The organism is Kiloniella spongiae (assembly GCF_001026905.1).
Lineage (GTDB): Bacteria > Pseudomonadota > Alphaproteobacteria > Kiloniellales > Kiloniellaceae > Kiloniella > Kiloniella spongiae.
Genome location: NZ_LAQL01000006.1, coordinates 1 through 114,517, shown reverse-complemented (window position 1 = coordinate 114,517; position 114,517 = coordinate 1). Strand labels below are relative to the sequence as shown.

112 protein-coding genes (1 of these 112 cut by a window edge) are annotated in these 114,517 nt (G+C 45.9%); 52 read left to right on the top strand and 60 right to left on the bottom strand.

The features are described from left to right. Positions 1-247, top strand: partial view of a uracil-DNA glycosylase family protein gene (locus WH96_RS09480; protein WP_047763929.1) — the 3' end only. Its footprint begins 335 nt before the window's first position; only the last 247 of its 582 coding nucleotides appear in the window; its start codon lies off the left edge, out of view; it ends in the stop codon at positions 245-247. 24 nt (positions 248-271) lie between these two features. Here the strand turns inward: WH96_RS09480 and WH96_RS09475 are convergent, their stop codons facing one another. Further along, complete coding sequence (locus WH96_RS09475; protein ID WP_047763928.1) at positions 272-703, bottom strand: metallopeptidase family protein; 432 nt, start codon at positions 701-703, stop codon at positions 272-274. 185 nt (positions 704-888) lie between these two features. Between WH96_RS09475 and WH96_RS09470 the strand changes: the two genes are divergently transcribed. From WH96_RS09470 to WH96_RS09460, 3 genes are all read left to right on the top strand, one after another. Then, positions 889-1,200: a 4a-hydroxytetrahydrobiopterin dehydratase gene (locus WH96_RS09470; RefSeq protein ID WP_047763927.1), complete on the top strand. Its 312-nt coding sequence runs from the start codon at positions 889-891 to the stop codon at positions 1,198-1,200. A 59-nt stretch (positions 1,201-1,259) separates the two neighbouring features. Continuing rightward, positions 1,260-1,634: a YkvA family protein gene (locus WH96_RS09465; RefSeq protein WP_047763926.1), complete on the top strand. Its 375-nt coding sequence runs from the start codon at positions 1,260-1,262 to the stop codon at positions 1,632-1,634. A gap of 129 nt (positions 1,635-1,763) precedes the next feature. Further along, entirely contained in the window at positions 1,764-2,486 is a 723-nt protein-coding gene (locus WH96_RS09460) for a substrate-binding periplasmic protein (RefSeq protein ID WP_047763925.1), read from the top strand. Between the two features lie 34 nt (positions 2,487-2,520). Here the strand turns inward: WH96_RS09460 and WH96_RS09455 are convergent, their stop codons facing one another. The 3 genes from WH96_RS09455 to WH96_RS09445 all read right to left on the bottom strand — a co-directional run bounded on the left by WH96_RS09455 (position 2,521) and on the right by WH96_RS09445 (position 5,983). Further along, positions 2,521-3,462, bottom strand: coding sequence for a DMT family transporter (locus tag WH96_RS09455; RefSeq protein WP_047763924.1), 942 nt, complete (start codon positions 3,460-3,462; stop codon positions 2,521-2,523). A gap of 81 nt (positions 3,463-3,543) precedes the next feature. Next, a complete protein-coding gene (locus tag WH96_RS09450; protein WP_047763923.1) occupies positions 3,544-4,800 on the bottom strand; it encodes a class I SAM-dependent methyltransferase in 1,257 nt (418 codons plus the stop codon). 130 nt (positions 4,801-4,930) lie between these two features. Continuing rightward, the gene (locus WH96_RS09445) at positions 4,931-5,983 is read right to left on the bottom strand and encodes an asparaginase (protein ID WP_047763922.1); all 1,053 of its coding nucleotides are present in this window, start codon (positions 5,981-5,983) and stop codon (positions 4,931-4,933) included. Between the two features lie 160 nt (positions 5,984-6,143). Here WH96_RS09445 and WH96_RS09440 point away from each other — a divergent pair, with 160 nt between their 5' ends. From WH96_RS09440 to rlmN, 3 genes are all read left to right on the top strand, one after another. Further along, entirely contained in the window at positions 6,144-6,677 is a 534-nt protein-coding gene (locus WH96_RS09440) for an RNA methyltransferase (RefSeq protein WP_047763921.1), read from the top strand. 107 nt (positions 6,678-6,784) lie between these two features. Then, the gene (locus WH96_RS09435; RefSeq protein WP_047763920.1) at positions 6,785-7,321 is read left to right on the top strand and encodes an invasion associated locus B family protein; all 537 of its coding nucleotides are present in this window, start codon (positions 6,785-6,787) and stop codon (positions 7,319-7,321) included. Between the two features lie 231 nt (positions 7,322-7,552). After that, a complete protein-coding gene (rlmN, locus tag WH96_RS09430; RefSeq protein WP_082130410.1) occupies positions 7,553-8,788 on the top strand; it encodes a 23S rRNA (adenine(2503)-C(2))-methyltransferase RlmN in 1,236 nt (411 codons plus the stop codon). 145 nt (positions 8,789-8,933) lie between these two features. Here rlmN and WH96_RS21965 read toward each other — a convergent pair whose 3' ends face one another. Together WH96_RS21965 and WH96_RS09425 are read right to left on the bottom strand one after the other, a co-directional pair. Beyond that, positions 8,934-9,089 (bottom strand): FAD-binding protein, encoded by a 156-nt coding sequence (locus WH96_RS21965; RefSeq protein WP_156176766.1) that lies wholly within the window; start codon positions 9,087-9,089, stop codon positions 8,934-8,936. Positions 9,090-9,095: 6 nt separating this feature from the next. Then, positions 9,096-9,614, bottom strand: a complete 519-nt coding sequence (locus WH96_RS09425; RefSeq protein ID WP_156176765.1) for a hypothetical protein — start codon at positions 9,612-9,614, stop codon at positions 9,096-9,098. A gap of 158 nt (positions 9,615-9,772) precedes the next feature. Between WH96_RS09425 and WH96_RS09420 the strand changes: the two genes are divergently transcribed. Beyond that, positions 9,773-10,666: a LysR substrate-binding domain-containing protein gene (locus tag WH96_RS09420; protein WP_053005803.1), complete on the top strand. Its 894-nt coding sequence runs from the start codon at positions 9,773-9,775 to the stop codon at positions 10,664-10,666. A gap of 53 nt (positions 10,667-10,719) precedes the next feature. On the opposite strand, the gene WH96_RS09415 is transcribed toward WH96_RS09420, so the two are convergent. Next, a complete protein-coding gene (locus WH96_RS09415) occupies positions 10,720-11,523 on the bottom strand; it encodes a class I SAM-dependent methyltransferase (protein ID WP_047763918.1) in 804 nt (267 codons plus the stop codon). Positions 11,524-11,611: 88 nt separating this feature from the next. Beyond that, positions 11,612-12,508, bottom strand: a complete 897-nt coding sequence (locus tag WH96_RS09410) for a LysR family transcriptional regulator ArgP (RefSeq protein WP_047763917.1) — start codon at positions 12,506-12,508, stop codon at positions 11,612-11,614. Between the two features lie 207 nt (positions 12,509-12,715). Between WH96_RS09410 and WH96_RS09405 the strand changes: the two genes are divergently transcribed. Together WH96_RS09405 and WH96_RS09400 are read left to right on the top strand one after the other, a co-directional pair. After that, the gene (locus WH96_RS09405; RefSeq protein WP_047763916.1) at positions 12,716-13,363 is read left to right on the top strand and encodes a glutathione S-transferase family protein; all 648 of its coding nucleotides are present in this window, start codon (positions 12,716-12,718) and stop codon (positions 13,361-13,363) included. A gap of 118 nt (positions 13,364-13,481) precedes the next feature. Beyond that, complete coding sequence (locus WH96_RS09400) at positions 13,482-14,105, top strand: LysE/ArgO family amino acid transporter (protein ID WP_047763915.1); 624 nt, start codon at positions 13,482-13,484, stop codon at positions 14,103-14,105. A gap of 56 nt (positions 14,106-14,161) precedes the next feature. Here the strand turns inward: WH96_RS09400 and WH96_RS09395 are convergent, their stop codons facing one another. Further along, on the bottom strand, positions 14,162-16,426 hold the full coding sequence (locus WH96_RS09395; RefSeq protein WP_047763914.1) for a methyl-accepting chemotaxis protein: 2,265 nt from the start codon (positions 16,424-16,426) through the stop codon (positions 14,162-14,164). Positions 16,427-16,713: 287 nt separating this feature from the next. On the opposite strand from WH96_RS09395, the gene WH96_RS09390 reads away from it, so the two are divergent. Both WH96_RS09390 and WH96_RS09385 read left to right on the top strand, forming a co-directional pair. Beyond that, complete coding sequence (locus WH96_RS09390; protein WP_047763913.1) at positions 16,714-18,090, top strand: MFS transporter; 1,377 nt, start codon at positions 16,714-16,716, stop codon at positions 18,088-18,090. Between the two features lie 103 nt (positions 18,091-18,193). Next, the gene (locus WH96_RS09385; protein WP_047764231.1) at positions 18,194-19,561 is read left to right on the top strand and encodes a DUF3179 domain-containing protein; all 1,368 of its coding nucleotides are present in this window, start codon (positions 18,194-18,196) and stop codon (positions 19,559-19,561) included. Here the strand turns inward: WH96_RS09385 and WH96_RS09380 are convergent. Then, positions 19,558-20,460, bottom strand: coding sequence for a LysR family transcriptional regulator (locus WH96_RS09380; protein WP_047763912.1), 903 nt, complete (start codon positions 20,458-20,460; stop codon positions 19,558-19,560). The two genes, WH96_RS09385 and WH96_RS09380, sit on opposite strands and share 4 nt — an antisense overlap. 151 nt (positions 20,461-20,611) lie before the next feature. Here WH96_RS09380 and WH96_RS09375 point away from each other — a divergent pair, with 151 nt between their 5' ends. The 5 genes from WH96_RS09375 (at position 20,612) to WH96_RS09355 (ending at position 26,144) form a co-directional block, all read left to right on the top strand. Beyond that, entirely contained in the window at positions 20,612-21,226 is a 615-nt protein-coding gene (locus WH96_RS09375) for a glutathione S-transferase family protein (protein ID WP_047763911.1), read from the top strand. Between the two features lie 91 nt (positions 21,227-21,317). After that, positions 21,318-23,501: a 2Fe-2S iron-sulfur cluster-binding protein gene (locus WH96_RS09370; RefSeq protein ID WP_047763910.1), complete on the top strand. Its 2,184-nt coding sequence runs from the start codon at positions 21,318-21,320 to the stop codon at positions 23,499-23,501. A gap of 168 nt (positions 23,502-23,669) precedes the next feature. Continuing rightward, positions 23,670-24,872 carry an argininosuccinate synthase gene (locus WH96_RS09365; protein WP_047763909.1) on the top strand — a complete coding sequence of 401 codons (1,203 nt, stop codon included), beginning with the start codon at positions 23,670-23,672 and terminating at the stop codon, positions 24,870-24,872. 68 nt (positions 24,873-24,940) lie between these two features. Next, positions 24,941-25,720, top strand: coding sequence for a trans-aconitate 2-methyltransferase (gene tam, locus WH96_RS09360; protein ID WP_047763908.1), 780 nt, complete (start codon positions 24,941-24,943; stop codon positions 25,718-25,720). Between the two features lie 139 nt (positions 25,721-25,859). After that, positions 25,860-26,144: a DUF3253 domain-containing protein gene (locus WH96_RS09355; RefSeq protein WP_047763907.1), complete on the top strand. Its 285-nt coding sequence runs from the start codon at positions 25,860-25,862 to the stop codon at positions 26,142-26,144. Positions 26,145-26,267: 123 nt separating this feature from the next. Here WH96_RS09355 and folD read toward each other — a convergent pair whose 3' ends face one another. The 3 genes from folD to WH96_RS09340 all read right to left on the bottom strand — a co-directional run bounded on the left by folD (position 26,268) and on the right by WH96_RS09340 (position 28,366). Further along, positions 26,268-27,167: a bifunctional methylenetetrahydrofolate dehydrogenase/methenyltetrahydrofolate cyclohydrolase FolD gene (gene folD / locus WH96_RS09350; protein ID WP_047763906.1), complete on the bottom strand. Its 900-nt coding sequence runs from the start codon at positions 27,165-27,167 to the stop codon at positions 26,268-26,270. 221 nt (positions 27,168-27,388) lie between these two features. After that, complete coding sequence (pncA, locus tag WH96_RS09345) at positions 27,389-28,024, bottom strand: bifunctional nicotinamidase/pyrazinamidase (RefSeq protein ID WP_047763905.1); 636 nt, start codon at positions 28,022-28,024, stop codon at positions 27,389-27,391. 42 nt (positions 28,025-28,066) lie between these two features. Further along, a complete protein-coding gene (locus tag WH96_RS09340) occupies positions 28,067-28,366 on the bottom strand; it encodes a YggT family protein (protein ID WP_047763904.1) in 300 nt (99 codons plus the stop codon). Between the two features lie 361 nt (positions 28,367-28,727). Between WH96_RS09340 and WH96_RS09335 the strand changes: the two genes are divergently transcribed. After that, entirely contained in the window at positions 28,728-30,038 is a 1,311-nt protein-coding gene (locus WH96_RS09335; RefSeq protein WP_082130409.1) for an SAM-dependent methyltransferase, read from the top strand. Positions 30,039-30,162: 124 nt separating this feature from the next. Here the strand turns inward: WH96_RS09335 and astB are convergent, their stop codons facing one another. Genes astB through WH96_RS09310 form a run of 5 tightly spaced genes read right to left on the bottom strand, consistent with a single transcriptional unit; the run spans position 30,163 to position 36,509 of the window. Further along, positions 30,163-31,512, bottom strand: coding sequence for an N-succinylarginine dihydrolase (gene astB / locus WH96_RS09330; RefSeq protein ID WP_047763903.1), 1,350 nt, complete (start codon positions 31,510-31,512; stop codon positions 30,163-30,165). 4 nt (positions 31,513-31,516) lie between these two features. After that, positions 31,517-33,004, bottom strand: coding sequence for a succinylglutamate-semialdehyde dehydrogenase (astD, locus tag WH96_RS09325; RefSeq protein WP_047763902.1), 1,488 nt, complete (start codon positions 33,002-33,004; stop codon positions 31,517-31,519). Beyond that, positions 33,001-34,044, bottom strand: coding sequence for an arginine N-succinyltransferase (locus WH96_RS09320; RefSeq protein WP_047763901.1), 1,044 nt, complete (start codon positions 34,042-34,044; stop codon positions 33,001-33,003). Before WH96_RS09320 ends, astD begins: the two co-directional genes overlap by 4 nt. A gap of 31 nt (positions 34,045-34,075) precedes the next feature. After that, positions 34,076-35,305 (bottom strand): hydrolase, encoded by a 1,230-nt coding sequence (locus WH96_RS09315; protein WP_047763900.1) that lies wholly within the window; start codon positions 35,303-35,305, stop codon positions 34,076-34,078. Positions 35,306-35,318: 13 nt separating this feature from the next. Next, positions 35,319-36,509 carry an aspartate aminotransferase family protein gene (locus WH96_RS09310; protein ID WP_047763899.1) on the bottom strand — a complete coding sequence of 397 codons (1,191 nt, stop codon included), beginning with the start codon at positions 36,507-36,509 and terminating at the stop codon, positions 35,319-35,321. Between the two features lie 388 nt (positions 36,510-36,897). Between WH96_RS09310 and WH96_RS09305 the strand changes: the two genes are divergently transcribed. Beyond that, positions 36,898-37,386 carry an Lrp/AsnC family transcriptional regulator gene (locus WH96_RS09305; RefSeq protein ID WP_046508735.1) on the top strand — a complete coding sequence of 163 codons (489 nt, stop codon included), beginning with the start codon at positions 36,898-36,900 and terminating at the stop codon, positions 37,384-37,386. Between the two features lie 6 nt (positions 37,387-37,392). On the opposite strand, the gene WH96_RS09300 is transcribed toward WH96_RS09305, so the two are convergent. The 7 genes from WH96_RS09300 to ubiE form a co-directional block, all read right to left on the bottom strand. Then, positions 37,393-38,169: a HesA/MoeB/ThiF family protein gene (locus WH96_RS09300; RefSeq protein ID WP_156176764.1), complete on the bottom strand. Its 777-nt coding sequence runs from the start codon at positions 38,167-38,169 to the stop codon at positions 37,393-37,395. Positions 38,170-38,245: 76 nt separating this feature from the next. Then, on the bottom strand, positions 38,246-39,217 hold the full coding sequence (gene cysK, locus WH96_RS09295) for a cysteine synthase A (protein WP_047763898.1): 972 nt from the start codon (positions 39,215-39,217) through the stop codon (positions 38,246-38,248). Positions 39,218-39,253: 36 nt separating this feature from the next. Next, positions 39,254-39,712 carry an RrF2 family transcriptional regulator gene (locus tag WH96_RS09290; RefSeq protein ID WP_047763897.1) on the bottom strand — a complete coding sequence of 153 codons (459 nt, stop codon included), beginning with the start codon at positions 39,710-39,712 and terminating at the stop codon, positions 39,254-39,256. 20 nt (positions 39,713-39,732) lie between these two features. Beyond that, the gene (gene dut, locus WH96_RS09285; protein WP_047763896.1) at positions 39,733-40,191 is read right to left on the bottom strand and encodes a dUTP diphosphatase; all 459 of its coding nucleotides are present in this window, start codon (positions 40,189-40,191) and stop codon (positions 39,733-39,735) included. 29 nt (positions 40,192-40,220) lie between these two features. After that, the gene (coaBC, locus tag WH96_RS09280) at positions 40,221-41,435 is read right to left on the bottom strand and encodes a bifunctional phosphopantothenoylcysteine decarboxylase/phosphopantothenate--cysteine ligase CoaBC (RefSeq protein WP_047763895.1); all 1,215 of its coding nucleotides are present in this window, start codon (positions 41,433-41,435) and stop codon (positions 40,221-40,223) included. Positions 41,436-41,530: 95 nt separating this feature from the next. Continuing rightward, positions 41,531-43,099: a 2-polyprenylphenol 6-hydroxylase gene (gene ubiB, locus WH96_RS09275; RefSeq protein ID WP_047763894.1), complete on the bottom strand. Its 1,569-nt coding sequence runs from the start codon at positions 43,097-43,099 to the stop codon at positions 41,531-41,533. A gap of 21 nt (positions 43,100-43,120) precedes the next feature. Beyond that, on the bottom strand, positions 43,121-43,897 hold the full coding sequence (gene ubiE, locus WH96_RS09270; RefSeq protein WP_047763893.1) for a bifunctional demethylmenaquinone methyltransferase/2-methoxy-6-polyprenyl-1,4-benzoquinol methylase UbiE: 777 nt from the start codon (positions 43,895-43,897) through the stop codon (positions 43,121-43,123). Between the two features lie 123 nt (positions 43,898-44,020). Between ubiE and mutM the strand changes: the two genes are divergently transcribed. The 10 genes from mutM (at position 44,021) to WH96_RS09220 (ending at position 57,677) form a co-directional block, all read left to right on the top strand. Next, entirely contained in the window at positions 44,021-44,878 is an 858-nt protein-coding gene (mutM, locus tag WH96_RS09265; RefSeq protein ID WP_047763892.1) for a bifunctional DNA-formamidopyrimidine glycosylase/DNA-(apurinic or apyrimidinic site) lyase, read from the top strand. Between the two features lie 88 nt (positions 44,879-44,966). Then, on the top strand, positions 44,967-45,293 hold the full coding sequence (locus WH96_RS09260) for a hypothetical protein (protein WP_156176763.1): 327 nt from the start codon (positions 44,967-44,969) through the stop codon (positions 45,291-45,293). 97 nt (positions 45,294-45,390) lie between these two features. Further along, a complete protein-coding gene (locus WH96_RS09255; protein ID WP_047763891.1) occupies positions 45,391-46,167 on the top strand; it encodes an enoyl-CoA hydratase in 777 nt (258 codons plus the stop codon). 213 nt (positions 46,168-46,380) lie between these two features. Further along, positions 46,381-46,644 (top strand): 30S ribosomal protein S20, encoded by a 264-nt coding sequence (rpsT, locus tag WH96_RS09250; protein ID WP_047763890.1) that lies wholly within the window; start codon positions 46,381-46,383, stop codon positions 46,642-46,644. 506 nt (positions 46,645-47,150) lie between these two features. Beyond that, the gene (gene dnaA, locus WH96_RS09245) at positions 47,151-48,584 is read left to right on the top strand and encodes a chromosomal replication initiator protein DnaA (protein ID WP_047763889.1); all 1,434 of its coding nucleotides are present in this window, start codon (positions 47,151-47,153) and stop codon (positions 48,582-48,584) included. Between the two features lie 331 nt (positions 48,585-48,915). Further along, on the top strand, positions 48,916-50,034 hold the full coding sequence (gene dnaN, locus WH96_RS09240; RefSeq protein ID WP_047764227.1) for a DNA polymerase III subunit beta: 1,119 nt from the start codon (positions 48,916-48,918) through the stop codon (positions 50,032-50,034). A gap of 56 nt (positions 50,035-50,090) precedes the next feature. Continuing rightward, positions 50,091-51,263, top strand: a complete 1,173-nt coding sequence (gene recF / locus WH96_RS09235) for a DNA replication/repair protein RecF (protein ID WP_342667212.1) — start codon at positions 50,091-50,093, stop codon at positions 51,261-51,263. Positions 51,264-51,299: 36 nt separating this feature from the next. Then, positions 51,300-53,753 carry a DNA topoisomerase (ATP-hydrolyzing) subunit B gene (gyrB, locus tag WH96_RS09230; protein ID WP_047763887.1) on the top strand — a complete coding sequence of 818 codons (2,454 nt, stop codon included), beginning with the start codon at positions 51,300-51,302 and terminating at the stop codon, positions 53,751-53,753. Between the two features lie 142 nt (positions 53,754-53,895). Then, positions 53,896-56,034 (top strand): transglycosylase domain-containing protein, encoded by a 2,139-nt coding sequence (locus WH96_RS09225; RefSeq protein WP_047763886.1) that lies wholly within the window; start codon positions 53,896-53,898, stop codon positions 56,032-56,034. A 146-nt stretch (positions 56,035-56,180) separates the two neighbouring features. Continuing rightward, positions 56,181-57,677: an SEL1-like repeat protein gene (locus WH96_RS09220; RefSeq protein ID WP_047763885.1), complete on the top strand. Its 1,497-nt coding sequence runs from the start codon at positions 56,181-56,183 to the stop codon at positions 57,675-57,677. An 18-nt stretch (positions 57,678-57,695) separates the two neighbouring features. On the opposite strand, the gene WH96_RS09215 is transcribed toward WH96_RS09220, so the two are convergent. Together WH96_RS09215 and WH96_RS09210 are read right to left on the bottom strand one after the other, a co-directional pair. Beyond that, entirely contained in the window at positions 57,696-58,412 is a 717-nt protein-coding gene (locus WH96_RS09215) for a M48 family metallopeptidase (RefSeq protein WP_053005801.1), read from the bottom strand. A gap of 208 nt (positions 58,413-58,620) precedes the next feature. After that, complete coding sequence (locus WH96_RS09210) at positions 58,621-59,238, bottom strand: SCO family protein (RefSeq protein ID WP_047763884.1); 618 nt, start codon at positions 59,236-59,238, stop codon at positions 58,621-58,623. Between the two features lie 303 nt (positions 59,239-59,541). Here WH96_RS09210 and WH96_RS09205 point away from each other — a divergent pair, with 303 nt between their 5' ends. The 4 genes from WH96_RS09205 (at position 59,542) to WH96_RS09190 (ending at position 62,303) form a co-directional block, all read left to right on the top strand. Continuing rightward, entirely contained in the window at positions 59,542-60,237 is a 696-nt protein-coding gene (locus WH96_RS09205) for an EI24 domain-containing protein (RefSeq protein WP_047763883.1), read from the top strand. A gap of 11 nt (positions 60,238-60,248) precedes the next feature. Beyond that, positions 60,249-60,728: a hypothetical protein gene (locus tag WH96_RS09200; protein ID WP_047763882.1), complete on the top strand. Its 480-nt coding sequence runs from the start codon at positions 60,249-60,251 to the stop codon at positions 60,726-60,728. 115 nt (positions 60,729-60,843) lie between these two features. Next, on the top strand, positions 60,844-61,341 hold the full coding sequence (locus WH96_RS09195; protein WP_047763881.1) for a DUF2244 domain-containing protein: 498 nt from the start codon (positions 60,844-60,846) through the stop codon (positions 61,339-61,341). 20 nt (positions 61,342-61,361) lie between these two features. Further along, positions 61,362-62,303 (top strand): cobalamin biosynthesis protein, encoded by a 942-nt coding sequence (locus WH96_RS09190; RefSeq protein WP_047763880.1) that lies wholly within the window; start codon positions 61,362-61,364, stop codon positions 62,301-62,303. Positions 62,304-62,395: 92 nt separating this feature from the next. On the opposite strand, the gene WH96_RS09185 is transcribed toward WH96_RS09190, so the two are convergent. Further along, positions 62,396-63,097, bottom strand: a complete 702-nt coding sequence (locus WH96_RS09185; RefSeq protein ID WP_053005800.1) for a lipid-binding SYLF domain-containing protein — start codon at positions 63,095-63,097, stop codon at positions 62,396-62,398. Positions 63,098-63,357: 260 nt separating this feature from the next. On the opposite strand from WH96_RS09185, the gene WH96_RS09180 reads away from it, so the two are divergent. Next, the gene (locus WH96_RS09180) at positions 63,358-64,959 is read left to right on the top strand and encodes a GMC family oxidoreductase (protein ID WP_047763879.1); all 1,602 of its coding nucleotides are present in this window, start codon (positions 63,358-63,360) and stop codon (positions 64,957-64,959) included. Between the two features lie 26 nt (positions 64,960-64,985). On the opposite strand, the gene WH96_RS09175 is transcribed toward WH96_RS09180, so the two are convergent. Continuing rightward, complete coding sequence (locus tag WH96_RS09175; protein WP_047763878.1) at positions 64,986-65,669, bottom strand: GntR family transcriptional regulator; 684 nt, start codon at positions 65,667-65,669, stop codon at positions 64,986-64,988. A 256-nt stretch (positions 65,670-65,925) separates the two neighbouring features. On the opposite strand from WH96_RS09175, the gene WH96_RS09170 reads away from it, so the two are divergent. Both WH96_RS09170 and WH96_RS09165 read left to right on the top strand, forming a co-directional pair. Then, on the top strand, positions 65,926-67,086 hold the full coding sequence (locus WH96_RS09170; RefSeq protein WP_047763877.1) for a M24 family metallopeptidase: 1,161 nt from the start codon (positions 65,926-65,928) through the stop codon (positions 67,084-67,086). Positions 67,087-67,093: 7 nt separating this feature from the next. After that, positions 67,094-67,894 (top strand): carbon-nitrogen hydrolase family protein, encoded by an 801-nt coding sequence (locus WH96_RS09165; protein ID WP_053005799.1) that lies wholly within the window; start codon positions 67,094-67,096, stop codon positions 67,892-67,894. 148 nt (positions 67,895-68,042) lie between these two features. On the opposite strand, the gene WH96_RS09160 is transcribed toward WH96_RS09165, so the two are convergent. After that, entirely contained in the window at positions 68,043-68,930 is an 888-nt protein-coding gene (locus tag WH96_RS09160; protein ID WP_047763876.1) for a DMT family transporter, read from the bottom strand. A 91-nt stretch (positions 68,931-69,021) separates the two neighbouring features. Between WH96_RS09160 and WH96_RS09155 the strand changes: the two genes are divergently transcribed. Next, entirely contained in the window at positions 69,022-69,909 is an 888-nt protein-coding gene (locus WH96_RS09155) for a LysR family transcriptional regulator (RefSeq protein ID WP_047763875.1), read from the top strand. Between the two features lie 198 nt (positions 69,910-70,107). Continuing rightward, positions 70,108-71,649: an inorganic phosphate transporter gene (locus WH96_RS09150; protein ID WP_082130407.1), complete on the top strand. Its 1,542-nt coding sequence runs from the start codon at positions 70,108-70,110 to the stop codon at positions 71,647-71,649. On the opposite strand, the gene WH96_RS09145 is transcribed toward WH96_RS09150, so the two are convergent. Together WH96_RS09145 and cobS are read right to left on the bottom strand one after the other, a co-directional pair. After that, positions 71,646-72,341 carry a histidine phosphatase family protein gene (locus tag WH96_RS09145; protein WP_053005798.1) on the bottom strand — a complete coding sequence of 232 codons (696 nt, stop codon included), beginning with the start codon at positions 72,339-72,341 and terminating at the stop codon, positions 71,646-71,648. The two genes, WH96_RS09150 and WH96_RS09145, sit on opposite strands and share 4 nt — an antisense overlap. A gap of 9 nt (positions 72,342-72,350) precedes the next feature. Continuing rightward, positions 72,351-73,211: an adenosylcobinamide-GDP ribazoletransferase gene (cobS, locus tag WH96_RS09140; RefSeq protein ID WP_047763873.1), complete on the bottom strand. Its 861-nt coding sequence runs from the start codon at positions 73,209-73,211 to the stop codon at positions 72,351-72,353. A 222-nt stretch (positions 73,212-73,433) separates the two neighbouring features. Between cobS and cobT the strand changes: the two genes are divergently transcribed. After that, on the top strand, positions 73,434-74,462 hold the full coding sequence (cobT, locus tag WH96_RS09135) for a nicotinate-nucleotide--dimethylbenzimidazole phosphoribosyltransferase (RefSeq protein WP_047763872.1): 1,029 nt from the start codon (positions 73,434-73,436) through the stop codon (positions 74,460-74,462). A 49-nt stretch (positions 74,463-74,511) separates the two neighbouring features. Here cobT and WH96_RS09130 read toward each other — a convergent pair whose 3' ends face one another. Further along, positions 74,512-75,360, bottom strand: a complete 849-nt coding sequence (locus tag WH96_RS09130; RefSeq protein WP_047763871.1) for an ABC transporter permease — start codon at positions 75,358-75,360, stop codon at positions 74,512-74,514. 1 nt (position 75,361) lies between these two features. Next, a complete protein-coding gene (locus WH96_RS09125) occupies positions 75,362-76,165 on the bottom strand; it encodes an ABC transporter ATP-binding protein (RefSeq protein ID WP_047763870.1) in 804 nt (267 codons plus the stop codon). Between the two features lie 162 nt (positions 76,166-76,327). On the opposite strand from WH96_RS09125, the gene WH96_RS09120 reads away from it, so the two are divergent. Further along, complete coding sequence (locus WH96_RS09120; protein WP_204248163.1) at positions 76,328-77,701, top strand: ActS/PrrB/RegB family redox-sensitive histidine kinase; 1,374 nt, start codon at positions 76,328-76,330, stop codon at positions 77,699-77,701. Positions 77,702-77,848: 147 nt separating this feature from the next. Further along, positions 77,849-78,403, top strand: a complete 555-nt coding sequence (locus tag WH96_RS09115; RefSeq protein ID WP_047763869.1) for an ActR/PrrA/RegA family redox response regulator transcription factor — start codon at positions 77,849-77,851, stop codon at positions 78,401-78,403. A gap of 32 nt (positions 78,404-78,435) precedes the next feature. Here WH96_RS09115 and WH96_RS09110 read toward each other — a convergent pair whose 3' ends face one another. Continuing rightward, positions 78,436-79,758: a hypothetical protein gene (locus tag WH96_RS09110; protein ID WP_053005796.1), complete on the bottom strand. Its 1,323-nt coding sequence runs from the start codon at positions 79,756-79,758 to the stop codon at positions 78,436-78,438. Between the two features lie 221 nt (positions 79,759-79,979). On the opposite strand from WH96_RS09110, the gene rfaE2 reads away from it, so the two are divergent. Further along, on the top strand, positions 79,980-81,476 hold the full coding sequence (gene rfaE2, locus WH96_RS09105; protein WP_047763868.1) for a D-glycero-beta-D-manno-heptose 1-phosphate adenylyltransferase: 1,497 nt from the start codon (positions 79,980-79,982) through the stop codon (positions 81,474-81,476). 99 nt (positions 81,477-81,575) lie between these two features. Here rfaE2 and WH96_RS21310 read toward each other — a convergent pair whose 3' ends face one another. Next, positions 81,576-81,989 (bottom strand): hypothetical protein, encoded by a 414-nt coding sequence (locus WH96_RS21310; protein WP_053005795.1) that lies wholly within the window; start codon positions 81,987-81,989, stop codon positions 81,576-81,578. Between the two features lie 89 nt (positions 81,990-82,078). After that, positions 82,079-82,708 carry a carbonic anhydrase gene (locus tag WH96_RS09095; protein WP_047763867.1) on the bottom strand — a complete coding sequence of 210 codons (630 nt, stop codon included), beginning with the start codon at positions 82,706-82,708 and terminating at the stop codon, positions 82,079-82,081. A 141-nt stretch (positions 82,709-82,849) separates the two neighbouring features. On the opposite strand from WH96_RS09095, the gene WH96_RS09090 reads away from it, so the two are divergent. Both WH96_RS09090 and WH96_RS09085 read left to right on the top strand, forming a co-directional pair. After that, positions 82,850-83,440 carry a DNA-3-methyladenine glycosylase I gene (locus WH96_RS09090; protein ID WP_047763866.1) on the top strand — a complete coding sequence of 197 codons (591 nt, stop codon included), beginning with the start codon at positions 82,850-82,852 and terminating at the stop codon, positions 83,438-83,440. Positions 83,441-83,451: 11 nt separating this feature from the next. Continuing rightward, positions 83,452-83,940: a CreA family protein gene (locus WH96_RS09085; protein WP_156176761.1), complete on the top strand. Its 489-nt coding sequence runs from the start codon at positions 83,452-83,454 to the stop codon at positions 83,938-83,940. Between the two features lie 55 nt (positions 83,941-83,995). On the opposite strand, the gene WH96_RS09080 is transcribed toward WH96_RS09085, so the two are convergent. The 17 genes from WH96_RS09080 to ccmA all read right to left on the bottom strand — a co-directional run bounded on the left by WH96_RS09080 (position 83,996) and on the right by ccmA (position 98,435). Then, a complete protein-coding gene (locus tag WH96_RS09080; protein ID WP_047763865.1) occupies positions 83,996-85,156 on the bottom strand; it encodes a mechanosensitive ion channel family protein in 1,161 nt (386 codons plus the stop codon). A gap of 103 nt (positions 85,157-85,259) precedes the next feature. Continuing rightward, entirely contained in the window at positions 85,260-85,886 is a 627-nt protein-coding gene (locus tag WH96_RS09075; protein ID WP_053005794.1) for a hypothetical protein, read from the bottom strand. Positions 85,887-86,131: 245 nt separating this feature from the next. Then, positions 86,132-86,443 carry a P-II family nitrogen regulator gene (locus tag WH96_RS09070; protein WP_047763864.1) on the bottom strand — a complete coding sequence of 104 codons (312 nt, stop codon included), beginning with the start codon at positions 86,441-86,443 and terminating at the stop codon, positions 86,132-86,134. 1 nt (position 86,444) lies between these two features. Further along, positions 86,445-87,425, bottom strand: coding sequence for a sodium-dependent bicarbonate transport family permease (locus tag WH96_RS09065; protein WP_047763863.1), 981 nt, complete (start codon positions 87,423-87,425; stop codon positions 86,445-86,447). Positions 87,426-87,650: 225 nt separating this feature from the next. After that, positions 87,651-88,364, bottom strand: a complete 714-nt coding sequence (locus WH96_RS09060) for an ABC transporter permease (protein WP_047763862.1) — start codon at positions 88,362-88,364, stop codon at positions 87,651-87,653. Beyond that, complete coding sequence (locus WH96_RS09055) at positions 88,364-89,131, bottom strand: ABC transporter permease (RefSeq protein WP_047763861.1); 768 nt, start codon at positions 89,129-89,131, stop codon at positions 88,364-88,366. The genes WH96_RS09060 and WH96_RS09055 overlap by 1 nt, the downstream gene beginning before the upstream one ends. Before the next feature lie 139 nt (positions 89,132-89,270). After that, positions 89,271-90,032, bottom strand: coding sequence for an ABC transporter substrate-binding protein (locus WH96_RS09050; protein WP_047763860.1), 762 nt, complete (start codon positions 90,030-90,032; stop codon positions 89,271-89,273). Positions 90,033-90,077: 45 nt separating this feature from the next. Next, positions 90,078-90,875 carry an ABC transporter ATP-binding protein gene (locus WH96_RS09045; protein ID WP_156176760.1) on the bottom strand — a complete coding sequence of 266 codons (798 nt, stop codon included), beginning with the start codon at positions 90,873-90,875 and terminating at the stop codon, positions 90,078-90,080. Positions 90,876-90,999: 124 nt separating this feature from the next. Then, positions 91,000-92,232: a c-type cytochrome biogenesis protein CcmI gene (gene ccmI, locus WH96_RS09040; protein WP_047763859.1), complete on the bottom strand. Its 1,233-nt coding sequence runs from the start codon at positions 92,230-92,232 to the stop codon at positions 91,000-91,002. After that, on the bottom strand, positions 92,229-92,732 hold the full coding sequence (locus WH96_RS09035) for a cytochrome c-type biogenesis protein (RefSeq protein WP_047763858.1): 504 nt from the start codon (positions 92,730-92,732) through the stop codon (positions 92,229-92,231). The genes ccmI and WH96_RS09035 overlap by 4 nt, the downstream gene beginning before the upstream one ends. Before the next feature lie 37 nt (positions 92,733-92,769). Then, positions 92,770-93,327, bottom strand: coding sequence for a DsbE family thiol:disulfide interchange protein (locus WH96_RS09030; RefSeq protein ID WP_047763857.1), 558 nt, complete (start codon positions 93,325-93,327; stop codon positions 92,770-92,772). Continuing rightward, the gene (locus WH96_RS09025; protein WP_047763856.1) at positions 93,324-95,324 is read right to left on the bottom strand and encodes a heme lyase CcmF/NrfE family subunit; all 2,001 of its coding nucleotides are present in this window, start codon (positions 95,322-95,324) and stop codon (positions 93,324-93,326) included. Before WH96_RS09025 ends, WH96_RS09030 begins: the two co-directional genes overlap by 4 nt. Next, complete coding sequence (gene ccmE / locus WH96_RS09020) at positions 95,321-95,776, bottom strand: cytochrome c maturation protein CcmE (protein ID WP_047763855.1); 456 nt, start codon at positions 95,774-95,776, stop codon at positions 95,321-95,323. The genes WH96_RS09025 and ccmE overlap by 4 nt, the downstream gene beginning before the upstream one ends. Continuing rightward, positions 95,773-95,979: a heme exporter protein CcmD gene (ccmD, locus tag WH96_RS09015; protein WP_047763854.1), complete on the bottom strand. Its 207-nt coding sequence runs from the start codon at positions 95,977-95,979 to the stop codon at positions 95,773-95,775. Before ccmD ends, ccmE begins: the two co-directional genes overlap by 4 nt. Positions 95,980-96,177: 198 nt before the next feature. Next, positions 96,178-96,912 (bottom strand): heme ABC transporter permease, encoded by a 735-nt coding sequence (locus WH96_RS09010; RefSeq protein WP_047763853.1) that lies wholly within the window; start codon positions 96,910-96,912, stop codon positions 96,178-96,180. Positions 96,913-97,077: 165 nt separating this feature from the next. Beyond that, a complete protein-coding gene (gene ccmB, locus WH96_RS09005; protein ID WP_047763852.1) occupies positions 97,078-97,764 on the bottom strand; it encodes a heme exporter protein CcmB in 687 nt (228 codons plus the stop codon). Beyond that, positions 97,761-98,435: a heme ABC exporter ATP-binding protein CcmA gene (gene ccmA / locus WH96_RS09000; RefSeq protein WP_053005793.1), complete on the bottom strand. Its 675-nt coding sequence runs from the start codon at positions 98,433-98,435 to the stop codon at positions 97,761-97,763. The genes ccmB and ccmA overlap by 4 nt, the downstream gene beginning before the upstream one ends. 528 nt (positions 98,436-98,963) lie before the next feature. On the opposite strand from ccmA, the gene WH96_RS08995 reads away from it, so the two are divergent. The 6 genes from WH96_RS08995 to WH96_RS08970 all read left to right on the top strand — a co-directional run bounded on the left by WH96_RS08995 (position 98,964) and on the right by WH96_RS08970 (position 104,424). Further along, complete coding sequence (locus tag WH96_RS08995) at positions 98,964-99,902, top strand: ArsR/SmtB family transcription factor (RefSeq protein ID WP_047763850.1); 939 nt, start codon at positions 98,964-98,966, stop codon at positions 99,900-99,902. 6 nt (positions 99,903-99,908) lie between these two features. Continuing rightward, positions 99,909-100,772: a methylenetetrahydrofolate reductase [NAD(P)H] gene (gene metF, locus WH96_RS08990; protein ID WP_047763849.1), complete on the top strand. Its 864-nt coding sequence runs from the start codon at positions 99,909-99,911 to the stop codon at positions 100,770-100,772. Beyond that, positions 100,772-101,614 (top strand): homocysteine S-methyltransferase family protein, encoded by an 843-nt coding sequence (locus WH96_RS08985; protein ID WP_047763848.1) that lies wholly within the window; start codon positions 100,772-100,774, stop codon positions 101,612-101,614. The genes metF and WH96_RS08985 overlap by 1 nt, the downstream gene beginning before the upstream one ends. Before the next feature lie 200 nt (positions 101,615-101,814). Continuing rightward, positions 101,815-103,239 (top strand): cytochrome ubiquinol oxidase subunit I, encoded by a 1,425-nt coding sequence (locus tag WH96_RS08980; RefSeq protein ID WP_047763847.1) that lies wholly within the window; start codon positions 101,815-101,817, stop codon positions 103,237-103,239. Beyond that, entirely contained in the window at positions 103,229-104,233 is a 1,005-nt protein-coding gene (gene cydB / locus WH96_RS08975) for a cytochrome d ubiquinol oxidase subunit II (RefSeq protein WP_047763846.1), read from the top strand. The genes WH96_RS08980 and cydB overlap by 11 nt, the downstream gene beginning before the upstream one ends. Then, a complete protein-coding gene (locus WH96_RS08970) occupies positions 104,233-104,424 on the top strand; it encodes a hypothetical protein (protein WP_047763845.1) in 192 nt (63 codons plus the stop codon). The genes cydB and WH96_RS08970 overlap by 1 nt, the downstream gene beginning before the upstream one ends. A 20-nt stretch (positions 104,425-104,444) precedes the next feature. Here the strand turns inward: WH96_RS08970 and nadC are convergent, their stop codons facing one another. The 5 genes from nadC to WH96_RS08940 form a co-directional block, all read right to left on the bottom strand. Next, positions 104,445-105,299, bottom strand: coding sequence for a carboxylating nicotinate-nucleotide diphosphorylase (nadC, locus tag WH96_RS08965; protein ID WP_204248162.1), 855 nt, complete (start codon positions 105,297-105,299; stop codon positions 104,445-104,447). A 36-nt stretch (positions 105,300-105,335) separates the two neighbouring features. Further along, positions 105,336-106,934: an L-aspartate oxidase gene (locus tag WH96_RS08960; RefSeq protein WP_047763844.1), complete on the bottom strand. Its 1,599-nt coding sequence runs from the start codon at positions 106,932-106,934 to the stop codon at positions 105,336-105,338. An 11-nt stretch (positions 106,935-106,945) separates the two neighbouring features. After that, positions 106,946-107,968, bottom strand: coding sequence for a quinolinate synthase NadA (gene nadA / locus WH96_RS08955; RefSeq protein ID WP_047763843.1), 1,023 nt, complete (start codon positions 107,966-107,968; stop codon positions 106,946-106,948). Between the two features lie 171 nt (positions 107,969-108,139). Continuing rightward, positions 108,140-109,150, bottom strand: coding sequence for an NUDIX hydrolase (locus WH96_RS08945; protein ID WP_047763841.1), 1,011 nt, complete (start codon positions 109,148-109,150; stop codon positions 108,140-108,142). Between the two features lie 96 nt (positions 109,151-109,246). After that, positions 109,247-110,026 (bottom strand): DeoR/GlpR family DNA-binding transcription regulator, encoded by a 780-nt coding sequence (locus WH96_RS08940; RefSeq protein ID WP_047763840.1) that lies wholly within the window; start codon positions 110,024-110,026, stop codon positions 109,247-109,249. A gap of 179 nt (positions 110,027-110,205) precedes the next feature. Here WH96_RS08940 and WH96_RS08935 point away from each other — a divergent pair, with 179 nt between their 5' ends. Together WH96_RS08935 and WH96_RS08930 are read left to right on the top strand one after the other, a co-directional pair. Further along, complete coding sequence (locus WH96_RS08935) at positions 110,206-112,629, top strand: GcvT family protein (RefSeq protein WP_047763839.1); 2,424 nt, start codon at positions 110,206-110,208, stop codon at positions 112,627-112,629. Positions 112,630-112,641: 12 nt separating this feature from the next. Beyond that, a complete protein-coding gene (locus WH96_RS08930) occupies positions 112,642-113,580 on the top strand; it encodes a choline kinase family protein (protein ID WP_053005792.1) in 939 nt (312 codons plus the stop codon). Between the two features lie 100 nt (positions 113,581-113,680). Here WH96_RS08930 and WH96_RS08925 read toward each other — a convergent pair whose 3' ends face one another. Continuing rightward, positions 113,681-114,145, bottom strand: a complete 465-nt coding sequence (locus tag WH96_RS08925) for a GNAT family N-acetyltransferase (protein ID WP_053005791.1) — start codon at positions 114,143-114,145, stop codon at positions 113,681-113,683. Between the last annotated feature and the right edge of the window lie 372 nt (positions 114,146-114,517).

Here is a 114,517-nt window from a genome sequence, read left to right as displayed (position 1 = left end):
GTTGCTTGGCGTATTACCTGACTTGACCGTGACCTTACTCGTTGGTCAATACGCGCAAAAATATTATCTGAGTAAGAAAAAGAAAAAAACGCTGACGGAAACGGTTAAAGCATGGGATGAATATCAACCGGATTATTTTGTTACGCCGCACCCGAGTTGGCGTTCAGCCATATGGCTCAAGAAAAATCAGTGGTTTGAAGATGTTGTGCTGCCCGTACTTCGCAATCGCGTGCAAGAGCTTCTATGAGAGATTTTTCCAAGGTAATTTTCTCTAAGAAAGACTAACCGTTCTGCTTTCCATCTTGTCCATATCATCTTCAGACATGCCAAAATAGTGTCCGATCTCATGGATTAGGACATGGCGGACAACCTGATTGAGATCCTCGCCATTTTCACACCAAAAATCGAGAATAGGGCGACGGAAAAGGAAAACAGTATCCTTTTCTTCGTTCAGTTCTCTACTTTGTTGTGTCATGGACCGACGATCGACACCTTGATAGAGGCCTAAAATTTCGAAAGGTGTTTCACAATCCATTGCTTCCATCATGTATTCTGATGGGAAGTCCTGAACCTCTATTCTTAGTTGACTGGCGACATCTCTGAGCTCATCAGGCATATGCGCATAGGCTTCACGCGCCAGAGATTCTATATCACTGATCTCTGGGGGAGTCGTAAAACGTTCTATGTTATGAAGCTGGCCCATTTTCTCTATCCAGTTAACCAAGGACGGCAATAGGCATAGATTCAAAGGCGCTGTCAATCTTTAAGTCCTGTCAGCGGACCTTGGGAAAATTGAAGATCCTTTTTTCATAATCACCGCTCATCAATGAAATCATTCTATGCTATTGTTAAAAAAAGAACAAATTTCAGTAAAACAGGATTTTCATTATGCCGGAACGTAAAATTCCCACAAAGCTATCTGACAGCGAGCGAGCGAACCTTCTTCAGGAATTGGAAGGATGGACTCTGGAACCTGACCGGGATGCTATTCGCAAGGTTTTTACCTTTAAAACCTTTAATCAGGCTTGGGGTTTTATGAGCAGAGTTGCCCTTGTTGCTGAAAAAATGGGGCATCACCCGGAATGGTTCAATGTTTATAACAAAGTGGATGTCGTTCTGACGACACATGATTGTGATGGTTTGTCGACTTTGGATGTTGAGCTTGCCAAAAAAATGACCCTTTTTGCCGCTAAAGTTTAATTGGCTGGTGGAGATCTATGGGGCTTGTAATGAGTGACTTAGTCTCTCATCTTTGATAAATGAGATTTATTCAACTTCGTAAACCAGACCCGGAAGACGCTGAGCCAGCATTGTTGGCCGCGGATGAGAAGGTTGTTAAAAAGGGCTTTTTGAGGAAGTTAAAAAAAGTCGCTTTAAAAATAACCTTCACAGAAAAGCTTTTGGCCGCATATTTCTGTGCAACTGATCGGAAGACCCCTTTGAAAGCCAAGGCGATCTTGATGGCAGCCTTGGCTTATTTTGTGGTGCCTGCCGACTTAATTCCTGATTTTATTATTGCTTTCGGTTTTACAGATGATATCTCGGTTCTGATCGCAGCCATAAATTCAGTGAAAAAACATATAACCGAAGAGCATGTGGGAAAAGCACAGGTTTGGCTTGATGTGAATGATTAACTTCTTGTTTAGTTGATGTTTTATCCCTTTAGCTGAAATTTCTATCCTGTTTTTGTGTAATTTTAGATATTTTCTAAACCTTTTAGCATACAATGGTATTACAAGCTGAGAATACTCAGGGAAATAGGTATGATTAAAAGGTTGTTGCTCTGTTGTTTTTTTTCCTTTGTTGCGATTGGGAATGTGACCGCGACTGAGTTCTATACAGAAGACTTTCCCCCATACAATTATTTGGAAAATGATGAATTAAGGGGAATTGGGCCGAAAATTATCAAAGGACTGGCGCAGGAGGCTGGGGAAGACCCCAAGATAACAGTTCTTCCTTGGGCCAGAGCGTATAAATATGCGCAGGAAAAGCCTGATGTAGGTATTTTTTCGATCGTCAAAACGCCCAAGAGAGAAGATGTTTTTCAATGGGTGGGTCCGATCTATACCGTTCGTATTGGTCTTTATACAATTACAGAAAACAAGCATCTTTATCAGGGGACAAATGATGAGAACCTGGAAAAGGCGCGAAAGGTCGGTGACATTGCTGTCCAATTAGGTGGTGCAGGTGAAGAGCTATTGACGACCTTAAAATTTCAGAATCTGAACAAGATTGTGAATATTAACAAAGCTTTGTTTTTGTTATTAAAGGGGCGTTACGATTTGTTGGAAACATCGGATACTTACATGGCTTATATGGCGAAGGAAGAAGGTGTTTCCGTTGAGGTGGTGAGTGAAGCAGCTTTTATTGGGCAATATGATATGTATCTGGCTTTTTCTAAAAGCACGCCCGTTGCGACTGTGCAGAAATGGCAAGATGCTTTGGATCGGATACACAAAAGGCAGGCAGCCAAAAATCCAAGCTGATAGAAGGCTGTGTTTATCGATTTATAATATACCTTTATAGCGTGCCTTGTGGGGCGTTACTTGCGGGTTTAACTGTATTTCGGCTTGATAATTGCGCGTCAGCTTTTTTGCGAATGCTTGCTTCCCGCTGTGCAATATAGATTGCTGAAGTTGCGATAATACCACCGCCGATCCAGGTCCAGATATCCGGAATTTCTCCAAAGACCAGAAACGCCATAAGCGCCATAAAGGGAAGACGAGCATAATCAAATGGCATAACAGCGGATGCATCTGCAATAGAGAGTGCTTTGGTGATCAATAAATTGCTAAGGGCACCCAGAATGCCTAATCCAATAACAGCATACCAGATATTGGCGCTTGGCCATTCCCAGACAAAAATAGCAGGCAGGAGTGACAGCAGAGTCATAAAAATAGTTGTGTAGAAAACGGTGACGCTGGATGAGTCTGTTTTGGTAAGGGTTTTAACCAGCATGACCGACCCCGCCATTAATAGTGCGGCTAGAACCGGTAAAAATAAGAGGGGGCTAAAATCTCCAAACCCCGGCCGTACAATAACAAGTACACCAACAAAGCCCATAATGGTGGCGCCCCAACGACGAAGTTTTACATCTTCTTTAAGAATAAGGGCCGCACCAATTGTTGCGAAAAGGGGAACTGTAAAGTTCAAAGCGACGGCCTGAGCCATTGGAAGCCAGCTTACAGAGGCAAACCAGACAAGCATCGCTGAAATACCGACAACAGAACGTAAAAAATGTAATTTAAGGCGCGTAGTTTTGAGTTCTTTAAACCCAATTTTATGCATCCAGGGAAGCATAAAAACAAAGGCAAAGAAGTTGCGGAAAAATGTAACTTCGAACAGAGGCAACTCTTCCGCGGCAATGCGGACAAGCAAATTCATGACTGAAAAGCCAAAAGTCGCAAGAACGACTAAAAGAGCACCTTGTAAAGGTGCTGGTATATTTTTGTAGCGGAACATGAATTCAGATGCCTTGGCGGCTGGAGAGGAACTAAAGCCTACTGCACCCAAAAGAGCTTGTCATGTTTTAAGTAAATAATCTCAATTATCTTCGTACTTGAGAAGTAGATGGTTCAAATCATTGAACACAGTATAAAACTCTTTGAACTGTTGCAGGAACTTAGTCCATTCCAATCGTGTGTCCAGTTCTTTTAACTCTGCAAAAATTTCGGATAGGTTATTCGTCCCGTCGCATCTTTTTGCAATTGCTGCAGACAGTCGTGGCAAAGGAAGATTGAGCGGAATACCATCCAGGTTACTTTTAAGCGCGGATGTTTTTTTCAAGCTTTCAGCAATAATGTCGGGCTGCATTTCGCGGAAGATCGGGATTGCCTTGTCCGCCTGAGATAGATCGGCAATGGTTTCCTTTTGGCGAGACAGATAGAACACGTGGAGTTTCATGTTGCTGGCAAGTTGTTCAGCTATCGCAGCCTGTTCTAACGGGCATAATGCATGGGCATGTTGAAGAAGCTTTGCGTCTTTTATATAGGTATCGACTTTGTAGCGTATTGGTTCAACAAAAGCTGTGAATTCCAACCCTGATGAAGCAACGAGATCGGCAATCTGTGGAACGGTGTATGCTCTGTCACAGCTATGTAAAAGAAGATCGACAAGCTCTGCATCGCTCGCTTTATGATCAATGACGAAAGGATTGCGGTTAAAGCTGTTTGTTGGGGGCAGTTTTTCCAAAAGGCGACGAGTCAGTTTTACCTTTTCAGCCAGATTTGAACAATCTTTGCCCAGACTACGAAGAAGATCCTGCATGGGGTATACGCCTTCACGGCCATATTCCCCGTAAACCATTATCCCCATACCACCATCTTCTTTGAGAACAGAAGTCAGCGCTTTTAATCCCTGTTCAGGAGAGGTGAGATGGTGCAAAACGCCGCAACAATCTATGTAATCAAACGGCTCCAAGCCGAGGTTTGGTAAATCAAGCAGTGATCCGCTCAGGAAAGTTATATTATTCAGCCCGCGCGCTTTTGCTCTGGCTTCTACAATCGCTCGTGATGCTGAAGAGAGATCAAGATAGGTAACTTGTCCCACTTGGCCTTTTCCATCACCTGATGCATCCGCAAGTTGTTGGGCGAGCATGATGGTTGCATCACCTGTGCCGCCGCCGGCAACCAGAGCCCGAAAAGATTGCGAGAAATCTCGTTTACCGGCAAAAAGATAGTGATTGAGTTCTACGAGATTACTCGGTGACCCTGTGATCAATCTTTTATGTTCATCCGCAGGGTTTCTGGATGGATAAGGGTAGGCTTCGTATTGATCTTGTACTTCTGGTTGAACGGTCATCTTGGTTAAGCAGATTTCTCTGAAAAGTTTACGGGTGCAGATTACTATATGGCAGTGTTTGTATGTAATTCATTGGAAGAAAATTCTCCTCCCTCAAAAGATATGATTGAAAAGAGGAGAGCCTGTTTCTTTAGAAGCGAACGTTTTGTGCAGCGCGAACTTGTCCAACCTGTATACCAGCACGGTTAAACAGGGGAGGCTCCAGAACATCTTTCATTTCCTGCGCCGTTGCGTCGTCGATGATCTTCAGGTGTTTTAAAATCATCCCGATAACAGTTTCGGCTGAGCGGGTAACACCATCATCGGCTTTCAAGGCGATACCTAAGCCGAGTTCCGGAATAATACCGGTGTAAACACCTTCGGCCCCAGTTTTGATCAAAGCACGACCCTTAGTCGCTTCAACAATCTTTGTGCAAAATCTATCTGAGCCGGCGATCATGAAAGGTTCAGCTGCGATTGCTTTGTTGATACGTTGGCATGCTTCCTGACGGGTTTCGGGCTGATCCGAAGGATCTGCAAAACGGGCCATTGCCAAGGCAATGTTCGCAAGGGGGACGCCGATAACCGGTATACCGCAACCATCTACACCACGGGGGGCATCACCAAGATCCATGCCGCACATGGTTTCCATCGCGCCAAGGATATTTTGTTGCAGCGGATGTTCATATTTCACATACCCTTTGAGGTCATATCCAAGCTGCTTACAAACTGTCAGAAAGCCTGTGTGCTTGCCAGAACAGTTGTTGTGGAGGGTTGATTCGGAACCACCACTTTTCAAGAGATCAACCATTGAAGGGATGTGATAGGGAAGGTGAGATCCGCATTCGAGATCTTCTTCAGTGCAGCCAATTTTCTCCAACCACTTTTTTACTGTCTCAACGTGTTCTGGTTGTCCGTCGTGACTGGCACAGGCAATGGATATCTCGGCATCGGTTAGATTGAAAGCATCTGCCGCCCCACTTTCAATAAGAGGTAAGGCCTGCATGCATTTTATAGCCGAACGCCCATAGGTAACTTTTTCATAATCGCCGCCAGATAAAACAACCTTTCCATCTGTATCGACAACCGCATAAGACGCACGATGAATGCTTTCGACCATATTTCCCCGGGTCACTTCGACCATAATCGGGTTATTTTGACCCTCATTTGAGGATGAGTTGTTGTTTTTTGTTAAATCCGACACTAGAAAACTCTTATGTTAAGAACACGAGGCTCAATTCAGATCTACTCTGAACCGAGGGGCTCAACCACCCACTGATTTTTGCGCTGGCATTATAGGCGTAAAGTAATGAAGATTAACAGGCTTAAGAAGGACCTGAATTAAGACTATGGCAGAGAGAACCATGAGAGGATTTTTTGGCATGGGGGTCGAGGGCGGCAGTAAACCCATGAATCTGGGGAATCTGCTTCGGTCGGCACATAGCTTTGGGGCAAGTTTCTTTTTTACCGTTGCACCCCATTATGATGCAAAACAGGTCAAACAATCTGATACTTCAGATGCGGCAAAGACTTTACCGCTCTATAATTTTGACTCTGTCGAGGAAATGGTACTGCCAAAAGGTGTGCAGTTGGTTGGGGTCGAACTTACTGATGAGTCAATCGAACTCCCAAGCTTCCGTCATCCGACGCAAGCGGCGTATGTTTTGGGGCCTGAAAAGGGATCTTTGTCACCGGAAATGCAAGAACGCTGTGACTTTATTGTGAAAATTCCGATGAAGTTCTGTGTGAATGTTGGTGTTGCTGGTGCAATTGTGCTTTATGACAGATTGATCTCTATGGGTAGATTCCCCGGGCGTCCCGTTAATCCTCGGGCCGAAGCGGTTCCTTTACCCAAGCATGTTCAGGGTAATCAGATTATTCGAACAAAAAAAGATTAACCGTCTGGACGAAACTAAAAGACCTGCCTTAGAATTACCTACTTTATGGTTTAGTGGTGAAAACTAAGAAATTTACCGCGCAGAGTATTAGTATAACTGGGAAGATAATGAGTAAGCTATTGTCGATGAAATCCGCCATTCCTATGGCCCTTATGGTATCTGTTTCCTTTGGTCTGTCTGCGACGACAAGTTTTGCTCAGGGAATTAAAGCTATCGGGCAGCACAAAGATTGGACTTCTTACAGCTATACCGAAAATGGTCATAAGGTTTGCTTTATGAATTCGGTTCCTAAAAAAGCTGAAGGGAAGTATAAAAAACGCGGCGATATCTATCTGGTTGTATCCCATAGAACTGGCGAGAAACGCTGGGATGAGATCTCTATTCAGACTGGTTACAGCTATCGTCCGGATTCTCAAGCAACCCTTAGTGTTGGTAAAAGCAGTTATAAATTCTTTACCGCCGGTGACAGCGCCTGGGCCTATACCCAAGAAGACGACCAGAAGGTTATCAAAGCGATGATCAAGGGTTCAAATCTTATTGTCCGTGGTGTTTCCGGGCGTGGTACAAAAACTAAAGATACCTATTCTTTAAGTGGTTTTTCAGCGGCTTATCGGGCTATTAATCAGGCTTGTGGTAAAAAATAGAACTCGTGATACATGTTGTGTGACTGTTTTAATCTGGATAAAACAGTCACTTATAGGCTGATAAATTTACTAAGTACTTTCATTGTTATTAAGCCCATTGGTGTATTCTAAAACCAATGCAAACGGCTGTTATGCAGTCTCTGCAGGGCGAATCCGCTTGAACCCGGCAGTGACTCGCTTTATTTAAGCCTCAATCGCAGATAAAATATCTGCCTTAAGGATTGATGAGCTATGACCACGGCACCTAAAATCACAGACAAAACAGACAAAGCCAAAGAGATCGAGAATACTGCTCAAGCGCCAAATCAGAGTGCGCAGGATAGTAATGCGAGCTCTCGGGGGCATGCGAAGGCTTTTGCACCGCCTTCTTCACATGCGGCTGATGGTCGGAAAATTTTGGTCGGACTGTCTCGTGACGAGTTGGAAGCCGAAGTTCTCAACCTTGGCGAAGCGAAGTTTCGGGCCAAACAGCTGTGGCAGTGGATTTATAATCGAGGCGCTGCATCCTTTGATGAAATGACGTCTTTGGGTAAACCATTTCGCGAAAAGCTGGAAGCCGGTTATGTTGTCGGACGTCCGGAGATTGTGGAAGATTTGATCTCGGTTGATGGAACGCGTAAATGGCTCCTTCGTTTTCCAGATGGAAATGAAGTTGAGACGGTTTTCATTCCCGAAGAAGATCGGGGGACGCTTTGTGTTTCATCACAGGTTGGCTGTACCCTGACGTGTAAATTCTGTCATACGGGTACGCAACCACTCGTTCGTAACCTGTCCCCTAATGAAATTGTTTCCCAGATTATTCACGCCAGAGACGCCATGGAAGAATGGCCAAGCTCCGCACCAGGACGCCGTGTGACAAACATTGTGATGATGGGCATGGGCGAACCGCTTTATAATTATGAAAACGTGAAAGCGGCTTTGAAAATCGTCATGGATGGGGAAGGTTTAACCATCTCAAGACGTCGTATTACACTTTCGACATCTGGTGTTGTGCCTGAAATACGGCGCTGTGGTGTTGATCTGGGGGTGAATTTGGCTGTGTCTCTTCATGCTGTTGATGATGAGACAAGAGGTAAAATTATGCCTATTAACAACAAGTATCCGCTAAAAGAATTGTTGGATGCCTGTCGCGAATACCCGGGGGTTAGCAATTCTCGACGCATTACTTTTGAGTATGTCATGCTCAAGGATGTGAATGATTCCATGGAAGATGCGAAGAAACTTCTTCAAATTCTAAAAGGTATTCCTGCCAAAGTTAATTTGATTCCTTTCAACCCATGGCCAGGATCGTTTTTTGAGTGTTCTTCAAACAATCAGATCCGCCGCTTCTCGAATTACCTTTTTGAAAAAGGCATATCAGCACCGATTCGCACTACACGAGGCGAAGATATTCTTGCCGCCTGTGGTCAGCTAAAGTCCGAATCTGAAAGAAAGCGCAAGACGAAGAAGCCCTGTGCTGCAGAATAGATAAAAGGAAGATATTTTCTGATATCCCAAAAGGTGGTTTTGTTTCCAACCGTTTAACACCTCTATAAAGATCGTTGGTGATTTCAGTTATATTATTGGTCTCATTTGGTGCTTGAGACTTTGGTAACCAAACCCAACCTCCTGATCAAGCAGTTGCTCCGTCGATCAATTCTGATTTTTCTGCGATAATGACATCAAGGCCTGAGGCTGCTGCCGTTATTGTAGCAATTAACCTAGCTGCACCACTGCCAACAATTAATAGATCGCATTTGAGGTTATGATGAGGGGATGTAATTGACATGATGAGCTAGCAAGTTTTTGCTGTCATAATATTGTCAAGATAAGCTTGGCGGTCTGCTTTGCCGTTCAGAACATTTTCAATCCATGCTTTTTGTTCATGCCAAATGATTGCTGTCTCATAGACACATGCAACAATGGGGCGTGTTGAAAACTTGAAAAGCAGCGGTTCATTCGCGTGGGAATATGAGAGTAACTGGCACCAAACATCGTTGTGTGTCCACCACTGGAAGAGAAGCCAGTTAGCTTGTACGCCTTCGTGTAAAACGGTAAATCCCGTTTTGTAAAAAGAACCTTCTTCACGAGTTATTGGTAAAAGGTTGAATATGTGATCTTTTGCAGTTTGTAAAAGATCAGGGGAAAACATATCAGCGCCTTCTGCTCGTTCGTGAGCTTGGATGCCATAGGTTTTGATAGCCCAACCATCTTTTTCCAAGATGCCCATTGATTTCATGCTACGTGGTTTATAGATCGAGAAATTCTTCTGAGTGATCCCACTGGGCCATTGGGCTAAATTTGATGTTCTCATTCATTTTCTCATATTTTGATTATCACGATGATTTTTAATCTCAGTATTGTTTGATATTTCTCATTAACACATTTATTCTGATACAAAAAAGTGAGTAAAACTCAGTGAATCAATGAAATATTCTCATGTAAGGTGTTGGATTGGTAAAATTTCCGCCTATGAATGCTATTAAAGCATTTGAATCTGTTGTTCGGACTGGAAATATGGTTCGAGCGTCAGAAGAGCTGTCGGTATCGCCATCTGCGGTCAGTCATCAGATCAAAACTCTAGAAACTTGGTTTGATAGGCCTCTTTTTGACAGGCAAGGTAGAGACCTGTTGCTTAACGATGCTGGGAGAATTTTTTTTGATCTGGTCCGACCAGCCTTTGAACAGCTTCGAACTGCCGCAAGCCGTCTTACTGAACCACCAACGGGTCGGCTGAAAGTTGTCATTTGTCCGTCATTGGCTTCAATTTGGTTCGCTCCAAGACTTCGTAATTTTGTTGAAAGTCATCCGGAAATCGACGTAGAACTTCATTGCAGACGAGAGATTGTTGATCTGAATGAAGCGGATTTCGATTGTTCTTTGCGTTATTGTGCTTCAGTTCCGGAAAATCATGTGGGCGATATTTTAATGACAGAAGACGTTTTTCCTGTCTGTGCTCCTTCGTTGGCAAAAGGTAATATACCACTTAATTCTCTTGATGATTTGAGACACCACACACTTCTGAACGATGTTTTGGGTGAATCTGGTGTTGTTTCATGTGATTGGGCAAGTTGGTTTTCGGAGGTTGGGATGCCACAACTTATCAGACCAAAAGGTCATGGTTTCTCTGATAGCAATGTTATGTATGAGGCTGCTTGCGAAGGTGTTGGCGTTGCATTAGGTCGTAGTATTTTGGTGGCAGAATTAATTAAACAAGGACGTTTGGTACGACCTCTAGATGTATCACGGCGCTCAAGCCATTCTTGGTATTTCCTATCAACTACGACAAAATTAGATCGTAAAATTTTAGGAACATTTCGCGATTGGCTGATGGAGGTGACGCATTTGACCTTGCAGCACACTTGATTTTTAAGATTAATCTCGATTATGGCAGAATCAAAAAACTCATAGAACAAAAATTATCCTTGTTTTTGCATGATCATATTAAAGCCAAGGGGCGGTTTTGCTTCTTGATTTTCCAGATCCATGCAGAAATTTGAAATGTCCCGGTCAATTTCCCGAATATATTTCAAATTCATATTCAGATTGATTCCCGCCATAAGAATGTCATCCATCTTGTGTTGAAAGCTATAGCTTGGACTTGATTCGTATTCGACATGTCCGAAATAATCCAAACCGACAGTATCCTTCCAAGGATCTTGTTTGAAATAGGAGTAAAGCGGCCTTGAAACGCCGTGGTCATCAGTTTCATACATCAAGAGGACCGGATGCATTTCTTCGGCAATGTAGTACCCACCGGGTTTGATCAAGTTGTGAATGACTTTGAAAAACGCAGAGAGATCAGGCATCCAGCTCATAACGCCGACGGTGGTCAGAACAATATCAAACTGTTCTGAATGTTCATTGGGAATGTCGTAGACATCACTAACGAGCAATTCCATTTTGTCTTGATAATCTGTGGCTTTGATTAGTTCGTTACCTTGATCGATAAAGGCTGAAGCGGCATCAATACCCAATCCAGAACCTGCGCCCATTTTTATAACAGACAGTAGATCTTTTGCATTGTTACAGCATATTTGAGCGACCCGTTTTCCCTGAATATCCAGACGGTTCAATGTTTCTGCGAGCTCAGGTTCCAAAGCATTGAAATCAGTTCGCGTAACGTCTTGTAATAATCGTTGTTGATTTTTCTCTTCATGCCGTGGTGCGGCTTCGTTCCATGAAACACGGTTGGCTTCGGTATAGAATTTTCGATCTTGCATTGGTTTGTTTCTTTATTTTTTAGGCGATATTTAAATATATTGCCGTGATAATGCTGCCACATGATGACAGGTTGCAAGACTAAATAACCTAACAATCCGGAAGTGGCGTCAGTACTCGTTTTGCTTCCGACACCAGTGCTTTTGTTAGTCCCTTCATCGTATCGGTATGTAAATTCCAGATATGCCAATAAAGCGGCACCGGAATTTTATGACCGGGATCTATCGAAACCAAATCGCCGCTATCTATATAAGGTTGGCCCTGTTGATTGGGGATAAGCCCATAGGCAAAACCTTTGAGTAAGGCATCAACAAAACCATCACAGGCCGGGATAAGGTGGTGTGGAAAGTCTGCGATGCCAAATTTTTGTTCCAGATAGCGGTGCTGGAGCGGGTCTTTGCGATTAAAGACAGCAACGGGAATATTTGCAGCATTGTCTTTGTTTAGACCTATTGGAGCATAGTGTTTTACAAACTCGGGCGAGGCCAGGGGTTGATAAATCATCTGTCCCAAAGGAATGCAACGACATCCTTGAACGGCGAGGGGGCTACCACTGATGCAGCCAAGGACTTCACCGGTTCGTAAAAGATGATGGGTTTGTTCCTGATCATCAACTTTGAGTTCCAGCAATACTTTACTGGTTTCTGTGAACTCTTTGACCGCGCCGAAAAACCAGGTGCCAATGGAATCTGCGTTCAGGCCGATGGTGAGGTTGGTAAAGCCTTCGTTATTCTGGTTTTTGAGATCCTCATCCAACTCGTTTTCTAAAAGGCTTACCTGTTTATAGTGTTTAAGCAAACGTTGACCGGATGTCGTTGCAGTTAACGGCGTGCTCCGAATAACCAGTGTTTGCCCAAGGCTGTCTTCGAGTTGTCGCAATCTCTGTGAGACTGCAGATTGGGTAATAAAGAGCTTCTGGGCTGCCTTTTCAAAACTGCCTTCTTCGAGAATGGCGTTCAGCGTAGCGAGTTGTCGGTAATCATACATGGATTAATGCTGCTAATGTTTATTTTGTTATATAAATTTTATTGTAGAGAGCTTTTTGTGGACTGAAAAGATGTATCGAATAGTGACAAAGTTCCGACAAGTTCTGCCAAATGGGAGACCGCAGGTGGCGGAGAAATTGTTTATTGGGCATAGTATGTCCCGCATACCTGATTACATTTCTCTGAAAGCTGATCTAAAGAGGTTGTTATGCCAGATCTAAAGTTGATTATTGCCAATAAAAACTATTCATCCTGGTCTTTGCGTCCCTGGATTGCTCTAAAAGTGAAAGGGATTGAGTTTGAAGAGGTTTTTTCCCAATTTGATGAAGCGACAAGACACAAGCACTTTGCTGAGTTCTCTCCAACCAAGAAAGTGCCTGTTTTAAAAGATGGGGAGATGACAGTTTGGGAATCGCTGGCGATACTTGAATATCTCGCAGAAAAGTTTCCTGATGCGGGGTTCTGGCCTGCTGAGCAATCTGACCGGGCTATGGCCCGATGTATTTCCAATGAGATGCATGGCGGCTTTATGTCTCTGAGAGCAGAGTGCCCCATGAATATGCGCCGCAAGGAAGAATCCATCCGTGTTTCAGAGGGCGTTCACAAAGATGTGCGACGAATTATCGCGATCTGGCGTGATTGTCTGAAAAAGTCCGGTGGTCCTTTTTTATTTGGTGAATTTTGTAATGCTGATGCCATGTTTGCTCCGGTCGTAAACCGCATTGCCAAGTATCAGTTAAGTGACGATCCCGTCGTTAAACGTTATTCCTCTGCAATGACAGAGCTTCCCGCTTGGCAGGAATGGGAAGAGGCCGGAAAGGCAGAACCCTGGATTGTTCAGGAAGACGAAGCATAATTAAATATTCTTATGCAGTATAAATATTATTAGCATTACTTGTTCGTTATGATTGCTTAAATTGAAGCCACTGAGATTAGAACTCAGTGGCTTCAATTGGTTTAATAGGAATGAAATCATGTTAGGGATTGCCGCACCCTTTTTAAAGGGAATGGGTATTGGCGCCGGGTTGATTATTGCAATCGGAGCGCAGAATGCTTTTGTTCTTACTCAAGGGCTTCGTCGTAATAATCAGTACCTTATTGCTTCTCTTTGTAGCCTTATTGATGCGTTACTGATAACCATTGGTGTTGCTGGTATGGGGGTGCTGATCACATCTAACCCCTTGCTTCTTGATTTAGCTGTTTGGAGTGGTGCTCTTTTTCTTTTTGTATATGGAATAAAAGCATTCAAAGCTGCTTTAACACCTGATGTTCTGACAGCACAACAGGATCGTGGGCCTGATACTCTTGTCAAGGCGGTGTTAACGACTTTGGCCGTTAGTTTGCTTAATCCGCATATCTATCTGGATACAGTGATTCTATTGGGATCTATCGGTGGCCAATATCCTGCCGAAACCAGAATATGGTTCGGCCTGGGTGCCGTTGTTTCTTCTTTTGTCTGGTTTTTCTCACTCAGTTTAGGGGCGCAATGGTTGGCCCCTCTGTTCAAGCGTCCGATTGCGTGGTGTATTCTGGACAGCTTTATCGGCATTGTCATGTGGACAATAGCAGTGTCGCTGGTGATGCAAGCTTTATCATAAGCCATGAAAAAGCCCCGAGCACTGTAAATAACTCAGGGCATGGTCTCATCTTTATGTTAATGCCCGCGAACAGAATTGAGGAACTGATCCACATTTTCAGTTAGTAGAGAGCTTTCTTGGTCAATTTTTTGGACACCGTCAATGACCTGTCCCATTGATTGATTTGTTTGACTCAAAGCAGTTGAAACTTCTTGCACTCGTTCAGCAATAACGGAACAGTTATTTGCGGATTGGTTAACAGTCTGGCTGATTTCTCGCGTTGCGCCGCCTTGTTCTTCAACCGCTGTTGATATTCCACCTGCAATATCGTTGATTTCCTTGATGACATTATCAATCTGTTCAGCGGCATCAACCGCGCTGCTAATTTCGTTTTGAATGCTACCGATGAGCGAGCGAATATCTTCCGTTGCCGATGTCGTTTGATTTGAGAGGTTTTTGACCTCGGCGGCAACAACGGCAAAGCCTTTACCTGCTTCACCAGCACGAGCCGCTTCGATGGTTGCGTTCAGGGCAAGCAGATTGGTTTGTTCAGCTATACCGCTGATCATGCTGATGACATTTTCGATCTCTTGTGATCCCTCATTAAGCCGGGAAATATTACCGTTCATTGTCGCTGCACGTTCAACAGCATTGTTTGAACAGTCCGTCGATTTATTCACAAGATTGGAAATTTCGGAAATTGATGCTGAAAGTTCTTCGGTGGCTGCGGCAACAGTGGATATATCATTGGACATGGCTTCACTTGCACCACTGATTTCCTGTGCTTCTTTTTGAGATCCGGCAGCAAGATTTTGCATTTCTTTGGCCTGATCCCGCATAACAGTTACATTGCTAGAGAGGATATTGATAGATGAACCGACAGAAGCATCAAAATCATTGGCCATATTTTCCGCATTCAGACGCTTTTCATCTTCCAAGCGTGCTTCACTAAGCTCTTGTTCCGCTTTCAATGCTTCTGCTTCACGGGACACATTCCGAAGCTGCGCCAAGGCAAAGCCCATTTTGCTGATCTCGTCATTTCCATTGCGCATGATACTGGTGGTGAGATCACCATTGGCAATTTGTTCCATAGAAAGAACAAGTCCCATTAATCGGCTTAGGAGAGACCGGACGACGTAAAGCCACCCGATTAGAACAGAGATAATCAAAGAGGCCGCGGCAATGACAATCATGATGATTTCGGTCTGTTCGGATGATGCTTTATTGTCCTGTGCTGTAGAGGCAATGTCTGCCTCGGTGATGTTAACCAACTCGCTGATTTGGCCGGATAGATTTTCGGCGATTGTTCTGGTTTCTGCCATAATCGCGTTGCTTTTGTTTTGTGCGGTCAATTCGGCTTTGCGAAGAGAGAAAATGTTGTCTTGGAGATCGCCTTTACTGCCGAGAGTTAAAAGATTTTGAAAGAGATCCGAAAGCTTATCTACCTTTTGGGTTTGGGCCAGTTTAGAAAGCGGTGTTGCCATTGACCCCAAAGATACGAGGAACAGTTGCTCAATTTTCTCAATATCTTCCAGAGTATTGGTTTGTCCACCTTCGGCAAGAAGGCCAATTAGAAGGTTGGTTGAACCTTTAAAATCAAGAAGGCCCTGTTGAAGTTGGAAAAGTTGGAGAGGTTCACCTTCGCCGTCAATAACGCCAAGCCGCACCTTGATCAGGTGAGGTGATATTTCTTTGGCGACCAGTTCTCTATAAGATGAAAGTTCTTTACCTAATTCTTCCCTTCGCAAAGCATAGGTCTGTTTTTCGTTACCGAGCTCGCGGAGTTCGTTAATCTTTGGGCCAATATCCCCCAGACTTTTCTGGATGTTATTGACTGTTTCCTGGCTGAAATTCAACTCACCTAAGCTGGAAAGGTGGCTTTGGGCAGATAAAATAGAGCTTTGTAATTCCAGAAAACGTTGATCTCTTTGAGCAGTATTTGCAGCAGATTCAAGTAAAGGAGCCGTGGCGGCTAACCTTGATATCTCTTCTGACAGTTTAAGCGCAGAAGTAATGGCAGGAACGGTTTCTTCTGTCAGGGCTTCCTGTGTTTCTGTCAGTTTGGTGAGGTTGTACCAACTGATGAAGCTAACCAGTATAGTCATGGCCGCGACAACACCAAAGGAGAGGATAAGACGTTTACCAATACCAAATTTTATTTGTGGTGCTTCTTCTGTTGTTTGTTGTATTGGAGTGTTTTCCTCAAGTGCATCATTTATCTGTGCGATGCTTGCAGAGGTATCCTTAGGGGGAGGCAAAGTTGGATCTGTTTCAGATAGATTATCTATTTGATTTTCCCTTGTTTCCTCTTCATGGGAATTCTTAACATTAGGGGCATCCATACCTGTAACTCCTTAACCGCACAATCATCACATTTACTAAAATTTGATCAGAAGCTTAAAGGGCAAAAGGTAAATAATTTGTCATGATGGTTAAATTTTTTGTTCCCCTTGTGTAATGATGAAATAAATTAATGCAAAACAATGCGTTAAATGCAAAAAAATAGTTAAGTGAAGTAATTAGAGTCTCTTGTTGGTTATGACTTTCTTCGGATATCGCACTTGATCAATCCCCCCTAGGGGGATAATCTATGAGATAACAAATTTATCTCTTTGTAAGACCTTTTGTTATGCTCAATGTTCTAAAAAACAAAACCTATCGAAATTTGTTTGCAGCTCAGGTTTTGTCACTAATGGGCAGTGGATTGACGACGGTGGCACTTGGCCTTCTTGCTTATGATTTAGCGGGGGCAAATGGGGGTGCTGTTTTGGGAACTGCGTTAGCACTTAAGATGGTTGCTTATGTCGGGATTGCCCCTGTTGTGGGGGCGTTTGCTGATAGATTTCCACGCAAAAGCTTTTTAGTTACTCTGGATTTGTGTCGCGCAGGGATGGTTTTATTTTTGCCGTTTGTGACAGAGGTCTGGCAAATCTATCTACTGGTGTTTTTATTCCAGTCTTTTTCTGCGGCCTTTACCCCGACCTTTCAGGCGACCATCCCTGATGTCTTGCCGGAGGAGGGCGATTTTACAAAGGCTCTTTCCCTTTCACGTCTGGCTTATGATTTCGAAGCTTTATTGAGCCCGCTTCTGGCTGGATTGTTACTATCTGTTATGAGTTTTCACTGGTTGTTTTTAGGTACAATTATTGGCTTTCTGGCTTCAGCTTTATTTGTCGTTTCAGTAACCTTACCAAAAATCGAACCAACGGAAGAAGAACAAAACTTCTTCAAAAAAGTATCACGGGGAACAAGAATTTATCTTGCGACTCCTCGATTGCGGGGTTTGCTTGCGCTGAGTTTTGCTGTGTCTGCAGCAGGTGTCATGGTTATTGTAAACACCATTGTTTATGTGCGTGAAGTCCTTGGCGGGAGCGAGGGGGATGTTGCCGTTTTTCTGGGTGCTGCGGGGTTTGGCTCTATGTGCGTCGCTTTAAGTTTACGAAAAATACTTGATGCGTTCGAGCCCAGATCCATTATGCTTCTAGGGGCGGTAATTTTACTCCTGACTCTTATCGCAGGCTCGTTAGAACTGACTTATAGTCTTGCTTTGGTGGTCTGGTGTCTGATTGGGGTTGGGACTTCCTTGATCCAAACACCGGGTGGTTTGCTCTTAAAGCGTTCCGCGCACAAGCAAGATCTACCAGCCTTATTTGCTAGTCACTTTGCTTTGTCTCATGCCTGTTGGCTTATAGCCTATCCGGTCGCTGGCTGGTTGGGTTTGTATCTTGGTTTATCAGAAACGTTTCTTGTAAGTGCTGGTGGTGTGTTTGGTGGGCTTGTCGTTGCGATGATCCTTTGGCCGGCAAATGATAGTGCTGTGTTAACCCATATGCATCCCGAAGTATCTCATTTACATCTGCATACACATGATGAACATCACCAACACAAACATGAAGGCTGGGAAGGGCCGGAACCACATCGTCATCCACATTACCACCCCAAACAGGTACACAAGCATGCCTTTGTGATTGATAGCCATCATGAACTCTGGCCGAATAGAAATTAGTCCTTGTTGATCAAGCTGACGTCACAGAACTGTGACGTGCTGTGTTTTTACCCCGTAATGATCTCTGCTTACCTTGAGGGTGTTCGAAGGTCGCGAGGATATTATGGTCTTTATTTCTGCACGAAGGGCTTTTGCCCTACTGTTGTCTATGTTCCTCTGTGTGTTACCACTGCACCTTCAGGCTCAAGACGTTCAACATTCCTCTCTTCTTGTTGAACAGAGCTTGCAGGTTTTAGTGGGCAGTCGTGAAGATCGTAATAAAGTCCTCGCGATTTTCGAACAACGCGGGAAGACAGATGTGGTTCCGGCTTTGATACAGGTGCTTCGTTTTCAGCCTAACAGTACCCAGCTCAGATCGACACTGGTTTCCTTGACGGGGCAGCCGGATCAGAATTGGGGCGATTGGATGCTTTGGCAGGAAGACCACCCCGAGATTAAACCCTTTGACGGTTTTGATGTATTCAAAGCGCGTGTAACACAACTTATCGATCCAAATTTTGCTGATTTTCTTTATCCGGGCGTTCGTCATTCAATCCGCTTAGAAGAAATAGCATGGGGTGGCGTACATAAGGACGGTATTCCCTCACTGGATAATCCAGAAATGATCCCCGCGAAAAAAGCTGACTACATGCGCGATGATGATCTGGTATTTGGCATTTCCATTAATGGCGATACCAGGGCTTACCCGTTACGCATTATGAACTGGCATGAAATGTTCAATGATGTCATTGGGGGAGTTCCGGTTGCCTTGGCTTATTGTACGCTTTGCGGGTCGGGTATTCTGTACGAAACTGATTTGGGTGACGGAAAAGAGCCGATGGTATTCGGATCATCTGGTTTTCTCTATCGCTCAAACAAGCTTATGTTTGACAGACGAACACATTCGCTGTGGAACCAGTTTACAGGACGCCCTGTCGTGGGGACTTTAACGGGCACAGATCTGGAACTTAAAACTCGACCCGTGACTATTACAAGTTGGGAACAGTGGAAGGTTCATCATCCAAAAACAACAGTTCTGGATATAGATACAGGATATCGAAGAGACTATGGATCCGGTGTTGCTTACAGAGAGTATTTTGCTTCATCGGAACTCATGTTTCCGGCTTTGGTGGATCAAAGTGAAAATGCGGCAAAATCCTATGTTTTTGTTTTACGTTTACAAAGCAAAGAACAGGCTTGGCCTCTCTCGAAATTTCGCGATGACCACATTATTCAGGATAAGGTTGGGGAACAAAAAGTTATCTTGATTGGGAATGAGAAGACAAGAACGGTTCGAGCCTACACCGGTAATGATGAAGTGTTTTCTCTCGCTGAAAAAGCGGGTTATCTTGAGAGTGATAGCGGTAGTTGGGGGATTACGGAAGATGCGTTAGTTGCTGAAGATGGCCGTAAACTGAAACGCTTGCCGGGACATGTTTCCTACTGGTTTGCCTGGAACAACTATAGTCAATCCGGGGCTTTTGCTGATTAATGTTCTACCTTGTCTGATCTTTTGAAGTACAGAGCAACATGGTCAACAAAGGCCTTAACCCTGGGGGCTAAATGACGTCTATGCGGATAAATCACATAGGCACTTCTGTCATAAGCTTCAAATCCCTCAAGGAGACGTACAAGGTGGCCTGTGGCAAGATCTTCTTTGACGGTAGAAATGAGACACATACCGATACCGTGGCCTTCTAAAGTCATTTTTCTTATGGGTTGTGCGGCGTTTACACGTGCCCGGGGCTTGATGGTCAGTGCTGTCTTTTTTCCATCGATGATAAAATCCAGTTGATTGGTCGGGCTGATGGTTGATCCAAGAATACAATCGTGGTCGATAAGTTGATTCGGATGTGTTGGCGTGCCCCGTTCTTTCAGATAATCAGGGGTAGCACAAAGCAGGTATTTGTATTTCGCGAGGTGTCTCGCGATGAGACTGCTATCGTTGAGCGCTCCCAATCTTATCGCGACATCAATCCCCTCTTGAATAATATCCACGGTTCTTTCTTCCAGCCTTAAATCCAGAGTGACTTCGGGATGACGCTTCATAAAGTCATTGGCGCAATCGACGACAATTTCTTCGCCCAAAACTCTGGGGGCTGTGACGCGAAGATGCCCTTTTATCGTATCTGTTTGTTCGCTTACGAGATCGAGTAATTCATCGCTTTGTTCAATAATTAACAGGGATCGATCGTAAAAGGCTTGTCCGAGTTCTGTGACGCTTACTTTGCGTGTTGTGCGGTTCAGTAGGCGAGCTTGAATTTTTTCTTCAAGGTTTTTGACGTGCTTGCTGGTGAGCATTGTTGAAATGCCCAAGCTCTTTGAAGCTGCTGTGAAACTGCCATGTTCTACGACTGCGGCGAAAACACGCATACTCTTAAGTGTATCCATTATTATATCTATTTTGTTTATAATTATGTCCAATATGCATGGGTAGTAAGTAAATATCTAGCTAATTATCTTATCTTCAGATGGACGGGTAACTTTCCGTTTTTCAAATAATTCACTCATATTTTGATTTAAGCCTCTAAGGATTAGAAGAATGATTAAATTATATCGTCATGCACTTTCCGGTCATGCACATCGTGTTGAGCTGTTTCTCTCTTTGCTGGACCTTGAGTATGAACTGGTTGATGTCGATCTGATGGCTGGCGCCCATAAGGATACTGAATTTTTGAAAATGCATCCCTTTGGGCAGGTCCCTGTTCTTGATGATAACGGTGTTGTTCTGTGGGATTCCAATGGCATTCTTGTCTATCTGGCCCGCACATACGGTGGTGATGCCTGGAGCTTGGGTTCCGCACAGGAAGAGGCTGTAATTCAGGGCTGGCTTTCTATCGCAGCCGGGCCAATTGCATCTGGTCCTGCGACAGCGCGATTGGTTAAAGTGTTTGGGGCAAATCTGGATCACGATGTTGCCAAAGCACGTGCAACGGCACTTTTTGATACGATGAACAAGATTCTTGATGGACAGAGCTATTTGGTTGGGGAGAAGGTGAGCATCGCTGATGTTGCTGCTTATACTTATATCGCTCACGCTCCTGAGGGCGATGTTTCTCTTGATTCTTACCCCAATATCCAGGCTTGGATTTCCAAAGTTGAAGCCCTGCCAAATTTTGTTGGCATGCAAAAAACACCTTTGAGTGATGCGGCCTGATCACAGGTTTAAATGCGGGCTCTGAATAAATTTGATGTTCAGAGCCTTTTTTCTCTTCACAAAATAATAAGCGCGAATAGGGAGTTCTGTTATGGATACATCCTTTTTTGATCCTAAAGCCACGCCCTTTCACAAAGGGGAACTGGCGATACAGCGACGCCTGGGGGTTTTGGAGAATGTTCATCACTACGCCCCTAAATTTGTGCGCAATTTTTTACCGGATCAACATCGTGAATTTTATGGGCAATTGCCGCAAATTGTTGTGGGATCATTGGATGAGCAAGGACGTCCATGGGCGTCAATGGTTATTGGTCAAGCTGGCTTTATCAGTTCACCTGACCGAGAAACTCTGGTTATTAATAATGCACCTTTATCGGGTGATCCCCTGTCTGAAAATCTGGAAGTTGGATCTCCGCTGGGCTTTTTGGGAATTGAGTTCCAGACGCGGCGGAGAAACCGCTTGGCAGGCAAGGTCCGGGGCCGAACAGATCAAAAGGGGTTTTCAGTTAAAGTAGATCAAAGCTTTGGCAACTGTCCGCAATATATTCAAGCGCGAACCCCTGTTTATGATCAAAGCCCAAATCAAAAAAAGCTAAGTCAAAAAAAAACAAGCGAGAAAATTCTTCAAACTTTAGGAATAAGCCCGGAAAAGCGTTCTGAGGTCTTGGATAAGACGGCTAAAGGGATCATTGGCAAAGCGGATACCTTCTTTATTGCGTCTGCTTATTTCCCGGATAACAGTGATCATCGCTTTGGGGTGGATGTGTCCCATCGTGGCGGTAAACCCGGATTTTTGAAAGTCGTTGATGACAAAACGTTATTGTTTCCCGATTTTCCGGGGAACAACCACTTTAATACTTTTGGCAATATAGAACTGTATCCAAAGGCTGGTTTGCTGGTTCCCGATTTCGAAACAGGCGATCTTCTCTATATCACTGGGCTAGCTGAAGTTATCTGGGATGGTCCGGAAGTTCAGGTTTTTGCTGATGCTCAACGTATAGTTCAAATCAAGGTGGAAGAGGTTCGACTGGTTGAACAGAGTCTGCCGATGTCTTGGAACTTCGAAAGCTATTCTCCTTCTCTTGATCTAACAGGTACTTGGGAAGAAGCAGAAGAGGCGCTCTCGACTTCAAAGGATCGGAATGCATGGCGGCGCTATGTGGTCGCTAAAATAGAGCAAGAAAGTGAAAGTATTTCATCCTTTTATCTTGTACCGGAAGATAAAAGGACATTGGCGAGGTATGAACCCGGCCAACACTTACCGATCCGGGTTAGTATGCCGAGAGCTTCATCGAAGGAAGAAGATAAAGAAGTAAGAAGAACCTATACAATCTCGAATGCTTTTAACGGTCGTTATTATCGTCTTTCAATCAAACGCGAAGAAGCTGGATTAGTTTCGAGACATTTCCATGATCGTATAAAACCGGGAGATATCATTGAAGCGCAAGCGCCGCGCGGTGATTTTTATCTGGATAAAGAAAGTACGCGTCCTGTGGTTTTTCTCTCTGGCGGTGTCGGTGTGACGCCAATGATGGCCATGGCCGAAGCTTTATTGGAGCAAGAGAAAAAATTCCCTCGTGGGCGTAAAATCTATTTTCTTCATGGAACGAAGAATGGGAATGGGCATGCTTTTGGTAAATATACAAACGCTCTGTCCACATGGTTTGACTGCTTTGAAGTATACAATGTTTATTCTCAGCCGGGATCTGTCGATGTTTTGGGTAGCGGACTTCAAGCCAAAGGGCGCATTGGTTCAAGTTTTTTGAGAGAGCATCTGCCTCTTGATGATTATGATTTTTACCTCTGTGGCCCTGAAGGATTCATGCAATCTCTCTACAAAGCTTTGGGGGGATTAGGGGTGCGTGAGGAACGTATTCGTTATGAAACCTTTGGCCCTTCAATGGTACTCAAATCTTCTCAGGGGTTAAAAACGGGTATTGCAGAAGACAGTGGTAGCTTGGAAATGGCTGATCATGGCGACCTTCCCCAAGAACCTGTTATGGTCCGCTTCATGTCGACAGATCAAGCAGTAGAATGGCGTCCTGAAAAGGGGAGCTTGTTACAGTTGGCTGAAGAAAACGGTATATTTCCGGACTTTTCCTGTCGATCCGGGAATTGCGGTGCCTGCGTAACGAAGTTGAAAGCCGGATCTATTTGTTATCCGAAGGGGTACTCAGCAGGAATCACAGACGATGAGATTCTGTTATGTTCTGCCGTGCCACAAAAGCCAGCAGGTTATTCTGATGATGAGAGTGAAGTCGTATTGGACCTCTAGGTAAATAGACTAATTTGATTAGGTAAAATAATTGCAGTTTTCACTGTAATTCCTGCTGACAATACTTGCTCTGGATCAGGATTTACCTATACTCCCGGCAGATTTACCGAAAAACGGCACTTATGCCTTCTTGCGGCATAGCCACTATTTGCAGAGGCGTGAACTCTTATGGGCGATATCAAAAAAGTCGTACTTGCCTATTCAGGCGGACTTGATACTTCAGTTATCCTGAAATGGCTTCAGGAAACCTATAACTGTGAAGTTGTGACTTTCACTGCTGATCTTGGTCAGGGTGAAGAGCTGGAACCAGCACGCAAAAAAGCAGAAGCTTGTGGCGTTAAAGATATTTATATCGAAGATGTTCGTGAAGAGTTTGTCAGCGATTTTGTCTTCCCGATGTTCCGCGCCAATGCTGTTTACGAAGGCGTTTATCTGTTGGGAACGTCAATCGCTCGTCCGCTGATTTCCAAGCGTTTGATTGAGATTGCCGAAGAAACAGGTGCTGATGCTGTTGCTCACGGTGCGACGGGCAAAGGAAATGACCAGGTTCGTTTCGAGCTAAGCTGCTACGCGCTGAACCCGGATATCAAGGTTATCGCTCCTTGGCGCGAATGGGATCTGACATCTCGTACAAAGTTGATCGATTTTGCCGAAAAACACCAAATTCCGATCGCGAAAGACAAGCGTGGTGAAGCACCGTTTTCTGTTGATGCCAACCTTCTGCATACCTCTTCAGAAGGTAAGGAAATGGAAGATCCATGGGTCGCGCCGGGTGAACATGTTTATCAGCGCATTGTTTCACCAATGGATGCGCCGGACGAAGCCACTGAAATCACCATTGAATTCAAAAAAGGTGATGCCGTTGGAATCAATGGTCAAAAAATGTCCCCTGCCGAAATTCTTACCAAGTTGAATGAACTTGGCGGTGCAAATGGTATCGGACGTCTTGACCTTGTTGAAGGCCGCTTTGTTGGCATGAAATCTCGTGGTATTTATGAAACACCAGGCGGCACAATTCTTCTGACGGCACACCGTGCGATCGAATCAATTACGCTCGATCGTGGTGCAATGCATCTAAAAGACGAACTGATGCCGAAATATGCCGAGCTTATCTATAACGGTTTCTGGTTCAGTCCAGAGCGTGAAATGCTACAGGCTATGATTGATAAGTCACAGGAGCATGTAGAAGGTAATGTGCGTTTGTCTCTCTATAAAGGTAATGCGATTGTTACTGGACGTGAGTCTGCGAAGTCACTCTATAGCCTTGAACATGTAACCTTCGAAGAAGATACTGTTTATGACCAGCGCGATGCAGAAGGCTTTATCAAGCTGAATGCCCTGCGGTTGAAGCTGTTGAATAAACAAAGATAATTTCGTGATAGATTTTCAGATAAAAAAGCCCTGCGATTGCGGGGCTTTTTGTTTTTGGGAGAAATGTTTTGAAAACCGACTGGAACACAGATCAGTATCTTCAGTTTGAAGATCTTAGGACACGTCCAGCTTATGAGTTACTAAACAGAGTAAGCATTGATCAGCCAAAGAAGGTTGTTGATCTTGGCTGTGGTCCCGGTAATTCAGCAGAGCTTTTGCAGGCAAGGTTTCCGTCTGCTGTTATTTCTGGCGTGGATTCTTCTCCAAACATGCTGGATGAGGCGAAAAAGAGATTACCTGATCTTGCTTTTTCTCTTGATGATATCGCGACTTGGGATCCGTTGGAAAAGGTAGATGTTATTTTTGCCAATGCCTCACTTCAGTGGGTAACCGGGCATCACGAATTGTTTCCACGATTGATGAGATGCCTGAGCAATGGCGGTATTTTTGCCGTGCAGATGCCCGATAACCTATCAGAATCAACCCATGCCCTGATGCGGGAGACTGCAACAGAAGGATCATGGTCAGCGAAGCTGTCGGAAGCAGTAAAATCGCGGGAAACCATTGGCAGTAGTGCGGACTATTATAATTGGCTCACAGATCAATCCGAGATTGTTGATATCTGGCGGACCAGTTATGAACATGTTCTGCCGAATGCAGATGCTATTGTCGATTGGGTTAAATCTACTGGTCTCAGGCCTTTTCTCGCACCACTGAATGATGAAGAAAGACAGGCCTATTTGGAACAGTATCTTGGCAAGATCAAACAGGCTTATAAACCCTTGAACGATGGCTGTGTTCTTTTGACTTTTCCACGATTATTTATCGTTGCCCAAAAGAAACTTTGATAAACTCTCTATATTGATAAACTCTCTATATACTATGCCTTAATCGCAAAGCAGCTAGGCGGCGGGCTATGCAGATTGTCATTGCCCCCGGGTGAGATTCACGTTAGTGAAGGCGCCATTCTTATGAAGAGAGATTGATATGAGCGACGAGAAGAAAAAAACTGACGACCCGATTGCGATTTTTATCCTTGGGGAACTCTACGGGGCTGAGAATGCCGTTAGCCCGGATGCTCTTGCGCGCGCTTATTACAAGCCTCGTGCAAAAAAAGAAGATCGCCCGGATGCCTGGCGCAAGTATCTCCCCGCTGTACGCCAGCAGGCTTTACATTTGGCACGTACAGGTCGGATCAACATTATTCGCAAAGGCGAAGTGGCAGACCCGAAGGCACCGATTAAGGGGTTGTTCAAGCTTGTGGTTGCTTAAGTCGAAAGATTTAAATGATGCGTTTGGCTTAGCTTTTTTAGCGCCAACGAAGATAAGAAACTAAAAGCCCGGGGCTGATTACTCAGTCCCGGGCTTTTTAATGGCTATTTGATAGCGCGAAACTTAGAGAAGATTAGGCTCTTTCAGCCCGTTTTGACGACTGGCAGCGGTCAGTGTGTTGGCAAGCAGACATGCAATTGTCATCGGGCCAACGCCACCTGGAACCGGTGTGATTGCACCGGCGTGTTCCATTGCTTCTGCTGTTGCAACGTCGCCTACGAGTTTGTTTTTGCCATCAATTTCAATGCGGTTAATTCCAACGTCGATAACGGTCGCGCCAGGTTTGATCCAGTCACCTTTGACCATTTCAGGACGTCCAACAGCGGCAACAACAATATCAGCCTGACGAACAACGTCTGGAAGATCTTTGGTGCGGCTGTGCGCGATGGTTACAGTACAGCTTTCCTGAAGCAGAAGCTGAGCCATTGGCTTGCCAACGATGTTGGAACGGCCAACAACTACGGCTGTTTTGCCAGAGAGATCACCAAGATGGTCTTTTAACAGCATGATAGAACCAAGTGGTGTGCAAGGGATCATCGGGGCGCTTGCGCCACGTGCGCCAGTTGCCAAACGGCCAGAGTTGATCACGTGGAAGCCATCAACGTCTTTGTTTGGATCAATGGCATTAATGATTGCGTGGTCATCAATATGATCAGGAACAGGTAACTGAACAAGAATACCATGAACAGCAGGATCGTTGTTGAGCTCTTCAACTTTCGCCAAAAGCTCTTCCTGAGTTGTTTCAGCGGACATTTTGTGCTCGTAAGAATTCATACCTGCTTCAAGGGTCTGTTTGCCTTTACTACGAACATAAACCTGACTGGCAGGGTCTTCACCAACCAGAACAACGGCAAGACCAGGTGTTAGGTCATGATCGTTTTTCAGGCGAGTTACTTCTTCTGCAATACGGCCACGAAGGGTAGCGGAAAATTTTCTACCATCAATAATTGTCGCAGTGGACATCATAGGTCTCCTTGATTGATCCCAGTGTCAATTTTATCCCAATGTCAATTTTATTGGGGTCATAAGCCAAATAAATCCTGTTTGAACTAGGATAAAGCATAGGCAATTCTGACTTCTGTTTTCGTGGTTTTATGGCTTTAGGTCTGGCGATGCAATGACTTATCGCAAGGCAGGATAGGCTTTCTGTTTTGAATCGCGAATTGACTGATCGGATAATCCGGTTAAAGCTCGTCTGAACTCAGGATTTCAACACCTGATTCTCGCATGTGAGTCATGGCCTTAGCCAATGATCCGTCCAAATCAATTGCTCGACAGGCATCGGCAATTACAAAGGTTTCGAACCCCTGCTTGATGGCATCTATTGCTGAATAGTACACACAAAAGTCAGTTGCAAGACCGCAGAGAAAGACTCGTTCTATCTGGCGTTCTTTTAAATACCCGGTGAGGCCGGTCGAGGTTGTTTTATCATTTTCGAAAAAGGCGGAATAGGAATCAATTTCTCTGCGAAAGCCTTTGCGTAATATCAGTTCCAGCGTATTTTTATTCAGATCGCTGTGCAGTGTTGAGCCGTCTTCCCCCTGAACGCAATGATCTGGCCAGAGAACCTGTTCACCATAACTGAGTTCAACTGTTCCGTAGGGGGCTTGCCCTTCGTGAGATGAGGCAAAAGACAAGTGTCCTTCCGGGTGCCAATCCTGTGTTGCAAGTGCGTGGGGAAAGCGGTCAATCAGCTTGTTCACAACAGGCACGATGGCCTCGCCTTCTGGCACAGCCAAGGCGCCACCAGTGCAAAAATCGTTTTGTAGGTCGATGATCAAGAGGGCATCGCGACTACTCAAATTGAGAGAATGTGACATTGTGCGATACCTTCTTTGTTTAAAAGTCAGATTTAAGCTGTTCTAAGCAAAGCTGATGCGGAGGTTAATCAGCACATTCTGTAGGAATATGATGATAAGTAAAAGAACGATCGGGGATAGGTCCATGCCTCCGATACTGGGGATTATGCTTCTGATCGGGCGAAGTGCCGGTTCGGTCAGGCGCCACAGGAATTCCCCGACCATGCTGACAAACTGGTTTTGGGTATTGATCACGTTGAAAGCAACGAGCCAGCTTAAAATAGCCGAGATAATAACGGCCCATTTAAAGAGATCGAGTGCAATAACAAGTACAGTGATCAAAGGCCCCAGAATAATATCCATCGTAAACACATCTCAATCGGTTGGGAGGTTGCTAGCAACATTGAATTAAGAACAGACTACATATCTGCCTGTGTAGATTCAAGCCAAGCGATTACCTCGAAGTTCTTTCCTGCCTTAGAATGGCATTTCTTTGGAGCTAAATAGGACGTTGTAAAGCAAATTACAAGTCGACCCCGTATCTCTTTATCTGTGCTTATTGAATGCACTTAGAGATTAAACATGTACTGATGATATCGCCTTTTTGTTATTGGTTCGTTCTATTTTGATTCATATCTGACGGAGTATTTGCGTCTCGTCATAGGCTTGAGTAAGCTTCTGGTGAGTGCGGTGCAATCTTGTTTGATTTATCAAAGGATTAGTGATGTCTGTTATGGGGCAGGACCGCTCGTTGGAAAGTGTTCGGAAAGCGCTTTCTCACCTTCATGAAAAACTTGGGTTGGATTTCTCTTTTCAGCTTTGGGATGGCTCTCTTATTCCACCCTCTGATGATGACAAGAATAATCTGCGTCTGGCGCTGACAGATAGGACAGTTTTAACAAAATTACTCAGACGGCCAAAGCTAAAGACGGTTATTGATCTCTATCTTTCAGGTGGGTTGGATATTCGCGGGGGCACGCTTTTTGACCTTGCTGAACGTCGCCCAAAGGGCAAAACCAAGAACCTCCTTAAAAGCCTGAATAAGAGCCTGTTACTGCGAAACCTCTTTCCCCTTCTCTTTACACGAACGGATCAACAAAACATCCAACTGGACGGACAGGGCGAGACGTCTGGTAGAGGAAGCAAGCAAAACGATATTGCCTATCACTATGATGTTTCGAACAAATTTTATGAACTCTTTCTTGATCCTGAGATGGTTTACACCTGTGGGTATTTTACGGATTGGTCCAATGATCTTGCGCAAGCACAGCGTGACAAGCTGGATATGATCTGTCGGAAGTTACGTTTGAAACCAGGGGACCGCTTGCTGGATATTGGCTGTGGGTGGGGGGCATTGATCTGCCATGCGGCAACACACTATGGCGTTACCGCTGTCGGGGTTACTTTGTCTGAAGAACAGTTGGCCCTGGCAAAACAGCGTATTAAAGAAAAGGGCCTTGAAGACAAAGTATCGGTTGAGCTCAAGGATTTTCGCTTGTTAGAGGGAACCTTTGATAAAATTTCGTCCATAGGCATGTTTGAACATGTCGGGATAGAGAATCACCGGGAATATTATCTGACGGTTAACCGCCTTTTGGAACTGCGCGGAATTTATTTGCATCACGCGATTACCCGCAGAGGAAAAACCAGCGATGCGAAGTTCAATCGAAAACGTCCTGAATATAACTCTATGCTCAAATACATTTTCCCGGGCGCGGAAGTTGATCATATCGGTATGACCGCGAGAAATCTTGAAGCACATGGTTTCGAGGTTCATGACGTCGAAGCATGGCGCGAGCATTACGCCAGAACAACAGAGCTGTGGGCACGTCGTTTGATCGAGAGAAGAGAGGAAGCGATTGCAGAAGCTGGTGAAGAACGCTACCGCCTCTGGGTGCTTTATCTCACCGGGGTATCCTTAGCCTTCACACGGGGGACACTGAATATTTTCCAAACCGTTGCGACCAAAAGAACCAAAGGGCTTTCCGGGATGCCCCCAACACGATCTGATCTCTACGAAAAAGGCCATGGTTAGGATCACCCTACTTTGGAAAAGACTAGCCTTGAAATTGTACATGGCGCGAAGCGTCAAAAAAGATCCCGAGTGATACGGTGATCACTCGGGATAAAAGAAGCTTAAGCCAGGACGGGAATCCGACTTAAGCCCGCTGGAAATCGTAAAGTTTTCCGAGATTTAAAATGTCGGTCAATTCTTCAAGTGCTGTACGCACTTCATGTAGAAGCGCAGGGTCTTTGATATCATCGGGTGAAAGTTCATCTCGATAGTGTCTGGAAACCCATGCCTTTAGATCTTCGTAAAGTGCGTCATCAAGCAGGACACGTGCGCCCAGATTGCTTAAATCATCATCACTGAGGACAACACGCAATCTAAGGCATGCAGGACCGCCACCATTTTTCATGGACTGGCGAAGGTTGAAGAATTCGACATTGCTGATGGCACCGTCTTGTTGAACAAGATCCTCCAGATATTTTTTTACCCGTGGATTTTCCTGACACTCAATAGGCGCGATCAGTGTCATGGCGTTACTGCCACTGCCTGAAGGTAAAATTAGCTGGCTGTTGAAGAGGTAACTTTGCACAGCATCTTCAACAGAGACCTGATTATCGGGTACCTCGACAAAAATCATATCGCCGTTTGGCAGTTTTCTGTTGAGCTCTTCTTTCACAGTATCGGTATTGAGGAAAGCTTTCTCGTGGTGGAACAGAACACGTCCATTGCCAACCGAAATAACATCGTTATGGAACACACCTTGATCAATCACATCGGGATTTTGCTGTGCATAGACGACCCGGTCTTCGGATAGGCCGTGGAGACGGGCAACAGCCTGACAGGCTTCCAATGTTTGCCGGGCCGGGAATTTTTTTGGACCGGGTGCGCCTTTACGTAGGGCTTCAACACCATAGACAAAGAACTCGACACCGGGATCACCATAGTTGTCACAAAAGCGAGTATGGTTTGCAGCGCCTTCGTCCCCAAAGTGATGGCTACCGTGCAGGGCAGGATGATGGGCAAAGCGGCTTTCATCGGCAAAGATGGTCTGCAATGTACGCCCGGTTGTCGGGTGCTCGATGGAACGATGAAACATCGAGATCAGATTTGCAGGGGTGAAGTGTGTTCTGCCGTCCTTTGTATCCGGGCGTGGCGATACCGTACCTGCATTTGCAACCCACATTGAAGAGGCAGAACAGGTGCCTGCAAAGAGAGCCGGGTTTTCCTCTGCCGCTTTCGTGAGGATATCGCTTTCGTTGCCTCTGTAACCCAAGCCGCGAAGCGTTGGCAGATGAGGGCGTTCCTGCGGCGGTAAAACACCCTGCTTCATGCCCATATCTGCCAAGGCCTTCATTTTCTCCAACCCTTGCAAGGCAGCACCTTTGGGACTTGAAGTTCCTTTGGCTGACTTATCGGATGCTATGTTGCCATAGGAAAGGCCCGCAAAGTTATGTGTCGGGCCCACAAGGCCGTCAAAGTTAACCTCGTAATAAGTCATCGGCTTATCCTTGATCTTTTAGGGTGATGCCGGGTGTTAGCTGCGCAGGCACGTTAAGCGTATCGGCCTCGAGAGAAGCAACAGGATAGGCGGCATAATCTGCGGCATAGAAAGCACTTGGGCGATGATTGCCACTGGCGCCGACACCCCCAAAAGGTGCTGATCCGCTAGCGCCTGTCAGTGGACGGTTCCAGTTGACGATACCGGCACGACTTTCGACCCAGAATTTTTCCCAAAGGTCTTTGTTGTCGGTTAAAATACCAGCCGAAAGGCCAAAGCGGGTGTTGTTAGCGACAGCAATGGCTTCGTCAAAATCAGCAACGCGGATGATCTGAAGGAGGGGCCCAAAGTATTCTTCGTCGGGAAGATCTTTAATGGACGTTACATCGATAAGACCGGGCGTTAAAAATGGCTTGCCGTCATAAAGTCGTTCCAGGCGCTTGATAACTTTACCACCCAATTTCTCAAGATTTTCCTGTGCGGCCAGAATGCCGTCTGCTGCGGCGTTGGAAATCAAAGATCCCATAAAGGGCGGATTTTCCTGATCATCCTGTCCGACTTTGATGCCATCGATTTGTGAAGACAGTGTTTCGATAAACTGGTCGCCTTCTGTCCCCGTTGGGACGATCAACCTGCGAGAACAGGTGCAACGTTGCCCCGAGGTGACATAGGCCGACTGTATAGTGTGATACGCAGCCGCTTTGTGATCGCTTGCTTCCAGAACAACCAGCGGATTGTTTCCGCCCATTTCCAGAGCCAGAATTTTACCTGTCTTACCTGCATATTGGCGGTGTAGGAGTTCACCTGTTGCAGAGCTACCAGTAAAGAACAGGCCATCAATGCCGTCGTGTCCGGCAAGAGCGATACCCGTTTCCTTGGCACCTTGCACCAGATTGAGAACACCAGCAGGTAATCCGGCATCATGCCATGCCTGCATCATAACCTCGGCAACCATCGGGGTCAGGTCACTGGGTTTGAAGACGATGGTATTCCCGGCAATCAAAGACGGGACGATGTGACCGTTTGGAAGGTGGCCTGGAAAATTATAGGGGCCGAATACGGCGACAACGCCATGAGGTTTGTGACGCAGAGTTGCTTTCAGACCTTCGCCCATTTGATTCTCATGGTCGCCAGTACGCTTTTCAAAGGCGTCGAGAGAGAGGGCAACTTTGCCAATCATTGCGGCGGCTTCGGTTTTGGTTTCCCAAAGCGGTTTGCCAGTTTCCATTGCGATTGCAACAGCGATATCTTCCTGACGCTCTTTGAGGAGATCCCGGTATTTTGTGATGATTTCAATGCGACTGTCTAATGAGGCAAGCGCCCATCCACGCAGCGCAGAATGTGCCGCGATAATGGCATCGTTTACATCCTCTGCTGTTGCTGAGGCCGCTTGCCAGATGACTTCGTTGTTTGCAGGGTTGGTAGAGGAAAGGACACTCCCCTTGCCATCGCGCCACTCGCCATTGATGTAAAGTTTCTGTGCTAGGCTCATGACTTTTTCTCCCGGAATTTTACGTAACGTACTTCGTCGCCCTCTTTCAGGCGGAGCGCGTCGATGGTTTCTTGTGTAAGTTTGATGGATTGCGTGTCGTCCAACTCTGCGGGTTGAAGACACATGCGATAGGCATCAATATTTGCATTACTGATCATAAAGAGATTTGATTGATCTTCTGCTACAGGCTGTTCTTTTGTACCGTTAACGGTGGCAACTCGACTTGATTGCAGCGTTTTGATGTTTCTGGTTGGCACCTCTACAGATGGACCGCCGTCAAAAACATCGACATAACCGTTGAAGTTAAAGCCTTCTTTTTCCAGCAAACGCAAAGCCGGACTGGACGATTCATGAGGCTTGCCGATAACTTCCTGAGCTTCGTCCGGTAACAGGTCGATATAGATTGGGTACTTGGGCATCAAATCTGAAATGATCTGAGTTCCCTTGACCGAAGAAATCTTGTCTGCATTTTCAAAGGCTATGCCAAAGAACTTACCGCCGAGATGATTCCAGAAGGGGGACGAACCGTCTTTGTCCTGCCAGCCGCGCATTTCGGCCATCACCATATCGCCAAAACGATCGGGGAAGTCTGCCAAGGTGAGATAGCGACATCTGGAAAGGAACTGACCGATACCGGGCTGACGGTATTCTTTGGAAAGATAAAGCGACCCGATTTCGGTTGCGCCTGTGTAATCGTTAACCAATAGCATAACCTTCATCTTGCGGGTTGTTTCCAACTCGGATGAGGCGTTGACGAGCGTTGATATTTTGTAAGAATAAAAAGGATGTTTTAACCCGACTCCGGCATAGAGAGCGGTCGTACCAACGGCTTTTTGAGTTTTGGTGTCTTCAAGAACCATAAAATAGATTTCACCCTGAGGTCCCATTGCCGGGGCCTTGAAGCTTGCCTCGGAACGGGTGAGCTTTTCAAGCCAGGCGCCTTCGTTGGCTGGCATGGATGTCATGCCTGTTCCCACAGCGTGGGACAAATCCATAAGATCGCCGAGATCACTTTGTCGAGCTGGTCTGATAATTAACATTGGGACGTTTTCCCCGGATCTGTCAGCCGAATTAGGCTGTGGTTGTACGGTCGGGCCAAGTTGCTTCGCCCGCTGCCAGTTTAAAGAGCAGGAGAGCAGAAAGTTTGGCGCGTTCACTCAGGCTGTCGATCAGCAGAAATTCATCTGTACTGTGAATTGCGCCGCCACGAACACCGAGGGTATCTATATTTGCAAGACCGGCAGCGGCGAGGTTATTTCCATCGCAACACCCGCCTGTCGCTTTTGCCTCTGTTGAAAGGCCCAGATCATCTCCGCAGCTTTTTAGCAGGGAAAAGAGTTGCTGGTGGGCCTTGTCCATGACTTTTGGCTGTCGTCCAAAGGAACCATGGAGTTCAAGTGAAATGCCATCGGCTTGGCTGATATCACTTATGATTTGTTGTAGTTGCTTTTCTGCCCACGCTTGCCCTTCCGGGCTTGGGACACGAATGTTAAAACGACACAGCACAAAGTCGGGAACCACATTATTCGGGCCACCGCCTGTTAGCTTGGCAACGTTGATGGTTACACCATCCATCTGTCCGTTTAGGCCATCCAGCAGTGAGATTGCCCGGGCGAGGGCTGCGATCGCATTCCTGCCGAGGTGATGTTCTCGCCCGGCATGGGCTGCACGACCACGGGCAATCAGGGTAAAGTTTCCGCTGCCTTTTCGTGCGCCAGCCAATGTGCCATCGGCCAGTGCCGGTTCAAAGATCATGCCGACATCGGCGGCTCTGGCGGCTTGATCCAGATGTTCTGCCGATGCAAAAGAACCGATCTCTTCATCAGGATTAATAATAACCTGCCAGCCGATATTGCCTGCATAGGGGCTGCGCTCAAGAGCCTGTAAGGCCGTGAGCATAACAACAATTCCGCCCTTCATGTCAGCAACGCCGGGACCATTGATGGTGTTTTCATCAAGCTTGGTGCAGTGCTGAAAGCTATGGTCTTTGGGATAGACTGTATCACTGTGACCAACCAGAAGAATGCGGCGATTGGCGTTTGGCCATTTTGTCAGGCGAAGCAGAGGACCGCTTTCGCTCTCGACAACCTCACCATTATCGAGAACATCTGTGCGTGATGGCAACTCAAGGCGTTCTTCTTCTGCACCTAATGAGGATGCAAAATCGGAAAGTCGGTCGATGACCTTTTCAATTCCCGGAATATTCGCGCTTCCAGAATTGATCTCACTTAGCGCCAAAACTTCAGAAAGCATATTGTCCTGTTGCGCATCGATCCATTCGAGCAAAGGAACATAAGTCATCGACCGGTTTTCCTTAGGCTGTCAGTTTTGTACAAACACGATCAAGAATTTCGATCGCTGTATCCAACTCGTCATTCGTTACGTTGAGCGGAGGGAGGAAGCGGATCTGATTGTCGCCAGATTTTGCGCAGAGCATACCTTCGTTTCTAAGCTCAAGCAGTACATCGCCATTTGGAATTGCACATTTGAGACCGATCATCAGGCCAAGACCGTGAACGGAAACCAGAGCTTTCGGATGTTTTGCGATGAGTTCTTCAAGCTGGGCGCGCACTTTGTTTGACTTCTCTGTAACGGATGCGAGGAAGCCATCTTCCATCAATAGGTCCATAACAGCATTCCCGACTGCACCAGCAAGAGGGTTGCCACCATAGGTGCTGCCGTGTGTGCCGAAGATCATTGCTTCTGCCGCTTTGTCATTTGCGAGACAGGCGCCAAGCGGGAAGCCACCGCCAATACCTTTGGCAAGGGACATAACATCAGGTTCAATTCCTGACCATTCATAGGCAAAAAGTTTGCCTGTACGGCCCATGCCACACTGAACTTCGTCAACCATCATCAGAATGTCGTGCTTGTCACAAAGCGCGCGAATGCCTTGAAGGTATTCGGCTGTACCCGGGCGAATACCGCCTTCGCCCTGAACAGGTTCAAAGATGACGCCAGCTGTTTTGTCAGTGATTGCGGCTTCCAGCGCTTGCAGATCACCAAAAGGAACCTGATCGTAACCTTCATCTTCCATCAGGAAGCCAGCTGTATGCGCAGGGTTTCCTGCCGCAGCAATCGTGCCGAGTGTACGACCGTGGAAGGCGCTGGACATACCAATAATACGCTTACGTTCCGGATGACCTTTGGCCTCTTGATATTTTCGTAGGATTTTCAGGCCACACTCATTGGCTTCCGCGCCTGAGTTGCTAAAGAAAACCTTTGATGCAAAAGAGTTATCTGTCAGGCGTTTTGCCAAGGTTTCGGATTGTGTAACTCGGAACATGTTTGAGCAGTGCCAGAACTTATCAGCCTGATCTTTTAGCGCAGCAACCAGGTGAGGGTGCGCGTGGCCAAAGGCGCAAACTGCAATCCCACTGTAAAAGTCGAGATATTTTGTACCATCTTCTGCGTAAAGCCAGGTTCCTTCACCTTTTTCAAAGGCGATGTTTGGCGGGTTATAGGTGGTCATCATGGCTTCGCGGCCAGGAAGAACGTTAGACATTGTGTACTCCTTTGGTGGATCTTAGCCTGATATTTAATCAGGCGTCCCAGTGTATTACCTGTGTATTACGCATTGTTTGGCGACTTTATTGGTGATGGATTTTCTGTCGCCTTTGTTTCTCTCAGTTAAATAAGCTTATCGCAGAATCTGCCGAAGGTCTTATCGAAGTCGATCTATTTAACTGCAGATACTGCGGTTTAAATGAGTTATACCGAATTATATTTTGTTTTGTTATTCGCAATGAATATTTATAGGTTTTTCTAGAATTTTGATTAGCCTTCATATCTGATATATAGAGAAAATAAGGATTTATAGAGTATTGTTTTCTGTGTAATTAAAATGAAACTGTATTTTATAAGGTATGAATTGGTAAAGATAAGGCCTGTATATGTCGTTTAGTCAGCAATTGGATCGAATAGATCAAAAGATTCTTTCGATTCTTCAGCAAGAAGCTCGTATAACCAATCAGGATTTGTCGGATAGAGTGAACTTGTCCCCAAGTTCTTGCTTGAACAGAGTACGTAAATTGGAAGAGCGCGGCTTTATCGGTCCCTATTTCGGGATGATTGATCTGGAACGAGTTTGCCGATCTGTCATGGTGATTGCGACTGTCACCCTCAAGGACCATAGCCGGGATCAATTCAAAGCGTTTCAGGACTATGTGCAAAAAATCCCGGAAGTGGTCGAGTGCTATATGGTCAGTGGATCTTTTGACTTTTGCCTACGGATCGTAGCCCCCGATATGGGGCGATACAATGAAATTAACGATTATCTATTGGACGCCACTGACACGCCGGGGGTGATGAATATTAGTAGCCACGTCGTTTTGAACACATCCAAGCATTTTTCCGGCTATCCGATTGAAAAGCTTCTCTAGATGTTCTTATGGTGATCCGCATAGGCTACAGGCGGGGTCGCGTTTGGTTTTCATTTTATGGAATGATGTCCCCAGAGAATCATAGAGTAACAGACTATTACTCATGCTCTCACCTATTCCCAGTAATTCTTTGATGACTTCGACGGATTGCAGGCTACCCATCGTACCGGCGAGTGCACCGAGGACACCGACATCTGCACAACTGCCTTTTTCTGCGATCTGTTCGTCTCCAAAAAGGCAACGATAACAAGGCTTGTCGCCGTCTTCAAAAGCTCTGAAAGTTGTCAACTGTCCGTCAAAGCGCATGATTGCGGCAGAGACCAGAGGGACCTTTTGCCGATAGCAGGCATCATTGACGAGATAGCGGGTGTTGAAGTTATCACAGCCATCGGCCACCAAATCATACTGGCCCACCAGATCATCAATGTTGTCTGAATTAAGACGGAAGTGGTGAGGTTGAATATCTATATCCGGATTGATGGCGGTTAGACGGATCTTTGCAGATTGTACTTTAGGGCGATCGATTTGATTTGTATCGTGCAGGATCTGGCGTTGCAGGTTTGACAGATCAACAACGTCATCGTCGACAACTCCGATTGTACCGATGCCTGCAGCCGCAAGATAGAGCAAAAGAGGAGAGCCGAGCCCTCCGGCACCGATCACGAGAATTTTGGAGCGAAGAAGTTTCAGCTGCCCTTCTTCGCCCACTTCCGGAAGCACAAGATGTCGGGCATAACGATTAATCTGATCATCGGTTAGCTCGTCTTCCAACTGTTCACTCACGTTTCAGGTTTCCGTTCGCTTTTTACGCACTATTGTCAAGGTGCGTCTTGTTCCTCTGGCCTAAGCCTTCAGGTCGTTAGTTGTTTTCGAAAAGATCTGTGCTGAGATATCTTTCAGCAAAGGAAGGCAGAATGGTGACAATTTTTTTGCCCATCATTTCCGGTCTGCCGCCAATTTCAAGCGTTGCGGCCAGTGCAGCACCGGAAGAGATTCCAATGGGTAAGCCTTCGAGGGCCGCCGCCTCCCGGGCTGTTCTGAAGGCCGTATCATTTCCGATCCGAATGATTTCATCTATCAGCCCGGTGTCGAGAATACTTGGAATGAAACCTGCGCCGATACCCTGAATTTTATGAGGTCCGGGTTGCCCACCGGAAAGAACCGGACTGTCTTCCGGCTCGACTGCGACCATTTTGACTTCCGGATTTAGTTCTTTGAGAATAGCGCCAACACCCGTCAAGGTACCCCCAGTACCAACACCACAAACAACCATATCAACCTGACCCGCAGTATCATGCCATATCTCTTCGGCTGTTGTGATTCTGTGGATTGCCGGATTGGCTTTGTTCATAAATTGTTGAGGCATTACCGCTTTGGGCAATTCTTTGACCAATGCTTCGGCACGAGAAACCGCGCCGCTAATCCCCAATGCGCCGTCCGTGAGAACCAGTTCCGCGCCGAGATAGCGCAGCATTTTGCGACGTTCGGCAGACATGGTTTTGGGCATTGTCAGGATCAGCCTGTAACCTTTTGCCGCACACACAAAGGCAAGGGCGATACCTGTGTTGCCGCTGGTTGGCTCGATGATAACGGTATCTTTGTCCAGCTCACCGGATTCTTCCAATGCTTCAATCATGGCAAAACCAATACGATCTTTGATGGATGCCAGTGGATTAAAGAATTCACACTTTCCGAGTATTTCGGCCCCTGAACCATGGGCGTCGGCAAGCTTTTGCAAGCGCACAAGAGGTGTCGCACCGATTGTATCAAGGATAGAATCGTACACTTTGCCTCGGAAAGAGGAAGATAAGGTGTTGTTTTTGGTCTTCATGGTTTCTCGCTATACGACCCCCACGAGACCGCCTGATTAGATACTGAAATCAGGCATTGCGGCTGTGGCCTCGCTGGGAATGTTTTGTTTTCTTGCTTCGTCGCAAAGTTGTTCAATGGTTATTTTGTCGAAACGCTCCATTATTTCCCTTTGCATGTCAACCCAGATAGGTCGAACGACATTGATACCGATGTCAGATCCCTCGTTATCTTTTGCCGGATCTGACGCGCCTTCCAGGTCTCTGACAACACGAATAATTTCGCCAACAGTTATACGTCGTCTTTCTTTTGCCAAACGGTATCCGCCCCGTGGTCCACGTTGTCCGGCAAGAACGCCATTGTGAACCAGCTGCTGAAGGACCTGTTCAAGGTAGCGTCTGGGAATGCCTTCCCGCCGGGATATTTCAGTTGATCTTACAGGCGCCGAGCCTGCGTGATAAGCGATATCTACAACCGCCTCTATTGCAAAGAGTAGCTTTTTTGATAGCCGAAGCATTTTTTGTTTCCCAGTCCCTTTTATTCCTGAGCAAAGACGCCTGTTGATCCAAAACCACCTTCGCCACGTGATGTGCTATCAAGTGATGTGGTTGTGGACCAGCTAGCCTGAATACAAGGGGCTATCACCATCTGGGCTATTTTTGCGCCTCTTTCGATGATGAAGGTTTCCTTGCCAAGGTTAATCATTATAACACCGATTTCTCCGCGATAGTCGGCATCGATTGTCCCCGGCGTGTTTACCAGGGTTATCCCGTGTTTTAGTGCAAGACCTGATTTTGGTCTGATTTGAGCTTCGTACCCGCTGGGCAGAGCAATCTTAAGTCCGGTGGGAACCAACAGGCGATCACCGGGTACCAATTCAATAGGGTTTTCGATGGCAGCAAGAAGATCCATGCCTGCTGATTGTGGCGTGGCATAGGTGGGAAGAGGTAAGCCTTCTCCGTGAGAGAGTTGAACGATCGATATTTCTACGTTCATACAGTTCTTCCTGACATACTTGTTAATTGTTAAACGTTGAGAGTTAAGTGATCTGCGATCCGCTTAGACAGTTTTTTTGCTGCCGCGTCTTTTGTCATTTTGTGCCATTGGTCCACGCCGCTTTTATCAATTAAAAACAGTGTATTTTCATCTCCACCAAAAGTTCCTGTTTCGGGTGATACGTCATTTGCCAGAATCCAGTCACAGCCTTTTCTTTCCCGTTTTGATATTGCATTTTCTGTGACTTGTTCTGTCTCGGCGGCAAAGCCGATCACAAGGCCCGGGCGCTTGGGTCCTGGTTTTGAAAGTATTGCCAGAATATCGGGATTTTGAACAAAGTTAAGCGTCGGAGCTTCTTCGTTGTTTTTCTTTTTTATTTTTTGTTCGCTTTGTTCTGCGATACGCCAATCAGCCACAGCAGCGGCACATATGGCGATATCTGCCGGTAAGGCATTCTGACAGGCTGCGAGCATTTCTTCGGCACTTGTGATTTTTATGACATTTACGCCTTGAGGAGGGGACAGTTGCGTTGGTCCCGATACCAGCGTGACGTCAGCACCAAGTTGCTGCATGGTTTGCGCAATGGCATAACCCTGTTTCCCGGATGAGTGATTGGCAATGTATCTGACAGGATCCAGTGCTTCATGTGTTGGCCCTGCGGTAACAAGGGTTTTGATTCCGGCGAGTGGTTTTTCAGAAGAGGTAGAAAAATAATCTTCGATTGCACCAAGAATCTCTGCTGGTTCCGCCATTCGTCCGGGGCCAAATTCTCCGCAGGCCATGGAACCTTCGTTGGGGCCAATTACCTTTACTCCGCGACTGACAAGTGTTTTTAGATTTTCCTGTGTCGCAGGGTGTTCCCACATGCGGATATTCATTGCCGGCGCAACGAGAGTATCTTTATCGGTTGCAAGTAGAACCGTGGATGCTAAATCATCGGCGCGCCCCTGAGCCATCTTGGCCATAAAATCAGCACTTGCGGGGACAACGACAATAAGATCGGATTGACGCGACAGTTGGATATGTCCGATTTCGGTTTCATCTGTGAGGGAAAAGAGATCAACAAACGTCTTTTCACCCGTTAGTGCCGAAACGGAGAGTGGCGTTACAAACTCTGATCCGGATTTGGTCAGGATTGCACGCACAGATACATCGCGCTCTTTAAGGCGGCGAATTAACTCCAGAGACTTGTATGCTGCAATGCCACCAGTAATCACCAGTAGAATGCTTTTGCCAGATATCATTATTAAACGTACTATTTCACTGTAAAATTGCGTAAATTAACATATTAATTTTTTGGATAAATCACTCAGTTGTCAACAGTAGATGTTAATAAATGTTAACTATTAAAAAATATAAAATTTACAACAAATCCAACGGAGAATGCAAAACTGGCTATCGCAATGATGAAAGCCCACTTTGCAGTTCCACTGCTTTCATTGTGAAAATCCTGAATGGTTTTGTTGTGTAATCGTAACCCTTGTTGAGAGAAAATACCCGATGCAGCCTCTAGGTTATGGATCAATTTTGGTAGAGTTTTAATGCTATCGGATAGCGTTGTAACACTCTCTTTTACAATTGCTTCCGGACCTCTGTTTTCAATAATCCATTCTTCGACGAGTGGTTGAGAAATTGCCCAAAGATTAAGGTTCTCTTCGAGTCCTCTACTGACCCCCTCAGCCATGACCATGTTTTTTTGTAACAGCAGCAGGTGCGGTTGGATTGTTATATCAAAGGATTCGGCAAGATGAAGCATTTGACCGAGTAGCCTGGCGAAAGAAAAATCGCTTAGATCTTTCCCCATAATTGGTTGGCAAACTGATCGTAGAGCCTGAGCAAAGGTTTCTATCTTCTGATTCGGAGGGATCATACCAGCGGCGACATGTGCTTTTGCCAGCTGTAGATAGTCCTGTTTCAAGAGGGCAATAAGCATGTCAGCAAGAAAGTGCCGCGTCGATTCATCTATTCTGCCCATGATCCCGAAGTCGACAGCAACGATTCTGCCATCATCACCGACAAACATATTCCCAGGATGCTGATCACCATGGAAAAAACCATCACGGAATACCTGATTAAAGAATATTGCGGCTGCTGTAGTCAGAACTTCTTCCAGATCGTGTCCGGCATCAAGAAGAGCCTGACGATCATCGAGAGGAATCCCTTCTATTCGGCTCATTGTCAGGACGCGACGGGCTGTTCTATCCCAATCTATTTCTGGTGTGTCATAGGTATAGTCGTTGGTAAAGTTATCGCTGAGCTCACAAGCTGCAGCAGCTTCCATTCGTAGATCCATTTCAAGGCGCACAGTGTCGTGGAATGTTTCAACGACTTCTGTGATTTTGAAACGCTTTAGACTCGGGCGTGCTTTTTCCAGTAATCCGGCGAGGTTATAGAAAAGCGTTAAATCTTTTTTGAAATCTTCTTCGACGCCGGGCCTTAAAACTTTAACGGCGACAGGATCTCCATCCAGAGTTTCTGCAAAGTGTACCTGAGCAATTGATGCGGCAGAAACCGGTGTTTCATCGAATGAGATAAAAAAGTCATCGATCTTGCCTTGAAGCTCTTTTTCGATGATTGCAATTGCTCTCTTGCCATCAAAAGCGGGCAGTTGATCCTGTAGATGGGCAAGATCTTCGGTAAATTGGTCGCCAAGAATATCTGCGCGAGTGGATAGAAATTGACCAAGTTTGATGTGGCTAGGGCCAAGCTCAGTTAACGCAGCGGCTAGCTTTTGCCCAGGACGAAGATCTGTATTTTTTCTGGACGCTTTACGGGCAAGCCAGACAGCAACAGCAGCAAGCTTTCCTGGTACAAGTCGTCTTTCTTCAAGAACGGCCAAGGCATCATGGCGTGCAAAGACACGGGCAATTTGTAACAGACGTAGAAGGGTCGCTATGTTTTTGAACATCAAATGTGCTTCATTTAAATATTAGATACGCCATCCGCAATGTATAGCGGCGACCCCACCTGTGTGATTTCTATAGCTGCATTGCTCTAAACCTGCGGATCGCATCATGGAAATCAAATCGTCCTGCGGTGGGAAGCGGCGAATTGATTCAGCCAGATATTGATATGATTCGCGGTCGTTCGCGACCAACTGGCCCATGTTGGGTAGAATTTTAAAGGAGTATTGGTCGTAAATCTGATCGAGAATTGGCAGAACAACCTGACTAAATTCAAGGCAGAAGAACCGCCCGCCGGGCTTCAGGACGCGTTTGGCTTCGGCCAATGCGCGATCAATATGGGTAACGTTTCTAAGGCCAAAAGCTATGGTGTAAGAATCCATACTCCGGCTTGGAAAAGGAAGACTCTCTGCGTTGCCACAGGTCCAGCTCAATCCCTTTAGGATGCCGTGGTCAATGGCACGGTCTCTACCGACAAGCATCATGTCGGGTGTCAGGTCGCAAACGGTAACGGGACCGACCTTGTCACGCCCAACACGGTCAATAATCCGCATCGCAATGTCACCGGTTCCACCCGCAACATCCAGATGAGCTTCGCCCGGTTGTGGATTAACCCAATCGATCAGGGATGCTTTCCATAAACGGTGAACACCACCGCTCATGAGGTCATTCATGATATCGTACTTATTTGCGACGCTCTCAAAAACACCACGTACAAGGTGTTTCTTGTCATTTACGGATACTTCTTCGAACCCGAAGTGGGTTGTATTTGTTGAAGACTGTTTGTCTGTTCTATTTGCCATTAGAAAGTTCCAACTGCGAAGCTCTGGAGCAGTTATATTGCTGTGGCTTGTGTAAAGCACTTTAGTGTTTCTGCTTGAATGATATAGTACTGCTGCTTGTCGAACGCAAAGGAAAACAAGGTTATGCCAGAACTACCCGAAGTCGAGACTGTTATGCGCGGCTTACGCCCTAGTCTTGAAGGGAGTATTCTCAAAAAAGTCACGCAAAGGAGAGATAATTTACGCTTTCCTCTGCCAGAAAATATGGCGGCGAGGTTAACGGGTCGTAAAGTCGAGCAGTTAAAGCGTCGGGCAAAATACGTTCTTGCGCATCTTGATGATGAGATGGTGTTGTTTTTCCACTTGGGTATGTCTGGGCGCGTAACAATTCTGCAAGGCGATAAGCGGCCGCCGTTGGGAACGCACGATCATATTATCTTTGAGACAGACAGTGGTGATGAGATCAGATATTGCGATCCCCGTCGTTTTGGTATGATGGATCTTGTTCACGTCAATGATCTGGAAAGTCACAAAGCTTTTAAGGATCTAGGGCCGGAGCCTTTGGGGAATACTTTTAACGGGCCGGATTTTTTTGCGAGGATCAAGAGCAAGAAAACCAATATTAAAGCAACGATACTTGATCAGCGTGTTGTTGCGGGGATCGGGAATATCTATGCCTGTGAAGCATTACATCTCTCGGGAATTTCGCCGGAAAGACAGGCGCAAAGCCTGACAATGGCTGAGGCAGATTTTTTGGTGGTGACCATTCGTGATGTTTTAAACAAAGCGATTGAAGCCGGGGGGTCCAGCTTGCGCGACTATGTGCAGGCTTCGGGAGAGTTGGGTTATTTTCAACACTCTTGGTCCGTTTATGGACGTGAAGGTGAGGCCTGTCGAAGGTGCGCTCGTGAATTTGATGGTAAAGACGACACTCAATTCCTTATAGAACGTATTCAGCAGAACGGGCGCTCGACTTTCTACTGTCCGACCTGTCAGCGCTAAGATCGCAATAAAGATGGTTGATTTAATGGTACGAATATTTTTGATTTTTTCTAAAGCTTTAAGGTTGTTGTTCTTTTGTGGTGCGTTAATGGCAGCAAGTTCCGTTTTCGCATCCGAAGGGGGCTTTTTTACGGGCAGCGGTGGTGTGCCTATTGTTCCCGGTATGGAAGAAATGAAAGAGCTCGGGGTTGTTTTTGATAAGCCAGAAGGACGCATTGTCGAAGCCTTTGCCTCGGGCCATCTGTCACAAGTTGATGTGAGAGAGTTCTATGGGCGGACATTACCGCAATTGGGGTGGGACGTCGTTGGCGAAGGATTGTTTATCCGCGAAGGCGAGGTTCTAAAGATAGAGATCCTGGAAGGTGTGGAAAACAGCAGATCGATTCTGCGAATTATTCTCGCGCCCTCGCAATAAACATACGGCACTCTTCCCCCGAAATTTGTGAAGAAAAAAATTATAAAGAGTATACGATATTACTCAGAGCAAAGATTGAATCAGGAGCCGACCTAAAATGACATATGAATATATCGCCGTGGAAAGACATGACCGTGTTGGTCTTATCAAGCTTGATCGTCCTGAAGCTCTGAATGCGCTTTGCGTCGGCCTAATCGATGAGCTTGGCCGGGCTGTTTCAGAGTTTGAAGCTGATGACACAATCGGGTGTATGGTTGTGACTGGATCTGAAAAGGCCTTTGCTGCCGGTGCCGATATTAAGGAAATGGTGGGGAAAGACTTTCAAGCAGCTTATCGGGAAGATTTCATTACCGATGATTGGGAGGTTCTTGCCAAAACAAGAAAGCCTGTGATCGCGGCTGTAGCAGGTTATGCATTGGGTGGTGGCTGTGAAGTTGCCATGATGTGTGACTTTATCATCGCTGCAGATACGGCAAAATTCGGGCAACCAGAAATAACCATTGGGACGATTCCCGGTGCGGGTGGTACGCAACGCCTTACCCATTTGATTGGCAAGGCAAAGGCAATGGACATGTGTTTAACCGGGCGGATGATGGATGCGGAAGAAGCAGAGCGAAGCGGCCTAGTGAGCCGGGTTGTTCCCGCAGCTGAGTTGATGGATGAGGTGTTGGCCGCAGCGAAGAAGATTGCGGGATTCTCTCTTCCTGTAACGATGATCGCTAAAGAATCCGTTGATAGAGCTTATGAAACCACTCTTTCCGAGGGACTCCGTTTTGAAAGACGTGTTTTCCACTCAACCTTTGCTTTGGAAGACAGGCGGGAAGGAATGACAGCTTTTGTTGAAAAACGTAAGCCTGACTGGAAGCATCGGTGATAAAACCAGAAATAAGACTGGTTTAGCGCTATTCTCCTATTGGTTATGCTGTTGAGAGCGGTGTCGGCAATAGGTGAATGAAGGTGTTTAAATGATGCATTCGTTTGTTGTGTGGTCATAAAACTGACTCATCATGCTTGACGAACACACAAGGCACCGTTATAACGCCGCAACTTTCGAGATTCATTATTACTGAAGAATAGGCGCCTATCGATGGCTAATCATCTTTCTGCGAAAACCCGGATCCGTCGTAACGAACGCCGTTACGAACTGAACTCATCACGTCTCGGCCGCATTCGCACTTTTGTTAAGAGTGTTGAAGCTGCGATTGGCGAGGGCGACAAAACTGCTGCTCAGGAAGCTTTCAAAGCTGCTCAACCTGAAATGCACCGTGGCGTTCGTGCCGGTATTCTACGCAAAAACACAGTTGCTCGTAAGCTGTCCCGTTTAAACGGACGCATTAAAGCTCTGGGTTAAGTTATCCTTCCCATTTCATAGGATGGGTCGGTAAAAAGTCGTGCTCTTTTGAGTGCGACTTTTTTTTATGTGGAGTCGCTTGGATTCTCTGAAATTCATGGAAATTCGAGTTGTAACGTTATTGGGTGAATCGGTGGGGCTACTAGATTTAGTGGGTCACCTTTTTGGCAATACCCAAGGACTGAATTTTTGTCGGAAAAATATCATGTTCTTGATCTGATCGTGTTGCATGAAATGCCATTGCCGAGTACATTACATCCTCTCGGGAAGGGAAATTCATAATTATAGTATGATTTGCTCTGCATAATATTTCTGCGAGTTAAAGTTATTCCGTCCTTGATATTGAAGAGTGTAAGTGAAACCTAAAATTTTACTGATTTTGGGATTGGTTTTATTTGTGCTTGCGCGAGGTTTATTGGATTTATTTTAATAGACATGTTTTTGAACTTGATCGTGACGGTTAATGCATAATTTTTATTTGTTTGTAAGTATAGGCGGGGAGGCATATGGCTCAGAGTGAGGTGATTTTATCTTTTCAGCAACAATGGGACCGTGTGCTCGGAAGACTGCGCACCGAAGTTGGCGAAGCTGCTTATCGTAGCTGGCTGAAGCCGTTGTCATTGTTGTCTGGCGATGAATCCTTTATTCGTATGGCTGTGCCGACACGTTTTATGCGTGATTGGGTTGCCAGTAACTACCAAGATCGGATTCAGGCTCTGTGGCTTGAAGAGATCGGTACCCCTACTGATGTTGAGATTGTTGTTCTGTCTCCGTCTCGTCCGGTACCAAAACCTGCTTTGGTCGATGTGAAAGATGAGCCTGAGGTTGTGCGCACTCAGGAAAAAGAAGCGCCTGTTGTGAAAAGAGCTTCTCCCTTACCAGTAGAGACCGTAGCGCAAGAACAGGACGTTCAACAGATAACAGGATCTTTGGATCCGCGATTTACCTTTGAAAATTTTGTGGTTGGAAAGCCAAACGAGCTTGCTTATGCGGCTGCTCAGCGCGTAGCTGATGCAGAAGCGGTGCCTTTTAATCCTCTTTTCCTATATGGAGGTGTTGGGCTTGGTAAAACACATCTGATGCACGCGATTGCACATCAGATCCGTAAAGCCCATCCCGAAAAGAAAGTTATCTACCTTTCAGCTGAAAAGTTTATGTATCAGTTCGTGCGTGCTTTGCGAACAAAAGATACCATGTCATTTAAGGAGCAGTTTCGTTCCGTTGATGTGTTGATGATTGATGACGTTCAGTTCATCGGTGGACGGGAGGCAACACAGGAAGAGTTTTTCCATACCTTTAATGCGCTGGTTGACCAAAATCGCCAGGTTATCATTTCAGCAGACAAAAGCCCTTCTGATTTGGAGGGCGTTGAAGAGCGCATGAAGTCTCGCCTTGGCTGGGGCTTGGTTGCGGATATCCATCCAACAACGTACGAACTTAGATTGGGTATTCTCGAATCAAAAGCTGAACAGCTAGATGTTGAAATTCCGCAGAAGGTTGTCGAGTTCCTTGCCCATAAAATAACATCTAATATCCGTGAGCTGGAAGGCGCGCTTAATCGTATTGTTGCTCACGCGACCCTTGTTGGCCGCTCGGTTACTCTGGAAACCACGCAGGAAGTGTTGCACGACCTTCTAAGGGCGAATGATCGCCGAGTGACGATTGAAGAAATCCAAAAGAAAGTTGCAGAGCATTTTAACGTTCGCGTGTCAGATATGCACTCTGCCCGTCGTGCCAGAGCCGTTGCTCGACCGCGACAAATTGCAATGTACCTTTCAAAACAGCTAACATCGCGCTCGTTGCCCGAAATTGGCCGCAAGTTTGGTGGACGTGATCATACGACAGTTATGCATGCCGTGAAAAAAGTCGACGAATTGAAGTCCTCTGACCTTGAGTTTGCAGAGGATATAGAACTTCTTAGCCGGATGTTGGAAAACTAGGTTGATCTTAGGCTAGTTTGCCCGGCTCATTTTTCTGACTCATTTATATGTCGAGTTGTGCTGTTGAATGAGGAATTTTTCGTCCCTCTTTCCTGATATCTCTTTGATGTGATTCCAAGATTTTGGAAATTCACGTCATAAGCAGATAAGATGTTATAATTGTTTTCCTTCTGTGAACTAACCCGCTATACTTTCCGCCCGAGTCCCACCTAGAAAGTCCTAGTACTCTCAATTGTGAGGCACGGGGGTAATCGTGACCTTGTTCTGTGGTGTTGCACAGGAGGGGGTTTTTAATGGTACTGATGAAAGATACGGACTGAGTCATAGCATCATGAAGTTGACAATCGAACGCTCTGCATTGTTGAAATCCCTGGCACATGTTCAAAGTGTCGTCGAACGCAGGAATACTATTCCAATTCTTTCCAATGTTTTGATGGAAGCCAAAGACGGAAAGTTATCCCTGACAGCAACTGACATGGATCTGACTATTGTTGATCAGGTTGAAGCTACAATTGTTGATGCGGGTGTGACGACAGCCCCTGCACATACATTTTATGATATCGTCAGAAAACTTCCTGACGGTTCCGAAGTCGAACTGACTGCCAATGCCGAAACGGCCCAAATGACCCTTAAAGCTGGGCGTTCTACCTTTACACTTCAGACATTGCCGCGCGAAGATTTTCCCGCTGCTGGCGTTGCTGATCTGCCGCAGGTTTTTGGTATTCAGGCGGGTGAGCTCAAAAACTTGATTGATAGAACCCGTTTTGCAATTTCAACTGAAGAAACCAGGTATTACTTGAACGGCATTTATGTTCATGCGACGGAAGCCGAAGGTATCCCCGTCTTGCGCGCGGTTGCTACAGATGGCCATCGTCTTGCGCGGTTTGAAATGCCATTGCCGCAGGGTGCTGAAAATCTCCCGGGCGTGATTGTGCCGCGTAAAACGGTCAATGAGCTTCGTAAGCTGATTGATGAAACCAATGATCCGATCGAAGTTTCTCTTTCTGAAACAAAAATTATGTTCCGTTTTGATTCAACGGTTCTAAGTTCCAAGTTGATCGACGGTACATTCCCTGATTACCAGCGTGTTATCCCAAGTGGTAATGACAAGAGTTTGGTTCTTGACTGTAAGACCTTCTCTGCCGCTGTTGATCGTGTTTCCACGATCTCCACTGAAAAGAGCCGTGCGGTCAAAATTACGTTGGACGGATCGTCTCTGACGCTGTCTGCCACATCTGCTGAAAATGGTAGCGCGGTTGAAGTTTTGGAAGTGAATTACGAAGGAACGTCCCTCGATATTGGCTTTAATTCCAGATACCTTCTGGATATTGCCCAACAAATTGAAGGTGATTCTGCTGAGTTTTTGATGGCTGATGCTGCTTCCCCGACGATTGTCAGAGATTCTGCTGATACATCTGCGCTTTATGTGCTGATGCCGATGCGTGTTTAGTCGAATCTGGATATAACAGTCGTATGCAGGCTGCTGCCCAGAATGGATCATCATTTGTGACTGACGAAATTTTGTCAGAGACCCTTTGGTTGCGTCGGGTCGTTCTGACCCAGTTTCGTAGTTATGAGCGTGCGGAAATTACGGTTGATGCGCGACCTGTTATTTTAACCGGGGCAAACGGGGTTGGTAAAACCAACTTGCTTGAAGCGATATCACTCATGACGCCGGGGCGGGGATTGCGGAGCGCATCCTTGCCGGAAATTGCGCGTCGGTCAGCACCTGAAACACCAGAGGCTTGGGCTGTCGCAGCAGAGGTGATGACCGAGGATGGACCGAGAGATATTGGGACAGGGCGTGATCCCTTGAACATGAACGGAACTTCTCGTGAGCGTCGGATCGTTCGGGTGGACGGAGAGAATTGCAAAAGCCAGCAAGCTTTGGCTGAGGTTTTCTCGACAATTTGGCTAACCCCGCAAATGGATGGGTTACTCAGGGATGGTGCCGCAGGGCGTCGAAAGTTTCTGGATCGCTTGGTCCTTGGTTTTGATCCTGCTCACGCAGGTAATACAAGTGCCTATGACCATGCTTTGAGAGAGCGATCCCGTTTACTCAAAGCCGGTAATTCCGATGCAGCTTGGTTGTCCACGTTAGAAGATCGAATGGCAAGGCATGGTGTTGCCATTGCCGTAGCGCGGCGTGAAATGACTGAAAAGCTGATAGACGCCTGCGCCCAAACTGTTGGCGATTTTCCCATCGCGGGTTTGGCTTTGGAAGGAACAGTCGAGGGTTGGTTGGACGAAAAACCTGCCTTACTGGTCGAAGAAGATTTGAGATCCTGTTTGGCCGATAGTCGATCTAAAGACGCGATTACTGGCGGAGCATCGTGGGGACCACATCGAAGCGATTTGATGGTCCATCATCAGGAAAAAGATATGCCGACTGCTCTGTGTTCGACTGGCGAGCAAAAAGCACTTCTGTTGTCTATTGTTTTGGCCCATGCTCGATTGGTGATGTTGGAACGCGGGGCAGCACCCTTGATGCTCTTGGATGAAGTTGTTGCGCATCTTGATGAAAAACGGCGCAAGAGCCTCTTTGATGAAATACTACACTTGCGTTGTCAGGCCTGGATGACAGGAACTGATGCGAATGTCTTCACGGACATGGGCGAAAAAGCGCAATATTTAACGATTAAAGACGGGGCCGTATTATTGGCCCACACGGGGGAATAACTTCGTGAACGTCAAACTTGGAAGAAAGTGGTAAAAATGACCGAAAACGGCGATATGCTAGACCAAGAAAACGGCGGCCAGAACAACGAATACGGCGCTGACTCTATTAAGGTGCTGCGTGGCCTTGAAGCTGTTCGGAAGCGTCCCGGTATGTATATCGGGGATACCGATGATGGTTCCGGTCTTCACCATATGGTTTATGAGGTCGTTGATAATGCGATCGATGAAGCACTTGCCGGGCATTGTGATACGGTTGGTGTTATCCTAAACGGCGACGGATCCGTGACGGTTCACGATAATGGACGTGGCATTCCGGTTGATATTCATACGGAAGAGGGTATTTCTGCTGCCGAAGTTATTATGACACAGCTTCATGCTGGCGGTAAGTTTGACCAAAACTCTTACAAAGTATCCGGTGGTCTCCACGGGGTTGGTGTTTCCGTTGTGAATGCTTTGTCGGTGAAGCTGGAACTTCATATCTATCGTAATGATATCGAACACTACATTTCTTTTACCCATGGGGAAGCTGATGGCCGTCTGATCGAAAAGGGGCCAGCGAATGGTAAAAAAGGATCTCATGTGACATTCTTGCCGTCGCAAGAAACCTTTACGATGGTCGAATTTGATTTTAACACCCTGGAACATCGTCTGCGCGAGCTGGCATTCCTGAATTCAGGTGTTCGTATTACACTTCGCGATGATCGTCATGCTGAACCAAAAGAAACAGTGTTCATGTACGAAGGCGGGTTAAAAGCCTATGTACAATACCTTGACCGGACCAAGACATCACTTTTCGAAGACGTTGTTCATATGGAATCTGAAAAGGATGGAATTACTGTCGAAGTAGCGATGCAGTGGACAGACAGCTATCACGAAAACACTCTGTGTTTTACCAATAACATTCCGCAGCGCGATGGCGGAACCCATATGGCAGGTTTCAGAGCAGCCTTAACGCGTCAGATCAATTCCTACGCAACATCTTCAGGTTTGATGAAGAAAGAAAAGGTCAGTCTGACAGGGGATGATTCGCGTGAAGGTTTGACCTGCGTTCTTTCAGTTAAAGTGCCGGATCCCAAGTTCTCCAGTCAGACAAAAGACAAACTGGTTTCATCTGAAGTTCGACCTGTTGTTGAGAACATTGTTAATGATCGCCTTGGTCAGTTCTTTGAAGAACATCCAAATGAAGCAAAGCGGATTGTCGGGAAGGTTGTCGAAGCTGCCGCTGCACGTGAAGCAGCGCGTAAAGCGCGTGAGTTGACACGCCGCAAAGGAGCCTTGGATATTTCTTCTTTGCCAGGAAAGCTGGCAGATTGTCAGGAACGCGATCCAGCCCTTTCAGAAATCTTCATTGTGGAGGGTGATTCTGCGGGAGGATCAGCCAAACAGGGTCGTGATCGTGCGACACAGGCAATTTTGCCGCTACGTGGTAAAATTTTGAATGTTGAACGTGCCCGTTTTGACAAGATGCTTTCCTCGACAGAAATCGGAACACTGATTACGGCGTTGGGAACAGGCATTGGTCGAGACGAGTTTAATATCGAAAAACTCCGCTATCACAAAATCATCATCATGACCGATGCGGATGTGGATGGTAGCCATATTCGTACATTGCTATTGACGTTTTTCTATCGTCAGATGCCTGAAATTATTGAACGCGGGTATCTATACATTGCCCAACCACCACTTTATCGCGCCAAAAGAGGTGATTCTATCCGCTATCTCAAAGACGATCGCATGATGGAATCCTATCTGATTAGCAATGGTGTTAAAGATGCTCTTCTTGAGACAAAAGAAGGCGTGCAGGTTGCTGGCGAAGATCTGATCGAGGTCGTTTCTAATGCAGTGTCTGCACGGAATTTGATGATCCCCCTTATCCGCAAAGTCGGATCTGTGGAATTGGTTGAGCAGGCGGCTATTCTGGGCGCATTAAGTGAGCCTCTATTGCTGGACGAGAGCCGCGCGCCTGTGGTTGCAGAAAAAATAGCGCAGCGAATGAATGAAACCTTGCCTGAATTGCAACGGGGATGGGCTGCTGAAACGAATACGGTTGATGGTGAAATCACACTGACCCGTACTTTGCGTGGTCTGACAGAACGCCGTGTGATTGATCTGACACTTGTCCGAACAGGTGAAGCGCGTCGTTTGAACAGTCTTGCTGATGAAATGCAGGAATTCTATGCGGCCAGTTCGACGTATCGCGTCAAGGACAAGGAAACAACTATTACAGGGCCGAATGCTTTAGCCAATCTTGTGTTCGACCTTGGCCGCAAAGGCATTAACGTATCCCGTTATAAAGGGCTCGGGGAAATGAACCCGGATCAGCTTTGGGAAACAACACTGGATTCAAACGCAAGAACCCTACTACAGGTAAAAGTCGGACATAGTGACGAGGCGTCTGATATTTTCTCAACACTTATGGGCGATGTGGTTGAACCACGTCGTGACTTCATTCAAAGCAACGCGTTGGAAGTTGCCAACCTGGATGTTTAAGGTACGTTTTGTGATGTAACAAAAGGCCGGTGCTTTTTAAGCTCCGGCCTTTTATTTTAACCGGCTTTTATTCTAAGAAGTCATCTTCTTGACACTGAGCTGCCACTAGCCTGCCAAATATGAATAGTTTATCAGTGAAATTATGGCGACGACAAAAAAGACATCGAAAAAAGAATCTGGAAAAAAAGGATCTGGCGCAAAAGGGTCTGGTCGGGGATCAAAGACTTTAAAAGCTGATTCGCGTAAAAGAGTTACAAGCGCGAGCAAAAGATCGACAAAGGCACGCAAAACTGCAGCGGGAAAGAGAAAGCCCAAAACGGCGAGCCGGAAAAGAACGGCTAAGCGCGGATTCCTTAAAACGATGGTTTTATGGTGTTCCGTTCTGGCGATATGGGGAACTATATTACTGGGCGGGCTTGTAGCCTATTATGCGTGGGATTTGCCAGATGTTGGCGGGCTGGAACAAGTTTCCAGACGCCCGTCTGTAACTCTGATGTCAGATGACGGTATTCGCCTGGCAAGTTATGGTGATGTTTATGGTGATGTTCTTGATGTTGATGAGATGTCGCCCACCTTGCCACAGGCTATTATTGCGATTGAAGACCGTCGTTTTTATGATCATTTTGGCATCGACGTTCTGGGTATTGCCCGGGCGATGTTGGTAAACATACGTGCTGGCCGTATGGCACATGGCGGATCAACAATCACACAGCAGTTGGCAAAAAACCTCTTTTTAAGTTCTGAGCGTAGCTTGAAGAGAAAAGTTCAGGAAGCTTTACTGGCAATTTGGTTAGAGCAAAAGTTCACAAAAAAACAAATTCTTACCCTATATATGAACAGAGTATATTTCGGAGCTGGAACTTATGGTGTTGATGCGGCTTCCCGAATTTATTTTGGCCTGTCTGCCCGGAAAATTGGTTTATATGAATCGGCTCTTATCGCTGGTCTTCTCAAAGCACCTTCACGCTATAATCCTACCAGCAGTGCTGCTAAAGCCGAAACAAGGACAAGCCTGGTACTTCAGGCTATGGTTGATGCCCGGTTTATCACCAGTGAAGAAGCGGGAAAGGCAAAGAAAAATCGCCCCTCATTAAAACGAAATACAAACGGACAGGGGAAGTATTTCACAGACTGGGTTTTACGCCAGGTCGATGAGTACATCGGTGGTTATCGCGGCGATATTGTCGTTCATACGACATTGAATACTCGACATCAGCGTTTGGCGGAAAAAAACCTTCTCAAGATACTGAAGGACAACCGAAAAAAACATAATGTCGAACAAGCGGCCCTTGTTGTTATGTCGAACTATGGGGCTGTCACGGCGATGGTTGGCGGGCGTGATTATCGAACCAGCCAATTCAATCGTGTGACACAGGCTTTACGACAACCGGGTTCAGCCTTTAAGCCGTTTGTTTTCCTTGCGGGCATTGAAAGCGGATTACGTCCGGATAGCCGATTTGTTGATAAGCCCATCAAGGTCGGGAAATGGAAACCGGGAAATTACAAAGGTAAATACTATGGTGATGTAACGTTGCGGGATGCTTTTGCCCGATCTATGAATTCGGTTGCGGTGCAAGTATCAGAGAAAGTTGGCCGCAAGCAGGTCGCAGAAGTCGCACACCGGTTAGGTATTGAGACTGATCTGGATACATCCCCTTCCATTGCCTTGGGCGCGTCCGAGGTTACGTTATTGGAACTCACAGCGGCTTATTCCGTGTTTTCTAATGGAGGGAATGCTGTTTCCGCTTATGGCATTAAAGAGATTCAAGACCGCAACGGTAACAAACTTTACCAGAGAACAGGCAGCGGCCTTGGCCGGGTTGTAAAGACACGTAATGTTGCCATGATAAATGACATGATGAGTGCGACGGTTGCCTGGGGAACTGGTAAAGCTGCGCAAACAGGACGTTCAGCTGCGGGGAAGACAGGAACTACCCAAGATTCAAGGGATGCTCTTTTTGTGGGCTATACACCCTATACAGTTGCGGGTGTATGGTTTGGGAATGATAATGGAAGTCCAATGAAATCGGTCACAGGTGGTACTCTCCCTGCGAAGGTGTGGGGCAACCTTGTTCGCGAAATTGAACAAAACAAGCCGATTGCTGAACTACCAAAACAGCCTCCAACCTTTCTGGAAGATACTGTGGAGGAAGCGTCCGGGTTTTTGGAAAGCCTTTTTGGACGCTTAAAATCAGACAGTCGTTCTTCGGAAGGATCAGAGGATAAAAAAGAAGAGAAAAATAACTTTCATGAACCCAAGGGAACAGCGAAGTTTAAGTAATTCATTCCTGAGATTTTTTGCCTAAAACTCAATTAATTCAACACAACTAAGGGCTGATGCATATTTTCGTCAAATTCAGGTGTTTATACTCTAACAGGGGGTAAACAACAGCTAACTTGAATAGCTGTATAGTCGGGAAAGAATGTATGAAAAAACTTCAGCGGTTGGTGTTTGCTGGAATAGTTGGTGCAAGCTTGAATTTGAGTTCAGTGGCTTTGTCAGCGTCCTTTGATGATGCGATGGTAGCTTTTGATCGCAGAGATTATGCCGTTGCTTTTCGTGATTTTTCCGAAGTAGCGTTGACTGGCAACCGAGATGCTCAATTCATGTTAGGGTATGTTTATTCCAAAGGTTACGGAACGACACAGGATTACGTTCAAGCTCATAAATGGTTTAATATCGCCGCATCTCAAGGCGATAGAGAGGCCCGTCGGGCAAGGGATAAATTGACACCGTTTATGTCTGCACAACAAATCTCACAGGCGCAAGAAGAAGCCGCCAATTGGCAGCCTGGGATTGGTAAACCTAAAGCTGTTGAAGCAGATATAAATACTGAAGGACTCGAAACTGTCGAGACGAAAGATAAACCACTGATTACGTGGTCTGACCCAAGCCCGACTGATAATAGCTCACAGATAAATCTTACACGTGATGAAAAGAGAGAATTGCAAAGAAGGTTACGGGACGCTGGCTATGATCCCGGGCCAATTGATGGTCTTCCCGGTGAGCGCACCTTGAGAGCGATCAGGTCTTATCAATCTGATTTTGGACTGGTTGTTGATGGTTTGGTTAGTCGCGAAACTCTGGATGATTTAAGAACCCGAAACTTTGCTGATTCAGAGCTTGAAACAGTTGTGGATACTCGTTCAGAGGTACTTGTCAGACAGTTGAGAGAGCTGGATCAAGATGGGCAAAGATCTGAACTATCCGGCGAACAGTATAAACAGCGAGTATCGGCGCTGTTAGCAGATTATGACCGTCCCTGGTCAACTCGTGTTTTATATGACTCATTCCGGGATGGTGATTTTACGCTTAATCCTCGCTGGTTTGTTGAATCGGGTGATTTTGATGTCGTAAACAGAGAGTATCTTTATAGCTCTGTCCCGGTTGCCGAAATCAAAACCACCGAAAAAGACAAAAATGGTGCCAAAGAAATCGTTGGTATTTTTTCGGATATTTTTCTTAAAAACAGCGATGATGCTCAACGTGAAAAGCAATATAAGGGGTATGCCGAACTCTACAGTGTTACAGATATTACAAACAGTTTTTCTGCAAGAGTAAATCTAAATGGCCTTCTGGATAATGGGCGTTTGAATTTTGGTGTCTATCAAGGAGCATCACGGATCAATGGTTATTCCCTTTCCTACATTACAGGTAAGGAGAGCGTGATTAAGTTAACGCGAACATCATCTGATGGGACAGCTATACTGGAGACGGTTAATCTGGAACAATCATTGAGTGCAGAGATACACAATGTTGAACTGCGTCGGGATAATCAGGGCAAAATGGAAATTCTCCTTGACGACAAGCTTCTTTTTGACGCTGAGGATACTTCTTTGAAAGGTGATTTTGACGGTTTTATTGTCGGAAATCAGGGGGGTAATTTTCGTCTCTATGAAGTAGAGGTGTACTCTGAGGAATAACGGACTGAACAGCTACCTCTAGCTATAGGCAAGAAGTTGGTTGCCGTTTAATTTTAACCATTTTTGAGAAGATTTTCGGGCATCTGTTAGTTGATCCACCAGTGCCCAAAATTCTGGACTATGGTTCATATGCTCTAAATGGGCGACTTCGTGGGCGACGACATAATCAAGGACTTCCTCTGGTGAAAATATCAGGCGCCAGGAAAAGTTCAGATTACCCTTTGTTGAGCAACTTCCCCAACGGCTTGTGGTATCTTTGATGCGTATGGCAGCAATTTTTTTGTCAATTTTTGCGGCTTTTTCCTGTGCCCTCAGATCAATTTCAAATCGAACTTGTTGCTTTAGAAAATCTCTAACTCTTCGCGGGACATGTTCAGAATGGGATTTGATGTAAAGCTGGTTTGTTTCCAACCATGCAGCACCTTTTTGAGAATGTGTTTTAGTGCCTGGTGTTATCCTTACGATCTTGTGGAGGCGACCAAGGATGGGGATGTCTGTGCCATCTTCATAGGAAACAGGGGGTGATTGCTTATCCAGGCGATCAGTAATCCAATCTTTTTGTCGTTCAACAAAATTCAATATATCGGGAATAGGGTAATTGGGTGGGCAAACAACTTTTACGGCTGCTTTCCCCATGACTAATCTGAGAGACAGTTTTCTGGAAGTGGGGTGAGGTTGAACAATCACCTCAAGTTTTTGCCCCCCAATATCTAAATGTGCATTTTTCTGGACCATGGGGCAGATTATCGGCCTGTACGAAGGCCCGCAAGCGAGAAAATTGTCAGGCTAGATAGTTCATTTCTCTTTTGGAGATGGTTCAAAGCTTTTAGGACTAAGCTTGAACTGTAGGCGTGCTCTCTTCAATCTTTTGACTTTTATCTTCGGCTTCTAATTAAGAAATGTGCCATTCCCATCATTAGAAGCCGAAACATGATTTGAAAAATTAGTTAGACAGAATCTCAATCAGTGAAGCAGCCATTTTATCTGACTCAGTTCCATGTCCGTAATGCTTGGCATAGAGACCATCAGGGCCGATCAGGTAGGTAATAGATGAATGATCCATAAGGTATTCGTTAGACTCTTCGCTTTCTGCTTTTTGGTAGAAAACGCGATACGCTTTTGCCGCGGCTGAAACCTGTTCTGTCGTTCCGGTCAAGCCAACCATTGTGGGGTAAAAGTTTTCCACATAATCGTTCATTGCAGAAACAGTATCGCGTTCCGGATCAACTGTAATAAATACCGGTGTTATTTGTTTGGCCAGTTCAGGGTCTTTTTCTTCGACGATATCCATTGCACCGGATAGTAGTGTCAGGGATGTCGGGCATACATCAGGGCAATAGGTATAGCCGTAGTAAATCAGCATGTATTTACCTAGGAAATCTTTTTCTGTAACGGCTTTACCTGTGTGGTCGACCAAGTTGAAAGGGCCGCCTATAAGAGCACCAGACTGATTAGACGTCGGTTTTTGATCGAAAACTTTCATTCCGATAAATGCTGCTGCTGCAACGATTAAGGCAATGCAAAGGATAAAGATTGAACGTGCAATAAAACTTTTCGGCATAGGGTTCGGCTCGCGAGAAAAAAATTAACAATCACCTCTATGTTTAATGTGAATAGCGTGGGATGACAATAACCTCACCTGATCACAATTAGGAGAAAGGTTGCGGCATAATCGCCCACTTGTGGTGTCCTTCGTTATGGTAACGATGGTATTTTCACCAGACTAAATTCTTTCTCGCCTTGAAAAAGGCGCGTTTCCCCCTTAAAGAATTAGATCTATTTCAAGGAGTGAGGCTTTGTCCGGTTATAGCAAAGCCTTGCTTATGACTTTCTTCCATTGAGTTAAGCGACGGAATTTAAACTTATGTTTAGCGATCTTTCAAAAGCATTTGGTCAAACAGGCGATCCGGCTTTTAGAAAAGTGTTTTTTATCTCTACCGCTATTTCGCTGGTGATTTTTGCACTTCTTTGGGGTTTGGCTGGATACGGTGTCAGCTTTTTGGACGGAATGATCGCGGGGTGGGCTGAATCTGATGGTTGGATAACCAGTGTATTAGTCACAGTAGCGGAAGCTATTTCCTGGATAGGTGTTGCCTTTTTGAGTATTATGCTCTTTCCCTCAGTGATGTTGATTATCATTCCTTTTTTTCTGGAAGATATTGCAAAAGCCGTCGAAGCGAAATTTTATCCTGAACTTGGAGAAGGGCGCCAACCACCTGTGGGCGAAACGATTTTAGGATCAATACAGTTTGTCGGTGTGACGTTGCTGGTAAATATTATCGCTTTACCATTGTATTTCATTCCGCTCGTAAATCTTTTTGCCTTCTATCTAATCAACGGCTATTTGCTTGGTCGTGAATATTTTGAAATGGTTGCACAACGGCGCTTGGTTTTAGGAGAGGCAAAGTTGCTTCGTAAGCAGTTCAGTGGCCGCGTCATTATAGCAGGTTTCTTTCTTGCATTTTTGCTGACAGTCCCAATTCTGAATATTGCGATGCCAATCTGGGCAACTGCTTTTATGCTTCACCGTTTTGAACGAATTCGTCGGGACGCTATGTAGTAAGAAGACGAATGATCAATTATAAAAGATTTCTGACTCTGATTGTGTTGGCTATAACACTTAGCGCTTGCGGTAATGCGGCGAAGCGGAAAGTGGTGATTGTCGGTTCGGAACCACAGGTTTCGCAAAAAGCGGATAGTGAAAAAGCAATTCCTTCAGCATCAAACGTCAAGGCCGAGGCAGGTGATGAAGAGCAAACTCAAGAGTTGGCTGCATTGACCTATGATGCTGCACCTGTAGAACCTGACGTGAACGATGACCCCAAGCAACTATTGGGGATCAATACTGACGCCTTGAAAGATTTACTGGGCACACCGTCGTTCATAAGAAAAGAGAGCCCTGCCGAGATCTGGCAATATAATGCGAAAGACTGTGTTTTAGATCTTGTTCTTTATGATGCGGTGACATCTTATGTTGAGGCGCGGGATGATCAAGTTCGACCAATGGATAACCGTACATGTCTACGCAGGCTACTTTTGTCGAAGCAGTAGTAAACGGTACTCATTTCCTCGGTAACATATTCTTGTCGGACATTTTGATGGGATATGTTTGGCAAAACCAGTAAACTCTATAATTATTGCTTGGTTGTGTCCGGGATGAGGTTTCATGTTGAGTTTGGAAGGTTCAGTTCCTAGTACTGAAAATCTTCTTTTTAATGCTGTGTTACGCCCTAACAGAAGCCTGAGTAAAAAAGGCTTTAAGATTTTAATGGGCTTTATCCTTTGTATCATCTTTATAAGCAGTCTTGGTTTCTTGTTAGCTGGTGCGTGGCCAGTTCTGGGTTTTCTGGGACTTGATGTTGCTCTTGTCTATTTTGCCTTTCGCTTCAGTTACCGATCTGGTGGACAATATGAATTGGTACAAATGACTGCGGATGAGATGCTTGTGACGACAGTTAATCCTTGGGGCCAGAAAAGATCTTTTTCTTTTCAACCCTATTGGTTACAGGTGTCTTTCGAAGAACAGGACGAGGAAAATTCCCTGATTGTTAGCTCACACGGTCGCTCGGTTTCTCTTGGTCGGTTTTTAGCACCTATTGAACGAAAGGAGCTTGCAGATAAGCTTGTTTCCGTGCTCAATCGTATCAAACAAAATCAATTATAACGCGCCAAGAGGAATTATTCGTGCCGGGTGTCTATGGTTCCGCAGAACCGCTGTTTCTTTTGCTTTTTGCTTTGGGTATTGAGGCTTTGTACGGGGGTGTGTTCTTCCTTGAAAAGTGGTCGCCCAAACCTCGGCGTTTGTTGGCGGGAATAATCGTACGATTTGACCGTCTTCTAAATGAGTCTTCATCTTCGCTTATAATAACTGCGGTTACAGGCGGACTGAGTTGCATCCTGTTGATCTCTTTAGCTGTTATCGCTGGTTTTGGCATTTCCTTGATCAGCTTAAACGCGCCTTTTCTCTGGCTTATTGAGGTTTTCGTGATTGCGTTTTGTCTCGATTACAGAAGCCAACAGGTTCGAATGCGAAAGATACGTAAAGCCTTGGCATTAAAAAGTTATATCACTGTACGGGGCGAGCTATATCCGTTGGTTTCATCCTTGTTCCGCCCCAGAGATCTTGAAAAATTATCAGAAAGTCAGTTGGCGGCAGCTTGTGTCGGGGGAATGGCGCGTGGTTTTGTAGAAGGCTTTATTACGCCAGCTTTCTGGTATGCCTTACTGGGCCTTCCCGGGCTTTTGACTCAGCAGGCAGTTTTTCAAGGTGCACAATTTTATAAACAGCGATATTTGCAGGCACCTCAGGAAAAACATTTCAGTCAGATGTATTTTATACTCGAGCGAATTTTTGTTGTTGTTCCGGATGCGTTGGCGGCACTGATGTTTATTTTCTCTACACTCTTCATTCCGAAAACATCCTTCTCGCAAGCATTTTTAAGGTGCTGGAGAGGCAAGCATATGGCTGATGCTGCGCTTGGTGGTGCTTTGCAACTGGACTTGTCTCGTCCCAGTGAGACTAACTGGCGACAGGAATTGGAGCGGGGCAACATGATTGTGTTGATTGCGGGTATTATAGCTATTGGGCTTATCGCAAGCGCTATTCTGGCTCGTTTTGCTTTTTAAATAAAGAAACCTGCCCAGATTATCCATTAGGTTAATCAGTCTAGGCAGGTTCTATTGTGGGATATCTTACAAGAGTAAGAACTATTCTAAAGTTACTGAGGGAGAGCAGCCCTTAGTTTGTCAGAATGCGGATTTGAAAAGGCGCGTTCGATGGTAATTTTCCGGGGAGTTGCGCCTGCGCCGTAATAACTGCTGTTATAGCTTTCCCGGGTGAAAAGTTTAGCTCCTTCAAAAGCACCGCCACCAAAAAGACCGACCGAGCTGGAAAAGGCATAGACATCAACATCAAGATTAGCTGTTGTTGACGCTTCTACCCCTGCCCCGAAGGGTCCAACAGCAAGCGAGAGATCGCCGCCAAATTTGATCTCATTATCCAAAATAGCATCAACTGCACCTTGGTTCATAAGCGTGAAGACAACTTCGGAAACCTCTCCACCGATTTGCAAACCGATGCTCCCCGCGGCCAGTGTATAAAAGGATGGATTGCTCCATGTACCGTCGGTCCCTCTGACAAGAAGGACACCTGACCCACCTTCACCGCCAATAATGAAACCGCCTTTGACCAGTTGTGGAATGATGATGATGCCTTGGGATTGGTGGGCGAATTCTTTCAGTTTGGCATAGTCAGGATTGTTGAGCATTTTCTCCAGCGTATAGCGGGATTCAGCAACAAGCTCTTCAGCATCGCTTGCGGCCTTTACCTGAAAGGAAAAACATACAGCGAAAAGGGTGGTCAGGAATATCAATTTGGGTGAAATGGCAGAAGTGAAAGCCTGTCTGAGGCTTTTGATCATGTCGTTCTCCTCGCTCGCAAGCGGCTGTTAAGGGCAGATATGGTTAATTCTGCAAAACAGTATCGCAGGAAAATACAGGAAAAGGCAGAGACAATTTGTGTCAATTAGCATAATTTATTGTCATCTATACAAAGGACTTTACTTCAATACCTATAAAACAGACTGATTTTCTATCGGTTGTGACGCAAATCAGTAATTTCCTTTAATCCCAAAAATAGACCAAGCCTGGTTTCCAAGGTTTGGGCTTTGAGAGGCTGGTTATGCAGAGTTTAGGAACTTATGATTATGTGATTGTCGGGGCGGGGACGGCCGGTTGTGTACTGGCGAACCGACTATCCAAAGATCCAAACAACTCTGTTCTTTTGTTGGAAGCCGGTGGAAAAGATAATTATCACTGGATCCATATCCCCGTTGGTTATCTCTATACGATTAATAACCCCCGAACCGATTGGTGTTTCTCTACCGTTAAAGAAAAGGGTTTAAATGGCCGATCTTTAAGCTATCCTCGCGGTAAAGTCCTGGGGGGCTGTTCTTCAATTAACGGTATGATCTATATGCGTGGTCAGGCCCGGGATTACGATCAATGGCGGCAGATGGGAAATACCGGTTGGGCGTGGGATGATGTTCTTCCCCTTTTCAAGCGGGGAGAGAATTACCATAAAGGAGATTCAGAGTTTCACAGTGAAGCGGGTGAACTCAGGGTTGAAGAACAACGCCTTTCCTGGCCCATCCTTGACCGTTTCCAAGACGCTGCTGCAGAAGTCGGTATTCCAAAAACAACGGATTTTAATAAAGGAAACAATGAAGGCGTTGGCTATTTCGAAGTAACGCAAAAGAAGGGTATACGGTTCAGTGCTGCCCGCGCGTTCCTTCATCCGGTTAAAGATCGCAAAAACCTGACGGTTCTGACACAGGCTCAGGCGCGAAAAATAATACTGGAAAATAAAACTGCGAGAGGATTGGTGCTTGATTATCAAGGGGTGCGTTCCGAGGTAAAGGCCAGGAAAGAGCTTATTCTATCTGCTGGTGCCGTGGCGTCACCTGTATTGCTGCAAAGCTCTGGTATTGGAGGGGGCGAGCTTTTGGGGCGCCATGGGGTTGAGGTGCAGCATGAACTCACTGGTGTCGGCGAAAACCTGCAGGATCATTTGCAAATCCGTACCGTTTTTCAGGTCTCAGGTACGAAGACGCTTAATGAAATGTCCCACAGCCTTTTCGCCAAAGCAGGTATGGCGGTGGACTATGCTCTTTTTCGCAAAGGACCTTTGTCTATGGCACCAAGTCAGTTGGGCTGCTTTGCAAAGAGCAATCCGGGGCTGGAAACACCTGATCTGGAATATCATGTGCAACCGCTTTCGACGGATAAACTTGGGGACCCACTACACAAGTTTCCCGGCTTTACGGCTTCGGTCTGTAACTTGAGACCTGAATCCCGTGGGTATGTGCATCTGAGTGATCCTAACGGTGAGGAAATGCCAAAAATTGCCCCGAATTACCTCTCGACTGAAGGGGATCGGCAGGTTGCTATTGATGCGATTAAACTGACGCGCAAAATTTGTGTTAGCCCGGCATTGTCTGATCATTCTCCGAGGGAGTATTTACCTGGTTCTGATGTTGTTACCGATGAAGATATCCTCAAAGCTGTTGGAGATATCAGCACAACAATCTTCCACCCTGTTGGCACCTGTAAAATGGGATCTGATTCGATGGCTGTGGTGGATGAACAATTGCGCGTGCATGGGATTTCGAGATTAAGAGTTGCCGATGCTTCAATCATGCCGACGATAACCTCAGGCAATACCAATGCGCCAACAATTATGATCGCCGAAAAGGCGAGCGATTTGATTCTTGGTGTAGGCTAGAATTTATCTATGGTTTGGGTAACGTTCTATTTAGTTTTGCTGTCAAAAAGATATTGTTGAATTCGGGCATAGCCATATCCAATATAAATTCGTTGAATATGGCCCACCGCAATAAGGTCTTGGTTTTTTAGTGCAGTCTGTAGCTCTGTTAGCTCATTAACCAAAGATAGAATTGAAGCTTCTCCAGCGATATCAGCAATACGATACCAAACACTGGCGGCCTGATAATAAGTTTGCCGCCAAAACGAACGTAAAACGGAATTTGAAATTAAATCGCAGAGTAATTGATGAAGCTCATGGTTTATTAACACGTAACTTCGTGAGCTTTTCTCGTCGTCAAGATTTTTAGCACGAAGGATCAGATCTTGAATTTTATCTAAGTGAACCTGAGTGATCTTTGTTGTCGATAGTGTACCAATTAATGGCGCTAATTCTAATCGGGTGGTGTATACATCGGCAATTTTTTGATCCGGTAATTCTTTTACAACAGTTCCAACACCGTTTCGTGTTTCTATTAAATTGAGGTGGGTGATTCTGCTTAATGCATCCCGAACTGGTGTTCTGCTTACACCAAATTCGGTTGCAAGATCAGCCTCTTTCAATTGTTGACCGGGGTGGAAATCCAAAAGGCAGATCCGCTCTAATATTGTATCATGAATTGATTGAACTGTATGGGGTGCGTCTTCAATGGTAAGTGAGTTGGCGTTCATTGGGAATGATATCTTTCAGCCTGTCATGATCCTGTTGAATAGTGTGTATACCACTTTTCCTGATTTGCTCAGATATTTATCTGAGAATGACTTGTTTGTGTGATGAGTTCAAAGCATTGAATGCAATAGCATTATACACCTGTACGAAATATGACCTCATTTTCATTAATATATTGCTTAAATCAGTATAGCTGTATACAGCTTAAGAAGTATTTGATTAACGTTAAGATCGTTTATTGATTAAGGGACATTAAAAATGCTTCAGGAATGCAAGGCAAGAACAGAACAACTTCAGCTTAAAATGAAGGACAATGGCATTCAAAAAGTCATCTTTACCGATGAAAGTTCGATTGCGTATCTGGCGGGGTTTTGGGGGTATCTGGGCATTGAATTTGGCCGCCCAACGATGCTTGTTGTCGATGCCGATAATGGGCCAATTGTTATTACTCCGTTGATGGAATCTGAGATGGTTGAAGCGATGACTTGGGTTGCGGATATTCGAGTATGGGAAGATATTGGGCAACGGAGTTGGTCCCGTGTTCTCAAAGATGCTGTTGTAGATGAAACGCCATCCGAGCTCTGGATAGAACGAAATCATATCCCGGCTATTGTGCGCAATTTTCTGGATGAAGCTTATCGAGGAACAATCTTAAAGGATATTTCACCTATTCTTGGTGAAATGCGCATGATTAAAACCCCGTTTGAAATTGTAATAATGAAGCAAGCTGGGGCCATTGCTGGTGCGATGATGGCTGCCGCACATAATTCATTATCCGTGGGAAAACAGGAGTTTGAGTCAGCACTGGCAGTTATCGATGCAGGATCTCGTAAAGCGGCGTCATTTTTAACTGATGCAGGTTGGGAAAGCTTCGTTTCCCCGATGATCCATAATTTGCAGATCCTCCAAAGCGGAGCAGATTCTTCTATGGTGCACCGCCGTGCGAGTGTAAAAGCCTATCAAAAATTTGATCCCGTGTATTTCTGCTTTTGTAATATGGCGCAATTCAAACAATATAAACTGGGTTTTGATCGGATGTTTCACATCGGTGATGTTACTGATAAGGCGCGTGATGTTCAAGAAGCGGCGATAGAAGCGCAGCAAGCTGCGATTGGTACAATTCGTCCTGGAATTTTTGCTGAAGACGTTGCCGCTGCAGCTAATGAGATTTATCAAAAGCGAGGGTATGAAACGGGGTATCGTACTGGTCGTTCTATCGGGATGTCTTATTTGGAAGCACCGGAATTAAAAGAAGGAGATAAAACTGTTTTAAAACCTGGGATGACTTTCGCGGTAGATGGTGGAATTTCAATTGATGGCACGACGGCCGGTCGAATTGGGGATTCTATCGTCGTCACCGAGACGGGGTACGAGTATATTACGAACTATCCTCGCGAGATTCTTTTGAGCAAAGGTTGAGTAGAGTATGAACGAACTGACTGTTATCGTCGCTCAAAATCCAGCGATGTTAGATGGCCCGGGTGAGCGTTTTGGCTGGCTAAAAGAAAGCCTGGCTGATTCGCGATTTGAAGATGCTGACCTTTTGTTATTACCTGAATTATTTTTGACAGGATATAACGTAGGGGACAACGTTCATAAATGGTCGGAGGCAAGGGATGGCCTTTTTGCCAGAAATATAGCGGATTTATGTAAGGCGCATAATATTGCTATTCATTATGGGTTTTCTGAAAGTCATGAAGGACAAATATATAATTCTGCACAATGCTTCGGAAGTGACGGGCAGCGTTTAGGTCAGCACCGTAAGTTGGTACTGCCGCCAGGGTTTGAGAGGGATTACTTTCAAAGAGGAGGGCATTGTGAAGCCTTCTCTGTAAATGGTTTTAAGATTGGAATGCTTATTTGTTATGATGCTGAGTTCCCAGAAAGTTTTCGGTACATAGCAAAAATGGGGGTCGACTTGGTACTCATACCAACTGCACTTGGGAAACAGTGGAATGTTGTTGCGCATAAAGTTATACCAACCCGTGCTTTTGAAAATGGAATTTATGTTTGTTATGCCAATCAATGTGGCCATGAGAATGGTTTAGAATTTTTGGGTGGCAGTTGTATTATTGCTCCTGATGGTCAAGATATTGCTCGGGCTGGTATTGAACCAGAATTTTTACGAGCTGAGTTAAATTTAAATGCCGTTAAATCAGCTCAAAAGCGATTACCTTATCTAGAGGATTTAAAAAGGCTGACGTTTAAGCTAAATCAATCAGTGTAATTTCTGGTGGAACACCAAAGCGTACGGGTATGCCTTCTGCTTCTAGGTCTCTTTGAGCGAATTATGGCTGGAGGTATAAAAACTAAATTCTGTCGTCTGACGCTTTTAAAGAAAATGCCTGTTTTCAAGAAGGTGTTTATCGGAAAGATTATTCTTCTGTTTTCAGAAACGTAAGGGCAATGCCACCTATGGCGATCAGGGCAGTCCCCAGAATGACGCCGGAGGTAGGAATTTCATCAAAGAAGATAAATCCGATTATGCCAGCAAAACCAAGCCAAGTGTAGTCGATGGGGCCAAGAACTGAGACCTTTGCAATCCGGTACCCTCGGATAATGCAGTATTGGGCCGATATGGCGACAGGACCGAGAAGCAGGAAAGGCAGGTTGTCGATAACTTCAGTTGAGATCCATGTGGATGACGCTGGTAGTACAACAAGGCAAATACCAAAAAAGTTTACGTATAATAAAACGGTCATGGCGCTTTCGGCCTGACTGAGTGTTCTGATCAAAATCGCCTCGGCAGCAATGAGTAAGGCCCCGGCCATGGCAATTGCGGCGGGCCAAAGATATGAGAGATTGAAGTTTTGAAAAGCACCTCGGGAAAACATAACCACGCATGCACCAATGCTGGAAATGATGATCGCACCCCAGTGTAATTTACTGATACGTTCTTGTAGAAATATGATTCCAAGCGCGATGATGAAAATGACGTATAATAAGCTGATTGCAGTCGCATCGAGTATTGGCATGTTGGCTGAAGCATAAACAATGGCAACACCGCCATAACACCCCAGTATCGCCCTAAGAAAGTGGGTCTTGGCCTTTTTACTTCGATAGGTGATATGCTTGCCCCTAAGACGAAAGGCCAGAACTGAGAGAAGGATAAAACCGCTGATGTAACGGAGGAGCATGACCTGTAAGGGGGAGGCAACGCCTTCGGCAAATTTTCCGGATGCAAAAACAATTGAAAAGAGCGCAGTGCCACCAAGAACCCAAAGTACAGCCTGGCCATTATCTGATTTTCTTATCGCTTCCATGGTACTTCCTGAATTAATTTTTCTCCTGTAAATGAAGTTGAATCTGATGCAAAATCAAATGAGAAGAATTCATTTTGCGTGAGATTATCTAATGCAGATGCTTGATAGAGTATCTTTAAATGCAATCCGGGTTTTTGCTTTAGTCGCTAAACACGGCAGCATTTCACTTGCTGCGGATGAGTTTTGTGTTACCGCAAGCGCCGTGAGTCATCAGATCAAAAACCTAGAGACACACTTAGGGGTCAGCCTGTTTGTACGTAAAAATAATTCAATCAGATTAACGGATACAGGATTGAGCTTTCTGGCTGATGTTTCTCCGGGCTTGGTAATTTTGAATCAGGCAACCGAAAAACTCTTTCGCGATAGTAATGAAGTGGTTGTCCGTGTCTCCGTCACCTTTGCCGTTCGCTGGCTTATTCCGTCCCTCGAGAGGTTTAAACAACGTTACCCTGCTGCCAAAATCAGACTCGAAACGAGTGGTTTTGCAGATGTTTCACTAGATCCCTTTTCGGATATCGCTATTACCTATCGCCAAAAAGGAGATTATCAAGATAAAGAAGACACTCTGCTGACAGATTATTGTTGCCCGGTTCTTTCACCTGATTTATTGGCGCAATCCGGATACAGGCAAAGCAAAGACATTATCCATTTGCCGGCTTTGAAATGTACCGAAAATAATTGGGACTGGGGGGCATGGTGCACCGAGGTAGGTATTGATCAAACGACGATCGATTTTGCTGATCAGTTTGATATTGACGATGCTGCACTACGTGCCGCAGTTGCTGGGTTGGGAATGGTCCTGTCATCAGATTTTATGATCAAATCAGAGGTTGAAAATAAAACACTGGTCAAATTGCCGGGGTTTGAAGCCGTTGAACTGGGACGATACTGTTTGCAAGAGGGGGCGCGTAAGGACGGTATGGTCGAAAAGTTCAAAAATTGGCTCTTTGAAGAGATGGCTATTGTGAGCCAGTGTTAATAATTCCCAAGGGAAGTGACCACTTATATTCTATGTTCTGTAGTGTATTTTCCTCAGAACAATTTGTTTTTATTGTTAAATATAGCTTGTCATTAAATTGTCATATTAGAGTCACGAAACGATAATTTGTCATTTAACTGCAACGAAACTATCACAAATCGGAAATTACCCCGATCTTGGTGTATGAAAGTTTGAAAAATGACATCTTCTGATCCGTCAGGAAATACGAATTCATCGTCCTCTGACGATATGAAATTAGCAAAACCATCATTGGATAAAGACTTAAGCAAAATCGTTACGATGGAAGAGGCCACGCGCTCGATATCGCAACATCTTTTTGCACCGGGGCTTGCTATACTCTTTCTGGCGGTTGCTGGCGGCTTTGCCAGCATCCTGATTGGGGCACAGCCAAACGCGGTTTATATTGTTGTAGCGGCAACTCTTGGCGGCTATATGGCCCTGAACATTGGTGCCAATGATGTGGCAAACAATGTAGGTCCAGCTGTTGGTTCTCGGGCTTTGACCATGACCGGGGCGCTGATTATTGCGGCGGTTTTTGAAAGTGCGGGGGCGCTGTTGGCGGGGGGTGATGTTGTTTCAACAATATCCAAGGGCATCATCGATCCATCACTTGTTCCTGATAGCCAGACTTTTATCTGGGCAATGATGGCGGCACTTTTGTCATCTGCTCTTTGGGTTAATCTAGCAACATATATCGGAGCGCCGGTTTCAACAACACACTCTGTTGTTGGGGGCGTTATGGGCTCAGGTATCGCAGCCGTTGGTTTTGGTGCTGTAAACTGGTTTACCATGAGCAAAATTGCGGCCAGTTGGGTGATTTCACCTTTGTTGGGTGGTATTATTGCGGCGCTTTTTCTTGCCTTTATCAAAAGTAATATTATTTATCGCGATGATAAAATCGCGGCTGCGCGTCGTTGGGTGCCGATGTTGCTCGCGATCATGGCCACGGCTTTCTCTTGTTATTTGATGATGAAGGGTTTGAAGAAGATCTGGAAGCCGGATTATGCAACTGTTGCGATGATCGGTGCAGGTATCTTTGTTGCTTCTTATGCACTTCTAAAGCCTGTTATTCGTAAACAGTCCGAAGGAATGGAAAATAGAAACCAGTCTTTAAGGGAACTGTTTCATCTTCCCCTGATTTTCTCTGCAGCTTTGTTGTCATTTGCACACGGTGCAAACGATGTTGCCAATGCGGTTGGTCCCTTGGCAGCTGTTTTACACGCTGTTGAATCTGGTGACATCGCCGCGAAGGTTTCTATTCCGATCTGGGTGATGATTATTGGGGCAATTGGTATCAGTCTTGGCCTTTTCCTCTATGGCCCCAAACTCATTCGTATGGTTGGGGAACAGATTACCAAGATGAACCCGATGCGGGCTTACTGTGTGGCGCTTTCTGCGGCCATTACTGTGATCATGGCATCAGCCTTGGGATTACCTGTTAGCTCAACCCATATTGCTGTTGGTGCGGTGTTTGGTGTTGGTTTCTTTCGGGAATATTATACGAAGAAAAGCAAGCGTCGTCGCCAATACGTACGACAACATGAACGTCACCCCGAAAGTAAACACGAAGGTGTGGTTTCTGATCGTGAAGAAATTGGTCGCCGAAAACTGGTTCGTCGGTCACACTTTACGACCATTATCGCTGCTTGGGTGATTACTGTTCCTGCCGCTGCGTTATTGTCCGCTTCAATTTTCTTTGTGATAACGTTTGTGCTTTAATTAACCTGTCTTGATTGCGAAAAAAGCTCCGGTTCCGGGGCTTTTTTGCTTTTGAAGCTTAATGGTTCCGTATTTATACAGTCTATCCCCCATGAAGAATGGTTAGAGTTGCCACCTTCTTCGGTTGGATAGTAATTGAGCTTGGTCAAGGACAGATTACCAATGGACAGGCCAAGCGCTTTTTCCGATTTCAGATCCAGCGCATGGGCGACCGCTGCCCGAATTGTGCCGCCGTGGGTTACCGCAATAATATCTTTACCACGGTACTTTTGATTAAGGACATCAATTGATTTTGCTGTTCGGGATATAAGATCTTCGAAACTTTCGCCACCTGGCGGGGCTTCTGATGCAGGCGCATGCCAAAAACGATGCCATGCATCGCCTCGAATTTCGCCGAGTTCCTGATGCGTCATGCCATGCCAGTCCCCAAAGGACTGTTCCTGAAAATCATCGATGGCATCATAAGCAGGAAAGTCGTCTGTCAGCATTTCAGCGCGAATAGCGTTGGCGGTTTGATGGGTACGTTTCAAGGGGGTCGTCACCCAGACGGCGTCATTGGGTAGAATGCCGGCGAGAGCCTGAAAACTCTCTTTGTCATGGCAATCGCAATTCAAATCCAGGTTGCCATATATGGTGCCGTTGTTTTCCGTTACAGGCGCGTGCCTGATCCACCACCATCTGGTTTGAGTCACTTGTGCCTCCTAGGCGATATAGCTTAACAGGACGAGATAGGTAACGATTTCACACAGTTGTACTGCTGTGCCGAGAACATCACCCGTATACCCACCAACCTGCCGCATTGTTAGCCATGATAAAAACAAAATCATTAGGACATTGGAAACCAGAACAATCAAGACGGATAGTGGGGGAAGAAAAATAAAAAGTAACAACACAGTCAACAGTAGGCTGCCGTAGCTGCTACGTAATTTGGGTTTTGCGGCGGTCGCGGCCATTCCGCTTTTCTTGGCCAAGGGAAGATGGCTCATCATCAAGGGTGCCAAACCTCTGCCAATCATATGTGCGGAAATATAAATAGAGAATATCTGGATTAGGATTGCCCATTGATAGGGGGCGGCACTTATGGGGCTTAGTTGTGCTAAAGATAGCAGGCTACCCAACAAGAGCGTTCTGACCAGAACAGAGATGCCGAGAGCAAGGACACCATAACTCCCAACGCGACTATCCTTCATGATCTCGAGCTTGCGTTCCGGGTCGTGACTGCCACCAAAGCCATCAGCGACATCGGCGAGGCCGTCTTCGTGCAGAGCGCCTGTGACAAGAATGCTGGCGACAATTGCAAGAAGGGCACAGACATAGAGCGGCAATGAGAGATAGAAGCTCAAGACCAGTACTGTGGCACTGATGAAACCGACCAAAATGCCGATAAGTGGAAAAGACCAAGACGCTTCTGCAAGGCTGCGACTTGTTGGGTTACCTTCTTTATCCATTGGATAAGGCACAGGTATGCGTGTCATAAAAGCAAGGGCGATACGTATATCTTGTTCAAACTGCTTTATCATGTTCAGCCATTGATGTGATTTATCGTTCTGTTGAGCTGTCATGTTGCCTTATCCGGTGTATATGCGACAAAGAGAGTGGTTCAGAGGTAAAGACAACGGCCTGCTGCTATGTTATGGCTTGGGCCAGAGCTTTAAAACCGATTAAATCGGGTTATCAACGCACAAAGAAACAAATGCCGCCCCAAAGCGGTTCTGTAAAGCTATTTGATAACCTGAAGACATCGCAATCCTGTGTTAAATCAGGGGCAAGGGAGATAACAAACTATGTCAGATGCGGCATCTATTTCGACGCTGGATGAAATTCATGTTCTGCTAAAGGAATTACCGGGGCCAAGCCGAGAAGCTGCAAAAGCCGCAGAAGAAAGGCAGACACAGCTCACGAAACCCTTGGGTGCATTGGGTCGGCTAGAGGAATTGGCCATCTGGCTTGCTGCATGGCAGGGGAAGAAAAAGCCACAGGTGGATCGCCCATTTACGGCTGTTTTTGCCGGAAACCATGGTATTGCGGCGAAGGGCGTTTCGGCTTACCCGACTGAAGTTACCAAGCAAATGGTCGCCAACTTCATCCATGGTGGTGCAGCAGTGAACCAGCTTTGCGGATTGGCTGATTCAGACTTGCGTGTGTATGAATTGGCTCTGGATGAGCCAACGGCTGATTTCAGTGAACAGCCTGCGATGGAAGAAGAAGATTTTGTCCGTGCGATTGCCTATGGAATGATGGCAGTGGAAGAAGGCATCGATGTTTTGGCCGTTGGTGAGATGGGTATTGGCAATACCACATCAGCCGCGGCGATTTGTATGGCGCTTTACGGCGGGGATGCTAGTGATTGGGTTGGGCGTGGTACGGGGGTGGATGATGAAACACTTGCCCTGAAGACCAAGCTGATCAATCAGGCTGTTGAATTACACCAACCAACTTTTACTGATGATCCCCTTCAGATTTTACGCTGTGTTGGCGGTTTTGAACTCGCGGCTATTGTTGGTACTGTTATTGCGGCACGCCTCGCCCGAACACCTGTCGTTCTAGATGGCTATACCTGTACTGCAGCTGCCGCTGTTCTTCATGCGATTGATGACAGGCTTCTCGATCACTGCGTTGTCGGACATCAGTCCGTAGAGCCTGGTCATCAAGCTCTCATGACTAATATTGGTAAAGAACCTTTGTTGGATTTCAATATGCGTCTGGGGGAAGGTTCCGGGGCTGTGCTTGCAATACAGATTCTAAAGGCGGCATGTGCTTGTCACAATGGTATGGCGACCTTTGCTGAAGCCGGGGTTAGTGGCCCGGCTTAATTCCAATTTTATGAGAAATACGAAGAGGTTTATTGGGGGAGTAGCATTGCTATTCCCCCATTTGTAATAAGAGGCCGCGTTTCCTTGCGACGTGGTAAGCCCATAAAAACACACCGATTGCGATAGAGAAGTAGAGTATATTTAAGAGTAACGAATGGATAAAAAGGTCAAGTTGAAAGCCCTGATCAAAAAGAATGGCGCGCATACCTTCAAATACTGGTGCAGTTGGCAATCCCCAGGCAAGTGCTTGCAGCCATTCCGGCAAGATGTCTACGGGGTAGTAGACTGCTGAAATTGGCGCAATCAAAAAGATGGTCAACCAGGCCATGGATTCAGCCCCCAATCCAACTCTAAGAATAAGAGCGCAGACCAAAAGACCAATGGTCCATCCCATCATCATCAGGTTACTGAAAAATAATATCAGTGGTAGCCCTAGATCATAGAGGGATACTTCATAAAACAGGATTGCAAGGAAAGTGGCCGGCAGAATACCTATGAGCGTTCTGATCATACTCATGACCATCAGAGCAAATAGAAACTCATAAGGACGCAAAGGGCTAACAGCCAAATTGCCAATGTTACGGGACCAGAGCTCTTCCAGAAAAGAGAGGCTGAAACCAAGTTGTGCACGAAAGAGAATATCCCACAGAAGGACAGCTGATACCAAAACGCCCGCGGCTTGGGCGATATAGCTGCTGTTTGTTAACAGGAACTGTGTAATGAAACCCCAAAGCACAATCTGAATTGATGGCCAATACATAAGTTCAAAAATACGGGGCCAGGAAGCACGCATCAGGTATAGATGGCGCATCATAACAGATTGTATGCGGATCAATGCAGAACGGTTACGCCTGATTTGGGGAATAGTGGCTGTGGTTTGGTTTGATGAATTTGACATCTCAAATATCCCCATACTCTAAATCATCATGAGGTGGTTTTCTCGATATATCATTGCCATCTTTACTCGCAGAGTCCTTCCGATTTCGGGCAATATCAAGAAAAACTTCTTCCAGATTTGTTCGGCTATAACGATGTAATAGATCATCTGGTGCGCCCTGATCGACAATCTTGCCGTATTTCATCATTAGGACGTTGTCACAAATTCTCTCTACCTCGGTCATGTTATGGGATGCGAGTAAGATCGCTGCGCTGTTTCGTTTTTGATATTCTTTTATATAATTTCTAACCCAGTCAGCGGTATCTGGATCGAGTGAGGCCGTTGGCTCGTCCAGCAAAAGAATTTCAGGTTCGTTAATCAGGGCTTTGGCGACAGAAACACGGGTTTTTTGTCCTGCGGACAGGCTGCCGGTTGGGCGGTTTAATAAGTCGAGAAGGTTGAGTTCTTCTGCCAAAAGCATCAAGCGTTCTTTGGCGTTGATAATGCCATAGAGTTTACTGAAAAACATAAGATTTTGTTTGACAGTCAAGCGTCTGGGTAGATCTACGTAGGGTGAGGAAAAATTCAGACGGTGCATGACTTTGAAACGGTCTTTGACCATGTCTTCACCTAGTACCTGAATCGTCCCTGATGTTGGTAAAAGAATACCAAGAAGCATGGATATGGTGGTAGTTTTACCCGCGCCGTTGCCGCCCAACAAGGCGACGGTTTCGCCCGGTTTCACGGCAAAAGAAATTGATTTTACGGCAAGAACATCATCATAACTTTTGCTGAGGTTCTCGACATGAATAGCGTGCTGAGTCATGGGCTTAATATAATATGGTTGGAAAAGTGATCTTGTTCTGTTTTGCTATAGAATGATATCTATTAAATTGTGATGCCACAAAAATCTTATAAATTATAAAGATTTACCCCCTGAGAGTACAAAGCCGTAGATGGATAGAGCCTAGAAGATGGAAGCAAACCAGTGAGTAGTACATTCCGACTGGAACCTGAAGTAGGATTACATCCTGACCAGGGACGTGTCCGTTTAAGAACGCTGGTTTTCATCAGGTGGATGGCAATCTGTGGACAAACAGCAGCGCTGTTGATTGCTCATTTTGGCCTTGGGTTGGAGCTGCCGCTGGTTGCTGCATTTTTAGTGGTTTTGACATCGGGTGTCTTAAACATTGCACAGGTAGCGACGCGACCGGCGTCGTCTTGGCTGCGTAACAAAGAAGCAACCATGGCATTAGCGTTTGATTTGATTCAAATCTCGGTGCTGTTGTCCTTAACAGGTGGTCTGACAAATCCTTTTTCTATCCTGATCCTTGGCCCGGTAACTGTTTCGGCTTCCATTCTCACCAGACGCAGTACAATTTGCTTAAGTATCTTGGCAATTGTCGCGGTGACAGCCGATGTTTTCTTCTATTTGCCGCTTCCTTGGCCTGAAGGTAGTTTTTTCCTTCATTCGCTTTATCTCTACGGTTTGTGGGCCGCGTTAGTTTTTACGGCAATTTTTTTGGCAGTTTATGTTTCTTCATTAACAGAAGAGGCCCGATCAATGGGAATGGCGCTGGTGGCGTCGCAAATGGCCTTGGCCCGAGAGCAAAAGTTATCAGCATTAGGGGGATTGGCCGCCGCCGCTGCTCATGAACTAGGCAGCCCTTTGGGAACAATGCTTGTTGTTGCAAAAGAAATGAAAGAGGAGTTGCCGCCAGATGATATTTATCTGCCGGATGTCGAACTTCTTATTAGTGAAATCATCAGGTGTCGGGAAATTTTGCAAAATCTTGCTGCTTGGCCGGAAGAAGATGGAGGGGACCCCTATAACTTTATGCCGATTCAAAGCCTTGTTGAAGCTGCTGTGGCTCCTTATGAAAAGTTGGATATTCAGACGGTTATTGAGGCCAAATCGCGCGATGATTCCGGAGAGGGTACAAGCATTGAGCATCCCATGGTCGAACGAAGCCCAGAAATTTTACACTCGCTGGGGCTTTTCGCTCAAAATGCAATTCAGTTTGCGAAAGAAAAAGTCGATATATCACTGGTCTGGGATAAAAGAACAATTACTCTTACTATACATGACGATGGTCCTGGCTTTGATCCACAGGTTCTCGGCCGTTTAGGCGATCCCTTGCTCTCCAATCGAGAGCATGCACAAAAAGCTGTGGTTCAAAAAAACTTGGACCGCCGTAAGGAAGAGGATGGGGACCATATGGGGTTGGGAGTTTTCATCGCAACAACCCTTCTTTCTCACACGGGGGGGAAAGTAACATACTCTAACCATGAAGTAGGTGGTGCCGTTGTTAATATTGTTTGGCCCAGGCATCGTCTCGAAGTTGCAACTCAGCCAGTGTGAATGGCATAGAATTTGAGTTTTAGCTAATTTTAAGTGTATGAATTTTTTGCAAGACAGCTGAGCTTAATGCATCTTTGACCGTCTGTGTCAGGAAGCATAGAATATGATGAAATAACAAAGAATAGAATTGTCTAGGGGTAACAAGTAATGTCAGAATCACAGGACGCGGAAAAAAAGAAGCTGCTGATTGTTGATGATGATGAGCGTTTTGCAGAACGCTTGTCTCGGGCCATGGATCGTCGCGGATTTGAGCCTGTTATTGCCAACTCAGTTGCAGACGGCATCCGTTTGGCGCATTCAGAAGCTCAGGAATATGCAGTTGTTGATTTGAGGCTGCAGGATGGATCTGGTCTGGATGTGGTCAAAGCGATCCACGAAACATCCGAAGATGCCCGTGTTGTTGTTCTCACAGGTTATGGAAACATTGCGACAGCTGTTGCTGCGGTTAAAGTTGGTGCTTTGGATTATTTGCCGAAACCTGCTGATCCCGATCAGGTTGCTGCGACCTTGTTACAATCTAGCACCGACGGTGATATGCCTCCGCCGCCTGAGCTTCCTATGACCGCAGATCGTGTGCGTTGGGAGCATATTCAGCGTGTATACGAACAATGTGATCGTAATGTTTCTGAAACAGCACGTCGTTTGAGGATGCACCGCCGGACACTGCAGCGTATTTTGGCAAAGTATGCTCCGCACGCTTGAGGCCTAAAAGGTGCTTTTCTTGACAGGTTACTCTAGGTTTTTGCCTCTTGGTCAGCTTCAGCCCTATGGCGCCCCATTGCATCGGCCAGACTTTTGGATTGCTCTTTTTTAGATGCGGCCCAGTTTTTTACAAACTTATCAATAAAGAAGCCTTGCATGAGCTTAATCCCAAGCTCATGCGACGTTGCGATAGCTTCTTCGGCGCCACAATGGCAAAGAATCATCCTGTTAGGGTCAACTTTTTTAATTGTGTTTCTTATATCATCACCACGTGGTGTTTTCAAAAACTTGGTTAAGTCCTGGTTCCATTGCAGCTTAATGAGATCAAAGCCCATAGTGCGGCGATCAATCATTGGCAAAGACAGATGGGTAATACCGTCGAGACAAATTTTGTAACCGCGTTCTCTTAAGAAGTCGCGGGCAAAGGTAAAGCTGCCGATATCAGCAAAAACGTCCAAAAGTTGGAATTCTATCACAATAGAACGGCGAACGGATTCCCCTAAGGTATGGTCCAGTTTCAAAAATTCATCAGACAGTGCTGTCGCAACATTCAGGTTCAGGCTATAGGATCTTGTCAGCGTTGAATCGTCGTTTTGGCGAAGGATGACCAGCATACGCTTGTCGAGATATCGGGTTAAATCCTGAAAGAGCCAACGATTGGCAAGTAAATCATGGGTTGGCAGTAGTGTTTGTTGAAGCTGATCAATCGAAAAGAAGAGTTCTTTGAATAGAGCTTCAGGTTTTTGATCTTTGTTAACCAAAAATATCGATTGTCGTTTCATGAGGCTGGATAGATCAGCCTGATTAATTGCCTTGGAAACCGCATCTAAGTGTGAAGGCATGAGCGGAATTTTGGGCTTAGCGGCTGGTTTGCCATGTATTGCGGCAAGTGCCTCTGCTTTTTCTTTGCGGATTTGTGTTTCAAGATCTTCATTCATCTTGACCGCAAGGGCAATTAAATCAGCATATTCGTGTTCTAGATCAAACCAACTACAGAACTGATCCGCTTGTATATCATAATCACCAGCAAGCATAGGGTCATCACTGAAAAGATAACGAAGCCTCAGGATGGTTTCATCAATCTGAGCAACGGTTGCGTTTGTTGTGACAACAACAAGGTCATTGTTGTGTAGTCTGAAAAGAGTGCCCGAAAATTTTGCAATTAGATCTTCACAGGCATTTTGAGCGATACGTAAATGATGATCCCGTTGATGGTATGGGCGTAAATGCGATAAGTGAATATGTACCGCACGACGGTTATCGGTTTGTTTGCCGATCCGCTTCACATAATCCAAAAAGACCTTTTCTTGACTGAATTGGCCTTCGGGTTGCTTTGTTGAAGTCGAGTTATCCATAAGGGTAGGCTACATTACATCCAGATTTCACCATCGTGTGTAACATTATTAACCTTGAGAGTCTTCAAAGTTCGTTAACCTTACCGGAATGACCTAAATCTGTAACTTTTTCAATCAAAATATAGCTCTATCAAAAGACTTTCCTTTAAAAAACTTGCCCGCTGTCTGAATTGATAGCAAAAGATAGACAAGAAATTTTATGGATATTGGTTTGCATTCGGATGACTTTGGAAACTCGCCCTTCTATTAATTTATTAGATTTAGTTGCTCGTGTTGATGATTTGGCTGGTGCGCGAGTACGAACCGTTGGCGATCTTATGCTTGATCGTTTTATCTATGGCAGTGTCGATCGAATCTCCCCCGAAGGGCCAATTCCTGTCCTGAAAATCAATCGTCAGGTCTCTATGTTGGGAGGATCGGGAAATGTTCTTCGTAACTTGGCGGCAATTGGCGCGTCCACAAATTTTGTTGCGGTCATTGGGGATGATGTTATTGGCCAAGAGGTCAGTGATCTTGTTCGAAAGGAAATTGGCCAAGAGCCGTTGAACCTTGTCATTGAAGCTAAGCGTCAAACAACCATCAAGGAACGTTTTGTAGCGAGCAACCAACAGCTCTTGCGAGCTGATAGAGAAATGGATCGCGCCCTGGCTCGGGAAACTTGTTCCGAAATTGTAAAGCGCGTTCAAGAGAACCTTGATGCTGTACCTGTTCTGATTCTGTCTGATTACGATAAAGGGGTTTTGAATCAGGAAACGTTGGGTAAAGTTATTGCTGGAGCCCTGGAAGCCGGATGCCAAATAATCGCAGATCCAAAAGGTCGGGACTATAGTATCTATAAAGGCGTAAGTATCGTTACGCCAAATCGTAAAGAGCTGCATGAAGCAACGGGTATGTCTGTTGATGGAGATGCCGCGGTCGTTGCTGCCTGTAGGCGTCTTATTGATACATGTGGAATTAAAGGAGTTCTGGCTACGCGCAGTGAAGAGGGGATGACGCTGGTAACGTCGGACGGTGCTGTGGAACATCTTGAGGCTGAAGCGCGGGAAGTTTTTGATGTTTCAGGCGCAGGTGATACGGTTGTTGCTGTATTGGGCGCGGCACTTGCTGCCGGATTGAACCTTCTTGAAGCATCATGGCTCGCAAATATTGCAGCTGGTATTGTTGTTGGCAAGACTGGTACGGCTGTTGCCTATGGTAGTGAAATCAGGCAAGCTCTTTTAGCTCGAAATGGGCACTTCAGCCAAACGAAAGTTGCTGAGTTAGATGCTGTCCTTCACCGTGTCGATCAATGGCGTAAGGCTGGCTATAAAGTCGGATTTACCAACGGTAGTTTCGACCTTCTTCATCCCGGTCATATTGCATCATTGCAACAATCCAGATCAGCATGTGATCGTTTGATTGTTGGATTGAACACAGACGCTTCTGTGAAGCGTTACAAAGGAGAAAGTCGCCCCATTCAGGATGAGAATGCACGGGCGACGGTTTTGGCTGCTTTGGAAATTGTCGATCAGGTTGTTTTGTTTGACGAGGATACGCCCTTAAAATTGATTGAAGCTATTTTGCCTGATGTCTTGGTCAAAGGGGCTGACTACACGCTCGATCAAGTTGTTGGGGGTGACGTCGTAATCAAGAATGGCGGGCAAGTCATTCTCGCTGATTTGAAAGACGGATTCTCCACAACGAATACCATTGCAAGAATTGATAAAGGTAAGGAATAGAGTATTTTCTTTGTTCTTTGTTTCAAGAAAATACTCTTTAGAGAGGCCTTTTGCGTCGTTGAGGTCGACTGTAAATTGATAGTTTACACAGAAATTATTTTATCCAAAAAAATGGATGAGTGCAGCGATCATGATAGCTGGTGCTAACCAGAAAGCGCTTGCAAGAGCATAAGCCACATACCCAGAAGCCTGTCCTTCGGATTTCAAGCGTTCGTAAGCACGTCTTTCGCGTCCAAGTAAAAAGATCAAATAGAATCTGTGTCTACCAAAGGGGATGGATTTTCTGACTTCGACAGGATGTTTCGCATAGCCACGTGCCCCAAACATTTGTTTGATGGCGTGTTTTTGGTCATGAGTAAAGCTTGCGGCAATATCGGGATCAATGCGGCAGAAGTAATGTTTGATAAATGGGTCTTCTGAAAAACCGGATTGTTTATCCACATCTGCTTCAATGTTTGTATTTTGCGTTCTCTCGTCTAATTCAACCAATGCCATGTCCCCTGTAATGCGCATACGCGCACTACCCCCTATAATTTATTTTATTAAGGGTAGTGTGACTCGATTCATTTGATTAAACGTTAACGATTTGAATCAGTTAACTTCTAGAGGTTGATAAAGGCGCCTTTTTCTTTGTCATAGCTAAACAATTCACCAGTAGAAAAGTCAAAATACCACCCATGTAACTGGACTCTTCCGTCTGCAACTCTTTCTTGAATGAAAGGGAAAGTCATTAAATTTTCCAGTGAGTTAAGGATAGATGCCTGCTCAACAGCACGCTGTAACTCTTCGCCCTCTTTATCACAGCAACCGGCTTCTTCTTTTGCGTCTTTCGCAATTTTTATCCAGTTGGCGATAAACGAGCTGTCATTGGAGTCGTCAAGGATACCATCGACAAGAGCTTTGATACCGCCGCACATCGCGTGCCCCATAATAATGATATGGGGGATGTGAAGTTGTGTAATTGCATACTCAAGCGCGGCTGATGTACCGTGATGACGATCATCTGCTGCACAAGGGGGGACAAGGTTGGCGACATTACGGACCATAAATAGATCACCAGGCAGCGTGCCCAGTATCGAAGACGGTTCAACACGGGAATCACAGCAACTGATGACCATCGCTTTTGGTGATTGCCCTTTTTTGGCGAGAGATTGTAATAGTGCTTCATCTCTGCGGTAATCTATCGTGTGATAAGCGTGGTAGCCTTTGATCAGTGAATTGATTTCGCTCATTTGGCATCCTATATAGTCGTTGTTGTATTCCCAGACAGGGATTGAGTATCCGGTTATCGATATTTTGTAAATATTTTCGCAGTTGCTTTACGCTTTTTGATCAGAGAGCGTATATGTTTGAAACTGAGTTAGGGGAAAATCTTGAGTAGCAATCAGGAAAAACAACGTTGTGGCTGGGTTAGTGATGAACCCTTATATCTTGATTATCATGATGAAGAATGGGGCGTTCCGATAACGGATGATCGCGAGCTTTTTGAAATGCTTATCCTGGAAGGTGCTCAGGCTGGATTATCCTGGATAACCGTGCTGCGAAAGCGTGAAAATTACAGATGTGCTTTCGCTGGTTTTGATCCGCATAAGATTGCAGGTTTTACTGAGGATGATGTTGAACGCCTAATGTTGGACGCAGGTTTGGTTCGCAACCGTTTGAAAATCAATTCGGTGATTAGTAATGCGCAGGCCTGGCTGGAGATTATGAAAGCGGGCGAAGGAGCTTTTCGAGATCTTGTCTGGTCTGTTGTTGGGGGCAAGACACGTGTGAATGCGTGGACTGATTTATCTCAGGTACCAGCTTCGACAGAGGAATCTGAAAAACTTTCCAAGCTATTGAAGAAAAATGGTTTCCGGTTTGTGGGGCCGACAATTTGTTATGCCTTCATGCAAGCGTGCGGCATGATCAACGACCATACTGTCGATTGTTTCTGTTATAAAAAACATGCACCTAGAATTTAGTGAGCTTTAAAATGAATTTGCAATTACGTGATATTATCAACAAGGTATCTTTGTGTTTTGGCGTCAGTCTCCTTGTTTTCTCTTCAGCTGTTCAAGCCGAAGAAATAGGAGAAGTTGATACAGTCTTTAAATGGTTAGGCCCTAACCATAAGATTGTGATTGAAGCCTTTGATGATCCAAAGGTCGAAGGCGTCGCCTGTCACCTTAGTCGCGCAAAGACCGGAGGCATATCCGGCGCAGTTGGATTAGCGGAAGATACGACCGATGCATCCATTGCCTGTCGCCAGATAGGTCCGATTAAATTCCGGGAAGAGCTCGAAGATGGTGAAGAGGTTTTCACCAAACGGACATCGCTTGTGTTTAAAACCATGCAAGTGGTTCGGTTCTTTGACGAGAAACGTAATGTTTTGATTTATCTCGTTTACAGCGACAGAGTTATTGAAGGTAGCCCAAAGAATTCGATTACTTCTGTACCGATTATGCCTTGGAACGAAGGGTAATCAAGGTTAGGCCTTACATGTAACAGAAAAGGGGCTCATTGCGAGCCCTTTCCTGTTACCCCTTATTGAGGGGTGTTTCAGGCTCAAGTCCGGGAAGGCTTCGAATTTGAGCTGGAGATTCGGGCAAGCTGGCCACATGCAGAGTTGATGTCGGGAAAGCAAAGGCACTGTCATTGTTTTCGACAATTTCTTTTAGTTTTAGGGCAAAATCTTCTTTTATGTTCATCCAGTCGCCCCAGTTTGTTGTCTTGGTGAAGCAATAGATCATAATATCAATGGATGAACTGTTGAAAGAATCAACATTCACGAGGGTTGTTGCACGGGCATCATCGGTCTCAAATGCTTCTGTGCCATACAGATGATCTTTGATCTCTTGCACGATTTTGCGAAGCTGTTCACTTGTCGTGTCGTATTCGAGGCCGATTTTCCAGTAGATACGTCGATTGGTCATTTTGGAAAAATTGATCACCGCATTGTCGGCAAGCTTGGCATTTGGCACATAGACAGGTGCTTTATCAAAGCGCCTGATACGGGTGGAACGGAACCCGATATCTTCGACAGTTCCTTCAACTATGCCTTCGATCCGTACCCAATCGCCACGGCTAAATCGCTTTTCTGCAATGATGAGGATTCCGGCAATCAGATTCTTGAATAGATCCTGGGCACCAAGCGCGACGGCAACACCAAAAAGACCAAGGCCCGCGATGATAGCGCCAACATTGATACCCCAGAGTTCGAGAATACTGGCCGCACCGAGCAGAACGACGCAAATTTTAAGTGCTTTGATGATCCAGTCGACCATAATACTGGTGAGGACTGTCGTGAATCGGTGAAGCAGAAAATCCAGAGGATCTATCAGCTTAAAGACGGCATAAAAAAGCGTATAAGCAATCAGTGAACGCACTAGATTATTGCCCAATACGGCGGCTTCTCCGCCAAGGTTTAAGTGATCGAGCGCGAAGAATACACCAAGGGCAATCGGGATCATACGTATCGGGCCTTCCAAAGCTTCTAACGCATGGTCATCCACAGAGTTTTTGGTTTTGCGCGTTAGAGCTCTGAGGCGATTGATGACCAACTTGGAAAACAATCCCCTGATAACAAGAAAAGCAAAGAAAATTGCTATGGATGTTACAATGTGGCCAATGCTGAGCCCAAAGACACCCTGATTCCAGACTTCGTGTGTTATTTCCCAGAAAGTTGATAAATCTTCCATGATATCTCCCCGTTTATGCGCGAGGGGAGTTTGCTCAGGGAGGCCTTTGTCGTCAAGAGTGAAAGCAGTGCTGTCTAAGCCTTAGAAAATAACTTTGGCCTCTTTAATCAAATAATGCATCAATATCATCTTGCCCCATAGCTTCCAAATCGATTTTTTCTTCTTCAGACATTCCACCAGCCATCATGTTACCGGAAAGCGTAGCTTGCCAGTCCATTTCAATTTCCATGATTTTATCGGCAGGCAAGACATTGTGATTGCCATGAATGACGGCACTGGCAATGTCGATCATGTGGCGGATATGTGTAGAAGCATCAGGTACTAATGCGGCGATGGAGACATGATCTCCTGCTGCCAAAGCTTGCTGTATGGCATCTGTACTGTCTTTGATACCTTTGTCTGCCAATTCAACTGCTTTATCGAAAGGGATCCGAAATTCTGTCGGAGCAGATTCGTAAGCGGCAACAGCCAGTTCTTTTGCCTGAAAACTACTATCAAGAAAGTGCTGTTGATAGCTTTTAGGTTCCCAAGCCTTAACTTCTTCAAAAAGGTCCGGCATGTCAGGCACCATTTCCAGCATCATCACAGCTTCATTGAGATGATTTAAATAATCTGTTGCTAGAAAGCTGGTCTCATCAATGTTTGAGCCAGGTAATTGTGCCTTAATACTTTCAAGATCCACGTAGCTCTCACCTTCATCAATTACAGTTTCCTGATTAGCTACCATCATACGGTGTCGTTAATCTATTTTCTGCCAACTATATAAATTTACCCTTAACCCGGTGCTGATAATCTGCACTTTGGGAAAAGTAGTATTTGATTTTAGCATAAGGCACGGTAAAGAATATCTTAATTGGCGATATTACGTATACTGTAATCACTAATTATTGATGATGTCATTATCAATAATTAGTGGAACGTTGAGCGTACTAATGTCTTAGAGGCCAATGCCATTCATTTATTTTCAGAGACTTTTTAAAACAATTCTGCCCGCATCACTTTTGTATCAGTTACACTGACCACACCAATATGGCGATCAAGCAACGGGAAAATACTGTCCAGTGTCTTTTCCAAACGTTCAGGATTTATCAAGCATACAACGGCTGACATACCCTGTGCACGGCTGATTTGACCTGCTCTACTCCAATGTCCGGAACTTCCTGAACCGCCAGAAACAGGTAAAACGCTGAATCCCTTTACGCCTGCCTGGATCAGTAAATCTGTTAACCGATTTACCATGATCTTTTCGATAATAATTTCGACTCTCTTGGCTTCATGCATATCCATTTTACGATCCGATCACAGCAGTTGCTATAGTAACATAAAGTGGAATACCCACCGTTAGATTGAATGGGAATGTTACCCCTAAAGACAGTGTTAAATAAATCGCGGGGTTTGCTTCCGGTACTGCAACACGCATTGCTGCTGGCACAGCGATATAAGAAGCAGACGCAGAGAGCACCATCATTAAAACGGTGCTTCCAAGCGATAAACCAATTGTAATGGCAAAGATTAAGCCAATTGTTGCCCCTGCTAATGGCATGATTACCCCGAACAAAACCGCCCGACCAGAAACAGCTCCTTTAGCATTGATCAATCCTCGTCCGGCAACGAGTCCCATATCGAGAAGGAACAGGCATAAAACGCCTTTAAAGGGAGCACTTATAAAGGGCGATATTTCTGTGAAGCCATCTTTGCCTGTGACTAAACCTATAAAGAATGAGCCAATCAACAAAACAATTGATCCGTTTAGCAGGATTTCACGCATCAATGCGCTGTCTAGTCCTTTTGACGCTTTATTCTTTCCTGAAATCAACCAAAGCGCGGATATGATTGCAGGTGCTTCCATCGTCGCCGCGACAGCGACCATATACCCATCATAGGTAATGCCTTGTATCTCTAAGATAGATGATGCTGCCACAAATGTTACAATAGATATTGATCCATAATGTGCTGCTACTGCTGCTGCATCGATCGTTGACATCTTAGTCATTATGCGCAGCAAAACAAAAGCAAGAAAGGGCAACAGAGCGGATAAGATGATACCAGAGAGTAACGATAATATTAGCTGTAAATCAACACCATAACCAGAAAGACTCGCGCCACCCTTAAATCCAATTGCGAACAGCAAATAAAGGGACATGCCTTTGGCAATAGCTTCCGGAAAGTTCAAATCAGACTTGGCGAGTGCTGCTGAAAATCCCAATACAAAGAAGAGTATTATGGGGGACAGTAAGTTTTGTTGCGCGAGTGAAAAAAGTTGTTCCATAAAACCTCGACGTAGGCGCTATAAGTCATAGCGTTACAATAATATCCGCCACGTAAAACTTCATTCTTTACGCATAATTTGTTTCCGCTTTCTAGAGCAGTTTTTCCCTTTTGTTAAGGCGTTTTACTGATTTATTTGAACAGGTGACCATTTTACGAATCAGTAGATGAAGTCGTTGTGCTCAAAGAAACCATTCTTCGTCGTGTCGTATCTTTTTGGCTTATATCAAGTCACGACCTGAATGGTTTCTTCCTGGCGTTTCAGATGCTTATTGTAGTGGTTTTCAACCAGACGGAAGATCCAGATAAACACGAAGGTCAGCACGAAATAGAAGACACCTGCGGTAATGAACGCCTCGTACGGAGCGTAGTAACGGGACTGAACGATACGTGCTGCACCAGTCAAGTCAACAAGCGTTATGGTACTGGCCAATGCACTGCCGTGAAGCATAAAGATAACTTCGTTGGAATAGGCTGGCAGAGCACGCCTTAATGCACTGGGGATGATTATCCGCCTGAATATCAAGAACTGGGACATACCACAGGCTTTTGCTGCTTCGACTTCGCCAAAGGATGTCTGTGCCATGGCCCCGCGAAAAATTTCCGTCGTGTAAGCTGCTGTGTTTAAGGTAAAGCCGAGTAGTGCAAAGAAATAAGCCCCTTTCAGGAAGTTAAATTCTTTGGTCAGGTCGCTATAACCTTCAAACTGTCCTACACCGTAGTAAAGAATAAATAGCTGTACGATGAGGGGTGTTCCCCGGAACGCATAGGTAAATGCAAAGACAGGGTAGTTTATCAATGGGTTTTTAGATAGGCGCATAACGGCCAGCGGAATCGCAAGAAGAAAGCCGATCAAAAGAGAGAGTGGAACAAGTTTGACTGTTAAGAGCAGGCCTTCAAAATATAAAGGAAGCTCGTCCAGTATGATTTGGAAATCCATTAGAGCGCACTCCTTACGCCAGCTGAATAACGCTTTTCAATGACCTTCAAGGCCCAGATTGATAGAGTTGTTAGGATTAAGAAGGCTACAGCAGCTGTTAGATAAAACTTAAATGGCTCGCGCGTTGCACCTGCTGCAAGGCCTGCTTTACGCACCATATCTTCTAGGCCGATAATAGATGTGATGGCACTGGCTTTCATGAGAACAAGCCAGTTGTTCCCAATTCCCGGTAAAGCGTGGCGAACCATTTGTGGAAAGAGAATGCGTCGGTTTATCTGGAATTTTGTCATACCATAAGCGGTACCAGCTTCCAGCATGCCACGATCTACAGCCATGATGGCCCCGCGAAAAGTCTCGCCCATGTAGGCACCAAAGATAAAGCCAATGGTCAGAACACCCGCAATAAAGGGATTGATATCTATATACCCCCAGTCAAGGTAGGGTTCAGCCGCTGTTTTTAGGGAATCTCCTGCTCCGATTAGCTCACTAAACCATGCTGTTAAATTCAGTAGATTTTCCGGCAGATTGTTAACAAAAACCTGACCCCCGAAAAAAATCAATAGCATCAGAACAAGGTCGGGAACACCGCGAATGATTGTGGTGTAGCTAAAGGCGATTGAGCTGGCTATTTTGTTGTTTGAAAGCCGCGCAAGAGCCGCGAATATCCCCAGAATAAAGGCAACCAGTAAGGATGCCAGAGAGATGGAGACGGTAATAATGCCGCCACTCACAAGGATGCTATATCCGTAGCCATCAAGGTTAATCATTTTAAATCTTCCGATTTTAACCCTATTCAATTAAGGCTTTTTAAAAAAGCACCCCAGATCCCGATATTGATAATTTGGGTTCTGGGGGTGCTCTTTTATTATTTAACCAGGATACAAGATGGTTATTCCATCGTTGTTCTTAGTAGATATCAAAGTCGAAATACTTGTCATTGATCGTCTTGTAAACACCGTTTGCACGGATTGCTTTGATTGCAGCGGAGAAACGATCACGAAGGTCGGTATCTGATTTACGAATGGCAATGCCGGCACCATCACCGAAGTATTTAGGATCGCTGTAAGATGGACCGAAAAGTTCGAAATCTTTGCCAGCATCGGTTTTAACGAAACCATCATCCATTGCAATGGAGTCAGCAATCAGAAGATCAACGCGACCCGCTGCGATATCAAGGTATGCTTCGTCCTGAGTACCATAACGTTTGATCTCTGTGTCAGGGAATTCAGCTGTGATGAACGTATCGTGGATTGTGCCGCGTTGTACGCCGACAGATTTACCCTTCATGCCTTCAGCTGTGATTTCGATGCCAGAACCTTTTTTACGAAGGAAACGTGCAGGAGAATTGTAATATTTCTCAGAAAAATCAACTTTCTTTTTACGCTCTTCGGTAATGGACATAGACGCGATGATTGCGTCATATTTTTTAGCGTTAAGCGCAGGAATGATACCATCCCAGTCTTGAACGACCAGTGTGCACTTTACTTTCATTTCTTCGCAAAGTGCGTTGGCGATATCGATATCGAAACCAACAACGTTACCATTGGTGTCGATGCTGCTGAATGGAGGGTATGCGCCCTCAACACCGATACGCAGGTCTTTTGCTGCGACAGCGCCAGCTGTGAATGTCATTGCTGCGGCTACAGCAGTTACAAGAAATTTCTTCATTTATTGGCTCCCTAAATATAGTTGTTATACCTGTTGTTTATTTTATTATTTTAGATTTCCAGCGATAAACTGTTTGAAACGCTCTGATTGTGGATTGGTGAAAATCTCTTGCGGATTTCCTTGCTCCAGAATATGGCCTTTGTGTAAGAAGAGCGTCTGGTTTGATACTTCCCGTGCAAAGCCCATTTCATGCGTGACAACGATCATTGTGCGACCTTCTTCGGCGAGATCACGGATAACTTTCAAGACTTCACCAACCAATTCCGGGTCCAAAGCTGATGTCGGTTCATCAAAAAGCATGACGGATGGATTCATTGCCAGTGCACGCGCGATTGCTACACGTTGTTGCTGGCCGCCGGACATGTGTGCAGGATAGTAATCCTTGCGCTCGTAAATGCCGACCTTTTCCATCATTTCGTTTGCACGCTCAGTGGCTTCGGCTTTGCTTAGACCAAGAACGTGAATGGGGGCTTCTATAATGTTTTCCAGTGTTGTCATGTGAGACCAGAGGTTAAAACCCTGGAACACCATCGACAGTTTGGAACGAATGCGCTCGATTTGTCTGTTATCTGCGGGGACAGGTTCACCAGATTTGGTGGTTTTCATGTTGATGAGTTCACCACCAACGGTCACCTTACCGGAGTTTGGGGTTTCTAAAAGGTTGATGCAACGTAGAAACGTACTCTTGCCGGAACCACTGGATCCCAGCATAGAAATGACATCACCCTCATGAGCAGTTAAGGAAACACCTTTTAAAACTTCGATATTGCCGAATGATTTATGAATGTCTTCACAGACAAGTGCAGGTGTTTTATCCACCATAGCCGCGGCGTTTGACGCCATAGGTTATGTCCCCATTGTTGAATTATCTTCTTATTTTGCTTCCTAATGAAATTAGTGTGGTTTTTTCATTATGAAAAGCAAAAAAAATATATACAACTTCCGTAGATGTTTTTAAGGCAAATTTTTAAAGCCCAAGTTCTTGCTTTAACTTTTGAATTTGGCCTCGCGCCTCTTCTGCATCAGGTTGTTTTTCTGCAGCCAGTTCAGCATTTTTTAGGGCTTCAAGTACATCCGATGACCTGTCTAGTGTATGATAGGAACGTGCCAGTTGTATCCAACCTTGTAAATCGTCTGGCGTTTCTGATAATCGATCGGCTAGTCTTTCGACCATACCGTTGATCATTTCGGTTCTTTCTTCTGCGCTTAGTTCTGCGGCTGCGGCCATATCTTCAGGGGAAGGTCCTGATTGAGCCTCGTTCTGTTGCTCTGTAGTTTCCGTTGGTTCCTGTGCTGGATAAGATGCAATAAGTTTTTCCGGGTTCATCTTTTCCAGATTGGCAAGCCCGACAATTTGAGCATCCAATACCTGAAGCCAAGGGTCTGCTGCGGAAGTGTACGTTCGTAGGGTTAACCAAAGTTTGAGGGCATCTTCGTTTGCGCCAGCTTGCGTTAAAGCTAGGCCGCTATAAAACAGTCCGCGTGGATCTCGCGGGTCGAGTTCAAGTGTCTTTCTGAAGAGTTCAAGTGCCTCGGATGAGACTTGGCCCTCTGCCTGAGCGACCATCATTTCGGCAACAGCACTGTAAATCATCGGGTTAGGTGGGTTGTTTTCCATTGCTTGACGAAAAGCTTTTTCCGCGCGGGGGAATTGCCCGATCTCTGCATAGGTACTGCCCAGCAGCATCCAGCCTTCCAGATTTTGAGGATCGTTTTCCAGGCGAGTTTGTAACTTTTGTGCAAGCGCCATCATTTCGGTATTGCGCTGATTGTTTTGCTGTTGAGCAATTGCCATGCGTTCTGAGGCAATGTCGCGCTCGGCGAGTGGCATGCCCGGAATACCAGGTTGCCCCAAATACATGTAAAGCACTAATCCAGCTATTGGAAATATAACAATCAAGCTTCCCAGTAATCCTTTCATCGCGTTTGGTGATAAGGGGTGGCCTATTGTTGAGGCTGACTGTTCTTGGTCTGTGTTTAGAATACGCCGTTGAATTTCTATGCGGGCGATTTCTGCCTGAGCTTCGGCAATGTTTCCTGCTTTCAGATCCTTGTCTATTTCTTTCAACTGATCTTTATAAACGGCAAGATCTGATTCAGCTGTATCGGCAGGCGCAGTCTCAGCCTTTCTTGCCAGTGGTTTGATGAGAACCAGAAGAGAAAGTGCTGTCAGTGTTCCAATGATTGCCCAGAAAATCATGAGGTTTCTCCTGAATTTGAGCTTTTTGTCTTCTTGTCTTCATCCAAAAACTGATTGAAACGCGCTTCTTCTTCTGGGCTAAGTGGCTTGGCAACTTTCAGGTTTTTGTTTCCTCTGTAAAAAAAGATCAGGCCGATGCCGCCGACACCAAAAACGAGAAGGGGGCCGAACCAAAGCAAAAAGGTGGCTGTGTTAAAGGGGGGGCGAAATAAGACGAAATCGCCATAGCGGGCCGAGAGATAGCTTTTAACGTCATCGTCACTATCACCGGCAACAAGCCTTTCTCTAACAACAATCCGTAGCTCTTTCGCGAGATCGGCATTTGAGGAATCGATAGGCTCATTCTGGCAAACCAAACACCTGACCTCTTTTGAGATCTCGCGTGCACGTGCTTCAAGAGCTGGATCATCAAGGATTTCATCCGGCTCGAAAGCCTTCACAGAATTACTGTTGGCTGTGAAGATCAAAAGAACGGCTGCAAAAAGAAATAAGCCACGCATAGGTAAATAATTTCCCTGATATAAAAGCTGTGCCAGACTAGTTTTGAGCCTGAAGGTTATTGATAATCGGTAAAATCGTGTTTTCCAGATCACCCGGGTTCAACGGTCCGACATGCTTGTAACGTATGGTGCCAGTGGCATCGACAATAAAGGTTTCGGGAACACCATAAACGCCCCAGTCTATCCCGGTTCTGCTTTTGGGATCTCTGCCAACTCTGTGATAGGGGTTTCCATTTCGTTTCAACCAATTGAGTGCATCTTTGGGTTTGTCGCGATAATTGATGCCATAGAGGTTAATATCATTGCGTTTGCCAAGTTTGACCATGTCGGGATGCTCGGCAAGACAGGGAACACACCAGGAGGCAAAAATATTTACAATAGACACTTTGCCATTGGAGGTTAAATCAGCTCTGGAGAAGCCGGGCACGCCGAGATTTTCCAAGGCAGTCAGATTGAATTCCGGTGCTGGTTTGTCGATTAATACGGATGGCAGAATTTTGGGATCTCTTCCCGGTTTTGTCAGGGCCCAGAAGAAATAGCCGAACAAAACCAGTGTGATCAAAAGCGGAAGCGTAAAGAGTATTTTTTTATTCATGCTGCGGCATTCTGATGAGATTTCTGTTTACGCTTCCCTTGTTTTCGTTTTCCAGCAGGTGCCCCCACCCTGAGACGTCGATCCGCAAGTGAAAGTAATCCGGCTAACACCATCAAGGTACATCCGAACCAGATCCAGGTGACCATAGGCTCGCGGTATATGCGAACCGTCCAACCGCCGTCTTCAACCTGATCACCGATAACGGCATAGTAGTCACCAACAAAAGTTGAATAGATCGCAGCTTCTGTCGTTGGCATTTTCTGAACGTTATAAAGGCGTTTTTCAGGTTTCAAAATGGCCATAAATTCACCGTTTTGACTAACCGTAAAGGTACCTTCCACGGCCTGATAGTTGGGGCCAGTCAGTTCACGGACACCATCAAAACGGTAATCTGTCCCGGCAACGGAGATCGTTTCGCCCGGTTTGAGAACAGCAACATCTTCGACTTTCCACGCGGATGTTGAAATCATGCCTGCTACGGCAATCGCAAGCCCCCCATGAGCAAGTGTCATGCCCCAAGCAGAACCGGGAAGTTTCACCATGCGTTGCCAGCTTGTGGCAAGGGGCGCGCGGAAAAGTTTTATTTTATCTGCCCACTCGCTAAGGGTGCCTAACAAAAGCCAAGCCGCCATTCCAAGGCCTAAAATTGCAAGGAGTGGTCCACCTTCGGTGATATACCAGGCGGCTAGAATAGCCAGAATTGTTGCCAGGCCGGCATATTTTAAACGGCCAAGAACGCCGATCAAATCGGCCCGCTTCCAAGGAAGCAGAGGGCCAACGCATACAAGTAGAAGCAAGGGAACCATAACGGGGACAAAGGTATTGTTATAGAAAGGCGGCCCGATCGAAACGCGACCACCGCCCAAAGCTTCCATAAAGAGTGGATAAAGTGTGCCAAGGAAGACAGTTGCACAGGCTGTGCTGAGCAAAAGATTATTTAAGAGTAGTCCACCTTCGCGACTGATCGGTGAGAAAATACCTCCCGCTTTTAGTGATGGTGCGCGAAAGGCAAAAAGAGCCAATGATCCGCCAATAGCAATAGCCAGAAGGAAGAGAATAAAAATACCGCGTTCTGGGTTCACAGCAAAGGCATGAACTGAAGTCAGTAGGCCCGAACGTACAATAAAGGTGCCAATAAGAGAGAGGGAGAAGGTCAGGATTGCCAGTAAAATGGTCCAGACCTTGAGAGAGTTCCTTTTTTCGACCACGATGGCGGAGTGCAACAAGGCAGTTCCCATGAGCCATGGCATGAAGGAAACATTCTCTACGGGATCCCAAAACCACCAGCCACCCCAGCCAAGTTCGTAATAGGCCCACCAGCTACCCAGCGCGATACCACCTGTAAGGAAAGTCCATGCTGTCAGTGTCCAAGGGCGAACCCAACGCGCCCATGCTGCATCAACCTTGCCTTCGATAAGGGCGGCGATGGCAAAGGAAAAGGCTACGGAAAAACCGACATATCCGATGTAAAGCATCGGCGGATGGAAGGCCAAACCCGGATCTTGCAAAAGGGGATTGAGATCACGGCCGTTTTCTGGCGGCACGAGAAGGCGGGTGAAGGGATTGGATGTAAAAATCAGGAAGGTTAGAAAGCCAACGCCAATCATGGCTTGTACTGCGAGAACCCGTGCTTTGAGTGTTACTGGCAAGTTTCGACCAAAAGCAGCTACTGCAGCGCCAAACACAGCCAAAATAAGGATCCATAAGAGCATAGAGCCCTCGTGGTTTCCCCAAACACCGCTGATTTTATAGAGTAATGGTTTTGTGGAGTGAGAGTTCTCAGCGACATTGACGAGGGTAAAGTCAGAGACAATGTAAGCTTGAGTTAGGCACCCAAAAGCAAGAATAACAAAAAGCAATTGAACCAATGATGCTTGACTACCAAAAGCCATCAAGCGGCTATCAAGTCGTTCCGCGCCAATTAATGGCAGGATTGATTGAGCAATCGCGGCAAGCAGGGCCATAATGATGGCAAATTGTCCAAGTTCAGCAATCATTCTGTTACTTGCTCCTCATCTCCACGCCATTCTCCGGATGCTTTCAAAGCTTCAATAACTTCGGTAGGCATGTAATTCTCGTCGTGCTTTGCCAGAACTTCGTGGGCAATAAACTCACCCTTTTCGTTCAGGCTACCTTCGGTGATCACACCTTGTCCTTCGCGAAAGAGATCGGGAAGAATGCCTTGGTAGGTGACGGCAACAGTTTCTGCGCCATCTGTAATGGAAAACTTAACCTTGAGGCCATCACCCAACTTCTCGAATGTACCATCTTCGACAAGACCACCCAGTCTAATCGCCCGGCCAATCGTGACCTGTTTCGTTTTCAGATCCGAGGGGCTGTAAAAATAGGTGATGTTATCATCCAGAGCAGTTAATACGAGCGCTGTCGCAGAGGCCAGCAAAGCAATGGCGACCACGAGTACATACATTCTACGGCTTTTCCGCGTCATGGGCGGGCTGTCTCTTCCTTGTGACCAGATTGTTTGGTTGAATCCTGAATGTTTTGGAATTCTTCCAGCTCAGCTTTGTTTTTCCGCAGGCGTTGTAAGGTCGTGACAAGCAATCCCAACATCACTGCAGCCGTCAAAACGTAGGCCGTCCAGATGTAAGCGCCATAGTTTCCCATAGAGAGAAAATTCGTTATCTGTTCCATACTGTCCTGCGTAACCTGAGTTGTGCCGGGATTATTTATATCACTTCCCGGCTTCTTCTCTTACTTTTGTAGATAGACATAATTCTGTTGTTTAAACACTAGCGCATTATGTCACACTAAAACCCTAAGATTTTGATTCACATCACGATCAATATTTGTTGATCGCAAGCTGATTTAATTAAAGGTTTTACCAAAATCTTAATGTGCCTTATCAACAACAGCGCGTCGATATTTCCGCAGTTTGGCTTCTATCAACTCGCTTTTGATTCGTATCAGTAAAACCACGATATAGAATAATTTAAAGGCAATACCCATAATCATAAGCGGCCACAGCATTGATGGGTCAATTGTCGGACCATCGGCACGCATGACAGAGGCTGGTTGGTGGAGTGTATTCCACCAGTCGACGGAAAATTTGATAATCGGAATGTTCACAAAACCGACAATGGCAAGAACAGCGGCGGCCTTGTTGCCGCGTTCCTGTTCTTCAAAGGCGTTCATCAAGGCCATGTGACCGAGATAAAGAAAGAAGAGAATCAGCACTGATGTCAGGCGTGCATCCCATACCCACCATGCCCCCCACATAGGTTTGCCCCATAGTGATCCAGTCGCAAGGGCCAGAAAAGTAAAGCCAGCCCCAATGGGAGCCGACGCTTTGGCTGCGAGATCAGCAAGGGGATGTCGCCAGATCAAAGAGCAGACAGATGCAATGGCGATTGATGTGTACACAAACATGGCCATCCACGCAGAGGGCACATGAATGTACATGATCCTTACACTTTCGCCCTGTTGATAATCGGGGGGAGAGGTAAAGAAAGACATGTAGAGACCGACGGCCAGTGAAATTACTGTCAGGCCGGAAACCCATGGAAGCACCTGATTGGTCAGCTTCAAAAATCTGTTTGGATTGGCAAATCGGTGAAAGACCGACATTGTCCTTATCCCTTCAATTTACATTCTTGTGCATCAGGCACAGGTTCATTCAACGGTGAGCAGACACTAGGACAAAGATATATACCTTGCCTTGATATCAATCAATTTTCAGATATCAAACATTTGAGATATTTATCAATCCGCTTCAACTCACTTCCTTGTGTTTTATTCTACCGACTGCCTTAACGCGGCGGCTCCAGCTAATGGCGTTATTAATAGCGAAACAAGCAATATTGCACCAAGCAACAAAAGGTGAGGTCGTGCATTTGCGATAACCGCACCAGCTTCCAGACTGTTCATGGCCGCATCAATAGCCCCGACACCAAAAATCAGTGTTGGTATATAAAGTGGGAGAACGAGTAGGGGAATCAATACGCCCCCACGCCTTGCGCCGAGTGTGAGTGTCGCTGCGATAGCCCCGATCAAGCTTAGACTGGGTGTTCCCAAGACCATGGCGATCAGGAGGATCGTCATGGCGTCAGAATCCATATTAAATAGCAGTGCAATTAACGGAGCGGCTAGAATCAATGGGAGTCCTGTTGTTAGCCAGTGTGCAAGAACTTTGGCGAGGACGGCAATCTCCAGTGATGTTGACGACAGAATAAGCTGTTCCAGACTTCCGTCTTCATAATCAGCAAGAAACAACCGTTCAAGAGACAGCAGGACGGCCAGCAGAGCTGTGACCCAAATAATGCCGGGGGCAATGCGCGCGAGCAAGTTCGGCTCTGGCCCCAGGCCAAAAGGAAATAACATGGCGGTGAGAATAAAAAACAAAACGGCCATGGTTAAATCTGATTTTTGACGTAGTGCCAGACGCAAGTCTCTGGAAACAATATTGAGGAAAGCTTTCATATCCAGGATTCCTCGTCATTTTCAATCTCCAGAAGTTCCTTGTTATAAAGCGGACTGTAATCTTGCAGATTTAGCCTGTCTGGATTTTCAACTTGTATGGGGCTGTGTGTTGCAAAAATAACTGACCCACCTTTTAATCTATGGGTTTTAATGACTTCTTCTAATAAACTTACTGACGCAACGTCTAAGCCGACAGAGGGTTCATCCAATAACCAAACTGATCGCTCTGACGCCAGCAAGCGTGACAGGGTTAACCGTCTGCTTTGCCCGGATGAGAGGAGATTCGCCGGGGTGTGTTTGAGTGGAAGCATTCTGAAATGATCTAAAGCGTCTTCCAAACCTGGATCGTCTTTTGTTTTTCCTGACCAGTAGGCCAGATTTTCCAAAACCGTCAAAACAGGTTTAATCGCGTTTCGGTGTCCAATGTAGTGAATATGTTTTTGAAAAATCTCTGGATCTTTTGTGGCATCCTGTTCTTGCCAGACAAGTTTCCCAAATCTTGGCCGGACAAGACCGGATAGCATGCGTATCAGGCTTGATTTTCCGCTACCATTTGGCCCCTCGAGAACAAGGGCCTGTCCCTTCGCAAGATTGAAGTTCAATCCAAGAAAGACAGTGCGTCCGCCTCTTATACAGGTAAGGTCTTTCCCTTGAAAAAGGCTGCTGCCCAATATCTAAACCCTTAGTTTTTTATACAAACTGAGATGCAAAAAGCCATCATGCCTGATCGACTGTCTTGCGTATAACAAAAAAGCGTATAGCAAAAAAAATCCCCTCTCGCCAATAAGGTGTTTCCTTATGACGCAAGGGGATCGGGAGTCTTAAAGAGGATGCGGCTGCCAGTCGGGTATCTGGCAGCCGCTAGAGTCCAGCTTTGGGGTAATGTGGAGATCTTCAGGATCTCTAGTAGAGAGGGGAAGCTCTCTACGGTTTTGAATGTAGGATCCAATTTTGAAGGGACTTAGCCCTAAATGTGGCAAAATGGTGATTTATCACATGGCCAAGGATTCTTCGTATTTTTGTAAAGTGTGATGGCTCCCTATATAAAATGAAGCGAAAACAAGTAGATAAATTAGTTTGTGTCGCATAAAAATAAAAAATGATCGCTATTAGGTTATTTTTTTTCTTGATAAATCACAATATAAAGATATTGTTATATTGATTTTGGCGCACAGCTCACGCCTAGAGGAGACGTTACCGTGGAAGTACTATTAAAAGGATTACAGTCTATTGCCGAACCAACGCGGTTGCGTGTTCTGGGGCTTTGCGCTCATGCGGAATTGACTGTGAGTGAGCTCGTTCAAATTCTTGGGCAGAGCCAACCACGTGTTTCTCGCCATTTGAAGCTCTTAATGGAAGCAGGTCTTCTGGAGCGACATCAGGAAGGTAACTGGGCTTATTTCAGGCTGTCGGATAATCAGCCCTGTTCTGAATTGGCACGGCTGGTGATCGATTTGATCCCGGCGGATGACCCCAAACTGGCTTTGGACTTTCAACGTCTGGAAAACATCAAAGAAGAACGTGCGCGCAAGGCGCAGGAGTATTTCCGTAAAAATGCGTCGGATTGGCATGAGATTCGGTCTCTGCACATCGACACATCTTCTATTGAAGCAGCATTTCAGGAAACATTGCTGCAAGAACCAGTAAAGGAACTGCTGGATATTGGGACCGGAACCGGCCGTGTGCTGGAACTGGTTTCTGGCGAAGTAGGCTCTATTGTCGGGTTGGATATTTCTCGCGAGATGCTGGCGATTGCCCGAAACAATATTGACCGTGCCGGTTTGACAAACTGTCAGGTGCGTCAGGGCGATATGTATCAAATTCCCTTCGGCAACGCCCGTTTTGATGCGGTTTGCCTGAATATGGTTCTGCACTATGCCCTCGATCCGCGAATGTGTTTGCGCGAGGCTGCAAGGGTGATCAAGCCCGGAGGTCGTTTGATTTTGGTGGATTTCGCGCCCCATCGTATGGATAGCCTCCGTGATGACCATGCACATCATTGGCTGGGCTTTGACGATAAACAAATTGAAGAGTTTTGCGACGATGCGGGATTAACCCTCTCCGACCCAGAACATCTTCCGGGTGATCCGCTGACGGTCTGCATTTGGACAGCACGTCGCGATCCCAACACGGAGTAAAGAAGAATGAAAAGGCCTGATATCAGTTTTGAACTGTTTCCGCCGGCTTCGGAAAACGGTCTTGAGAACTTAACCAAGACGGTTACACGGCTGAAAGCTTTTGAACCGAAATACTACTCCATTACCTATGGGGCTGGTGGTTCAGGGCAGCAGAAGTCAAAAGATTTATTGAATGAACTCTCGCAGGATAAAGATCTGACGCTTGCAGCCCACATTACAATGGCTGGGGCATCGAAAGCTGAAATTCTGGAAACAGTCAAAAGCTGGCGTGATTTGGGTGTAACTCGTTTGGTTGCTCTTCGCGGCGATGCCGAGGAACCCGGCACCGCCTTTAAACCTCATGCCGATGGTTTTCAGGATTCTATTGAGTTCATTGCAAGCCTGAGAGAACTCGGCGATTTCGAAATTGCGGTTGCTGCCTATCCTGATCCGCATCCGGATAGTAAATCACTGGCTGATGATCTGGCTTTCTTAAAGCGGAAACAAGATGCCGGTGCGACAACAGCGATCACGCAATTTTTCTTTGAAGCGGAGAGCTATTTTCGTTTTGTTGAGAAAGCGAGGAAAGCAGGTATTACAATTCCGATTATTCCTGGGATTTTACCAATCAATAATATCGCTCAACTACAGCGTTTTGCCGATCGTTGCGGCGCGACAATCCCGGATTGGGTCAGTAATGCTTTTGAGGGATTGGAAGACAATCCTGAAACAGCGGCAGCTGTTGCTGTATCGCTTTGTCTGGATCTGTGCCGTGATTTGATTGATGGCGGTGTTGACGCTTTCCATTTTTATACCCTCAACCGTTCGCCTTTAACAGAAGCTGTGTGCCGGCTTCTATCTATTCAAGCTGAAGAGAAGGAAGCTGCATAATGAGAAACTTTATTGATGCGCTAAACAGCCGTGTTCTATTAACTGATGGTGATTTGAAACCAGCCCTGCGTGAGGCCGCAATTGACCTCAAACGCGCTACCTTTGGGCATGAAGAGTGCCTTGCCGCTTTGAATATTTCCCGTCCGGATTTGGTAACGGCAGCTCACAAAGACTTTTTGGAAGCTGGTGCAGATGTCATCAGAACGCACACAGGCGATGCTTCTTTTGATGCTTTGGCGAAATTCGATATGCAAGATGAAGTCTTCATTATAAATCATTTTGCGGCTGAAGCAGCTTGTTTGGCTGTTGATTCGCTGCCGGGTGGTGATCGTCGTCGATTTGTTCTGGGTGTAGCGGATCAATCCAATGCAACAGGGGCGGACAATGAATTGCGATATGGTGCCTACATTCAGGTGCAGGGGCTCGTTTCGGGTGGCGTCGATGCGCTGACGTTCAAGCCTGTGGCTGATTTGGAACAGGCACGCGCACAGTTGGCATCTGCAAGACAGGCTCTGTTAGAGCTTGGTTCTTCGGTTCCATTGCTTTTGGATTATTCGGAAGATCACGATTTTACAGATGATACCGTTGGCGATCTTGTGGATGGTGTTTGCTATGTTGAAAATGGTGATACGATAAAAGCTGGTTTCCCGGTACATCAGGTCGGACAGAAAATTCTTGTTCATGGTGGTCGTTCCCCTCGGGAAACCTTGAAGCTTGATGCGGCGTTGCGCAAAAAGGCAGCTGATGGCTATCGCCCGGTCACGCGACCGAATGTATCCCCGCGTGAGGCCATTGTGCCTGTGTCGAGCTGGAATGACTATTCAGCGGTTGCCAACAACTAAAGCATTTTGGATGCACAGTTTGTTAAAGAGGGCGGCATTTGATAAAGATGCCGCCCTCTATCTTTACTGTTTTTCCCTAAAACCCTACTTTTTGTGTGAGACAAAACGCTCGTTTCTAGCGTCTTGCGCTTGTATCCGTTTGACGTGACTATAGATTCAGATCAACAACTGAGGGCGCTCTGATCCGGGTGCGATTGGATATGGTTGAGTTTCTGGATGCCGCGTTTCTCGCGCGTGTGCAATTTGCCTTTACGATTTCGTTTCACATTGTCTTTCCGGCCTTTTCTATTGGGTTAGCGAGTTACCTCGCTGTTCTCGAAGGTCTTTGGCTCTGGACTGGGCGTGATGTTTTTTTGCGTATTTTCAAATACTGGATAAAGATCTTTGCCGTTGTCTTCGGGATGGGCGTGGTTTCCGGCATTGTCATGAGCTATCAGTTCGGGACGAACTGGAGTGTATTTTCTGACAAAACGGGTCCGATACTTGGTCCGCTGATGGGCTATGAAGTTCTGTCTGCCTTTTTCCTCGAGGCCGGATTTTTGGGCGTCATGCTTTTTGGTATGAACAAGGTTGGCAAAAGGCTGCATTTCTTTGCGACGCTTATGGTGGCGATTGGCACTCTTTTCTCTGCTTTTTGGATATTGTCTGTGAACTCCTGGATGCAGACACCAGCAGGCTACGGTATCAACGAAGTTGGGCAGTTTATCCCTGTGGACTGGTGGGCAGCTGTGTTCAACCCTTCATTCCCCTACCGTTTGGTTCATATGGTTTTGGCGGCCTATCTGACGACGGCCTTTGTTGTCGGTGGTGTTGCGGCATGGCATCTATTGCGTGACAAAACGAACCGATCAGCACGGATCATGTTTTCAATGGCGATGTGGATGGCGGTTATTGTTGCGCCGATCCAAATTATCGCGGGCGACTTTCATGGGCTGAATACGCTGGAACATCAGCCTGCTAAAATTGCGGCAATGGAAGGGCATTTTGAAACAAGGAAAGGGGCGCCGCTTATTCTTTTTGGCTTGCCGTCAATGCAAGATGAGACAGTTCATTTTGCGCTGGAAATCCCTAAACTGGGCAGTTTGATTCTAACGCATGACCTCAATGGCGAAATCAAAGGTTTGAAAGAATGGGTACCGGAAGACAGGCCGAATGTGCCCATTGTTTTCTGGTCATTTCGTATCATGGTTGGTTTGGGATTTCTGATGGCTGTGTTGGGGGCGTGGAGCTTTCTTCGGCGCTTGCAGAAAAAGCTGTATGAAACACCTTTAATGTTGCGCTTTGCGACCTGGATGGCCCCATCCGGTTTTATTGCTCTTTTAGCCGGATGGATAACGACAGAGGTCGGAAGACAGCCTTACACGGTTTATGGCTTGCTGCGAACATCTGATTCCATCTCTCCGATTGATGCGCCGGCGGTGGCTATATCCTTGCTTGCTTTTGTGATTGTGTATTTTGCTGTGTTCGGTGTCGGTGTGGTTTACATCCTTCGTTTGATGAAGCGTACACCTGATACGGATATCCCCGATGATTACAAACCTGATGAGGGGCCAATACGTGCTACGAGCATGTTCCCGGTTGAAGCGCTAACACAAGAAACAGGAGGTAAGACAAATGGAAATTGATCTTGCACTTATCTGGTCTTTGCTGATTGCCTTTGCTGTTCTTGCTTACGTTCTGTTGGATGGCTTTGATTTGGGAATTGGTATTTTGTTTCCCCTCTTTAACAAGGGGAGCGAACGCGACTATGCCATGAATACCATTGCTCCGGTGTGGGATGGAAACGAGACTTGGTTGGTTCTTGGTGGGGGCGGGCTTTTTGCCGTTTTCCCCCTAGCTTATTCTGTTGTGTTACCTGCGCTTTATGCGCCTTTGACCATTATGTTGTTGGGGTTGATCTTTCGCGGTGTTGCTTTTGAATACAGGTGGCGAAGTGAGAACTCTCAAGGGCTTTGGGATCTCGCCTTTTTTGGTGGTTCACTTGCCGCAGCCTTTTGCCAGGGGATTGCCCTAGGGGCTTTGGTCCAGGGCATCGACGTCGTTGATCGTGCCTATGCAGGTGGATGGTGGAATTGGCTAACGCCGTTTTCACTACTCACAGGAATATCTGTTGTCGTTGGCTATATTCTGTTGGGATCAACATGGTTGATTTTAAAGACTGTTGGGCCTGTGCAGGAAAAAGCCCATCGCTATGCAAAGCCGGCACTGTTTGGGCTTTTGGGTTTAATCGGGATTGTCAGTGTTTGGACACCGTTTCTTAATCCTGAGTTTCTGGCGCGTTGGTTTACCATGCCACAGATAATCTATACCGCACCTGTTCCGCTTCTTGTTTTGGTTTCGGCGCTGGTTTTATTGCGAGGACTTCGAGAAAAGAATGACGCTTGGCCTTTCTTAGCCAGCTTGGGGTTATTTGTTCTGACTTACATAGGCTTGGGGATTAGCTTTTTCCCTTATATGGTGCCCCCGAGCCTGACAATCTGGCAAGCGGCGGCGCCTGATGTAAGTCTGGAATTCTTGCTTATTGGTACTGCTGTACTCGTGCCGTTAATTCTTGGTTATACAGCCTACGCCTATTGGGTATTCCGTGGGAAAGTGGATCCTGACGAGGGGTATCATTGATGGTAATGAATAACTCTGCGAATAAAACGCTGGCCGTGTCTCCAGTAAAGAAGCAATCAGAAACAACAACTCAACCAGAGGCACAGAGTCTCCAGCATCGGTTGATTTGGTTTGTTGGGCTATGGTTCGGTGGTGTTTTTTCTTTGGGTGTCGTTGGGTATGCTATCCGTGCCTGGCTTGGGCTTTCTTAAGTATCAGGCTTGAGTTGTCGCTAGAGGATATCCAGCCCCAAATCCAGGCAAGGGGCGCTGTGGGTTAGCCATCCCATTGAGATAACATCAACCCCGGTTTCTGCGATGGCACGTACTGTTTCATGGGTGATACCGCCAGATGCTTCTGCAATGGCCTTCCCATCTATCATCACGACGGCTTCGCGCAGGGTTGGTAAATCCATATTATCCAGCAGAATGATATCGGGGTTATGATGGAGTGCCTGTTCCAGCTGGTCAAGCCGATCAACTTCGACTTCAATTTTTACCATGTGCCCTACTTGTGATCGGGCGGTTGCAATGGCTTTCCCGATATCGCCTCCAACCGCAGCAATATGATTATCTTTGATCATCACACCGTCATAAAGACCAAAGCGATGATTGTGTCCGCCGCCGCACCGGACAGCGTATTTTTCAAAAGCCCGCAGACCGGGGGTAGTTTTTCTGGTGCAGGTGACGCGTACAGGCAGATCGTCAACCAGATCAACAATATTACGGGTTGCCGTGGCAATTCCCGATAGATGCCCCATGTAGTTCAGGCCAACACGTTCGCCACTCAGGATTGCGCGCGCAGGACCTGTTATTGTGGCAACAATACTCCCGGGAAAGAGACGTGTGCCATCTTCCGGTAAAATTTTAACTACCACCTGCTCAGATAGTTCAGCCATTGCCGCCTTTAGAAATGCGGAGCCGGAAACAATACCGCTTTGTCTGCTTACTACAGATGCTGTGAGCTGGGCATCTTCAGGGATCATTGATTGGCTGGTGAGATCCCCGGTCGATCCAAGATCTTCCAAAAGCGCGGCCTGTACGGTCTGTGTGATAAGGGGGGAAGGTAAAGGCGGTATGTTCATCATTTACACTTTTTATTGTCGATATATCTTTGGGGCAGTTTAGGAAGCGAGCTTCATTGCAGCATTTGTGGTTGCATGCTTTGTAGCGTTGTCCAGTTTTATGGTGCTGTGATGCTGATATTGAGGGTTACTCTCGGGGTAATCGAGGCGATAGTGACCTCCTCGACTTTCCTTTCGCTCAAGTGCTGTCGTTGCTATCAAACGACTAATCGTCGTTATATTTTTTAACCGTGCTGAAGCATGTGGAATATCTAACTCGATACGATCCAGTTCTTTCAGCAGTGTTTTCAATCCCTTTTCATCCCGGCAAAGCCCGATGTAGCGATAGTTCTGGATTTGCAGCTCGTAAATGGCTTCTTCATCTCTATTCGCAGCGGGGTAAGGAGCATCGGTTTTTTCGGAAACTTCAATCTCAGGGATGTTTCTTGCCGGGGGTGTCGTGAGAAAATCACAGATATCTTTACTGACAAGAGGAGCAAAAACCAAGGCTTCGAGCAAAGAGTTGCTGGCCAATCGGTTGGCTCCGTGCAAGCCGGTGCAAGCAGCTTCGCCACAGGCCCAGAGGCCATTGAGACTGGTTCGCCCACGATTATCTGCTTCGATGCCCCCCATATGATAGTGCGCTGCCGGAACGACAGGAATAAGGTCTTTCGTCGGATCGATGTCGTGATTTTTGCAGTGCGTATATACCGTGGGGAAGCTTTGTGGAAAAGTATCCCCGATCGATTTACGGCAATCGAGATAACAGCGATGTCCCTTTTGTATTTGTCGCCATATGCCTCTGGCGACAATATCCCGTGGCGCCAGTTCGGCGAGGGGATGTTCATCGCACATAAAACGTTCGCCCGCCTCATTCACCAACCAGGCTCCCTCCCCACGCAAAGCTTCCGTTGCCAAGGGGCGTGGTGTGGCCTTCACATCTATGGCTGTTGGATGAAACTGGACGAACTCGAGATCCTTCAGTTTCGCACCTGCGCGGGCGGCCATGGCAAGCCCATCTCCACTCGCGGCGAATGGATTGGTCGTTGCGCTGTAGATCTGCCCGATCCCGCCTGTAGCAATAATTGTGGCGTTAGCAGTGATTGTTCGCAATTTATTATCTTGCAGAAGGCTTGCGCCAAAAACCTGATTGTTCTGGCATAGCAAATCTAGAGCTTCTGCATTTTCGAGGACCGTAATGTGCGCGGCCTCTTTCACCCGTAACTGTAGAACGCGCATGACTTCTCGTCCGGTCGAATCTCCGTTGGCATGGACAACGCGCCTGTGGCTATGGGCAGCTTCTCTGCTGAGGCTCAGGCCTTTGTCATCATGATCAAAGATCACGCCAAGATCGATGAGATCGTGTATACGTTCTGGCCCAAGATCGGTAACCAAAGTGGCAATGTCCTGATCCGCAATACCGCCGGCGACGGCAAGGGTATCCGCGAGATGACTTGCAGGACTATCGGTGGGATCAAGTGCAGCTGATATCCCGCCCTGTGCCCAGGTACTCGATGCTTCTTCTCCAAGCGGCCCTTTTGACAGAAGCGTTACAGCTTTTGGTGCAAGGTGCACCGCCGCCATCAAGCCTGCGAGGCCCGCACCAATTACCAAAACATCTGTCGTCGTTCTTTCAATCGTGTCGGCAGGGTTGGGCACGGGAAGCCTCCTTAACTTGCGTCCAGCATGCGTTGAACTGCAAGGCGTGCCCGATCAGCAAGCGCAGGATCAACAGTAACTTCGTGCGTCATCGTCTTTAATGATTCACAGATGTTCATCAAGTTAATGCGTTGCATGTGAGGGCAAAGATTACAGGACCGAATAAAGCTGGTATCCGGGTTTTCTGACGCGATGTTATCACCCATAGAGCATTCGGTGATCAGGGCGACTTCTGCTGGCTTTTGCTCAGATACAAAGTTGATCATACCGGCAGTTGATCCTGAATAGTCCGCAGCTTCGACAACTTCCGGCGGACATTCCGGGTGTGCAAGGACCGTGACATTGGGATGTGCCTTGCGCAGTTGATTAACCTGTCGGGCAGTAAAGCGTTCGTGCACTTCACATTCGCCTTCCCATGTCAGAATTTCAACGTCGGTTTCGGCGGCAACATTGGCGGCAAGAAAACGATCCGGGATTAAGAGCACCCGATCCACACCCAATGATTCAACGATTTTCACAGCATTTCCGGATGTGCAGCAGATATCTGATTCAGCCTTTACTTCGACGGAGGTATTTACATAAGTGACAATGGGAACGCCGGGATATTTTTTGCGAAGATTACGGACGTCTTCGCCTGTGATGGAGTCAGCCAAGGAGCACCCGGCCTTGGGATCGGGGATCAGTACAGTCTTCGATGGATTTAGAAGTTTTGTGGTCTCTGCCATGAAGTGAACGCCGGCCATCACAATGACATCGGCTTCGACATCAATAGCCTTTTGTGCAAGTGCGAGTGAATCCCCAACGATATCAGATACGCAGTGATAGATATCTCTCGTCTGATAATTGTGGGCGAGAACAACAGCGTTGCGTTCTTTTTTCAAACGCAGGATCTCATCAACATAGGGCGCAAAATCAGGCCACTCTTCTTTACTGATCGCGGGGTAAACCTGCTCAAAGACAGAGGCCGTGCGTGCGGCCACTTCCGGGGTGTATGTGTATTCTTCTGTCTCTGCGACTGCAGTATTGGCAGACATTGTAACCTCTTTTGCTCTATGTGAGTATAAGGGGGCTATAAAAAAAAGACGGGAGCTCCCTGTTACCCTTATGCTACAAGTGAGTATTACTTGGGTCAAGCGTATTATGCTCAATATTAGTATAAGTAGTTTTGGCCTAAGGAAGATTCGGTTAGCTGAAGAGGAGGCGCGCTAGTTCTGGCGGACACCCAGTGCCTGGCGTTCCATCAGGACTTCGCGCCTAAAGCGGAATTGGCTGGCAGGACGCCCGCCGGTCTGGCTTTCGATCTTTCCGGTTGCTTCAACCAGGCCTTTTTTCTCGATGAGTCGACGAAAGTTCTGTTTATGTAGTAGAGATCCCGAGAGAGCCTCGACGACTTTTTGGAGCTGTAATAGCGTAAAGGTCGGGGGCATCAGTTCGAACACGACAGGACGATATTTTATTTTACCCCGCAAGCGCCCGATGGCTGTTGCTAAAATGCGTCGGTGATCCAATGCCATTGCTGTTCCGCGATGATCACTTATTTCTTCTCCATTCAGGTTGTCTTGGCGTTCCGTGACCAGGCTTGCTTCATAGAGTAGTTCGTATCGTTCCAGAACAAGTTCATCGTTCCAGGGGGTGTCATCCAACCCAAACGTAATACAGGCACGTTCGTAGCGATCTTTTTGCTCATCGTTATTTTCAGCATCAGCAATCCATTGCCGCAAGGCGGGGATGATATCACTCTCTAATATAATGGGAGAGCCATCGCGCCAGTCTTCCCAGGGGAAGAAGCGATACCAATCCTGCCAAACCGCATTTTCAATCGCTGTCGGGCCGGTATCTTGCACCAGAGCGAGATAGCCGACTGATACCAAGCGGGCGCCACCAGCTTCCTCGCGAGGGTCGCGTCCTTCGTTACCGAATGTATAGAGTTGTTCAACGTAGCCAATATCGTGATCGGTCTGTTCTTCTACCCATGATCTGAGACCAGCTTCAAGTGTGCGGTGCTTCAGTGGATAAAAAGGGCCGAAGGGAAGTGCTTCGTGTCGATTGTCGTGGGGCAGCGCTGTCCGTTCGGTCAATGTTTCGTGCTGGGCAGTCAATGTTTCAGAGGTATGCTGGACGACAAGAACCTTTGGTTGCTCTTCAATTATAGCAACAATAACGGCATTCAGTCCGATAACGACCTGCCCGTTTGTTGATTCTGCATTCACATTCATACCTATAGTGCCTCTATCTCTTAAGTCTCTAAGATCACAGAGGAATTGATATTAGGCAAGATCTGATGGTAGGTGACTGTTATAATCTGCAAATCTCTACTGTGAAAACGTTTGTGATTCTGCTGTCAGTAAATCACAGCCGCCAAGTTTAATGGCTTCGAGCAAAGGGTTCAGAGGCGTGCTATCCGAGACGAACTGGCTGATTTGAGAGAAATCGCATTGTTTAACCGGAGCCATTTTATCAAACTTGCTATGGTCCAGAACCATGATGGATTGCTGGGAATGACTGATTAAAGTTTGCGAGAACACTGCTTCGCAAAGATGGTTTACCATAAAGCCCTTTTCGCAATGTACAGCTGATGCTGATAGTATCGCGTGGTCCAACTCAAACCGGCCAACAAATTCCAGAGCTTCAGGCCCAAAGGCCCCTGCATCATGTTCCCTGAGTTCGCCGCCGGCTAAAAATACTCTGTTTCCGTTCCTGCTCACCAGAATGTTGGCGATTGAGGCCGAGTTGGTGACGATAAACAAATTTTTGTGCTCGCTAAGCGCCATGGCAACATAAGCTGTGGTCGAGCTGTTATCGAGAAAAAGCGATTCCCCGTTGCGAATTTGTGCCGCTACCAGGGTGGCGATCTGTTGCTTTGCTTCTTTGTCTTCTGCAAGACGACGGGAAAATGAGGGTTCAGGAATGCTTTCTGGAAGCGAGACGCCGCCGTGTACTTTCTCCAGTAAGCCTTCAGTGACCAAGCTATTCACATTACGGCGTATTGTTTCCATCGAAACTTGCAAGGTCTCTGCAAGGGCCGCTGTTGTGCAAAAGCCATTAAAGCGAACGTTCTTAAGGATATCGAGCTGGCGTTTGGAAGGGTTCATCTGATTCTGTTTCGTGTGTTTGCTGTTGTTGTTTCAGTATTTATAGCAACAAAACCACGAAATAAACACGAAATTTCCTCAAAATATAAATATTTTGGATTGACGCGACTCTAGTTTCGGTGATTTTATGTGGTTATTGTGGATTTGTGTGGTTATTGATTGCTTTCTAGGAGAGTTTAATGTCTGATCGGCGTCATGTAGAGGTTCTTGTAATTGGGGGCGGGATTATAGGGTGCTCTATCGCCTATCATTTAACTCGTATGGGAAAGCAGGATGTCGCTGTTCTGGAGAAAAATCAGTTAACTCACGGGGCGACGTGGCATGCCGCCGGGTTGGTGGGGCAGCTAAGGTCCTCGCGAAATACAACCCGTATGCTGCAGAAATCCGTTGAGTTATATGACAAATTAGAAGCGGAAACCGGACAGTCGCTGGACTGGAAAAAGGTTGGCAGTCTCAGGTTGGCAAGCTCTAAAGACCGGATGCTCGAAATAAAGCGTCTGGCAACAACCTCTAAAAGTTTTGGTCTTGAGATGCAAATCCTGACTGCACAAGAGGCACAGGAACTCTTTCCGATCATGACAACAGACGGTGTCGAAGGTGCAGCCTATATTCCAAGTGATGGTTATATTGACCCAAGCTCTGTTTGTCAGGCGCTGGCAAAGGGAGCCCGTGATAAGGGTGCAAAAATTCATCAAGGCGTTGAAGTTCTGGAGGTACGTCGAAACGGCCGACAAGCATCCGAAGTCGTTACGTCTGAGGGGACTTGGACTTTTGATATATTGGTTAATGCTGGAGGTATGTGGTCTCGGGAATTGGGGATTCTTAGTAATGTGAAGGTACCCGCTTGTGCATTGGAGCATCAGTACATGATCACTGATCCCATTCCCGATATGCCTAAAAACATGCCAACAATGCGGGATCCCGATCGACTGATCTATTACAAGCCAGAAGTTCGGGGAATGGTTGTTGGTGGGTACGAAAGGGGAACGCTTCCTTTTGGAGATGAGGGTATTCCGCAGGGATTTGGTCGGGAACTGTTGGGTGAAAATTTTGATCGCTTTGAGGAATTGGCCTGCCTTGCTTCGGAAATCACGCCGGTAATTAATACTGTGGGCATTCGTGAGCTCATTAATGGTCCCATTCCCTATTCTGCTGATGGTGACTTTGTGATGGGAAAGGCCGTTGAGTTTGATAACTATTTTGTTGCCAGTGGTTTTCTCTATGGAATTGCTGCAGGCGGTGGTGCGGGACAGATGATGGCGGAATGGATAATTGATGAAGCCCCAAGTCTTGATCTCTGGCCTCTGGATATCCGCCGTTTTAGCGAGCACCATAACACGAACTATTTTATGTATAATCGGGCCGTCGAACACTATGGCGGGCATTATCTTCTTCACAAGCCTGGCGAAGAAGCAAAAGCAGCCAGAGGAATAAGGCGTAGCCCGCTTTATAATATACTGAAGGAAAAAGGTGCTTGTTACGGTAGTCGGGCAGGGTGGGAGCGTCCGAATTGGTTTGCTTTGAATGGGTTGGAACCTGTTGATCAGCTGGATTTTGATCGCAGGAAAACAAATTGGTTCTCGCCTGTTGCCAAAGAGTGTAAGGCTGTGAGGGAAAATGTAGGGTTAATAGATCAATCTTCTTTTGCAAAGATGGAGGTTGTTGGTCCGGGTGCGTTAGCAGCTTTGCAAGGGCTTGCGATTTCAAACCTTGATAAGCTCGATGGGGCGGTCGTTTATACACAGCTTTGTAACGAAAAAGGCGGGATTGAAGCTGATTTGACGATATGTCGTCTGGGTCGTGAGCGCTTTTATGTCATTACCGGCAGTGGTTTTTCTACGCATGATTTCCATTGGATCAAGTCGCATTTGCCAGTGGATGGATCGGTTCATGCGTTCGAAGTGACTTCTGCCAAGGCTGTGATCAATATCTGCGGGCCAAATTCGAGAGCTGTTTTGCAAGCGGTGACGCGCCAAGATATTTCCAATGTCGCTTTCCCTTTTTCGACTTGCCAGCAGATTGAAATTGGCGCAGCAACACTCTGGGCTCTGCGTATTGGGTATGTCGGAGAACTGGGCTGGGAGTTGCACATTCCAACTGAATTTGCGGCGCATGTTTATGAACAGCTTTGGGAGGCAGGGCAACCTTATGATATTGCCAATGTCGGTTACCGTGCCATTGATAGTCTGAGGATGGAAAAGGGGTATGTCTATTGGAGCTCAGAGGTAACCCCTGATTACACACCTTATGCTGCCGGGTTGGGATTTAAGGTTGCGCTGAAATCAAAAGGCGATTTTATCGGTCGCGAAGCCCTTCAGATGATTAAAGAAAGTGGACCAACGGAAAAATTATCCACCTTTACTGTTGAGGCTGATGTCTCCCTTTACGGTGCAGAGACGATTTTTCGTGGTGACGATGTGGTTGGGCTGACAACATCAGCTAATTACGGTCATACTATGGGGGCGCAAATTGCTATGGGGTACCTTCCTGTTCCGCTTGCTGGTCAGCAAGGGTTTGAAATTGAAGCTTTTGGAAAACGCTATCCTGCTGTGCGTATAGATGGTGCTTTGTATGACCCTATGAACAAACGTTTAAAAATGTGAGGGGTGATAGAAATGGAAGCGAAGCAAATTGCATCAATTATAGTGTTGGTTCCGGAGCTACAGGATTGGACTCCTGGAAGTTATTCCGTTGAACGTCTCGGCGGGCTGACAAACCTTGTTTTTAAAGTGTCGAGAAAAGAAGAGAGTTACATTGTTCGAATTCCAGGAGAGGGGACTGAGGAATATATTGATCGTTCTGTTGAATCTCATAATGCTCAAGTTGCTGCGGATATAAAGGTCTCTGCAGAAGTTCTTTATAGTGATCCCTCAAGTGGCGTGATGGTCTCGCGGTTCCTGGAGGGTACAAAAACGATGAGCCCTCTTGCCTTTAAAGAGATATCCGGATCTGCTGGTCGGGCTGGACGTGCCTTGGCTTTGTTGCATAACTCGGGAAAAGAATTTCTGTTCCGGTTTGAGCTCTTTGCCATGATTGATGAATATTTGAAGGTTCTCTCAGGCTTGGACGTTACTTTACCAGATGGGTATCGCGAGGTTGTTGAAGAGGCGCAAAACATTCGAAATATTCTGGCCTCTAAGACGAAGCTACCATTAACACCGTGTCATTGTGATCCTTTATCTGAAAACTTCCTGGATGATGGTCAGAAGATGTGGATTGTGGACTGGGAATATTCCGGGATGAATGATCCTCTATGGGATCTTGGAGATCTTTCTGTCGAGGCCGAATTTTCCGAGGAACAGGATCGGGAATTACTTGTTGCCTATTGGGGCGAAGAGCCGCCAGCTGAAATCCTAGGTCGTATGATCATCTACAAAGCGATGTGTGATCTTCTCTGGACTCTTTGGGGGTTGATACAGCATGGCAATAAAAATCCTGCCGAAGACTTTTGGGCGTATAGCATTGCACGTTTTGAGCGCTGTAAAAAGCTGATGTCTTCTTCTGGTTTTGCTGAGCATCTTCGTGCCGTTGATCGGGGAAGCTTATATAATTGACATGTTTTCAAAGCATGTTTGAGTGGGTTGGGGCATTGTAGAGGATTTAATCGGTAATGTTAGAGGCAGAAGTATGGTGTGTGCCTTTTTATATATTGCTTTATGTCTCGAGCCGTAAGAGCATGAGTAATTCATCATAATAAGTGCCTTGAACTTTAAGTGCTCTGGGTTCGATGCCGTATTCAATAAAACCCAATGCTTTATATAAGTTGACTGCTGGAATATTGGAAGCAACCACGGTTAAGAGAAGTTCTTCGGTGGTTTCTTTGGCCGTTTCGATGATTAGTGATGCGAGTTGCTTGGCCAAACCGTTACCGCGCGCTTCCGATTTTATATACATGCCCCAAAGTGTCCCTTTGTGCCGTAGCTTTTCTTTTTTGGAGATGCGTAAACCTGCAATACCTGCAAGTATTCCTGTATTGCCATAAACACCAAAGACATAGCTGTCGTTTAAGAGTTCGCAATAGTAAGTAAAGACTTCGGTGGATTCATCTCTATAGGATGCTCCAAAGGCTTCGGGCGTTTCTCGAAGCCCCTCCAATCTCAGTTCTTTATAAAGCCCCACGTCGCTGGGAAGGATTCTTTCAAGTGTAAAATCGTTATCTTAGGCATTTGTATTAAGAATCTTACTGTGTGCTTGCTTATAGTTTGGTGATTCGGGGAATTAAATGCGAATCATCTGGGGTAAAAGTTATTTTCAAGCATTATTCGAGAGAATTTCGCATATTTTTTTGCTTGGTTTCGGGGATTCTTTATCGATTTGCTCTAATTATCCCGTAATTATCTTATGAATTTGCTATCGGGGAATCTGCCTTTTTCAGAAAACATCCTAAACAGAGGTGTTTTGGGTAATAAACTTACGTAAAACGGCTCTGTTACGCTAATATTAAAAAAATGTGAGTTTTTTGCAAAAAGGTCTTTGACAGTGTTGTTGTAG

Excerpts from the sequence above, each read along its gene's own strand:
- WH96_RS09070 (WP_047763864.1), bottom strand. The coding sequence starts at position 86,443 with ATGGATATGCATGAAGCCAAGAGAGTCGAAATTATTATCGAAAAGATC.
- WH96_RS09440 (WP_047763921.1), top strand. The coding sequence starts at position 6,144 with ATGAGAGGATTTTTTGGCATGGGGGTCGAGGGCGGCAGTAAACCCATG.
- WH96_RS09320 (WP_047763901.1), bottom strand. The coding sequence starts at position 34,044 with ATGTTAATTATCAGACCAGCTCGACAAAGTGATCTCGGCGATCTTATG.
- WH96_RS09365 (WP_047763909.1), top strand. The coding sequence starts at position 23,670 with ATGGGCGATATCAAAAAAGTCGTACTTGCCTATTCAGGCGGACTTGAT.
- WH96_RS09370 (WP_047763910.1), top strand. The coding sequence starts at position 21,318 with ATGGATACATCCTTTTTTGATCCTAAAGCCACGCCCTTTCACAAAGGG.
- ccmB (WP_047763852.1), bottom strand. The coding sequence starts at position 97,764 with ATGAAAGCTTTCCTCAATATTGTTTCCAGAGACTTGCGTCTGGCACTA.
- rlmN (WP_082130410.1), top strand. The coding sequence starts at position 7,553 with ATGACCACGGCACCTAAAATCACAGACAAAACAGACAAAGCCAAAGAG.
- folD (WP_047763906.1), bottom strand. The coding sequence starts at position 27,167 with ATGTCCACTGCGACAATTATTGATGGTAGAAAATTTTCCGCTACCCTT.
- dnaN (WP_047764227.1), top strand. The coding sequence starts at position 48,916 with ATGAAGTTGACAATCGAACGCTCTGCATTGTTGAAATCCCTGGCACAT.
- cysK (WP_047763898.1), bottom strand. The coding sequence starts at position 39,217 with ATGAAGACCAAAAACAACACCTTATCTTCCTCTTTCCGAGGCAAAGTG.
- WH96_RS08980 (WP_047763847.1), top strand. The coding sequence starts at position 101,815 with ATGGTTGAGTTTCTGGATGCCGCGTTTCTCGCGCGTGTGCAATTTGCC.
- WH96_RS09025 (WP_047763856.1), bottom strand. The coding sequence starts at position 95,324 with ATGATTGCTGAACTTGGACAATTTGCCATCATTATGGCCCTGCTTGCC.
- WH96_RS09260 (WP_156176763.1), top strand. The coding sequence starts at position 44,967 with ATGGCAGCAAGTTCCGTTTTCGCATCCGAAGGGGGCTTTTTTACGGGC.
- WH96_RS09080 (WP_047763865.1), bottom strand. The coding sequence starts at position 85,156 with ATGGAAGATTTATCAACTTTCTGGGAAATAACACACGAAGTCTGGAAT.
- WH96_RS09160 (WP_047763876.1), bottom strand. The coding sequence starts at position 68,930 with ATGGAAGCGATAAGAAAATCAGATAATGGCCAGGCTGTACTTTGGGTT.
- WH96_RS09420 (WP_053005803.1), top strand. The coding sequence starts at position 9,773 with ATGAATGCTATTAAAGCATTTGAATCTGTTGTTCGGACTGGAAATATG.
- WH96_RS09185 (WP_053005800.1), bottom strand. The coding sequence starts at position 63,097 with ATGATCAAAAGCCTCAGACAGGCTTTCACTTCTGCCATTTCACCCAAA.
- WH96_RS09380 (WP_047763912.1), bottom strand. The coding sequence starts at position 20,460 with ATGGATACACTTAAGAGTATGCGTGTTTTCGCCGCAGTCGTAGAACAT.
- WH96_RS09030 (WP_047763857.1), bottom strand. The coding sequence starts at position 93,327 with ATGAATAAAAAAATACTCTTTACGCTTCCGCTTTTGATCACACTGGTT.
- WH96_RS09435 (WP_047763920.1), top strand. The coding sequence starts at position 6,785 with ATGAGTAAGCTATTGTCGATGAAATCCGCCATTCCTATGGCCCTTATG.
- WH96_RS09390 (WP_047763913.1), top strand. The coding sequence starts at position 16,714 with ATGCTCAATGTTCTAAAAAACAAAACCTATCGAAATTTGTTTGCAGCT.
- WH96_RS09450 (WP_047763923.1), bottom strand. The coding sequence starts at position 4,800 with ATGACCGTTCAACCAGAAGTACAAGATCAATACGAAGCCTACCCTTAT.
- WH96_RS09045 (WP_156176760.1), bottom strand. The coding sequence starts at position 90,875 with ATGGCGTCAAACGCCGCGGCTATGGTGGATAAAACACCTGCACTTGTC.
- WH96_RS09180 (WP_047763879.1), top strand. The coding sequence starts at position 63,358 with ATGCAGAGTTTAGGAACTTATGATTATGTGATTGTCGGGGCGGGGACG.
- astB (WP_047763903.1), bottom strand. The coding sequence starts at position 31,512 with ATGACTTATTACGAGGTTAACTTTGACGGCCTTGTGGGCCCGACACAT.
- WH96_RS09210 (WP_047763884.1), bottom strand. The coding sequence starts at position 59,238 with ATGCCGAAAAGTTTTATTGCACGTTCAATCTTTATCCTTTGCATTGCC.
- cobS (WP_047763873.1), bottom strand. The coding sequence starts at position 73,211 with ATGACAGCTCAACAGAACGATAAATCACATCAATGGCTGAACATGATA.
- WH96_RS09355 (WP_047763907.1), top strand. The coding sequence starts at position 25,860 with ATGAGCGACGAGAAGAAAAAAACTGACGACCCGATTGCGATTTTTATC.
- WH96_RS09055 (WP_047763861.1), bottom strand. The coding sequence starts at position 89,131 with ATGATTAACCTTGATGGCTACGGATATAGCATCCTTGTGAGTGGCGGC.
- WH96_RS09175 (WP_047763878.1), bottom strand. The coding sequence starts at position 65,669 with ATGAACGCCAACTCACTTACCATTGAAGACGCACCCCATACAGTTCAA.
- WH96_RS08970 (WP_047763845.1), top strand. The coding sequence starts at position 104,233 with ATGGTAATGAATAACTCTGCGAATAAAACGCTGGCCGTGTCTCCAGTA.
- WH96_RS09335 (WP_082130409.1), top strand. The coding sequence starts at position 28,728 with ATGTCTGTTATGGGGCAGGACCGCTCGTTGGAAAGTGTTCGGAAAGCG.
- nadA (WP_047763843.1), bottom strand. The coding sequence starts at position 107,968 with ATGTCTGCCAATACTGCAGTCGCAGAGACAGAAGAATACACATACACC.
- WH96_RS09315 (WP_047763900.1), bottom strand. The coding sequence starts at position 35,305 with ATGACTTATGTTCCTTTGCTCGAATGGATCGATGCGCAACAGGACAAT.
- WH96_RS09215 (WP_053005801.1), bottom strand. The coding sequence starts at position 58,412 with ATGGTCCAGAAAAATGCACATTTAGATATTGGGGGGCAAAAACTTGAG.
- dut (WP_047763896.1), bottom strand. The coding sequence starts at position 40,191 with ATGAACGTAGAAATATCGATCGTTCAACTCTCTCACGGAGAAGGCTTA.
- mutM (WP_047763892.1), top strand. The coding sequence starts at position 44,021 with ATGCCAGAACTACCCGAAGTCGAGACTGTTATGCGCGGCTTACGCCCT.
- WH96_RS09375 (WP_047763911.1), top strand. The coding sequence starts at position 20,612 with ATGATTAAATTATATCGTCATGCACTTTCCGGTCATGCACATCGTGTT.
- rpsT (WP_047763890.1), top strand. The coding sequence starts at position 46,381 with ATGGCTAATCATCTTTCTGCGAAAACCCGGATCCGTCGTAACGAACGC.
- WH96_RS09110 (WP_053005796.1), bottom strand. The coding sequence starts at position 79,758 with ATGGATAACTCGACTTCAACAAAGCAACCCGAAGGCCAATTCAGTCAA.
- pncA (WP_047763905.1), bottom strand. The coding sequence starts at position 28,024 with ATGTCACATTCTCTCAATTTGAGTAGTCGCGATGCCCTCTTGATCATC.
- metF (WP_047763849.1), top strand. The coding sequence starts at position 99,909 with ATGAAAAGGCCTGATATCAGTTTTGAACTGTTTCCGCCGGCTTCGGAA.
- WH96_RS08935 (WP_047763839.1), top strand. The coding sequence starts at position 110,206 with ATGTCTGATCGGCGTCATGTAGAGGTTCTTGTAATTGGGGGCGGGATT.
- WH96_RS09115 (WP_047763869.1), top strand. The coding sequence starts at position 77,849 with ATGTCAGAATCACAGGACGCGGAAAAAAAGAAGCTGCTGATTGTTGAT.
- rfaE2 (WP_047763868.1), top strand. The coding sequence starts at position 79,980 with ATGACTTTGGAAACTCGCCCTTCTATTAATTTATTAGATTTAGTTGCT.
- WH96_RS09470 (WP_047763927.1), top strand. The coding sequence starts at position 889 with ATGCCGGAACGTAAAATTCCCACAAAGCTATCTGACAGCGAGCGAGCG.
- WH96_RS09385 (WP_047764231.1), top strand. The coding sequence starts at position 18,194 with ATGGTCTTTATTTCTGCACGAAGGGCTTTTGCCCTACTGTTGTCTATG.
- WH96_RS09130 (WP_047763871.1), bottom strand. The coding sequence starts at position 75,360 with ATGTCAAATTCATCAAACCAAACCACAGCCACTATTCCCCAAATCAGG.
- WH96_RS09165 (WP_053005799.1), top strand. The coding sequence starts at position 67,094 with ATGAACGAACTGACTGTTATCGTCGCTCAAAATCCAGCGATGTTAGAT.
- ccmD (WP_047763854.1), bottom strand. The coding sequence starts at position 95,979 with ATGGAACAGATAACGAATTTTCTCTCTATGGGAAACTATGGCGCTTAC.
- WH96_RS21310 (WP_053005795.1), bottom strand. The coding sequence starts at position 81,989 with ATGCGCATTACAGGGGACATGGCATTGGTTGAATTAGACGAGAGAACG.
- WH96_RS09150 (WP_082130407.1), top strand. The coding sequence starts at position 70,108 with ATGACATCTTCTGATCCGTCAGGAAATACGAATTCATCGTCCTCTGAC.
- cydB (WP_047763846.1), top strand. The coding sequence starts at position 103,229 with ATGGAAATTGATCTTGCACTTATCTGGTCTTTGCTGATTGCCTTTGCT.
- ccmE (WP_047763855.1), bottom strand. The coding sequence starts at position 95,776 with ATGACGCGGAAAAGCCGTAGAATGTATGTACTCGTGGTCGCCATTGCT.
- WH96_RS09065 (WP_047763863.1), bottom strand. The coding sequence starts at position 87,425 with ATGGAACAACTTTTTTCACTCGCGCAACAAAACTTACTGTCCCCCATA.
- WH96_RS09465 (WP_047763926.1), top strand. The coding sequence starts at position 1,260 with ATGAGATTTATTCAACTTCGTAAACCAGACCCGGAAGACGCTGAGCCA.
- nadC (WP_204248162.1), bottom strand. The coding sequence starts at position 105,299 with ATGATGAACATACCGCCTTTACCTTCCCCCCTTATCACACAGACCGTA.
- WH96_RS08930 (WP_053005792.1), top strand. The coding sequence starts at position 112,642 with ATGGAAGCGAAGCAAATTGCATCAATTATAGTGTTGGTTCCGGAGCTA.
- astD (WP_047763902.1), bottom strand. The coding sequence starts at position 33,004 with ATGAGCCTAGCACAGAAACTTTACATCAATGGCGAGTGGCGCGATGGC.
- cobT (WP_047763872.1), top strand. The coding sequence starts at position 73,434 with ATGTCAGATGCGGCATCTATTTCGACGCTGGATGAAATTCATGTTCTG.
- gyrB (WP_047763887.1), top strand. The coding sequence starts at position 51,300 with ATGACCGAAAACGGCGATATGCTAGACCAAGAAAACGGCGGCCAGAAC.
- ubiB (WP_047763894.1), bottom strand. The coding sequence starts at position 43,099 with ATGTTCAAAAACATAGCGACCCTTCTACGTCTGTTACAAATTGCCCGT.
- WH96_RS09225 (WP_047763886.1), top strand. The coding sequence starts at position 53,896 with ATGGCGACGACAAAAAAGACATCGAAAAAAGAATCTGGAAAAAAAGGA.
- WH96_RS09310 (WP_047763899.1), bottom strand. The coding sequence starts at position 36,509 with ATGTCTAACGTTCTTCCTGGCCGCGAAGCCATGATGACCACCTATAAC.
- WH96_RS09475 (WP_047763928.1), bottom strand. The coding sequence starts at position 703 with ATGGGCCAGCTTCATAACATAGAACGTTTTACGACTCCCCCAGAGATC.
- WH96_RS09290 (WP_047763897.1), bottom strand. The coding sequence starts at position 39,712 with ATGCTTCGGCTATCAAAAAAGCTACTCTTTGCAATAGAGGCGGTTGTA.
- WH96_RS09455 (WP_047763924.1), bottom strand. The coding sequence starts at position 3,462 with ATGTTCCGCTACAAAAATATACCAGCACCTTTACAAGGTGCTCTTTTA.
- WH96_RS09125 (WP_047763870.1), bottom strand. The coding sequence starts at position 76,165 with ATGACTCAGCACGCTATTCATGTCGAGAACCTCAGCAAAAGTTATGAT.
- WH96_RS08985 (WP_047763848.1), top strand. The coding sequence starts at position 100,772 with ATGAGAAACTTTATTGATGCGCTAAACAGCCGTGTTCTATTAACTGAT.
- WH96_RS09425 (WP_156176765.1), bottom strand. The coding sequence starts at position 9,614 with ATGAGAACATCAAATTTAGCCCAATGGCCCAGTGGGATCACTCAGAAG.
- WH96_RS09395 (WP_047763914.1), bottom strand. The coding sequence starts at position 16,426 with ATGGATGCCCCTAATGTTAAGAATTCCCATGAAGAGGAAACAAGGGAA.
- WH96_RS09170 (WP_047763877.1), top strand. The coding sequence starts at position 65,926 with ATGCTTCAGGAATGCAAGGCAAGAACAGAACAACTTCAGCTTAAAATG.
- WH96_RS08945 (WP_047763841.1), bottom strand. The coding sequence starts at position 109,150 with ATGAATGTGAATGCAGAATCAACAAACGGGCAGGTCGTTATCGGACTG.
- WH96_RS09410 (WP_047763917.1), bottom strand. The coding sequence starts at position 12,508 with ATGTATGATTACCGACAACTCGCTACGCTGAACGCCATTCTCGAAGAA.
- WH96_RS09050 (WP_047763860.1), bottom strand. The coding sequence starts at position 90,032 with ATGAAGAAATTTCTTGTAACTGCTGTAGCCGCAGCAATGACATTCACA.
- ubiE (WP_047763893.1), bottom strand. The coding sequence starts at position 43,897 with ATGGCAAATAGAACAGACAAACAGTCTTCAACAAATACAACCCACTTC.
- dnaA (WP_047763889.1), top strand. The coding sequence starts at position 47,151 with ATGGCTCAGAGTGAGGTGATTTTATCTTTTCAGCAACAATGGGACCGT.
- WH96_RS09200 (WP_047763882.1), top strand. The coding sequence starts at position 60,249 with ATGATCAATTATAAAAGATTTCTGACTCTGATTGTGTTGGCTATAACA.
- WH96_RS09220 (WP_047763885.1), top strand. The coding sequence starts at position 56,181 with ATGAAAAAACTTCAGCGGTTGGTGTTTGCTGGAATAGTTGGTGCAAGC.
- WH96_RS09400 (WP_047763915.1), top strand. The coding sequence starts at position 13,482 with ATGTTAGGGATTGCCGCACCCTTTTTAAAGGGAATGGGTATTGGCGCC.
- WH96_RS09035 (WP_047763858.1), bottom strand. The coding sequence starts at position 92,732 with ATGCGTGGCTTATTTCTTTTTGCAGCCGTTCTTTTGATCTTCACAGCC.
- WH96_RS08940 (WP_047763840.1), bottom strand. The coding sequence starts at position 110,026 with ATGAACCCTTCCAAACGCCAGCTCGATATCCTTAAGAACGTTCGCTTT.
- WH96_RS09255 (WP_047763891.1), top strand. The coding sequence starts at position 45,391 with ATGACATATGAATATATCGCCGTGGAAAGACATGACCGTGTTGGTCTT.
- WH96_RS09205 (WP_047763883.1), top strand. The coding sequence starts at position 59,542 with ATGTTTAGCGATCTTTCAAAAGCATTTGGTCAAACAGGCGATCCGGCT.
- ccmI (WP_047763859.1), bottom strand. The coding sequence starts at position 92,232 with ATGATTTTCTGGGCAATCATTGGAACACTGACAGCACTTTCTCTTCTG.
- WH96_RS09415 (WP_047763918.1), bottom strand. The coding sequence starts at position 11,523 with ATGCAAGATCGAAAATTCTATACCGAAGCCAACCGTGTTTCATGGAAC.
- WH96_RS09095 (WP_047763867.1), bottom strand. The coding sequence starts at position 82,708 with ATGAGCGAAATCAATTCACTGATCAAAGGCTACCACGCTTATCACACG.
- WH96_RS09155 (WP_047763875.1), top strand. The coding sequence starts at position 69,022 with ATGCAGATGCTTGATAGAGTATCTTTAAATGCAATCCGGGTTTTTGCT.
- WH96_RS09085 (WP_156176761.1), top strand. The coding sequence starts at position 83,452 with ATGAATTTGCAATTACGTGATATTATCAACAAGGTATCTTTGTGTTTT.
- coaBC (WP_047763895.1), bottom strand. The coding sequence starts at position 41,435 with ATGATATCTGGCAAAAGCATTCTACTGGTGATTACTGGTGGCATTGCA.
- WH96_RS09305 (WP_046508735.1), top strand. The coding sequence starts at position 36,898 with ATGTCGTTTAGTCAGCAATTGGATCGAATAGATCAAAAGATTCTTTCG.
- WH96_RS09460 (WP_047763925.1), top strand. The coding sequence starts at position 1,764 with ATGATTAAAAGGTTGTTGCTCTGTTGTTTTTTTTCCTTTGTTGCGATT.
- WH96_RS09060 (WP_047763862.1), bottom strand. The coding sequence starts at position 88,364 with ATGGATTTCCAAATCATACTGGACGAGCTTCCTTTATATTTTGAAGGC.
- WH96_RS09340 (WP_047763904.1), bottom strand. The coding sequence starts at position 28,366 with ATGGATATTATTCTGGGGCCTTTGATCACTGTACTTGTTATTGCACTC.
- WH96_RS09195 (WP_047763881.1), top strand. The coding sequence starts at position 60,844 with ATGTTGAGTTTGGAAGGTTCAGTTCCTAGTACTGAAAATCTTCTTTTT.
- WH96_RS09075 (WP_053005794.1), bottom strand. The coding sequence starts at position 85,886 with ATGATGGTAGCTAATCAGGAAACTGTAATTGATGAAGGTGAGAGCTAC.
- WH96_RS09405 (WP_047763916.1), top strand. The coding sequence starts at position 12,716 with ATGCCAGATCTAAAGTTGATTATTGCCAATAAAAACTATTCATCCTGG.
- WH96_RS21965 (WP_156176766.1), bottom strand. The coding sequence starts at position 9,089 with ATGTCAATTACATCCCCTCATCATAACCTCAAATGCGATCTATTAATT.
- WH96_RS09010 (WP_047763853.1), bottom strand. The coding sequence starts at position 96,912 with ATGTCGGTCTTTCACCGATTTGCCAATCCAAACAGATTTTTGAAGCTG.